We start from the raw sequence: 115,343 nt of genomic DNA, 5'->3' as shown, positions 1-115,343 counted from the left end.
AATCCCTCGATCGGATTCAGCACAGCAGTCACCGCATCCACTTCCTTCGCCACTGTCTTAGCAACCTTGGGACTTGCCAGCTCTTCAAAAAATATGGTATGGATGTCGTATTTTTTCGCATACTCGATCACTTCCTGCATCTTGGCAGGATCAGGCTCTGAATCCGGTGTCAGCCCTTCGATAGCCAGCTGCTTCAGATCATATGCATTGCACAGATATCCAAAAGCCTCATGAGCCACTATGATATCCCGGCTCTTCGTACCTTTCAGACCATCTCTGAATTCCTGATCCAGCTCATCAAATTCACCGGCATATTTCTCATAATTTGCTTCATAATAATTGCCGTTCTCAGGATCAGCCTTTACCAAAGCATCCCTGATATTTTTCATTTCCTGCTTTGCACGCATGGGATCAAGCCAGACATGAGGATCTTTTCCTTCATCACCATGAGCATGGTCATGTCCTCCATCCAGAAGCTCCACACCATCCGATGCCTCAGACACAACCAGGTCCTGATTCTCCAAAGTATCCAGTACATCCTCCGCCCAGTGCTCCAGGTCTGCGCCATTATAGACAAACACATCTGCATCCTCAAGATTCCGGATATCCGTTGCCGCCGGCTCCCAGTCATGAGGCTCCGTTCCCGCCGGAACCATATCCTTTACCTGAATCCTGTCGCCCCCTACCTTCCGGGCAAAATCATACATGGGATAAAAGCTGGCCATCACCTTCAGTCGGCCATCCTCCATAAATGGCTGTCCCACCGTTCCGGCCCTGTGCAAGCCATATCTGGTCACACCGCCCACAATAAAAAGCGTCACCGCCAGAACTGCTGCCGCTGTCATCTTCCCTCTGTTAACATTCATTTTTTAAGCCTCCTGCAGCTGTCACAATATCCATAAAAGATCGTCCGGCTCTGATCGATCTCAAATCCGTGTTCATCCAGCACATGTCCTACAAAATGATCGATACATCCACACTGCAGAGGAATCGTATGCCCACATTCAAGACACACAAGCTTACCGTAATTCTTCCGTTCCTCGTCACGTATAAAACGATACTGGGCAGGCGCTCCCTCCACAGACGGAACCTTCAGCACTGCTCCCTCTTTCTGCAGCCGTTCCAGTCCTCTGTATACCGTTGTCCTTCCAATCTGGATCTCTTTTCCATGAAGGAGCTCCATAAATTGATCTATGGTATAAAATGTATCTCCATATTCCTGCAGGCATTCCAGAATTATTTTCTGCTGCCTGGTACTGTATTTCATTTTTTCTTCCATTATATTCCTACTCTCTTCTATCAACTGCACCTTACATGGCAGATTTGAATTTGAAAACCGTTTTCATATTACATTCAAATAAGAATTCCGTCAAGATATTTTTGGGAGAAAATAATTTTTGGTATGTTCTCATAAAAGCACTTTATCTCTACTTTCTTTTATGATAAAATATAACCAAGACTTAACCAACAGAAAGAAGGTAGATCTCTATGAAATCACAGCGACTGGACATGATCGAAGAATATGTGCTGGAGCATAAGAACGCTTCTCTCGATACATTATGTGAGAAATTCAACGTATCCAAAAACACCATCAGAAGAGATGTCGATATCCTTCTGAAACGTGGCAGTATCATGAAAGTATATGGCGGTGTCGCAGCACTCGAAACTCCACAGACTCTTCCCCTTCTGTCTTACGAAGAGCGTGGCGGACGTTTTCCTGAAGAAAAGAAAGAAATCTGCCGCCGTGCCGCAGAGCTTGTGGCAGAAGACGATACCATCTATATCGATACAGGTACAACCTGCCTGAACCTGGTTGATTTTATTGCAGATAAGCACTGTACGATCCTGACCAACAGCCTGCTTATCTTCAACAAGGCAGCATCCTATCCGAACCTGGATATCATTTCCGTTCCCGGAAAACTGAACCGCAAAACCCTGTCCTTCACAGGACCGGATATCAATGATTATCTGCAGACTTATAACATTTCCATGGCTTTTATGGCCTGCACAGGTGTAACCATGAAGAGCGGACTTACCAATGCCAGCGCCGAGGAATACATCACCAAAAAAGCCATTGCAGAGAATGCCAACAGTATGATCCTTCTTGCAGACCATTCCAAATTCGGCCGGATCTCACTTATGACCTATTCTTCAATGGAAAAACTTGACGCCATCGTAACCGACCAGTCACTTCCTGAAGAATACGACAGCTTCTGCCAGGAGCACGGCATCCGTGTTATGACGATCGATTAAATCGGATATTTGCCCTAAAAAACGGTGCATCTGCCGGAAATCCAGCAGATGCACCGTTTTTGAATATGCTCATTTCATTAGAGGATTTTATCTGAAAGGCAGATCTTACCCGATCTGCCTTACAGTGTCATAAATTTATTTATGAAGCTTGCTTAAGCCTCAGTACTTCCTTCCCATGTGCCGACCTTTCTCTTTCCGGCAGCTTCATCGAACCAGTGTGTTGTAACTGTTTTTGCTCTTGTGAAGAAACGATAGCCGTCTTTTCCGAGAACGTGCAGATCACCAAAGAAGGAATCCTTGTTTCCGGAGAATGGGAAGTATGCTGTCGGAACCGGGATACCTACATTGATTCCTACCATACCGCCATCTGTCTCCATAGCGAATTTACGGCTGTAATATCCGCTCTGTGTAAAGATACAGGAACCGTTTGCAAATGGATTAGCATTCATGACTGCGATGCCTTCCTCGTAATCCTTTACTCGTTTGATACAGGTTACCGGTCCGAAGATCTCACGGTTTCCAACTGTCATCTCAGGTGTTACATGATCAAGAATTGTCGGTCCTACGAAGAATCCGTTCTCATATCCCGGAACTACTGCATTACGTCCGTCAAGTACAAGCTCTGCACCCTCATCGATACCCTTCTGGATCCAGTTGCAGATCTTCTCCTTGTGGCCTGCATTTACAACCGGTCCGAGATCAGTATCTTCATCATATGCACAGCCAAGCTTCATAGCCTCTGCTTTTTTCTTAAGAAGTGAAACAAATTCGTCTGCGATACTCTCCTGTACGCATACAACCGGAAGAGCCATACATCTCATACCTGCGCATCCGTATGTGGAGTTGATGATCGCATTAACAGTAGCCTCAAGGTTGCAGTCCTCAAGTACAAGTGCATGGTTCTTTGCCTCACACTGTGCCTGAACTCGTTTGCCATGAGCTGCGGCTTTGGAATATACCTGTTTGCCAACACCTGTTGTTCCTACGAATGTAACAGCCTTTACTCTCTCATCTGTAAGAAGGATATCAGCCTCTACACGGCTGCAGGTCACAAGGTTTACAACACCCTTCGGGAATCCGCCCTCTGTGTAGAAAAGCTCCATGATCCTCATAGCTGTAAGTGGTGTCTGAGAGCTTGCTTTCAGTACTACTGTATTTCCACATGCAATGGAAAGCGGAACCATCCAGCCCCATGGGATCATTGCCGGGAAGTTCATCGGAACAATACCAGCAGTTACTCCAAGTGGTTTGCGATATGTAGCTGTATCATATCCTGTAGTTACCTGCATTGCAGCATCACCCTGGATCATTGTCGGAAGTGCACATGCCTCTTCTGTAGGCTCAATTGCTTTCTGAACATCTCCTCTTGCCTCTTTGATGTTCTTTCCGAGCTCTTTTGCACAAAGTACGGAAAGCTCTTCCTTATGAGCATAAAGAACATCTCTCCATCTGAACATATACTGCTGTCTCTTTGCAAGAGAAAGTGAGGACCATTCCGGGAATGCAGCCTGTGCGGAAGCGATCGCCTCTTCTACCTCATCCGGTGTACAGCAGGGAACCTGCGCGATCACCTCACCTGTACTGGAATCTGTAACATCCATGTATTTCTCTGCCTTTGACTCTTTCCACTCACCGTTTACACAGTAACCCATTTTTTTGATCTCAGCCATTTTAAGATACTCCTTTCGTGCTTACCTTTTTATTCTTAACTTCATAAAAATTTTAGTCATTCTCGTTTTGTTATGGTCACATATTATCATTTATTTTAAATTTTGTCAATATAGCATGGTTATATTTTGAGTATATTTTTCAAAATTATGTGTTAATTTATTCACATTTCATGGAATTTCGTGTTTCTTATATAAACTCTTGAAACACATGCATTTACAGCCATAAAATCGCATAGTGTCTTGTCGTTTTTTATTCCATTACAAAAGCAACAGTTACTCATTTTTGTTATTTTCATAACACACCAATCCACACACACTGCTTATTACTTCCAGCTACGCTGAGGCTTTTAAACCTGTGCAATCAGATTCACAGACAAGTGAGCAGATTACGGATCCCGCTGATTCCGGCGTATTTTCTCTATATTTTACAGGAGCAAAGAAATACATCTGTGCTCGCTCTGCGGACACGCTCATTTTCGCGATCGCTCGCTTCTTTTCACGGCTTATTATACTTTCACACTCCTGTGCCTGCTTATCTGTTCTACAGCATTTTCATAAATTACTGCTGCAGTCAAAAAAAAACAGGATACGGTTATCGTATCCTGCCTTGGCTTTTCATTTTCTGTTTTTCATATATTTCTGCCTAACTAAATATGGTCTGCACCAGCACCATATAAAACACCGTTCCCCCTCCTATGCTGAGTAATGTACTCTTCTTCCATTTATGTAATGCCACAATAAACAGTATTGCGATCAGCTCCGGCAGTCCATAATAAGTACTTTCCGGCACATCTTTCAGGCAAAATACCACCAGCAATCCGATCACTGCACAGGGCAGCACTTTTCCCAGATAGGTGATCACAGCCGGCGGTTCCTTTCCTTCCGGTGGATCTACCGTGCAGTTCACGGTAAATGACTCATCACACATTCCAAAAATAAGATAAAACTTTTTCCATCCGGTATTTTTACAATTTCCACAGCTGATGCTGCCCGTCCATGGTAACAAGATCTCCCTCATTGATATCTCTTTCATACAGGAGTCCGTCATCATGCCGCAGGCTTGTTTCATTTCCATTTTCATCTTCTATCAGCACTATTGACATAAGTGCTTCACCCGGTTGTCGCTCTTCACAGCCGAAATCCATGTCTTCTTCTATCTTCAGAACCTTATACTGCATGATCAGATTTCCTCCAGCAGCACATCGTTAACGGCCTCATAAGCGTCCTCAAGCGCATCCAGTGCCTCTGTCAACGTGTCCATCTTCCGGCTGTCCGCATTTTCTTCTTCATAGGCTTCTATCACTTCAGCCATTACATCCTTCAGCTCCTCCAGTGAATTTGCTATATCCTGCAGTTTCTGATCCTTATCCTCTTTTGATGTGATATTTACGATCTTACTCATGATCCTTCCTCCTGTCACTTTACTCTCATTCTTTATTCTGATCCTTTATCCTGCATATATCATGCTTTGCATATATCATACTCCACATTCACCCATTGTACCATATCCTGCGCGCAGATGCATCGGATATGTTGTTACTGCTCACTCCGTTCTCACCAACATGCTTCGCGATGCACAGAATTTATGCTGATCACATAAATCCGCGCAGTATGTCTGTTTATACTGATTTTTCCGCTCCGGTCTGGTATAATCGATCTATAGGAGTTTTTCAATTTACAAACTAATCCTTTCCCATTATAAGGAGACATATTGCCATGAAAGAAAAAACAGAAACCTTTAACCAGGGAAAAAGATATTTCTTTTATATTCTGATGTTCACCATCCTTGGCTGGTTCATTTTTATGCAGATTTTTGGTGCAGATGAACGTTCTTCCGACGCTTCAGCAGCCTCTGTGATCTATTCCGGTACCGTTACCTGGCAGAAACCGGATGGATCCACCCAGGAAATCTCCGTTCCGGGCACCTACAAGGTTCCCGTCGGTGACACGATGGTCCTCACCATCCAGCTTCCCGCTGATCTTACAGATACCTGCTTTGCCATCCGTTCTTCTCTGCAGGATGTGGATTTTTATGTAGGGGACAACCTCAGGACCAGCTACTCCACGCATAAAACAAGGCTTGTGGGCAAAAACTCCGCCAGCCGTTATGTTTTCTGCCCGGTTTATGCTTCCGATGCCGGCAAAGAGCTCCGTATTGAACTGACCACCTACACCTCCAATTACACCGGAGTTGTCAATCCTGTTTACTGCGGAGACAAGGCAGATATCTGGATATATATTTTCAGCAGATACGGACTGGAAACCTACATTGCTTTTTTTATCCTGTTTTCCGGAATCGTCACGATCCTGTTCAGTTTCGCTCTGGGACTGGTCTATCATACACGATTTGACATGGAATATCTTGGATGGTGCATGGTTATGGGCGCAGTCTGGATGCTGGGTGAGTCCAAGCTCCGTCAGTTCCTGGTCCCCAACGCTTCCGCTCTCGGATCTCTGTGCTTCGTTATGATCCTTTTGTGTCCGCTCCCGATCCTGTTTTTTGCGGACAGTCTCCAGAAAGGGCTGCATCACAGATTTTATGTCTGTCTTGGAAGCATCGCAATGGTAAATTTTGCGGTCTGTACGATCCTCACCGCTGCCGGTATCGCAGATTATATCGAAACCATGCCTGTAAGTCACGGAATCCTGGCGATTACCGTTGCCACAATATTTGTACACCTTTTCCAATATATACGCACCGAAAAAAACAAGGCCGACCGGCTTTTGCTCGTTGGTCTGCTGGCAGCGATCCTGTGTATTGCCGTTGAAGCAACCTCTGCATACTTTGTCACATTGATGTCCGGACTGTTTGTGGGCGCCGGCATGTTGATCCTGCTTTTTGTCAATATTGTAAGAGCCATCAAAAATGTCCAGGATATAGAACTGAAACGCCAGCAGAGCGAAATCCGCAAAAACCAGGAACAGAATGAAAAAATGTCTCTGCAGATGATACAGACCCTTTCCACCACCATTGAGGCAAAGGATGCGTACACCCGCGGCCATTCCTACCGGGTTGCACAATATGCAGCCCTGATCGCAGAGGAGCTGGGCTGGACGCCGGAGGAAATCCTGAATCTGAAACGTGCTACTCACCTTCACGATATCGGTAAGATCGGTATCCCGGATCCGTTCCTGAACAAACCTGCACAGCTGACTGATGATGAATACAACCTTATAAAAAAACACACCGTTATCGGTGCCGAGATCCTGAAGGACATAACCCTGATCCCTCATGCGGCAGAAATCGCAAGAAGTCACCATGAACGTTATGACGGAAAAGGCTATCCGGACGGACTGGCCGGAACAGAGATCCCCATCCATGCCCGCATCGTGGCTGTTGCAGATTGCTACGATGCCATGAACTCCTGTCGAATCTACCGTAATGCGCTTCCACCGGAAGTTGTTTACGAAGAATTCCGTAAAAACCGTGGTACACAGTTCGACCCGAAGATCACCGACATTTTTCTGAAACTGCTCAATGAAAAGCGACTGCCTCAGTGGGATCCTTCCCAGGAAGAACCGGACACCTATAACCTTCCGGATATGCAGCTTACCGTCAGCAAATTCATCTCGGACATAATGGCTACCATAAAAAGCCAGGAAGACGCAAAAAGCTATGATTTCCTTACCGGTCTTCCCATGCGTAACCTGGGCGAACGTCTTACCGCGGAATTTATGCAGACACATGATGGATGTCTGGTATTCCTTGATATGGACAACCTGAAAAAGATCAACGACATCTATGGCCACAAAGCCGGCGACCGTGCACTGAAATGGCTTGGAAAGCTGCTCCAGAAACGGGCAGATCAGGGAATTTCCTGCAGACTTGGAGGCGATGAATTCCTGATGTTCCTTCCGGACACAGATCCTGATTCCCTGTCTCTGCAGATGGACGATCTGTTCCAGAAATTTCACACCATCACTACCGATGATCCGGAACTCCGGTTTGCCACACTGTCCGCAGGCCTGTGTCTGTGCAGCACAGATGATTCCTTTGAAGACTGCTATTCCAAAGCAGATAAAGCTCTGTATTACGTAAAACAAAACGGCAAGAACCAGTTCTTTTTCTACCAGCAGATCGACCGCAGCACTCTTGCAGCATCCGGTTCCGGAAAAGATCTGGAGCTTGTGGCAGAGTCTCTTCAGAAAAGCGGCATCTATGTAGGTGCTCTTGATCTGAATTACCGGGATTTCGCACGACAGTATGAATACATGAGTCAGCTTGTCACACGTAGCCAGTGCAGATGTTATCTGGCGATGATCACCATCGAGACACTTGTGGATACAGTTCCTGATATCGAATCCATTGAGCAGGCTCTGAAATATATGGAACAGGCCATCCGGCAGAATATCCGCCGTGTGGATATCTGTACACGCTACAGTTCCCTGCAGTATCTCATCATACTGTTTGAGCCTGACGAAACGCATATCCCGGATATCATAGAACGTATTTTTACCCAATATTACCGTCAGTGTGACAGCCATGATTTCCAGCCATCCTATGAATACCTGAAAATATCTCCACAGGAGTTATAAATACTCCCATGACATGATAAAGCCATAACGAAAAAAGAGGTCGTACTTGACGGCCTCTTTTTCGTTAGAGTTTTGCAAAATATCATTAAGACGTGGCTCTGGAATTTTCCTGCATGAAACTTTTCCCGTATGTTCGATACAGATAAACCGCCATGAAAATAGTCACGGCTTCCGCCAGCGGCATCGTCATCCAGATGCCTGCAACCCCTATAAGCTTTGGCAGGATCAATATGAACACAGCCACCAGGATCAAAGAACGCATTGACGAGATCAATGCCGAAATAAAACCATTTCCCAGGGCAGTAAAATATCCGGAAAGAAATACATTTAAACCAATAAACAGGAAAACCGGACTAAACAGCTTCAGGCCATCCCATGTCAATGTAAATACATTTCCCTCCCCAACGAATAAATGGATGATCTGTTTTCCAAATACAAGTGATACCGTGAGGATCAATACTGAACTGATGGCAATCGTAATAAAACTATATCGTGTTATTTCTCTGATCTTGTCATGATTTTCAGAGCCGTAATTATAGCTTATGATCGGAGCCGCTGCAACGGCAATTCCCATATAAAAAGCGATGAAGAAATAGTAAATATACATAATGATCGTCACAGCCGCAACTCCATCTTCACCAAAATATTGCATGATAATAAGGTTAAATAAAAATGTAGTGATCCCGGTAGACATCTCCGTCAGCATTTCACTGCTTCCATTAGTGCAGGATTTCAGAAGAACACTCCCATCTGCCTTCGGTCTGCAAAACCTTATATGGCTGTATTTCAGGAAATAAATAAAGCCTATCAACATGCTTACTGTAATGGAGAGAAATGTTCCCCACGCGGCTCCAAGCGTTCCCAGTCCGAATATAGCCACAAAAATATAGTCGAAAACAATATTAAAAGCCAGACCGGTCAGAGACATGATCATTCCGATATACGATCTCCCATCCGTCCTCACAAGATATTCGAAAAATAGCTTGAATGACATCGGAACCGATCCTAAAAATATGACAAATGCGTATGGCACCACATGCTCCATCAGGCGCTCACTGCTTCCCAAAAAAATACAGATCGGTTTCAGGAAAAGAATTCCCACAACTGTAAAAGCAACCGAAAGTACGAGCAGCACGATCGTCATAAAAGTAAATATCTCATTTGCTTCCTGTTCTCTTTTTTGTCCCATCCTCTCTCCTATAATGGCACCTGATCCCGTTGCAAGCATGACAGATGTTCCGAAAATAACACAGGTGATCGGAATAACAATATTAATTCCTGCAAGCGCGTCAGAGCCTGCATACCGGGATACAAAAAATCCATCTATCGTTGTATAAAATGATAAAAAGATCATAGTCAGTACCGACGGGATCAGATATTTTAAAAACTGAGGATAAGACATTTTTGCTTCAAAATATTTCATTTTTTTAGTCTCCTGCTTAACCCCCTGATCAGTCAAAATCTCTGGTAATGTTCGTAAGCCATCTATTTCTGAAATAGTGGATGAACACCACAGGCATTTTTTCGAATTCATCCAGGGTCATTATAAAGTATACCCAGACAGGCGGCAGTTTTAAAACATATGCGGCAATAAAGGTCAGAGGAACTGCAACAAGCCACATAAATATGGAATCCACGATCATTCCGAACCTGGAATCACCACCACCTCTGAAGCAGCCGCATATAAGACAGGTATTGATTCCCTCTCCCACAAGACGCCAGGTTGTCATAATTATAAATATACCAAGATAATACATGGCTGTCTCTGTCAGTTTATCCCGGTAGAAGTCCAGTATCATAGGGCGGACTGCCAAAATAATGGCACATCCGATGAGACTTACGATAATTGTTATTCTCAGCATACGTTTCCCATATTCTCTGGCTGTATCCTTGTGATCTTTACCAAGCTCCTGACTGATAATGATGGTAGTAGCGTTGGCAAAACCGCGGCAGGCGATGGCACCAATGTTTACCACCATAACAGCAACGGCATTTGCGGCAACCATATCATCGCCAATGTGGCCAAGGATCGCTGCGAATGCTGAACCGGCAAAGCTCCAGACAACATCATTTATCACAGCCGGAGAAGCAATTTTCATAAAGTCCCTGAACAGAATACCGGATTTTGCACAGAAATATTTTATTCGGAATCTGACATCGGAGCTGTTTAATGAGTAGATAAGACAGATCAATACCTCTGCGATCCTGGCAATAACAGTACCAAGGGCAACACCTGTAACACCAAGCTTTGGAAGTCCAAACAGGCCAAAGATAAAGGTGGCATTACAAAGTACATTGACACAAAGCGATACAATGTATGTAACAGAAGGCAGCATTATTTTTCCGACACTTCGGAGGGCACTCATGAAAATCTGTGAGAAGCCCATAAACATAAAGGAAAATGAGATCACCTTCAAGTATTCGCTGCCGGCAGCAATCGTATCCGGACTGTTTGTAAAAATCTTCATGATCGTAGTCGGCATGGAAAAGGAGATAATGAAAAATACAAGAGAAACGATCAGTGAGATCCGCTCCGCCAGGCCGAGAATCTTTTCTACTGTCTTTTTATCACCCTTTCCCCAATACTGGGCACATAAAACTGAAGTACCTGTAGCCATGCCATAATACAAACAGAAAAGAATAAATGTATACTGGTTGGCAAGAGATGAAGCCGACATGGCAGTCTGGCTTACATATCCCAGCATTACAGTATCCGCAACATTTACTAATGTTCCAATCAGATTTTGGATCATGATCGGAAATGCTAATTTTGATGCATATTTCAAGAAATCTTTTTTATTTAACATACAACAGTTCTTCCTTAGTTCTTAGAATTTATAAACCTGTGGCATATCTGGCAAAATGCCTGTCTTTCTCATATTTTGCAAGCAATCTGTCTATATAGAAATCCTCAAAATACAGCTCCATCCTGTCATTAAGTGGAAGGGAATTCTCATCTGCTCAGGACCGATTTTGCAGCACCGATCCGGTCTTCAGTGAATTCCGATAAGATATTTACTTATAAAGGACAGTATATCATATACCCTGCAAAACCGCGAGTCTTTTTCAGTATTCTTTCCAATATATTCCTTAATTGTATACTATATTTCGCCCTCTGGTCATATTTCCATTGTACACCAAAAAAACAATATCACTTTAACGCAAAAAATCATTCTATTTTTTTACTTCTATGATATAATGTTTTATTGTGAAACTAATAAAACGAGGTGAACCAGGTGAAGAAAAAAACAATTGTACCTCTTATCGTTTTTTTACTGGGCATATGCCTTGTTGGTTTAATTGTATACAAAACAGACTCACATGAAACTGACCAACAACACATAACAGCACAATTAAATGCAACAACCTACGGCGAACGTATAAAAAATGAGATTACAAATGGAATTGCGGTCACAGATGCGCTAAAGCAGATCCTGATCAGTGAAAACGGAAAGATCAGTCAGTTTGACACAATTGCGGAAAATATTATGTCTGACGTTATTGAAAGCATACAGCTTGCTCCGGATGGTATTGTGACAGATGTTTATCCTTCTGAGGGAACGGAAGCGTGTAAAGTCAATCTGCTCCAGGATAAAGATCGCAGCAAAATTTCCTGTTACGCAAGAGACAATCACGTGATCATTACACAAGGTCCTTTCGATTTAAAACAGGGCGGCTGTGGAATTGCTGTCCGCAATCCAGTCTACCTGAAAGATAAAAACAACCAGGAATATTTCTGGGGATTTACCATTGTTATCCTGCGTGTTCCCGACATTTTTTCAGATGCGATCAGTGCACTTTCGGATTTCGGATATGAATACAGGCTTTCAAAAACAGATACTCCCTGGATCGACACTTATAAAGTTGTTTATCAGTCAGATGACCAATTTACTCATGCTGTTTCTTATGATTTTACGATAGGGGAAGAAAACTGGAAATTAGAAGTAGCTCCTGAAAGCGGGTGGAGAAACCTTAGATTACTGGTAACCGTCGGCGGAATGTTTACTGCTGTCGTTTTACTTCTCTCAGGTCTTACCCGGGTGTGGTTAGTATCGAAAGAAAATAAAAACAAATTTCAAATACTGGCACACACAGATTCTCTCACCGATATTTACAACCGCTATGGATTTGATGAATCAGCCGAAAGGATGATCACTAAAAATCCAAAAGCGCATTTTGTGGCCGCACTCCTTGATATTGATGACTTTAAGTTTATTAATGATATTTACGGACATGTCTATGGAGACAAGGCATTAAAGAGTCTTACAGATAGCATGAAGGCTTTTTTCCCCAAAAACACATTGCTGGGAAGAAACGGTGGTGATGAGTTCTGCATTCTTCTGCCGGATCATACCTATAAAGAAGCGGAAGAACTGCTGCTGCAATTTACCAAGCTTCCAAAGACATTTTCATGTAAGGGAAAAGAATATCCGTTTTTTATTTCTCTCGGATATGCAGAATATCCAACCTTTGCCTCCAACCGTTCACAGCTTATGCGCTGTGCAGATGCAGCACTTTATGAAATAAAGCTTCACGGAAAAAATGGATGTATGGCTTACAGGGATGGGCTCCGGTCAGGAATCCGCAAACAGCTCGGATTTGCATTCAAGGATATCTCTGAACACCTTCCGGGTGCATTTATCATATACAGAGCGGACAAAGATGATGATGAACTCCTGTATGCAAACCACGAGTTCCTTCAAATGACCGGATATAAAAATATAGATGAACTCTTCAGCCTCACAAATAAAAGCTTCCACAACCTGATCCGTGAGAATGAACAGCAGCAGATAGAAGCAAGCATCTGGAAACAGATCGATGCCGGCAATAAAAATGATTATTACATCCACTTTCATCTTCGAAAAACGGACGGCTCTTACCTTTCTGTTCTTGATCACGGAAGGATCGTGGACAGCCAGCAATACGGAAGAGTATTTTATGTAGTGTTTATGGACTGGGAAGCCATGCATGTTCATTACAGTGATAAATTTTCCGGCTAAGATACAGACATCTCAGTCTGTGTCTTAGCCGACTGCTTTTTCTCTGGGCGGTTCAACCATCTTATAATATGTATTCCATCTGTCTTTCTTTTGTCCGCATTCCCATTTTCTCATAAAATTTTTCTGCTGAAGTATTTCCTGCCCACACATTCAATGTCACTTCATAGCATCCCAGCTGCTTTGCTTTATTTTTTATATATTCAAACAGACTTTCCCCAATATGCCGGCCTCGTGCCTCCTGATCGACACACAGGTCATCTATAAAAAGAGATTTAAACGGTACCATATTGTTTGAAAAAGGCTGCTCCTTTAATTGACAAAATGCATACCCCACACAAACATCAGCCTCATCCGCTGCAACATATATTGGCTTTTCTTCATTTTTCAAAAGCTCTGTCAATTCGTCTGTCGTATATTTTGTTGTGCCCGGAATAAAAATATCAGGCCTTATATCTGCATGGATCTGCAGCACCTGTCCTAGCAATTCCAGGATCCTCGGAATATCTTTTTCTTCTGCTTTTCTGATGAGCATTTTTATCCTCCCTGTTTCTCAACAACTGATTTTATAGGTTCTTTATACATACCATAATACCATCGTGTGGATTCCTGGTAAAGAAAGATCGACGGTTGCAAAAGCAATCCGCCCTCTTCTGTTAGTGTAAACTAACCTCTGTATATAAAAGAAACCATGTGAAAACAAAACTGTAATTTCACATGGTTTCTTTCCCTGTGTATATTCGGTATATCACTTAAGAAAGCTTATAACAATAGCATCATTTTAGACAGGCAATTTTTTCCGTTCAACCTTCTTTTGCAAAATTCCTTATATTGGAATTATCTTATTTATAATTATCTGTAATGTATTCCGCTCCAGTAAATATTATCTTTCACTATCGTTTCCTGCGGAAGTACTACACCATCCAACGCCCACCTTTTATATTCTGCAAACCCTACACGGTCAATAATATATCCCACATGTTCCTTGCCGCCAGGCGCATTTGGATCAATATATTTTTTTACAAATTTATAAGTGTTCAGGATAACCTTGACGATAGTGTCTTCATCTGCCCAGATCAAAAAATCTTCTCCCAGACGTGGATTTTTCTTTCCAGTTCGTCCCATAAGTGTCAGACGATAATATTTTTTTTCACTTCTGGTCCATGCTCTGGTAGGACATTTTGTCACACATACTCCACAGCCTACGCATTTTTCTTCATTGCGCACGATTCTGTAATTATCCATCTTTAACGCATCCACCGAAAGCTTATCACAGCCTTTTACACAGGCGCCACAGGATACACAACGATCAGGGTCATATTGTGGCTCTGTCATACCGATAATTCCAAAATCGTGCATTCTTGCTTTGATACAGTCATTGGCACAACCTGTAAGTGCAATTTTAAAATGAAGATCATTAGGAAATATAGCCTTTTCGATTCTCTTCGCAAAAGCTGCTGTATTATAATTTCCAAAAGGACAGACTCTGTTTCCGATACATGCACAGACATTTCTGGTTCCTGATGCTGAATACCCGGTACCTGCCTCATTTTGATTGATCTGAAGATTATCAATGATCGGTTGAAGCATCTCATTAACTTTATCCATATCTTCCATATGGATTCCTTCAATTTCGAATCCCTGACGAGTGGTAACATGGATCTGTCCGTTTCCATATTTTCTGGCAATATCCACCACCTGCTGCATAACGTCTGCATTACAGCACCCTCCCGGAACACGAACTCTGGAAGCCGTAAGCCCACGGACCTTTGATACACGGAAGGCATTTTTCTTTAGTTTCTTTGTATTGATATCCATTACGATTTCCTCCCCTAATCAAACAGTTTTTTACCTTCTGAATAACAGAATACCGGACCATCCAGACAAATATATGTATCATTCATTCGACAATGTCCGCATTTACCAAGTCCACAGCACATTTTTCTCTCCTGAGATATCCAGATCTGTTCTTCCTTCATTCCCAGCTTTAAAAGCTCTGATACTGCAAATTTCATCATGACTGGGGGGCCGACAACAATAGCTGCGGTCTCATGGATATTATCAAGCTCAAGTTCCGGAATATATTTTGTAACAAGTCCTGTCCTATAAGAATCGTCATCAGCGGAATCCACCGTCAGGATCAGCTCCATCTGCTGTTTCCAGATCTTCAGATCCTCACGGAACAAAATATCTGACGGCGATTTAAACCCAAGGATCGTGTGTAATTTTTTCACTTCATCCTGATGCTCACCGAAGTAACTGATCACTCCTCTCACAGGAGATACTCCTGTTCCACCAGCTACCACGATCAGTTCTTTTCCCTGATAATTCTCCTTCTCAAAACCATTTCCATACGGGCCACGCATAAAAAAACTGCTTCCCTCATTCAATTCAAAAATCTCTCCGGTCACCTTACCAACCTTACGTATGGTCAGGTCGACATAATCTTCTCCTATGCCACTGACAGAAATCGGTGCCTCACCATATTTAGGAATAGAAACTTCAAAAAACTGTCCCGGTCTTACTTCACCCACATATGTCATACGGAATGTATATTCTGTCTCTGTATGCTTCACGATTTCTTTTATCTTAGATAAGAAAGGAATATATTCATTCGTCATCTCACTTTCCCTCCTTTTCTTTCAGTTTCTGAAGACATGCAATATAGGAAATATACTCCGGACAGACATTTTCACAACGTCCGCAGCCGACGCACATATGATATCCGAATCTTTTCTTATGATCTGAAATTTTATGTAATACCTTAAAACGCATTCTTTCACCCTGACTTTGGCGGAAGCTGTGTCCTCCGGCAATATCAGAATATCCATCTACCTGGCAGGAAGCCCATACACGACGACGCTCTCCGGCCTTTGGATTATCTTTATAAAAAATATCCTGCATAGTAAAACAGGTACACGTAGGACAGACAAAATTACAGCGTCCACAGCCAATACATCGACTGCCATATTTCTGCCACATGGAATCCTGGTGAATTATATTTGGAAGTTTTTCCGGAACCTCTACATGAACCTCATTATTTTCCACAAAAATCGGTTTCTCCTGAACATTCTGTCCATAATCCCATAATAATTCTTCCAGTTCTCTGCATTTCAGCTCCATGTAACATCCATTTTCATCCTGAAAAATATACATATCATATTCTTCACAACGATTCGTTCCCATACTTACGCAAAAACAATTTTTTCCGGATTCCTTACACCCCATCACAGCAAAAACTGTATTTTCCCGCATTCTTCTGTAATAATAATCCTCTGCACCATTTTTCAAATACATGTCGTCCAGGCGTTTCAGGGCATGAAAATCACAGCTTTTTAAGAAAATCAACCTCTGTCTTGCTGCTCCGTCTGCTGTTTTCATCTCATTCTCCGTAAAATAAAGAATCGTCTCTGAAATCGGAAGCAGTACCTCCTTAAAGCTGTAATCCGACTTCTGATTCCAGACAATCTCTTCCCAGCTGTTCAGCAGACCATAACGAACTACATCTGTATCTGAAAAGCATCCTGTCCCCTGGTAAATTTTCGGTCCATACACATCATAGGATTTCTGCAAGATTTTAAAAATATTCTGCATCTCATCACTGCTGACTCGTTTTCCCATCAGATACCCCTTTCTCATAATCACATTTTATAAAATTTTGCAAGACCATCAAAATCTATCAGAATAAATCGCTTATTGCCATAACAGATCAGACCTCTGTCCGTAAGAACCTTACAGGCACGAGATACATTTTCCCTTGGTGCACCAACCAGATCAGCCATCAGGGTAATGGTAAGATCAATATCTATCATCACCCCGTCTTCCGTATCTACGCCAAAATCACGACCGAGCTTCCATAATTTTGCAGCTATTTTTCGCTCCATCTGCATGTTTCCGGTCGTATTCTTTAGCTGGTGCCCCATTCGCCAGAGATTTCTCTCATACTCTCTCAGAACAGATCTTGTCAAAGCATGGCTCTGTTCCATAAGCTGAAGAAACTGTTTTTCTGCAATTTCTATCACCTGCACCGGACAGGCAGCCTCACAAAAAAGTGCATTCGGCTTTTTGCTTACAATGCTCTGATTTAAAAGCCGTCCTTTTCCCAGGATAAAAATCACCTTTCGATTTCCATGCTTGGTCAGATTATAAAGCATCACTTCGCCGGAATACACAAAATATACTGTTTTGGTTCTGCTGCGTGAATGAAAAATCACTTCTTTTTTCTTATAAGAAACAACTTTACTTTCATTAAGCAGGTTCTGCAGAATATCCTTTGGTATTTCTTTAAAAAAATCCATCTTCTCCAGTTCCCTGAGTATTATCTGTCCCATTGTATCAACCTCACTGGTATAGCTTTTGCAGTTTCTGATAATAAACTACTCTTGTCTCGCATTCCTTTTGTATTATAATGAAAAAATTTATCGTCTTCCGTGATGTATATCACATTTTTATTCCTGAATCCGTATCATTACAAACAGTCAGCTCAAAATGATTTCTATTTGTTTTTATAAATCCTTCTTTTTGCAGCTTTGATATCTCCGAAGACATTGCCGCACGGTCAATGCAAAGATAATCTGCCAGCTGCTGCCGGTCAAAAGGAATGTCAAAGGATAACGATGCCTGCCTGATGGATACTGCCGACAGATAAGACAACAGTTTATCCCTGGTCGTTCGCCTGCCCACATGTGTGATTTTATCGTTAAGAATCAGAATCTTATTTGCCAGGACACCGACCAGGTTACGGATCAGCTTCTGATGATGCTCACATATTGTTGGGCAGGAAACCAGAAGCCTTTGAACATTTAATAAAATAATATCACAATCCTCATCTGCTACTACACTGACATTCAGAACAGCTCCCGGACTTGCTGCATATGGTTCACCGAAAAAATCTCCTGCATGACATTTTGACAGAATATTCCGATGTCCCCAGAGGTCTTCCTGAATAACAAGAACACAGCCTGCCACCACAAGTCCCATTACTTCGGTAGAATCTCCGGCTCTGAAAATATAAGAATCCCGTTTTCTGGAGATCGTTGCTGCATTTACACAATGCAGTATGGATAATATCTCATTATCAGTAAGACCTTTAAAGAAAGGGCTCGTTCTTAGAATGGGTAAATATTTTTTCAAAATTAATCCTCCTGTTGGAAATCAAACATACACGTTGTAATTATTATACTATACTCCTAACAGAAACCAAGGATAAATACTACTGACCGAGGATAAAATAATAAGAAAGATCCTTCGGAAAAATCACAGAATAAAAGGAGAATACAATAATGGATAAAAAAATGTTTTGTTTCCAGTGTGAACAGACAGTCGGATGTACCGGCTGTACAGGAAATGCCGGTGTCTGCGGAAAAAAAGCAGATACAGCGAAATTACAGGATGAGTTGACAGGTGCATTGATCAGTCTGGCTAAAGCTGCCGACAGCACGGAAACTATTTCAAAAAGGACCGGACAGATCATAATCGAAGGACTGTTTACTACAGTTACAAATGTAAGTTTTGACAATGCAGCAATCGAAAATATGATACAAAAAGTCAGAGCTGAAAAAGAAAGACTGGTTCCTGACTGCAGAACAGAGGAATATGATCTTCAGCAGCTGTGGAATGCCAATGAAGATATCCGCTCCTTGAAGTCTCTTATTCTCTTTGGTATCCGCGGAATGGCTGCCTATGCCTATCATGCAAATGTTCTGAATTATGAAGATGCCGAAGTGAATCAGTTCTTCTGCGAGGCATTATCTAAGATCGGTTATGAAGAAAGCACAGAAGCACTGCTTTCCACAGTACTCAAAACAGGAGAGATCAATCTGAAGTGCATGGCACTTCTTGATAAGGCAAATACAGAAACCTATGGAACACCAGAGCCAACTGATGTTACACTTACGGTAGAAAAAGGGCCTTTTATTGTCGTGACCGGACATGATTTGAAAGATCTGCAGCTTTTACTTGAACAGACTGAGGGAAAAGGAATCAATATCTATACACATGGTGAAATGCTCCCTGCCCATGCCTATCCATTCTTAAAGAAATACTCTCACCTGAAAGGCAATTTCGGAACTGCATGGCAGAATCAGCAGAAAGAGTTTGACCATCTTCCGGCCCCGATCCTCTACACTACCAACTGTCTGATGCCTCCAAAAAGCAGCTACGCTGACAGAGTGTTTACAACAGAAGTGGTTGCCTTCCCGGGAGCTGTCCATATTGACGAGAAGAAAGATTTCACACCGCTTATTGAAAAAGCACTGGAGCTGGGTGGTTACAAAGAAGATCAGATGTTCTCCGGTATCAACGGCGGGAAAAAAGTGACAACCGGTTTTGGTCATGCAGCCATCCTGTCCCATGCAGGTACTGTAGTAGAGGCTGTAAAATCAGGTGCGATCCGCCATTTCTTCCTGGTTGCCGGCTGTGATGGTGCCAAGCCAGGTCGAAACTATTATACGGAATTTGTAAAGCAGACACCTTCTGACAGTATCGTTCTCACCCTGGCATGTGGAAAATTCCGTTTCAATGATCTCGATCTGGGAGAGATCGGTGGTCTTCCACGACTGATGGATATGGGTCAGTGTAATGATGCTTATGGTGCGATCCAGGTTGCTGTGGCACTTGCAGATGCATTTGGATGTTCTGTAAATGAACTTCCGCTTTCCTTCGTACTCTCCTGGTATGAACAGAAAGCAGTCTGTATCCTGTTAACCCTCCTGCATCTGGGTATCAAAAATATCCGTCTTGGTCCTTCTCTTCCGGCATTCCTTTCTCCTAATATTCTGAACTTTCTGGTTGAAAATTATGGTATTGCACCTATCACCACACCGGAAGAAGATATCAAAGCACTGATGAACCAGTAAAAGTAAATTTTTCAAAGCCTTTACAAAATCAACAAAGCCGATACAGGATTCCAAAAGTCCTGCATCGGCTTTATTTACAGGTCTGAAGACTCGGATCAGCCGACAACACTTTTAAACATGTGCAGCGATATTCTGATGGAGTTAAATGATAACGTTTTTTAAACAATCTGCAAAAATAATCAACGTTATGAAATCCGCTTTCATAAGCGATCGTTTTTACTTTTTTATTCGTATTTTTCAATAACCATGAAGCTGCCTGAAGTCGATATCCTATCAGATAATTAACCGGTGTAGTATGTAAAAAACGGTGGAACAAATTAAGTGCAGTACTTTTGCTGATTCCTATATGCGAAGCAATTTCATCCAGAGACAAGTTGCGATTATAGTTTTCATGTATATATTGCATGATCAACTGCACTCTTTTCTGTGCAACTTCATCCACTGTCTGTACATCTCTTTTATCAGATAACTTTACATTTTCATAAAAAGTCAGCCATAAATCCTGCAGCAATGCCAGAGTAGCAAGTTCTCTTATTTTCTCATTCCTCTGTATTTCCATTATTTTTATCATAGTTTGTATAATCTTTGTTTGCCATAATTCATCAGTCTGAAAACGCTGGAAATATATATTCGATGAAATGATTGGCAAGATATATTTCTTATAGATCAGGCTGTTCTCCGGCGCAATAAATTCCGGCATACATACAAAGTTAGGAATGATACCACCTGATGATGCGTAAAAGCGGTGCAATATTTTAGAATTAATAAAAATTGCTTCTCCTTCTGACAATATAATCTGTTTTTCTCCTATTCCGCATGTAACTTGTCCGGACTCGACATATAAAAACTCAAATTCTCTGTGCCAGTGCCACTCAATACAATGAAAATCAAACAATTCCAGATTATCATAATAATACTGGAATGGATAAGCACTGCTTCCATGCTGTTTAATTTCCATGAACTCCTCGTCTGTAAGTATTTTATTATAATCCATCCCATATCACGTTCTTTCTTTTTTACGATATTATACAGTATTTCTATAATTTAATTCAATGTATATATCTGATATTTGCTATATAATCAAGTAAAAAAAGAAAAGAGGTATTCTTATGATTTATAAATGGATGAATGAAAGTGAGATCAACATTGAAGGCGACAAAATTGAAATAACCGCACCACCCAGAACAGACTTTTTTGTGGAAGTATTGATGAATGTGAAGATTGAACATAAAACTGTTAAAAACATTCGGAGAGGAAAATAAAAAATGAATGCTGTAAAAAAAACTAACTACCATAAGACAAAAATAGCCTGTTATATGGGATTTATCACACAGGCTATTGCGGCAAACTTCGCACCGCTTCTTTTTTTGAAATTTCACAGTGACTACCATATTTCTCTCGGTAACATTGCTCTGATATCCACTTTCTTCTTTTTCACACAGCTTCTGGTTGATCTGTTCTGTGCCAAATTCGTAGATCATATCGGATATCGTGTGTGCATTGTTGCATCAGAAATATTTGCTGCACTGGGTCTGCTTGGACTGGCATTTTTACCTGATTTTTTACCTGATCCTTTTATTGGAATTATATGTAGTGTTATTGTTTATGCCATCGGAAGCGGTTTAATAGAAGTACTTTGCAGTCCTATTATCGAGGCCTGTCCGTTTGAAAACAAAGAAGCAACTATGAGTCTGCTCCATTCATTTTACTGTTGGGGAGCTGTTGGGACAATTTTGATTTCCAGCTTATTTTTCCTGATATTTGGAATAGACAGTTGGAAGTGGCTCGCCGTAATATGGGCAATCATTCCTGCAATTAATACTTATAACTTCATGACCTGTCCCATCGAATCTCTGGTTGACAATGGTTCTGGAATGGAAATTAAGGATCTGTTTTCCAAGCCATTTTTCTGGGTTGCAATATGTCTGATGATCTGTTCCGGAGCTTCTGAACTTGCAATGGCTCAATGGGCATCTGCTTATGCAGAATCAGCACTGGGATTATCAAAAGCTCTGGGAGATCTAACAGGTCCATGTATGTTTGCAGTAACAATGGGAATCAGCCGTATAATTTTTGGTAAATATGGAGAACAGTTAGATTTAATGAAGTTTATGAGTGGTTCAGGCATATTATGCGTTGTCTGTTATCTGCTTACTGCTTTGTCATCCAACCCGATCATCGGACTGATCGGTTGTATTGCATGTGGATTTTCAGTTGGAATCATGTGGCCTGGAACCATCAGTATTTCCTCAAAAACTTTTCCAACAGGTGGAACGGCTATGTTCTCTCTTCTTGCCATGGCAGGAGATTTAGGTGGCAGCATTGGACCTGGAATTGTTGGTCGTATCACTCAGAATGCTGGAAATAATATTAAGATCGGCATGGGATTCGGACTTATTTTTCCAGTAATTCTATTGTTTATGTTACTCCTGCTGTATCGGAAGAAGATATCAAAGCACTGACTTATTGATTGTAATTATATTTTTTTCACTCTGCAAACCCGGAAGCTGTATCATCACTTTGTTGCCAGATACTATAGACCTGATACAACATTGATCGGATCCTCTTCCATAAACTTTTTTATATTATCCGCCAGAATAGAAACCAGCCGCTGTCTTGTTTCAAGTCCTTTCCATCCCATATGCGGCGTCAAAAGGACATGATCCATAGTATAAAGAGGGTTGGTTTCTTCAGGTGGTTCGGTTTCCTGAACATCAAGTCCGGCTCCTGCAATCGTACCATTTTCCAATGCTTCTATAAGAGCAGCCTCATCAATAAGTGCACCTCTTGAGGTATTAATGATAAACGCTGAGGGCTTCATAAGTGATAAAGTCTCTTTGTTGATCATATGTTTTGTACTTTCCGTCAATGGACAGTGCATGGAAACATAATCACTATTCCTGAGTAATTCCTCAAGCGATACATAGCGGATACCTTTCTCATCCTCTCTCGGTGTCCTGGTATATACAAGTATGTTCATATCCAACGCCTGTGCGATCTGGATAACTTTCCTGCCAATATGTCCTGCACCTATAACACCAAGTGTTTTACCATTTACCTCAACATGCGGAACCTGAAGATTTCTGGTAAAATTGTCATGATTTCCGCATGCCAGCATCTTCATCTGTACCTGCATTGCAGAACTCAGATTTAATATCATCATAATCGCAGTATGTGCCACACGTTCTGTGCTGTATGCCGGGATATTGCAGACTGTAATCCCCTTCTTCCGTGCTGCTTCAAGATCAATATTATTATATCCTGTACCTGCCTCGCAGATCAGTTTAACAGATTCCGGGAATTTCTGTATCATTTCTGCACTCACAGACCTCTCCTTTGTTACAATGATATCTGCACCCTGAATACGCTCTGACAGCTGCTGTTCTGTTGTATCATCATATACTGTAACATCAGAAGATAAAACGGAAAAATCCAGCTTCCCATCAAAATTCATTTTCTTTGCATTCAATACCACACATTTATCGTTCATACTATAAATTCCTCCTTAAATTACTTTAGGCTATCGGGATTGCACCTCTTTATCAGTCGGCCATGATCTTCTGAGAGCCACATAGGATATTAAAAAGTTCGCAAACCAACCAGCTGGTACAGCAATCCAGACAAATACAATGCCAAAACGCGGTGCACAGATCAAAGCAACAGACAGGCGGATCGCCAGGTTCACCATATTTGCAATGAGGAACGGGCGCATGATCCCAAGACCACGAAGAACCCCATCGGTTGCCATTTTGATTCCCATAAAGATGAAGAAGTAACCAAGCCATCTCATATAGCCCTCGGATACCTGATAGGCCAGGGCAGTTCCATCTTTACCAAGGAATAGCGAGGAAATCTGCGTGTGCAGTGTTTCAATGACTATAAAAGCAAGAACTGCAAAACATACATCTAACACCAGTGCAGCGTGATATCCTTTTTTGATCCGTTCAATTTTCTTTGCGCCAAGATTCTGGGAAACATATGGGGAAACCGCATTGCCAATGGATACAAAAATCAATGAAAAAACATTCTCTACCCGCATCGTCGCCGCATACCCCGCAAGTGCCTGTGTACCGAAGGGATTTACAACTGCCTGTACGATCATCATACCGATGGACACTGTAGACTGCTGAAGAACCGAAGGTACAGCAATTTGAAGCATGGAATGTAACTCCTGCCTGTCAAACCAGTCAAAACGACTTTTATATCGACGCATCCGGCTAAGGAAAAGAAAAAGTGAAAACACCGCAGAAATTCCCTGTGCTATAAGAGTCGCAAGGGCTGCACCAAACACACCGAGACCAAGTCCGGCCACCATCCAAAGATCCATAAAAATATTTAAGATTGACGAGAATACCAGGAGTCCCAGTGGGATTTTTGATTCACCAATGGAAGTGAACATGTTGGAAAGAATGTTATACATAAACAGAAACGGAAAACCCACGAAATAGACCCGCAGATATAACACTGCATCATTCAGTATATCGCCGGGGGTTTGTAATACCCTCATCATCGAGTGGGAAAAGCAAAAGCCAAAAACACCAAGGACTATGCTTAGAATTAAAAAGCTAAACAAGGACGTTGACACGATGGTCTTCATTTTTCCATACTCCCTGGCACCGAAATAGCGGCTCACGAGCACACCGGCACCGACACCTGCCCCCAGTGCCACACAAATAAAAACGTTGGTCAGCGCTGCGCAGGCCCCGACAGCTGCAAGTGCAGAGGAGCCAACAAATTGGCCGACGATGATAGAGTCAGCCATATTGTATATTTGCTGAAAAAAACTGCCCAAAATCATTGGCATTGCAAAAACCGTCAACGCTTTAAGAGGCGTATCTGTGATCAGATATTCATCTTTTGACATTATCATATTCCTCCACAGCCTTTATAATTTCACTTATTCTTTCCTTCACCGGAATTTATTCCATGTATTCAAAATGCAAGTTTTAAATTACGTTACGAAATAATTATATGTAGTTACAGCCGCTAAGTCAAGCCAGCATTTACTTTTAGCAACATAAATGATATGATATTTAAGGAAAATCACTATCCGGAAGATATTATTTTACAGGAGGGACACTTATGTACCTGAACGGTTTAGATGAACTGGATCAGAAAATCATCCAGTTACTTATAGAAAATGCACGTATTTCTTACTCTGATATCGGTAAAGAAACCGGTATTTCCAGAGTGGCAGTAAAAGCCCGGATCCAGGCTCTGGAGAAAAAAGGCATAATTGAAGAATATACAACTATAATAAACCCTCAAAAGATCAGCGGTGCTGTTTCATGCTATTTTGAAATCGAGACAAAACCAGACCATCTGTCGCAGGTGACAGATATATTACATAATAATGATACCGTCACGCAGATTTACCGTGTCACAGGAAGAGACAAGCTGCATGTACATGCCGTTGCTTCATCAAGTGATGAAATGGAACATTTCCTGCACACAGTCATTGATACACTTCCCGGCGTTATCAGCTGCAGCTGCAATACGATCTTATCACGTATTAAAGATATTAAAGGGTTGCGGCTATAGAAATTAGACCCCAAAGCTGAGACGTTCTCTCAATGAATTTCCCGACCGATCCATTCCATGATCACATTTACAACATATTCCTGCTCCGCTTCTGTCAATTCCCGTCCTTTCGGAATACGATGCCATTTTTCCAGACATCCCCTGCAACAGGTAGCTGTGGCATGCTGGGCTACAAAAACCGGATGCCCTCTCATCGGTGTCTGTTTTCCATCATTTGGTATTTCTGCCGGTGCAAGACGCTTTCTGATAAAATCACAGGCATACTCACGTACTTTCTCCATTCCCTTTTCTGATACATAACTCCGATCGTTTGCCTTCAGGGAAAAACTGCTTCTGAACTTTGACTGCGACAGGCGTTTCCAGAGATTTCCCTCATAAACTGCCGGCGTCTCACATACCATAGAAGGCTGGATGCTGCCCTTATAGACAATCATCTTCTTACTGTCGCTTCCGTTCTCATTTGCGGTCTCGTCTACTGCTTCTTTCAAAAGCTGTGCCTTCACTTCCTGTGCTTCTTTGCTGTCCGGCTGCAGACGTCTTGCCAGACATGTATTTCTGCCAGTTGTCGTTTCATTTTTTATCGCATAATACACAGCTTTCTTCTCTCCGACAAGTACCAGGATCTTTTTCGCCCTGGTCACACCTGTATAAAGGAGATTTCTCTGCAGCATGACAAAATGACTCATAGTAAATGGCATGACAACGATTGGATATTCGCTTCCCTGGGATTTGTGGATCGTCACTGCATAGGCAAGCGCCAGTTCGTCCAGCTCTGTCACATCATAGACTACTTCCCGTTCATCAAACAGAACTGTCAGTTCCCGTTCTTCCACGTCAACTTTTGTGATAGTACCAATATCTCCGTTGAATACTTCCTTATCGTAATCATTCCGGATCTGCATCACCTTATCCTTCAGCCGGTACTGTGTGCCGCCTCTCCGCAGAAAGATCTTTGACGGATTCATGGCTTCCTGCAGCACCTGGTTCAGATTTACTGCCCCACATTCGCCTCTCTGCATCGGAGTCAGCACCTGAATATCCTGCAGTGGATCTACATGATAGTATCTCGGCAGGTTTGTCTTACAATATTGGACGATAGTATCCACCACTTCCTGATTACTCTCTTTGGTGGCAAAGAAAAAGTCGGCATCTTTCCCGCCTCTCATATCAATGCCTTCCCCTTTATTGATCCGGTGTGCATTCATGATGATCCGACTTCCCTGTGCCTGACGGAAAATCCGTGTCAGACGAACTACCGGAACACATCCGGAATCAATAATATCTCTGAGAACATTGCCCGCTCCGACACTTGGCAGCTGATCAATGTCGCCTACCAGAATCAGAGACATCTGCTGCGGCAATGCTTTTAAAAGATTATACATCAGCATAATATCGATCATGGAACATTCATCCAGTATCAGCACATCTCCTTCCAGCGGATGTTCTTCATTTTTCTGATAGCCTTCCGGAGGTTTGTATTCCAATAACCGGTGAATCGTTTTTGCTTCCATTCCAGTTGCTTCTGACATTCTCTTTGCTGCTCTTCCAGTCGGTGCAGCAAGAATGATCTGACATCCAGCCTGCTTATATGCAGAAATAATTCCCAGAGTTGTTGTAGTCTTTCCGGTTCCAGGTCCACCGGTCAGCACCATGACCTTAGAGGAAACCGCTGTCTTTACCGCCTGCCACTGAATCTCGTCATAAGTAATTTCTGATGAAGCTGCTACTTTCTTCAATATTTCTTCCGTATCCTCAGATTTCTTCTTTCCACAGGACATCAACCGAAGCAGCCGCTTTGCACAGCCACTTTCTGAAAAATAATATGGGGGCAGATAAATTGCTTCCCGATCTTCTGCTTCATCTCTGATCACATCATTCGTGCGGATCATCTCATCCAAGGTGATCTCCAGCTCCGGTTCTTCCACTTCCAGAAGTTCCTTTGCCCTTCCAGTCAGCTGTTCTCTTGTTGTATAACAATGACCTGCTTCTGCCAGCTTATTCAATGTATAAAAAATACCACTGCGCAGACGGACAAATTTGCCTTTGTCAATCCCCATCTTCTGTGCAATGGAATCCGCTGTCTTAAATCCAATTCCCCAGATGTCATCTGCAAGCCGGTATGGGTTCTCCTTTACGATCGCAATGCTTTCACTTCCATATGTCTTGAAAATCTTTGTCGCATGAGAGGTGCTGACCTCATGACTCTGCAGAAAAAGCATGATATTCTTGATCTCTTTCTGCTCCTGCCAGCTTGTTTTGATCCGGTCTACACGTACTTTTCCTATACCTGATACTTTGAGCAGTTCATCTGGTGTCTCTTCAATAACATCCAGTGTATCCTTCCCGAATTTTTCCACAATTCTTTTTGCAAACTTTGGACCAACGCCCTTCACCAGACCGGAACCAAGATATTTTTCGATTCCATATACTGTGGCAGGAAGTGTCTCTTCAAATTTCTCCACCAAAAACTGCCGCCCATATTTGGCATCCATCTTCCACATACCTTCCAGAGACAGCACAGAACCAACATGGGTATCCGGCATCGTGCCAACTACTGTGACAAGATCACTGTAATTCTTCACCGCACATTTCAGAACCGTGTAGCCATTGTCGGCATTCTGATATGTAATTCTTTCAACTACACAACGTAAGTGCTCCATGCCCGTCTCCTTCTCTCATGAAATTTCTTCTCCTTTTGTACATTCTGTGTTTCTAATGCGTGACTTATATTGTGGATATTCAGTAATAAACCGCTTAATTACATTGGCATCATTCCAGTAATGCATTGGAAAAATGACATTGCAATCTACATTTTTAAGGAAATACAGGATCCCGTCAGCATAGTGATCTCCCTGTCTCGGATCCAAGGGAACAAATGCAGCGTCAAAATGCATACCCTTGATTTTCCTGATCTCCGCGCGATATGCTGAAGTAAGTCTCTGGTTATCAGCTTTCGACCCACCATCCCAATACCAGTCGTTTAAATCACCGGCATGATAAATGGTACCTTCCTTTGTTTTGACAATAAATGCGACACCACTATCGTTAGATAGCAATGTATCAACTTTGGTTTCATTATCCAAACTATAAGCTTGATCATGATAAACATATGTGATCTTCATATCCGACAAATGATTCCTTTTTCGTATATCATTCGCCAGGATTGCCTGATAAGTCATTCCCATATCATCAAGGATCCCAAAAATTTGTGGGTTAAAATGATCCTTATGGAAGTGACTGCAAAAAACGATCACTTCTTTCTCCTTGTCAAGATTCGGTAATTCACCCTTGTAATAATCAAAAATATAGTAGCAGTCTCTGGTCTCAACCAAAAATCCACTGTGGTTAATGTAAGTAATTTTCATAATATCACCTATATAAATTAACGCCGGTACCGGATAGCAAATCTTTCTTTGCCATGTTTATTTTTCCTTTTTCGAGCGTTTGTAAATTTCACGACAACAGCATTTCTAATGCAGATTTTATCGTATTTTTTAGATTCCGTCCATCCTTTATCCACAGCTGGTAGAAAAATATGAAATGATACTTTTACAAATTCTATTACTTGTTGTTAGTTCATAATTTATGTATAATCCTGTCTTTGACAGTCCTCTTTCACAGTGTTAATATCCTGCACCAGTGTCCGTATTTTTCAGGATCTTAATAAGACGGCTTGTTCCAAGACGCTCTGCGCCAAGACTGATAAATTTTTCTGCATCATCGAAGGATGAAATTCCACCTGCTGCCTTAACTTTTACATCTTTTCCAATATATTTCTTCATCAGCTCTACATCTGCAAAAGTTGCTCCCGCTGTAGAAAATCCGGTAGAAGTTTTGATAAATTCTGCTCCTGCATTTGTAACGATCTCACACATTTTAATTTTCTCTTCTTCTGTAAGAAGGCATGTCTCAATAATGACTTTGAAGATTCTTCCATCACAAGCTTCATGGATCGCACGAATCTCATTCTCTACTTCCTCATATCTTCCATCCTTTAAAAATCCGATGTTAATAACCATATCGATTTCTGAAGCACCATTTGCAATGGCATCTTTCGTCTCAAATACCTTTACAGCAGTTGTATTATATCCGTTCGGAAAACCGATCACTGTACAAATCGGAAGTTTTCCCGCTACATATTCCGCTGCCTGTTTTACGTAAGCAGCCGGAATACATGCAGATGCAGCCTCATATTTCATGGCATCATCCAGGATTCCTCGAATATCATCCCATGTTGCAGTCTGTCCAAGTAATGTGTGATCCACTTTTTTTAATATTTCTTTTTTATCCATTTTACGTTCCTTTTACTTCAGTTCATCCAGAAGAGAACTTCCAATTGTTCCCTCCGGCATCTTAACTTCAAAATTATCTGCGATCGTTGCACCGATTACTGCAAAAGTATTCTGATCTTCCAGTTTTCCGTATCCCTCCATAGATGGGGAATAAGCAAAAAATGGTACTTTTTCTCTTGTGTGATCAGTTCCTGTATGCGTCGGATCATTTCCGTGGTCAGCTGTAATGATCAGAAGGTCATCCTCACGAAGCTCATCAAGAAGTTCACCAAGTTTTACATCAAATCTTTCAAGTTCCTCTGCATATCCCTTTACATTGCGTCGATGTCCCCAAAGAGCATCGAAATCTACAAGATTTACAAAACAAAGCCCCTCAAACTCTCTTTTCGCAATGTCAATTGTCTGCTCCATTCCATGAACAGAGCTTTTTGACTTATTAGACTCTGTCAATCCCTCGCCGTCAAAAATATCAAAAATCTTTCCAACGGAGATCACATCATAACCTGCATCCTTCAATGCATTAAGCGCAGTTTTTCCGTAAGGCTTCAGTGCATAATCATGGCGGTTGCTGGTACGTTTGAACTCACCTTTTTTCTTGCCAAGGTAAGGTCTTGCAATAACACGTCCGACTTTCCACTCATCCCTCATGGTGATATCACGGGCGATCTCACAGCAGCGATACAGTTCATCCAGTCCGAAAGTCTCCTCGTTTCCGCAGATCTGCAATACAGAATCAGCAGATGTGTAAACGATCATATGACCGGTAGCGATTTCTTCCTCAGCCAGTTCATCCAGGATCTCTGTTCCGCTGGAGCTCTTGTTTCCAATTACTTTATGTCCCGTTCTCTTCTCGAGCTCATCGATCAGCTCTTTTGGAAATCCGGTCTCTGTAAAAGTCTTAAACGGTTTTGTGATGTGAAGCCCCATCATTTCCCAGTGTCCTGTCATAGTATCTTTTCCGGTACTGGCTTCTTTTAAAAATGTATAATAACCCATTGGTCGCTCCACTGCTGCAACCTGTTTCAACGGATGAAGATTTGCAATTCCAAGCTTCTGAAGGTTTGGAATCGTAAATTCATCTACATTCTGGGAAATATGTCCCATAGTATCTGTTCCTTCATCCCCGTACTGGGCTGCGTCCGGCATTTCTCCTGCCCCAAAGGAGTCTATTACAATAGTAAATATTCTCTTATATTTCTTCATAATTTTTGTCTCCTTTCTGCTGTCTTACTTATGGATCTTACATATTTACAACAACTTTTGTTACTAATTCCTTGAAGGATTTCGCTACGCGGTCTGCTGTTTCCTGCACTTCTTTATGGTTAAGCTCTTTTTGGGAAATTCCTGCTGCCATATTTGTGATGCAGGAAATTCCACAGATTTCCATTCCCATGTGTCGGGCAGCCATAGCTTCGCATGCGGTGCTCATTCCAACTGCATCTCCACCCCATCTCTGTGCAAGTCTTACTTCTGCAGGAGTCTCATAATTTGGTCCTGTAAACTGTACATAAACACCTTCCTGAAGTTTGATGTCACATTCTTTTGCACATTTGCGGATCACATCCTGAAGACGGCGGCTGTATACCTCACTCATATCCGGAAATCTGGTTCCCAGCTCATCCATGTTCGGTCCTATCAGAGGGCTTGGAACTCCCGTTGTAATGTGATCTGTGATCATCATGAAATCTCCCGGTTTATAGGAAGGATTAGCTCCTCCTGCTGCATTAGTGAGAAGGATTTTTTTCGCACCGAGCATTCCCATAAGACGCGTTGGAAGAACAACATCTGACATTGCATATCCTTCATAATAATGAACACGTCCCTGCATGATTACAACCGGTGTTTTCTCCACATACCCAAACACAAAACGTCCTTTATGTCCTTTTACAGTAGAAACCGGAAATCCCTCTATATCTGTATAGTCGATGGTCTGTTCAATCTGAATTCCATCTGCAAAATCTCCAAGTCCGGATCCAAGGATCAGTGCAACTTCTGGTTTGAAATCAATTTTCTTTCTTACGCTTTCCAGGCATGTCATCAATTTTTCATACATAATTACTTCTTCCTTTCTTTTGGGTGTTGTCATTATATTTATGCTTTTTTCATAAAGGCAATTCCTCTGCAATGGTCTTTCCAATGCCCTGAGCGCCTCCCGTCACAATCACTACTTTATTGTTAAACTCCATATAAAATCCTCCCCAAAATCCGCTTTCTATTTCTGTTGCCACAACATTGTGTATTCTTTTTCACCAGTAGCATCATCGAATCCTTCGCATTGAATATCGAACCCTTCTCTTTGGTAAAAAGAGATGGCTCTGGTATTCTTCTGGTATACGTTTAATCGCAATCTAGCTTTTTTATTCTTGATATACTCTAATAAAAGTTTACCTATACCACATGACTGCATTTCATCAGAAACAAAAATACCTTCCATGTATTCGTTACTTAATCCGACAAACCCCTGAATCATTTTATCATCTTCATACACATAGACTTCCGCTTGTGACATCATTTCTTTCACTAATTCATAATTACTTGTCCAATATTGCTCAGGAATAAAATAATGCGCTTTTAAATTGGTTTTCAACCATATGTCAGCAACTCTATCAATATCTATGTTCTGCATCTTTCTGATCATAACAAATATTCTCCACCAACTTTGATTTCTCTGTAACAACCAATCAGCTATATCGTGAATCTCAACCAGAACCACAACCGAAATCTAGTATCCTTGAACCTACCGGAAGCATTTTAGTGAACCGCTCCTGTACAACCGTAAAATCTACCAAACGAGTCCCCTGGACAAACATATCCGCATTTGATTATAATATTCTATTGTTTTGTCCAGGAAGTTTCTCCTCAATCTTAGCTTATTTCATGTACCTTCGGATTTTATCTATCAAAGTGACGTCTGCCGGTAACCAGGCAACACTATTTAACTGATCCTTTGTAAGCCATTTTGCCGCCTCTGCTTCCTTTAATTCAATTCATTGATCACATTCGCATCCATTAATGTAGATCTCCCTCTCGTTTCGTGGTGAGCAAAACAAAATACTCTGCTTTATTATACCTTATGGGAGAGGGTTTGTCATTGAAATCTCCAGGAAGCAAGCGTGGCAAAGGCAGCCGAAAGTAACGATAGCAACAAAAAAACAGTTCCGGACATACTGAGGTTAATCAGTGTATCTGAACCTGTCTTTTCTATGGTCTTTCCAATGAATAGCTGCGCTGGCTTTTCCTTGGAATAGATTATTTAATTGTAAAAAATTCCCGTGAAATGATTTATAAAATAGGTAATTTTACAAAGTCTATTACTTGTTGTTAATTCATAATTTATGTATAATAAAATTCATATAAGAAATACACGCTCAGCATGCGGCCTGGAACATAAATAATCCGCAAGTTTAGCGATATACGAGGAGGAAATTCTCATGGGTAAACAATCCACCAGGGAAAACAAAACAATTTACCAGCTTTGCCGAGAAGCGGCAGGACTTACAAGAGCAGAAGCCAGTGAAAGAATGGATGCTGTCTCTGATTCAAAAATTGAAAAATTTGAATATGAAACACAAGAACCTACGCCTTATGATATCCTCCAGATGGCAGATGCCTATAAAAGACCAGATCTTTGCAATTATTATTGCTCTCACAAATGCGAAATCGGCTATCGTTATGTTCCAGAAATAGAAATGACCGATCTGTCAAATATCATTTTGGAGACAATTGCCAGTTTAAATGAAATCAATCCTCTTACCGGTCGTCTGATCCAGATTGCCCGTGACGGTAAGATCAGCGATGATGAAATGAAAGATTTTGCTTATATCAGTAAAAAACTTGATGAAATTTCTTTAGCCATAGACTCTTTGAATCTTTGGGTAGATAAAACAGCTGGAGAACAAGGGCTCAATCTTGAACTCTTAAATGCCGAAAAAGAAAAATTAAAATAATCCATAACACCACGAAAGGATTACGACTATAGAATAACCCCAACCGCAGTCAGTGTCTTTAAAGTTGAATTAATCTATAGAAACTGCTATCATATTTTTATCAGAATTTTCCAAGTAAAGGAGGACATGAGTGGATCATGAACGTAATGCCCATTTCCGAAATCATCGAAAAAGTAACCATGATTTGCAAAAAAAATAACGTAAAGCGCCTTGATTTATTCGGTTCCTTCGCCACAGGCACTGCGACCCCCACCAGTGATATTGATTTTGTAGTATACGGCTGTGATAATCTAATGCAGTTAGAAGATGATCTTCAGCAGATTGAAACGTTAAGGAAAATTGATATTTTTGACTTTGACAGTATAAAAAATGAGTATTTATTGGAGGATATAAAAAAATATGGAAAACAAATTTATTAACCGCTATAACACTTTCTGTAAAAGTCTCTCCAATCTTGCAAAAAGCAAAACAGCCGACCCCAAGACCGATTTTGTTCTCGAAGGAACTGTTCTCAATTTCAGTCTTACTTTCGACATCTCCTGGAAAGTTATGAAAGATATTCTGATCAAAAAAATGGGAATTCTTGATTTTGCAGTTGGCTCTCCACGCGAAACTCTGCAACAGGCATTTACCAATGGTATTATTGATGATGACACCTGGCTGCAAATGCTGAAATCCAGAAATCATTTGTCTCATGATTACGATGGTACTTTCGCCGCAGAGAAATTTCAGGACATTATAAATATTTATTATCCTCTTTTTGAAAAATTCAAAAACGATGTTGCGAAATATTATAAGCAGTAAACTGTGTTTCGTAGAAGAATCACCTTCAGACTATTTTGTTTATTATAGCCTGAAGGTGATTTTAAAATTGTCAATATACATCCGCTTTATTAGATTTTCCAACCAAATTTACGGCAGGATCTCAAGCCAGTAGCCATCTGGATCTACAATGAAATAGATTCCCATTGCTTCATTTTCGAAACAAATGCATCCCATCTCTTCGTGCTTTTTGTGCGCTGCTTCGTAATCCTCTGCCTGAAATGCCAGGTGAAATTCGCATTCACCCAGATTATATGGCTGTGGATGATCTTTAAGCCAGGTAAGCTCCAACTCAAAATCACTTACATTGTTGCTCAGATACACAATGATAAAATCATCGGTAGTCGTTCTTCTCACTTCGTGCAGATCAAGGGCCTCGTTGTAAAATTTAATAGATCGGTCCAGATCTGATACATTGTAGTTTTCATGAATCATCTTAAATTTCATAATTCTTCTCCTTTTGTACATTCTGTATTTTTAATGCGTGACTTATATTGCGGATATTCAGTAATAAACCGCTTAATTACATTAGCATCATTCCAGTAATGCATTGGAAAAATGACATTACAATCTATATTTTTAAGGAAATACAAGATCCCATCGGCATAGTGATCTCCCTGTCTCGGATCTAAGGGGATAAATGCAGCATCAAAATGCATACCTTTGATTTTCCTGATCTCTGCACGATATGCTGAAGTAAGTCTCTGGTTGTCAGCTTTCGGCTCGCCATCCCAATACCAGTCGTTTAAGTCACCGGCATGATAAATGGTGCCTTCTTTTGTTTTGACAATAAATGCTACACCACTATCGTTAGATAGCAATGTATCGACTTTGGTATCATTATCCAGATTATAAGTTTGATCATGATAAACATATGTAATCTTCATATCCGACAAATGATTCCTTTTTCGTATATCATTCGCCAGAACTGCCTGATACGTCATCCCCATATCATCAAGAATCCCAAAGATCTGTGGGTTAAAATGATCCTCATGGAAGTGACTGCAAAAGATGATTACCTCTTTTTTCTTGTCAAGATACGGTAATTCACCCTTGAAATAATCAAAAATATAGTAGCAATCTCTGGTTTCAACCAAAAATCCACTGTGGTTAATGTAAGTAATTTTCATGATATCACCTGTAATAGTACTTGAAAGATCGATTGCCATAAAATAAACAGCCTTTGCGATTTCTTCCGGTTCTACAATACGACCGATTAGACTATTCTTTCTCCTCGTTTTTTTCTGATAAACGGCTTATGATTATCACTTTACCGTGCTAAAGTTTTTCTATAAGATTTTAACAGCTATTTCTGACATTGTCCACAATTTTAAAAAAAAATTCCTATATCAGTTTTCATTCGATGTAATTAGTACAGCAAAAATTAAGTTTCTGCTATATTGACGCAGGATGATTTCTTCATCTGCAAGGCGGAGGAATGATGCGTAGCGGTGGCTGCGACGATTGACGACAACGCTGCAGATGAAATTTAACTAATAAAAGATGAAATATTCGCAACTCATTTCACCGTAATATTTCTTTTCCAAAAGCTCCAAAAATGCCTCATCCACACGGACGGCAGTGGAAAAATATTTACTCTCCGAACGATTCAATATCATCTTCATATTCTTTTAGTTGAGTGCGCCAATTATTTTTATCTTTATCTGTTATTTGTCTAATTACATGGCACGGATTACCTCCTGCAACAACATGGCTTGGGATATCTTTTACCACAACTGAACCAGAAGCAATGACTACATCATTTCCAATTGTGACACCGGGATTGATTACAACATTTCCACCGATCCAGACATTATCGCCTATTGTTACAGCCTTGGCATATTCCAGTTCCAAGTTGCGTACATCCTTATCAATTGGGTGACCTGCTGTATATATACTTACGTGGGGAGCCAAAAATACATTATCCCCAAACGTAACATAATTTTCATCTAATATAGTCAAATCTGTATTAGCATAAAAATGTTTTCCAAATGATATTCTATCGCCATGATCAAAATAGACCGGAGGCGTTAGTACCATATCCACAGGCGCTACTTTAAAGCATTTTTTCAATTCTTCAAAAGCACTTTTATCGTTCCAGTATTCTGATTCATTAAACTTTTTTTGAGCTGCATGAACGTTTTCAAACGAATTATCACCAACTTTATAGGGATTATATAATTTGCCCTCCATCATTCTGTTCCATTCCGTTTTATTTATCATATTTCATTAACCTCACAATTCCGATTAATATTTCACCTGTTTTAAGAGATTTAATAACTGTTATATTTTGTTATCAAATTCTCTGTAAATCCTTGAAAACACTGGATTTGTCGCAGGTGAGCTTTCCCTTATTGTTTCCCTTGTGTTATATCGTCTCATCAGTGTTTACGAACTCTGTTAAGGGCAAATACAAGGGCAAGAATATTGTAAATTTTTCATTAAATCTGTCTATTATAGATATTTCATCATTGTTGAGACAAGAATATTTATATCTACAGGCTTTGCAACATGATCATTCATTCCAACAGAAAGAACTTTTTGTACATCTTCTGCAAAGGCATTGGCAGTCATCGCAATAATTGGAATCCTGGATTTTTTAGTATCCTTCATTTTTCGGATAGCCAATGTAGCATCATACCCATTCATAACTGGCATCTGAATATCCATAAGGATCAGCTTGTAATAATCAGCATCAGCTTTTTCAATCATGTCAATGCATGCAACACCATCATTTGCAGTCTCAACAAGACACCCTTCTTCCGTCAATAGTTCTCTTGCGATTTCTATATTAATCTCATTATCTTCGACTAATAAGATTCGAACACCGTTCAAACAATTTTTATTGTGCAGATTAGTATTTTTCTTCTCTAGCGTATCTTCTTTTAACGCTTTTCTGCAAGGAACAGTCACTGTAAATGAAGAACCCTCGCCCTGCTTACTTTTCACTTCTATAGTGCCATTCATGAGCTCAATAAGTTTTTTCGTAATCCCCATTCCAATACCGCTACCCTCAATATGACTGGCTGTAGAATTGCGTTCTCTTTCAAAAGCATCAAAAATATGCTTTTGAAATTCTTCAGACATACCAATTCCATTATCGGTAATGGTAATGATCATATTGCACCAGTCTTCTTTACAAGATTCCTGCAGGACACTACAGGATATTGTACCCCCTGTATTTGTATACTTTATTGCATTACTTATAATATTAAGGCAGATTTCTGACAGGTGCGGTGCATCCATATATACATACGGATACATAATTTGTTCTGTCAGAGAGAGAGTTTGATTTTTACTTTCTGCCTGTTGTCGGAACATAGTGACACAATTTTCAAAGCACTCACGGACATTCGAAACAGTGTATTCCATTTCAACTTTATTATTCTCAATTCTTGCAAGATCCAAAACATTACCAAGCATCGACAGAAGTTCTTTTCCGCATATTTGAATTTCTTCAAGATATCTGCCAAGTTTTTCTGTTTCTTGCAAATGTCTGGTCGCCAGATCTGCATAACCAATGATTGCATTCATAGGAGTCCTGATATCATGAGACATATTGAACAAAAATGCGGATTTTGCTTTATTTGCACATTCTGCTTTTAACTATAAATGAGCAAATTTGAAAAATTGCACAAAACTACACTGCGAATTTCATAAATGAATCAAAATCATTGCTTTCCTTTGCGCATTGAAAAAGATAACGATACTTTTCCAGCTGAATGGTATCACAGATTTCGTGATATCCAGTTTCAAACGAACAGAACCTACCAGTACCCACTGCACACATGAAATGTGCCAGTGACATAAGTAGCCAGTACCTTTTGATTCCCTGTGCAGAGCGTATCTGATAGCTGTCCAGTGCCAGTTTATCCTTACACTGGCGGAAAAATACTTCAATCGGCCATCGACACACATACCAGGAAAGAATCTCCTGTGTAGACAGGGCTGCGTTTGTACTGATGAAAGCACGCAATGCTTTGGGATTACCAAATGCTTTTTCCGGATAACTCAAAAGAACTACCGCATTTTCTATGCCGTTGAGGTTTCCCTCGTACCGGTACACATAATAGTTTCGTTTTTTGACTGTCACAAGGTCAAATTCACGATGTGTAACAGACAATTCGGCGGCCAGTTCACGAAGTTTCTTTTTCATTCCCGATGGATACAGCAAACGGTTTGTTTTCAAAGCACCGATGGTATGGAACCCTCTCTGTGCAAAGGTATTGATTATCTTTTCAGAAACATACCAGCAGTCGCAAAGAAAATAGGACATTACCGGTGGAACAGGCAGCTCCTTTGCAATGCTTTGTACAATGTCAATCTTGGAAATTGACTTATTGTACATTACAAAAGCATAGTTCAGAACAATGCCATTGCAGGAAAGCATAACAGCAACTGCCTGATGCCCGTAATCCGGTTTTCCCTTTAAATGGGATTGGTGAAAATACGCATCTTCAATCGGATGTAAAGCCTGTGACGAAGGCTTTGTCTTTGAAGCAATCGTATCGTCCACAATACAGAGAACAGGTTTTCCGGTGCGTGCTGCTTCTGAATAAATAATCTCAATGACAGAGCATTTTAACGTATCTGAAAGTAAGGAATCATCCCATTTTCCGGAATTGAGGAAATGGGCAATCGTAGTTCTGTGGCAGGAACTGTTTTTAGCAAAGTCCGTGGTTTTTCCATGATATCCTGAAATGAAAATACTGATTAGGATACTCATAAGATGGTTTATTACTCGGTTCGAATAAAATTTGCATAAGTTTAATTTTTTAAACTGGTTGTATATGAATGAGGAATGATGTATAGTATTTGCGAGAGACACCTTCTTTCGTAAATGTTGCAAATGTTTGTTTTGGCACTTTCATTATACAACACATGGAATCGAGGTGTCTTTCTTTTATGCAAAATCACGAACTTGCTCATTTATAGTATAAAAAATAAAATCAGAGTGTATCAGCTGGAAGTGATTCAGGATAATGAGAAGGCGCTTACTTTATATAAAAAGCAGGGATTTCAAGTTGACAGAGTATTGAATTGTTACCAACTGACAGGTGGGATAAAAGAACCAGGCATATATAAAGCGTGGAAACTGGAACATCCAGAAAAAATACAAGAAGCTCAATGGACAATAGTCAAGGATTTTTGGACGTATCCACCTTCATGGCAAAACGCAAAAGATGCTGTATGCGCAATCGCCAGATCCTTTTCTTATACGATTGTTAAATTTGACGGAAACCTGATCGGCTATGGTATTGTGGACAAAATAAAAGGAGATATTGTGCAGTTAGCGGTACATCCTCAATATCGCAGAATGGGAGTTGCCACAGAGATTTTGTTGGATTTATCGAAACAAACAAAGAGTTTAGAGATGAAAGTAATAAACGTGGATGAGCGAGATCAGGCATTAAACATATTTTTGAAGAAAATGAAGTTTCGTGTATTTGTTAAACAATATGAAATGAGAAAATATTTTTCTGTTTAGGATATTGCATAGATGAAGAAGCTGACTTTAAGGGCGGTTGTCAGTGAAGGGGCAGGCATGAGATATAATAAAACAATAATGTTAAGTAATGGTGTGGAATGTTGTTTGAGGAATGGAACAGAAAGTGATGGTCAGCTTGTATTGGATAATTTCAATCTGACACATAGCGAAACCGATTATTTGCTTACATATCCAGATGAAAACAGTTTTAATGCCGAACAGGAAAGCCAGTTCCTGAAAGAAAAGGCTGAGAGTGAAAGGGAGATTGAACTGATTGCCATAGTTGACGGTGTCATTACAGGAACAGCAGGAATCGAGGCAATCGGTACAAAGTATAAGGTACGGCATCGGGCAGAATTTGGCATCAGCGTTGCGAAAAAATATTGGGGGCTTGGAATTGGTAAGGCTTTGCTGGCTTCATGTATCGAATGTGCTAAAGCAGCGGGCTATAGCCAGCTTGAACTTAATGTGGTTGCTGAAAACGAAAGAGCCGTTTCTATGTATGAACAGGCTGGATTTGTCGAGTTTGGAAGAAATCCCAAAGGATTTTGCTCCCGCATAGCCGGATTTCAGGAGGTCATTTCTATGAGATTAGAATTGTGATGATTGAAAGATTTATTTCATGCTTGCTTTTCGGGTGCGGATGTGTTATAATCATGATATTTCCAAAAAGGAGTTAAAAAATATGCGGCAGGGTATTCTTAAATAAAACTATAACCAAATAGTGGGAACAAAAAACTTTGGGATGTCCTTTGGAACAAGGGCTTGGTTTTTTGTGCCTATTTAAAAATACTTTTGCCTTATATATTGACATAGCAAGACAAGTGACAAGCGTCTGTTGGCGTATGTCTTTTATGTGTATGTCCAAAGATTAAATCCCCAGCGGTAAGAGTATTTTGCTGCTGGGGATTTTTATGCCTTTTTTTGGCTGTGAATGGAGGATGACACATGAAAATAATCAATATTGGCATTCTTGCACACGTTGATGCAGGAAAAACAACACTGACAGAAAGCCTGCTGTATACAAGCGGGGCAATCATAGAACCGGGCAGTGTAGATAAAGGCACAACAAGAACGGATTCTATGGCTTTGGAACGTCAAAGGGGAATTACCATTCAGGCTGCCGTTACGTCTTTTCACTGGAAAGAGTACAAAGTGAATCTTGTAGATACACCGGGACACATGGATTTTTTGACAGAAGTGTACCGTTCTTTATCAGTTCTGGACGGAGCGATTTTAGTAGTGTCTGCAAAAGATGGCGTACAGGCACAGACCAGAGTGCTGTTCCATGCGCTGAGGAAGATGAAGATACCAACCATTATTTTTATCAATAAAATCGATCAGGAAGGCTTTGTTCCTGCACAGACTTATCAAAATATCAGAGAAAAATTGACAGAAGATATGATGGTTATGCAGGAAGTTCATTTATTTTCAGAACTAACACTTTCCGACGTTGCGGATTTTGAAAAGTGGGATGCTGTGATTGCCGGGAATGATGATCTTTTAGAAAAATATCTTTCAGGAGCGCCTTTGACATTGCGGGAACTTCAGGAAGAAATAAAGCGAAGGGTACAGCAGGGAACTTTTTTTCCGGTATATCATGGAAGCGCAAAAGAGAATATCGGGACAAAAGAATTGCTTGATGTAATCACAGATATTTTTTCATCGAAAACGGATAACTGTCAATCGGAACTGTGCGGGTACGTTTTTAAAATTGAATATACCGAGCAGAAAAAACGACGGTGCTATGTAAGGCTGTATAGTGGTACGCTTTGCTTACGGGAAACGATTTTTTTGCAAAAAAAGGAAAAGATTAAGATTACAGAGATGTCAATTCCATTTAAGGGAGAAATTGTCCAGACAGATACTGCTGATTCCGGGGAGATTGTTATTTTGTCTGACAACACATTAAAGTTAAATGATATTCTGGGAGACGAAAAACTGTTGCCACGCAAGGCATGGACGGATAATCCCCTGCCGCTTCTTAGGACAACGATAGAGCCAGCCAAAGCAGAGCAAAGGGAAGTGTTGCTGGATGCCCTTACAGAGATTGCGGATACTGATCCGCTTCTGCGCTTTGTGATTGATCCTGTCACTCATGAAATCATTCTTTCCTTTTTGGGGAAAGTACAGTTAGAAGTTGTTTGTTCTTTATTGAATGAAAAATATTGCATCGAGGCAGAGGTAAAAGAGCCTACGGTCATTTATATGGAAAGACCACGAAAAGAGGCGCATTATACAATTCATATTGAAGTGCCGCCAAATCCCTTTTGGGCGTCGATTGGTCTGGCAGTCACTCCCCTTCCTGCTGGGAGCGGAACAGAATATGAAAGCAAGGTGTCACTTGGTTATTTAAACCAAAGTTTTCAAAACGCAGTTATGGAAGGGATTCAGTATGGATTGGAGCAGGGAGTGTATGGATGGGAGGTGACAGATTGCAGGATCTGTTTTGAATACGGAATTTATTACAGCCCAGTCAGTACTCCGTCAGATTTCCGCTTTCTTGCGCCCATTGTGCTGGAACTGGCATTAAAAAAAGCAGGAACACAGGTTTTAGAACCCTATCTTTCTTTTACCCTGTTTGCACCGCAGGAATATCTTTCACGGGCTTATCATGATGCTGTGAAATACGATGCGGTAATTGAAACAACTTCAATAAAAAATAATGAAGCGATCTTAACTGGAGAAATACCGGCAAGACGGATTGGGGAATACAAAAGCGATCTGAATTTCTACACAAATGGAAGAAGTGTTTGCCTGACGGAATTGAAAGGGTATCAGGAAACTTCAGGGGAACCTGCAGTACAGCCCCGCCGCCCCAATAGCCGGCTGGATAAGGTTCGTCATATGTTTCAGAAGATCATGTAAGGTCTTGCGCAATGCTAGCGTTCATTGCTGGCTATTGCGGAATATCATTGATAGAATCAGTAGCAGAGAGGAGGAACTATTTTGAACAAGGAACAGACAGATATTACAACAGGAAAGCAAATACGTCATCTGCGGACACAATCGGGAATGACACAAGAGGAATTAGCCGGGGAATTAAATGTTACCCGGCAGGCGCTATCGAATTGGGAGAGGGATGTCAATGAACCCGATATAAATACGTTGAAAAAAATCTGCTTTCTTTTTGGAGTCCACATGGATGATCTTGCGAAGGAGGTAATCATAAAAATGGAAACAAATATGGAAAAAACAAAACGACCGTTTAATAAGTATGATACTATAAATGAGCAAGTTCGTGATTTTGCATAAAAGAAAGACACCTCGATTCCATGTGTTGTATAATGAAAGTGCCAAAACAAACATTTGCAACATTTACGAAAGAAGGTGTCTCTCGCAAATACTATACATCATTCCTCATTCATATACAACCAGTTTAAAAAATTAAACTTATGCAAATTTTATTCGAACCGAGTAATAAACCATCTTATGAGTATCCTAATCAGTATTTTCATTTCAGGATATCATGGAAAAACCACGGACTTTGCTAAAAACAGTTCCTGCCACAGAACTACGATTGCCCATTTCCTCAATTCCGGAAAATGGGATGATTCCTTACTTTCAGATACGTTAAAATGCTCTGTCATTGAGATTATTTATTCAGAAGCAGCACGCACCGGAAAACCTGTTCTCTGTATTGTGGACGATACGATTGCTTCAAAGACAAAGCCTTCGTCACAGGCTTTACATCCGATTGAAGATGCGTATTTTCACCAATCCCATTTAAAGGGAAAACCGGATTACGGGCATCAGGCAGTTGCTGTTATGCTTTCCTGCAATGGCATTGTTCTGAACTATGCTTTTGTAATGTACAATAAGTCAATTTCCAAGATTGACATTGTACAAAGCATTGCAAAGGAGCTGCCTGTTCCACCGGTAATGTCCTATTTTCTTTGCGACTGCTGGTATGTTTCTGAAAAGATAATCAATACCTTTGCACAGAGAGGGTTCCATACCATCGGTGCTTTGAAAACAAACCGTTTGCTGTATCCATCGGGAATGAAAAAGAAACTTCGTGAACTGGCCGCCGAATTGTCTGTTACACATCGTGAATTTGACCTTGTGACAGTCAAAAAACGAAACTATTATGTGTACCGGTACGAGGGAAACCTCAACGGCATAGAAAATGCGGTAGTTCTTTTGAGTTATCCGGAAAAAGCATTTGGTAATCCCAAAGCATTGCGTGCTTTCATCAGTACAAACGCAGCCCTGTCTACACAGGAGATTCTTTCCTGGTATGTGTGTCGATGGCCGATTGAAGTATTTTTCCGCCAGTGTAAGGATAAACTGGCACTGGACAGCTATCAGATACGCTCTGCACAGGGAATCAAAAGGTACTGGCTACTTATGTCACTGGCACATTTCATGTGTGCAGTGGGTACTGGTAGGTTCTGTTCGTTTGAAACTGGATATCACGAAATCTGTGATACCATTCAGCTGGAAAAGTATCGTTATCTTTTTCAATGCGCAAAGGAAAGCAATGATTTTGATTCATTTATGAAATTCGCAGTGTAGTTTTGTGCAATTTTTCAAATTTGCTCATTTATAGCTTTTAATTTAGCTTCCCGCAATTCTTCCTCTTGTCTTAATTCACGCATTTTTTCATCTGTCACATCTCGATTCGCAATCAGCACGGATGTAACATTTCCATTTTTATCATAACTCTGAGGAACAACCATGGAAAGAAACCATGATCCATTCTTCTTTTTGAATTCGGAAGACATAGATTCTTTATTATGAAGCCGTGCCGCCATGGTTCGTATATCAAAAAAATCTATATACTTCTGTACAAACGGTTCTGCTATAATACTTTCGATAACCTCGAACTGTGGATCCCAATCTGCAGTATTATCTTTAATATCCATACACATTTTTCGAGATCTTTTGACAAGTTCGATCTTCCCTGTTTTTAAATTCAGCCTCGAGATATGATAATAGGCGGTGCCTAATGCATAAAGCGCCTGCCGAGTTTTCTTCACCTGTTTTCCCAATGTGACAGGGAACTCTTCACCGTCCATCTGTTCCAAATCTGGTGTTGACTGATGCAGATGCTGAACTAACCATTTCCCATTCGTCCACCTATAGATAATCGTAAATCTTGTCTCCATTTTAAAACAAATTGAATCATCTTTAAACAGACCAACAAAATCTACTGTTCCGTGTGCAAGAACATGATCATCATCAAGCCGTTTTTCTTCTTGATGTAAATTTTGTACTTCAATTCTGATTTTGCCTCTTCGTTTTACATCAAATTCAAATGATTCTAAAAACTCATGCAGATTCCTGTAAAACTCGTGTTTTCCAGTTCCAATCAGACTAATATTTTCATCAAAGTAATTTTCAATTTCTAAATCATTTACTGATTCAGCGTTAATATATATTTCCAAAAGCTGCTCTGTGAGTTTTTTGAAATCATCCATACGGTTCCCTCATGCTTAAAAAGTCTTAAATGACTTTAAGTTTTCTGTTTTATTTTTAAAGTTTATCCACTTTTCATTCTCTTCATGAAAATCCGAGTATACACATCAAACTGTTTACTTTATCATATCATAGCAGCATATTGTTCCACAATCACTTTTTCAAGACATATGTCCATGACACTTTTCCCAAAGAAGAAAAATAAGATATTTGGTGGCTACATCACCAAGCCCCTGTAGAATCAATAACGCCGGTACTGGATATCAAAATCCCGCACCGGCGTTATTGATTGTAATTCTTTTTTCTACTCAAATAAACAGCTTATCTATCCTTTGAATATGGTGGTCTTAAATTCAATGACAACCGTCCCTTTTTGATCATATACGTTTCACTTCCATCCTCAGAAGCCCCTTTCAACCAGCAATCATCAGGTTCTCTCGTCCACTTAAAATCTTTTATATTCATTTCATTATCCCTTCAAATCCTGATTGAGATTTCACCTGTTTTAAAAAATTTAATAACTGTTATATTTTGTTATTAAATTCTCTGCAAACCCTTGAAAACACTGAATTTATCGCAGGTGAGCTTTCCCTTATTGTTTCCCTTGTGTTATATCGTCTCATCAATGTTTGCAAACTCTGATAAGGGAAAATACAAGGGCAATAATTTCTGATAACATATTATAACATGAAATAAAAGTGACATGGTAAACTAATTGAAATGCTTCTTAATTTTTACAACCATAGCAATCCTCGTAAATAATGCATTTAAGACAGCTCATCAGAGTGCGAAAAACAAGGAAGATATCTGCAGGCATACTGACGCAGGATTTCACACTCTGATGAGCTGGATTAAGATACATTATTTTAGAGGATTGCTATAATGATTAATTGATGATAAGGAAATATGGTACGATGAGAACAATATTTGCAAAATATAACCCGCAATACAACAGCATTGATGTTTATACCCCAAAAAACTCCCGAATTAAACTGAATCATTCTTTTTTTACAGTTTATCCGATCTTCCGGAAGCCCTTCACAATAATCTGTAGATAATTATCCGGCTGCAATCCGTTCTCTCATGATCATATTATTTTTCCGCCTGTGCACATATCATATCCCATGCTTCATCATCAATTTCTTCATTGTGAAACAATTTTCTCCTGTCCTCATCTGTTATTTTTCTAATCACACGACATGGATTTCCGGCTGCAATGGACCAGTCCGGAATGTCTTTTGTTACAACACTTCCTGCACCAATTACCACATTGTCTCCAATATGTACTCCAGGACACACTACTGTATTTCCTCCCAACCATACATTATCCCCGATGGTAACCTCTTTTCCGTATTCAAAAGCAGAATTGCGCGTATCTGGATAAATTGGATGTCCTGCCGTATAAATAGATACATTGGGTGCCATCTGACAGTTATCACCGATTTTTACCTTTGCCACATCTATAATTGTACAGTTATAATTTGCAAAGAAATTTTTACCTACTTCTATATGCGAACCATAATCGCATTAAAAAGGTGGGTTAATCCATGCATCTTCCGATTTTCCCAAAAGTTCTTTTACTATTTCTGCAATCCCATCAAAATCCGACCGATCTGCAAAATTAAGTTTTTGCAGAATTTTTCTACCTATCCTCTGTTCTTCTATAACCGCTTCATCTGAAATGTAAGCAAGCTGCATATCTCTTCTTTTTTTCATATCCATAATTTAATTCTCCATTTCTGTTAAATTTTTTAACCATTTATATTGTTTATAATGTTTAAATACTGCCGGAAGCTTTACCAGTTCATCCAGATTTAAGACAAAATACACCATCATTACCGGCAATTTAAATACAAATGCTGAGATACATCCCAGTGGAATTGCAAAGCACCACATGGTAACCACATCACATATTAATCCAAATTTTGTATCTCCCCCTGCTGGAAAATACCACCTATTGTCATAGAATTAATTGATTTTCCTATTACATAATAGCTGCTTATAAACAGCATATTCTTTAAATATCCTGTTGCTATATCAGTCAGATTCGTAAAATTCAGGATTACAGGTGTCGCAAGAAAAATCACTCCAGCCGTCACCACGCCCAAAAATACCGAAGTTTTGCATAAAATATTTCCGTTTTTCTTTGCTTCAGATAAGTTCCCTTTACCAAGCAGATTTCCAACAATAATACTTCCACCATATCCAAAGCCGGTACAACCACAGATTAAAAGATTCTTGGTTATATTTGCAATAGAATTGGCTGCGATAGCATCGGAACCAAGATGTCCAAGTATGACAGAATACATCGTAAATCCACCGCCCCAGGCAAGTTCATTAAAAAGTACCGGATAAACATGTTTCCAGAATTTCCTCGTTATATGGACTTCCCTGTTTTTTATGTCTTTTACTCCAATCCAAAATTCCTTTTTCAGGTGCAAAATATAAATCGTAATAACCAGACCAAGTCCATTTGCAATGACAGTAGCCAGTGCCGCACCTGCAATCTCCATTCTTGGAAAGCCCATGTATCCGTAAATCAGAATAACATTCAGTATAATATTAACACAGACAACAACTGCACTTATTATGGTACATCTACCTGCATAACCACAATTTTTCAAGATTCCCTGCAAAACCTGCAGAACTCCTGAAAAGATATAGGATAATCCAATCACTTTCAAATACTTAATACCATAATCAATCAGTATAGTATCGTTTGTAAACAGTCGCATGAGCGTTTCAGGAATAAAGAATGTTGCAAACAGAAAGAGAATGGAAATTATGAATACATATCTTAATACAAGTCCTGCTGATGTCCGTAATCCATCAAAATCTCTTTTTCCATAATACTGTGCAACAAACATATTTTCCCCTATTGTAAGTGCTGTTAAAATCAAATTAAAAACAAAGGTGATCTGCGAAGCCAGCGAAACTGCTGACAGAGAGTTCTGATTTAATCCTCCCAACATAAAAGCATCGCATGCACTTACAAGCGCTAACATAAATTGTTGTGCTGTAATGGGCAGAGCAAGTTTCAAAATCTTATTTGTGAATTCGTTTCCCATCTACAATTTTTCCTTTCTGTGCACAATATAAAAATAAACCAATTTTATTGATTTTTATACCATAATCAGCCATAATAATATAACAAACATTCGAAAAGGAGATTATTTTGATGGAAGTATGTCCAAGCATTGTTTTAAATTCAGATGCATCTGAAAATGTTGCCTATAACAATCCAGACTTTCCTGCATATATAAAAAAGGGACAGCTTTCACGCTATCCTGATTTTCGTGCAGTCAGTCATTGGCATGACGATCTGGAATTTATTCTGATTTTAGAGGGACAGATGTTTTATGATGTGAATGGTCAGAAGATTTCTTTGCAAGCAGGTGAAGGAATTTTTGTAAACAGCCGCTGCTTTCATTATGGCTATTCCGATGCTCATACAGAATGTCTCTTTATCTGTATTCTGTTATCTCCGCAGTTGCTTTCTGTAAATACTTATTTTGTGGAAAAATGTCTAAATCCCCTGATACAGAATATTCATTTTCCCTATCAGCCACTGAATCCGTCTATCCTGTGGCAGAATTCTATTCTTCGTGACCTTGAAATGCTTTACAAAAAAAATGTGGATGAAATACAGCCATTTATTACGCTGGAAAAAACCGTTCATATTTTTCTCCTCCTTGCTGAAAATATGAACTATTTTCCAGATTATGATAAAGATACAGAGGATACTCTGGCTCTTACTACAATGATCGGATATGTGCAGAAAAATTATCCCCAAAAAATTATGCTTAAAGATATTTCATCCTCAGGAAATTGCTGCAAGACAAAATGCACTTCCCTTTTTCAGAAATATTTGAATACTTCCCCAATGGTATATCTAAATCGCTATCGTTTGGAAAAATCTGTTTTTCTTCTTCAAAATACTACAATGTCTGTTACTGAGATAGCATATACCTGCGGGTTTTCAAATAGCAGTTATTTTTGTGAACTTTTTCATAAGTATTATAATACCACCCCTGGGAAGTTTCGAAACAGCAATAGATAAGCACTATTCATATTCTTTGGCTTATAATTATAATGGATATTTTTTAACAGTATCCCTGTTTTTCCAGCCTTTTTTCCAGCCAGTCTTTCACATAACATCGGAATGCGATACTTTCCGCCATCCAACTCTCAGATTTGCCACTCTTCACATTTAATATCACTTATCTGCTCGATTGGAATGACCGTTTGATCTGTCATGATAATGGTATGCTCGTATTCGTCTATCTTTTTTACACTACCGGAGCACGTAACATAGGCTCCGCCGGCTTTTTTTGCATCGGGAATAAAATAAGTTATTGATACTTTCTGTTCTATACCGATATTATTTCTGATTATATTAATTTTTTCGTTCAGCTGAGCAATCGCTTCCTCACTCAGTTCCAATCGTTCATCGGTTAATCTTGCCGTCTCTTTTATCGCAGCATCATGTCCAGTCAGGGCTGCAAAAGGAGCAAATTGCGCTGCCCGATCCTGAAGCGGCATTTGCGGATGATTCTTAGAGACCGGATGGGGTAAATTGATGATATCGTCATAAGAATTATTTTTCATCCTCTTCCAACTCCTTTACGCCTTATGTCCGCCAATTTGTTCATTTCTATCCTTAGCGGTTGCGCCTTCCTGAAGATTCATCCCCTTCAGTACAGCGTTTTTTCCAAACTTCTTTTTGATACTGAGCATGGCTTCCTGCATACGTTTTTCGCGATCCAGCGCGGCTTCTTCCTCTTCTTTCTTTTTCCTTTTCGCCTCATAATCCGTAAAAAGATCCAGCTGCTCATACACTTCTTCTTTCTTTACAGAACTTTCATCCACAAGCCTGTTCGCTGTGATATTGATTCTTCTGATAAGCAGGTTTCTGTCAACGATCCTGTCATATAGTTCTATTACTGCATCCGTTATCAATTTTGTTGAGGAAGTCTGCCGTTTCAGATTGGTCGTTCCATGTGCGTGTTTCGGGATTTTTCTTCCATAACGATCGATCGTAACCTCTCCATGATATTGTTTTCTCCTGTCGGTGTTGCTCAGATTCTCAATATCATAACCAACTGTCAACACGATCTGGTCTGTGACCAGCTTCTTATCCACCAAATCCAAGACCATCTGGTCCGTCATCTCTTTTACAACCAGTTTTGCTTTTTCAAAATCATAAGGACAATGAAGTACCTGTCCGGAACAAACACTGTTCATTTCCGGTTTATAGGCCTTAACCATTTCCATGGTACAGGGCTCATACCCCCAGGCATGATCGATCAACAGCTCTGCATTAACGCCAAACAGCCTATATAACAGATCTTCATTGTATAATTCATTCGTTTTTCCGATGGAACATCTTGCAATATCACCCATTGTATAAAGCCCGTATTCTTCCAGCTTCTTTGCGTATCCTTTTCCTACTCTCCAAAAATCAGTAAGTGGTCTGTGGCCCCAGAGTTTCCTTCGGTATGACATTTCATCCAGTTCCGCAATTCGTACACCATCTTTATCTTCTTTAATGTGCTTTGCCACGATATCCATCGCAATCTTACACAGATACATATTTGTTCCAATTCCTGCAGTTGCTGTTATACCTGTTGTCTTCAGCACGTCCTGTATCATGGTCATGGCAAGCTCTCTTGCTGTCATATTATAGGTATGCAGATAATCCGTTACATCCATAAATACTTCGTCGATCGAATACGGAAAAATATCTTCCGGCGCAATATATTTCAGATAAATGCTGTAAATTCTGGTGCTGTATTCCAGATAGAGAGCCATCCGTGGTGGAGCAACAATATAATCAATCTCCAGTGCCGGATTGGTATCTAATTCTGTGCTGTCATCAGAAGCTCCGATAAAAGCTCTGTTCGGCGCTTTCCACCTGCGGGCGCTGTTGGCTTCTTTTACTTTTTGAACAACCTCAAATAAACGAGCCCTTCCGGGTATCCCATAACATTTTAAAGCTGGAGATACCGCAAGACAGATTGTTTTTTCTGTTCTGCTTTTATCCGCAACCACAAGATTGGTCGTTAAAGGATCCCTATTTCGTTCTTTACATTCCACAGACGCATAGAATGACTTAAGATCGATTGCGATATAGGTTCTTTTCTTTTCCATCATTCTACACCTCCCGATTCTCCTGTGTTGCTTTATTTATCTAGGTCAGAAATCTACCGGCACTCTTATTTCCACGCCTTCCAGATATCCGGCTGATATCCAAGAGTGGATTGTTTTCCATTACGAACCACCGGTATCTTAATCACCTGCGGGTTTTCCAGTACCTTCTCAAGTTTATCTTCCTCTGCAATGTACTTAATGAGCGCAAGCAGATCCTTATCCTTGCCCTCCCAGTTGATCATATTTTCCAGTCCACCATTTGCCTGGGCGACAGAATTGAATTCGCCCTTACTCATGCCCTTTTCTTTCATATCAATAAACTGAAACTTGATTCCACGTTCCTTAAAAAAACGTTCTGCTTTCTTTGTATCATTGCACTTCTTTGTTCCAAAAATCTGTATATTCAAATTATTTCTCCTTGTCCATCACCATATGTATCATTTTCTCAAAAGACGCTCTGAAATGCTCATCATCCTCTGCTGTTCGTTTTCTTGGTCCTTTTAAGTGATTCTTTCCGGATGCCCTTCGCGCTTTCTTGTTCAAGTGGCGTTCCATAAGCATCTGGTCAATATTTTCATTGGTATACCATTTCCCGGATTGATGAATCGCATACGCACCTTTTCCAAGAGCCATTGCAGCCACTCCATAATCCTGTGATACGACAATATCTCCTTTACGGCAAATGCTGATCAGTTTATAATCCACTGCATCTGCTCCGGCTCCAACTACGATCACTTTACTATAATCAGAAGCTAACACATGATTGGTATCACACAACAACGTTACCGGAAGATCGTGCTCTTTCGCAACTTTTTCAACGATACCGACTACCGGACAGGCATCTGCATCAACAAAAATCTGCATATCTTCTCCCTCAATTACACATAAATGGCGTACGAACCTCGATGAGATTACCACTCGGATCATACAACCTTACAAGTTTCTGGCCACCTGCAATTTCTGCTAGTTCAGTGGCATATCGAACGAAATACTTACCGGATTCATATTTTGCAAGCAATCCATCTATATCAAATTCCTCAAAATACAGTTCCATCCTGTTATTGAATGGTGTAGAAATCTCATCCAACGTCTTTCCCCATAAACCAACGTCCTGCAAAACAAGGCCCTCCGATAAAATTACATTCCCTTCATTCTGAAGAATCACTTGCAGACCAAATAAATCCCTATAAAACTCTATGGATTTTTCTATATCATCTACTACGATCAGTATATTCTTTAACATGCTGGCCACCTCGCAATTCGCATTCGGTTATATGATCTTCCCGGACAAATGATCAATTTCATGCTGACAGATCTGTGCCGTCCATCCGGACAGCTTCTGTCTCTGTTTTTTCCAGTTAAAGTCATAATACTCCACTTCAATTTCCTGGTATCTGGTCGTCTTGCGGACACCGTCCAGGGACAGACAGCCTTCTTCTGTCTCATACATGTCACGTTTTGAAACGATCACCGGATTGAACATCACAACATCTATGAATCCCATATTTACAATGATGATATTCTTCTTTACACCAATCATGTTCGCCGCCATACCCACGCAACGTTCTCTGTTCGCCTGCAGCGTATCCTGCAGGTCTTTTCCAACCTGGATATCTGCTTTCGTGGCTGGTTCAGATGGCTGGCCTAAGAAGAAAACGTCTCTTACAATTTGTTTTACCATTTATTTTCTCCTATATTCCATTTTTATTCTTATTTATCTTGATCGGAAATCTTTCTCATCGACTCAAGATTAATTTTACAGCATCAAGCAAATCCTCTCTCTCAATATCGACTCAAGTATAACATAAATACAATTCCTATAGTGAATCTTTCCTACCAAACAAAATTTCTTCTCCCTAGATTTTTTCATTCGGATCAACAGGATGAGCTGTCATCTGCTGATAGCAAAATCCGATGCATAGAGCATGACAATTATACGCACATTTGTAACATGGATCTTTTTTCTGCGTTCCATGCGAATCTCCTCTGCGAACATCTCTTGAACGGCGTCTCTTCTGCGTTTGGCATCAATATACCTCTCCTCTGCCTGCATGCATTCCTCATCAAGAATCGGAATCATCCTTCTTAATACCGGCGCGAAATGTTCCTCTTCCTGATCCCAGGAACACTGGCGCTGCATACAACGCGGCTTCTTATCAATCCTTTCTGCATAATACAGACACTCTGAACAATAATGTTCTCTGAAAGTCTCCTCATCAATCACCGGTAACTTTTCTTTAATCTCTCTAGTTATTTCTTCTGCTTTTAGATATGGTTTCATCTGTTTAATCTCCTTTCTGTTTGCCACTTCTTTTCACTGGCAACACAAGGGTATGGCAGAAGTTTCCCTCTGCCACACGACTTCTATTGTCAGTTACCCCGAAATACACCGGGGCAATCTTTTTCATTCAGTGCTCGTTTGTCTTGTTCACGCGTGTATCCCATCTCAGGGAACACCCAGTCCGTTAGCGCCATCGCAGGCAGCCTCAACCATACCGCGTATGGTCTCCAGGATCCTCACTCCTCCTGGCCGACATCATTCGGGAGTATCATTATCAATTCGCTGCTTTGCCAAGAAAGCCATTGCCGCAGCAATGTTTCAATGCAAACCTCTGTTTCTGTTCATCCTCGGACCGATTGTCCTTGAACTTATCCGGAATCCTATCTGGCAGGACTCCGGCGGACTGGCAAGCTCATTTAATTTTCAAAGTGCTAATCCGGCTTTTTGATTCAAATTTTTGATCTGTAGCCTTCTCAACTTCTAAATACAAAAAAGTTTGGGAAAGTTTAGGGAGAAATGAAAAAAGATTTAAAAAATAAAAACGCCAGCGGAAATAACTCCACTGACGCCTTACAAATACTATTGATTTTTGACTTCATATTCATTATTGAGCTTGTTGTTAACTGATAATTCAAGTATAATAAACTCTATACGAGAAATACACGTCCTGCATGAGGACTTAAATATTGATAATCCTCATGTTTGGCGATATACGGGGAGGAAATTCTCATGGGTAAACAATCCACCAGGGAAAACAAGACAATTTACCAGCTTTGCCGAGAAGCGGCAGGCCTTACAAGAGCAGAGGCCAGTGAAAAAATGGATGCTGTCTCTGATTCAAAAATTGAAAAATTTGAATATGAAACACAAGAACCTACACCTTATGATATCCTCCAGATGGCAGATGCCTATAAAAGACCAGATCTTTGCAATTATTATTGTTCTCACAAATGTGAAATCGGTCATCGTTATGTTCCAGAAGTTGAAGTGACCGATCTGTCAAATATCATTTTGGAGACAATTGCCAGTCTAAATGAAATCAATCCTCTTACCGGTCGTCTGATCCAGATTGCCCGTGACGGTAAGATCAGCGATGATGAAATGAAAGATTTTGCTTATATCAGTAAAAAACTTGATGAAATTTCTTTAGCCATAGACTCTTTGAATCTTTGGGTAGATAAGACAGCCGGAGAACAGGGGCTTAATCTTGAACTCTTAAACGCCGAAAAAGAAAAATTAAAATAAGCCATTACGTGACGAAAGGCAATGAACCATTTCTGATTCATTGCCTTTTTCTTTACATACGCTGTAATTGATTGATGATACTTTCTGTTTTCTCCTCCTGATCCATTATGAACGTGATGTCACCAATGCTATAATGCCACCGATGATCAATAATGGAAATGCAATGTACATCAGTCCACCTACAACCATGCCAATCAATATCACCGGGAAGAAAATAACTGTGCAAAGTAGTTTCATAATTCCCCAGGATGCTTTTAATCCAAATATAAAAAATTTTCCAACAAACCAAATCATACAAATTGTAAATAATAACGATAACATTTTATTACTCCTTCTGAAACTCATTTTGATATGTGTCTTTCATTTTTTCTGTTCTTTTTCTGATAAATATTCAGATGTGTTCTTTATACCAATCTTATTACTAAATGCCGGATTTTTCTCCATCTTTTCTATTATCCGGATTAATCGAATTCTCTGTGCCGCTTCCATCTGATCACCCCATTTATATTCTGTTTTTTTGTTGATATTGTCACTATAACAAATTTATTTTTCATAATACACATCCATCATGAGGAATTGCATCTTTATATTTCTCGAATTTTGAGAATTCTGTCTTTATATTTCTCTGCACGAATTGTTTTCTATCTATGCTGACTCTTTTATAATAAGCATATCCGAGCAACATCATAGATTATTATTAAAAGGGAGATTATGCTATGCGAATTGAAAACTTACAAAATGAAAACAGAAAATATGCGAAAAGTATCGGGAACTTCCATGTACTTGAATATGTACAGGATGCCAGCGTTTCACCTATGAATGCAATGAATGAGTATTTCATGAGTAAAATGAATGTCAGAAGAAGACAGGTTGTTATTGATATTGATAAAGACCATTCTGCTATTATCCAGGCCGGTGCCATGCAGTGGATGGGTGGTAATGTACAAGCCACATCTGGGGTAAAAGGTATCGGAGATTTCCTTGGAAAGGCACTCAAGGGTGCGGTCACCAAAGAAACCGCGGTTAAACCGGAATATGTTGGCGAAGGCTGTCTGGTACTGGAACCAACATATAAATACATTATTCTTGCAGATGTTGGCAAGTGGGGATCAGCCGGAATGACAATTGAAGATGGCATGTTCCTGGCTTGTGATGCAAATGTAAAAAGTAAAGTTGTAGCCAGAAAGAACCTTTCATCAGCCGTGCTAGGTGGCGAAGGTCTGTTTAATCTGAGTTTGCAGGGAAATGGTGTAGCTGCACTGGAATCTAATGTTCCCGAAGATGAATTGATTGAAGTCATATTGGAAAATGATGAACTGAAAATTGATGGAAATCTTGCTGTATGCTGGTCATCAAATCTTGAATTCACCGTAGAAAGATCTACAAAAACACTTGTAGGATCTGCAGTTAGCGGAGAGGGCCTGGTAAATGTTTATCGTGGAACAGGACGAGTACTGATGTGTCCGGTCGCGCCGACAACTTCCTTGTTTGAGTCCACCAACACCATGGCAGCTAAAGCTGCAGCTAAATCCAGCAATACATTTGGAAAGTAAGCGTAAAACACATTCTCTCGTAACCAACAAACGCCGGTATAGGATTATAAAAATCCTGTATCGGCGTTATATGCCATACAGTGAGTACATTGATTCCCCCATATCGGCTTTCCGTTTTCAAATACAATGTTATTCATCGGACAGTTTTTGACACATTGACCGCATGCATCCTGCAAAAATCCATGCCAGTCCGCCCAGTAATCCTCCAAATATAAACCAAAGGATATTACCTATAGTTCTCATGACAACATCTCTTCCTTGTCCAATGTCTAATATTCTTTTGCAATTTCCTCTGCTATCTCATATATCGCTTTGAATTTTTCTAAGTCTTCCGGTGATCTGATCAGCATGATTTCTTCGATTTTTCCGGTTCGTATGTCTTTGAACCCTGCTACTTCTTCTCCGGTACAAATGCTTGCACGAATTACTGGTTTCATATGTTCTCGGTCATATGTTTTTTTCACTATTTTCTTTTTGAATATTCCCACGCTTCATCCTCCGAATAATTACAGTAACAAGATCAATTATTTAATTCCTGGAACATTTTTCTGCATCGATTGCTAGTACAAACATCAACGCATCCAACGCATTTCCTGGATTCTGTGCATCAATGACATATGTATCAGTCATATGAAACAGTTCTTTATTGACCCGTGCAATTAAATATCCACTTCGATCAAGAATGCTATAGTCCCATTCCATAATGGTTCCATCAATATGCCATCCATTGTAATCAATATTATAATGTGGCGTCAGGAATGAGAATTCTTTGCTCAGGCATCCTATATAACTGCCGTTTTTATAAATCTCGAATTTAGGAAGGAAGGTAAGAACTTTCTGAACAACCATTCCTACTTCATTTCCATGGGCATCATAAATTACAAGCTTATGTCCCCAGGACAACTGGCCTTTTACTACATAAACAGTGTTGCCTGCTTCATCATAGATATCATAGCTGTCAAACCATGAAAACAGCCTTTGTTTAAATAATAACTTCATAACTTTTCACCTCTCTTTCCAACAGACATAATAAGTTCTTTACACTCCTTCGATATTGGCTACGTGGATTTTTCCATCAGGTTGTGTATGGCTTTCTCGATTTTCAACGGCTTAAATAGAATATCCCATATCGTAGGCTTTTTGGAAAACACTTTGATTCTTGACCAATCCAGCATCCATCACGTTTGCTGCATATATTTTTCCTGCAATCCTGTATTCTTCCAGATGCTCTACAAAACCATTCAGATCACCAAGTGAGCTTGAAATAATCAATATATTTTTCATTACTTTTTCTCTCTATTCGCTTTTTAATTCAAATAACTTTAAGTTGCCTCTCATAAAACCTTCGAGAGGAATTCTTCTAGTAAACTATTTATCATCTCCGGTTTATCTGTATTAGAATTATGACCGGCCCCTTCAATCCACTTTAAAGGAATTTTCGTTTTTCGATGCCATGCTCTGTTATACCGAATACATGAACCGGCATGATCCTTTGTACCACATATCAACAGGGAAGGGCATTTAATTTCATATGGCAGCTCCTTTTCCATCGCCTCTGCCAGAATACGAAATCCATGCCCTGCAATTTGTGCATAACGATGCTGATCACCATCATAGACCAACATCATTTCCTTCATCAGGTTTCTGCCATAATTAGAAGTTGCAACTCCCTCAGTTCCGGATTTCAAAAGCAACTTCCATGGGTAATGTGTATATATTGGTTCCATTCTTTTCAGAAGCCAGATTTCCACTGATGTCACATAGTTTCTCTGCAACGGTGCCGAATCAATGGAGATAAAGCCTGCCAGCCGGTCGGGATACAATTGTGCATAAGCCTGTCCCACATATCCTCCCATTGATTGGCCGATCATAATCGGTTTTCTGATTTCTTCTTTTTCAAGGATCCCATTCAGCCATTTTGCCTTATCAAACAGATCAAATTCAAACCGGAACGGCCAAGAGGAGGCATGAGCCGGTGCATCCCATACAATAATATTATATTTTTTCACGAAGTGCTCAACCTGTTTATCAAACAGTCTATGGTCAGCAGTCAGCCCCGGAAGAAATACAAGCGTCGTTGTATCCAACCTCAGAATACTTGACCAATAATGAATCGTTCCACAAGGAGTTTGATATGTACTTTCTTTCAACAAATTTACCTCCACAATTTCCTTGCATTATTATTTCCCGTAGTTCTCCTCCCAATAATCATACGCATCATCATATCCGCCATCATAATTTCCTCCACCAAATTCCTCTGCCCAGTCATCAGCGAAATCATCCGGGTCATCATAATTATAAACATCATAAGAATCGTTTCTTCTGGATGAATAAGAATTACTGTATGTATTTACTCTTCTTGCCGGAAGAATAACTTCTTTGGGATTTACTGGAATAGCTGTTGCTCGTACTGTTACGTCCCGGTTCGTCACAGTAAAGATCCACTACCTTCAATGTAATTATGATTATCAGTTCAACACTAATGATTACTGTCGCTATGATTTTAAAAGTCTTTGAATAAAAAAATCCGGCAGCCACATATCTCTTCTCTTTTATCTCTTTTATCTCTTTTATCTCTTTTTTCTGATTTATCTAATTCTGATGTTACCAGTTTACATCAAATAGCAGTGCATAAATCCGCACAACCAACGGATTTACCAGAACTAATAATTCTAAAGCATACTTCGTTTTACCGTCTTATTCAGTTGTCGCAAATTTACGACAACTGAATCATCTATTTCTTCTACAATTCCAATTTCACGACATCATTTCTAATACAGATTTTACCGTACTTTTTAATCTCAGTCCATCCTTTATACCCAGGCGATAGAAAAACTCTTCTGTTTCTGCTCCGCTGGCAAATATTTCATCACAGTACTCCGTAGGCACTTTCTCTTGTTCCGGAGACAGTGTTTCCAAAAGTTTCTGGTATTCCTTCTCGATATTTTCATTAAATGACTGTGTGTCTTGATTTGATTTCCATTCAGAATTGATACACCGGAATTCCTTTTTCTTCAAAAGGTTATAAATAGTAGGTCTGCTGACTCCTAAGATTTCCTGTAACTCCTGAACTGTATAACATCTTTTCTCTGACATTTCTTTATCCTCTTTTCTTTGAAATATGAAAGAAAAATTATCCCTTCATATAACGAAACGCTCAGAGCATGTTTTACAGTGGTCAAAAGCAATCTTTTTGAAATTTCTGCATTTTACTTGAAATTCAGTAAAGAATCGGGTTGCCTTTACATAGTTTCCACTTTCAAAAAATAAAAAAATTTGTGTTTTTGAAAGCGACATCTTTCATATACTTTTAGCAGACGGTATACTAAGTACAACGAAGCGGTTTCGAAAAATGAAAAAAGAAATACCTTGAAAGCTCTGAAAAGTTCTATTTGTGTGACAGCGGTATTCGATATTCAATACTGGGAAGCAGAAATATGGATTATGGCAGAGTATATGAAAACATCGTTTGCATCGAGCTTCTTCGCCGTGGATACGATGTTTATGTCGGCAAGCTCTATCAAAAGAAAATCGACTTTGTGGCTCAGAGAGGTAGCGAGAAGTTTTATCTTCAGGTCAGCAACAACATTTCCGGGCAGGAAACATTTGAGAGAGAATGTTCTCCACTGCTTCAGATTCGAGATGCTTATCCGAAAATGATTATTGCCAGAACCAAACATCCCCTAAAAAATATTGTTGTAAATAGAAAAATCCTGCTCATATTCATATATTGAACAGGATTCAGATGAACTGCTTATCATCAATGCAAACTGGGGTTTTCTCAGTTAAATTCCACGTTATCGACACTTTACAAATCATTTCATCTTTAACTGCTCAAAATGATAACGCGGTTTTCCTATGCTCTTTTTGCCATACTCTATTGCTTCTGTGGGGCAATAACAAATACATGCCATACAGTGAGTACATTGATTCCCCCATATCGGCTTTCCGTTTTCAAGTGCAATGTTATTCTTTGGACAGTTTTTAACACATTGACCGCATCCGATACAAGTATCATCTGTCTGAAATGCAGTAGCTTTCACGAAGAACTGATAAAAAATCGGATTTACCGGACCACTCATAAAACGGTCGTAGAGATTGTTTCGTGGTACAGGGAAAGGTTGCTCTGTCTTAATACAGGCAATGGTATCCTCAATAGTAGGCTCAGCATTTTTTACAATTTTTCTTGCTTCCTCTGCCTGGGGTGCATCGAACATGGCAATATAGTTTTCCGGCATAAGAATTTGAGATGTACCCATATAACATAAGTGCTTTTGCTCAGCAAGACTACGATTATATTTTGACGCATTGCCAATTTCACTGCCGCAGTTCATAACAAACCAAATACGTTTTGCGGAAAGCAATTTCGTTTTGGAAAGCCAATCCGACACAATTCGGGGAATACGCCACGCATAAGTCGGAGTTACAACGACTACATTCTCACCTGTTTTTATTGGCGAATAATCTACTGCCTTGATTTTCGCATTCACATCTACAATCTCGTCCTGCAATTCAACTGCAATTTTTTTCGCTATATAACGGCTGTTGCCGGTTCCTGAAAAGCACAAAATCATAATAAAATCACCTCCACGACTTCCGATTGAGATTTCACCTGTTTTAAGAGATTTAATAACTGTTATATTTTGTTATTAAATTCTCTGTAAACCCTTGAAAACACCGGATTTGTCGCAGGTGAGCTTTCCCTTATTGTTTCCCTTGTGTTATATCGTCCCGCCAGTGTTTACGAACTCTGATAAGGGAAAATACAAGGGTAAAAAATCTGATAACACATTATAACACAAAATAAAAGTGACATGGTGAACTGATTGAAATGCTTCTTAATTTTTACAATTAATGATTGATTGAATAATAAGGAAATGGGATACGGATTTTCCACATCGACGAATACCAGTAATTACCTTAATCAATCCATTATTCTTTCTTTTTATCAATTTATCCAAATAAAAATCTCTGTGAATCTCCATCTTAAAGCCTCACTATAAAAGATTTTTGCAACATGTTGCATTTTTCTATTCTAGCATATCCGGATGGACTTCAAAAATCAATATATCAGCTGGACATTGAAATAGATTTTTGTAACTTGTTGCGTATTTCTATTCCACAATCATATTATATTCTTTAGAAGCAGTGTTTATCCCGCATTTTAATCGTGTTTTTCATTGCTTCATCGTCTTCGTCAGTAAATTAAGCAATGCCCGCAGAACCAAACATCCCCTATATAGCTATGAAGAAATCGAAATTCACGATATAGCCGATTGGTTACTACAAGAATAAGCAGGGCGAAATATCTCCGTCATTCTCTTTTGAAATGATGGAGATATTTTTATTATGACGGAGATTGTAGAACATCGTAACATTAGATTTCTGCATTTTTTCCTGAAATTAATTAAATTCTTGACAAGTATCCAAGATGATCTCTTCTGATTCTCGGAATCTGTTGTGATTATTCCCGTTCTTCTCATCTAAGCTAAAAGACTCTTTACTTTATAGTGCTATTTTTTTCCATTTTCTAATCTTAGTTCTAAATGTTCCGAATGGGGCAACTGTGTTAACATGTATGAACTTGTATACTTCCCAGACAGCTGTTTTAGTTGCTTCGTCAGCCCATTTTCTCATATGTGGTTTGAATAATTCTTCCTCACTTAGCGAATCTATCATCGCATAAATAGAATGCACATTCTCATTCAATATATCTTTCAACTCTTGTATCGACAGATGAGCGTATATATCTGTAAACCATTGATATAATTCACCAAGCTGATTCCACTTAAAATCATCTGAAGGAGTTTTGACATCAATCCCCTTTCTTTCGTCTGCTTCCCATTTAAGAACGAGAGTTGTCCAGCCAACCTGGTAAGCAAGATTTTCTGCTGGAGTTCGATCAACACCATCAACCCTTTTGTCTTTTAAGGATTCTGGAATATCATTAAATTCCGAAATATACTTTGCAAAGCTTTTATTTATTTCGTTTTTAAGTTCGTCTTTATTCTCGTATGCTTTCAATAGTCTATCTCCTTCTTATTCCGATTTCCGTTTCCATAGCATGGTGTACTCTTTTTCATCAGTGGTTTCATCAAAACCTTCACATTGAATAATGAACCCTTCTCTTTGGTAAAAAGAAATTGCTCTGGCATTCTTCTGGTATACATTTAATTGTAATCTAACTTTTTTATCCTTAATATAATCCAATAAAAGCTTACCTATGCCGCACGACTGCATTTCATCAGAAACAAAAATACCTTCGATATATTCATCATTTAGTCCTACAAATCCTTGAATCACTTTATCATCTTCATACACATAGACTTCGGATTGTGACATCATTTCTTTCACTAATTCATAATTACTTTTCCAGTATTGATCGGAAATAAAACAATGTGCTTTCAGATTTGTCTTTAACCATATGTCAGCAACTCTATCGATATCTCCGTTCAGCATCTTTCTAATCATAACAAATATTCTCCACAACTACATCCTCTATGCTTTTCTCTTTTTTTCATTCTATCACAAGCTCACCATTAATCATCAATTTTTTGATATTTTTTCTTTTCCCCCACTGTAAAACAGCCTCTGAGCGTTTCGTTATATAGAGGGTACAAATAAGAGCAAGACCCACCCAGGTTTAACGGTATTGCCATTTGGCCTCCCGTCAACCTATGGGTTTTATCTTGATGGGGATCTCCCATACCCTCTCAATAACAGACGTTTTGTTACAGTACAACTGACAGATGTCGAACTCAATTTGCTGGATCAAGGAGCTGCTTGTTTTTCAATCTCACTTCTGAATATCTAAGAAAACTTCTGCTTGAGAAGCAAATCAATCATAGATCCTCTTGCTCCGGCTGAAAGAAAAATCACTCAGAAAGAGTATATGGCACAGAAATACGGCCAGCAAAAACTGGATGAGATCAATCAGAAAATTATCGAAGCTGGTCTCAAACCAACATCCACTGTATTCCTAACACAGAAAGAATATTTGCGAAATGCGATTGATGAATGCGCTGCCACATCCAATAGTTTTGATGAATTCCAATCCAAACTTCTGGAACAATTTCAAATTTCTGTGGTTGAGCATCGTGGCAGATACAGCTATCTTCATCCTGGGTGAGGCCACTGGTGCAATTAATATCGACAATACATATGAACTTGCTTCTTCACATTACAATGATTTAAAAGATCTCCGCGCTGATGAGGATATTGTTATCAATCAGGAATGGATCCTTAACAAACTTTCTGAAAACGAAAATGAATAATATATTTGGTGGCTACACCCCCAAGCCCCTGTAGAATCAATAATGCCGGCACTGGATACCAAAATCCCGCACCGGCGTTATTAATTGTAATTCTTTTTTCTAGTCAAATAAACAGCTTATTTGCCCTACAAACTTGAATTTTCAAATTAGTCTTTGCAAATAACCTTTGAACCTTCACCATCAATTACAATTCCCTGACGGTTGTTAATTGGGCATAGATTCAAATCCGAAAACTCAGTCATTATTTTCTCGGTAACTTTCTTAAATGGTGCTGTAAGATAATGCGGAAGAACATAGAAATCAATCAAATCAAGCCCTGCATCATCTTCTTGTGAGTAGTCCTCTGGCTTTTCATCCATTTGCTCGATATATTGGATGCTTGGAGCGCATATAATTGCGCCTGCCGACTCGCCGATCATCAATTTTCCATTTGCCAATTCCTTTTTCAGTAGCCCATCAGTTCCCGTTTTACGGAGCTGGTCCATAAGAAAGAAAGAATTTCCGCCGGTAAAATATATCACATCTGCTTCTTCAAAAACAGACTGTATCGTTGAATAAGCCTCCGTTGAAATATCAATTTCAGTTACGATTGCTCCCAACTTTTTGAATAATTTTCGAGCCGAGCCGACATAACCGGTGTAGCCTTCACGCAGTGAAGCTGTTGGAATAAATGCGACTTTCTTATTTTCAATTTCTTCCTTTATCAGACTTCCCACACTTGAAAAGTGCGAACATAAAAATAGTTTCATCAATATTCTCTCTATTCTTTTTAGTGCATGTTCAATAAAAATCCTTGATTTTACTGACTTTGCTGAACAGTTAATAAGTTACATATATCTCCAAAATAGAGTTTTCTGGATATGAAGTGACTTCATGGAGTCCATTTCTGATGATTTTAGGTACAAGAAATAAAACGTCTTTGTTTCTTCTTATGAAGGCCTTCCTGTTTCCCAAATCCACCTACAGTAACTAACCTCTCATGTCTACCAGGATCACCATCCTCTGACGGGTCCTAAATTCCTTCGTTCTGCTTATCCATAGTTGGGTGCTGCTCATGCTCCTTTAGCAGGGTCGTTGCCCTATAGAAAATGTCAATGCAGCTACTGGCTCTACTTTGTCTTATATATTTTGCATTCCTGTTTCACAGCACCATTGATGGCGGACGCTTTCCTGTTTACAGTACTTTTTGCTCAGGCAGCTATTATGTCGCTTTTTCGGTGGATATCTGACATCATTTTAAATCTGTCATACTCCACACCTTTTGTTAATACCGCATAAAACACTCGGACCAACTTACAGCTGACGGCAACCATTGCCTGCCTTCGTTTCAGCGGATTCTTTACACGGGTTACATAGTAATCATAGATTCCACGGAACTCCTTGTTTCTTGCAAGCAGCGGTACCATTACCTGGTACAGGATCTTTCTGAGTTTCCTTCTCCCGCGTTTACTGATCCTCGTCCTTCCTTTATGCTTTCCTGAACTGTTTTCTACCAGTTCCAATCCTGCATACTTCTGGATCTGTTTCGGTGAATCAAAGCGTCTGATATCACCTACCTCAGCTATGAATCCTGCTATTGTGATGCTTCCTACTCCTTTAATGGCGAGTAACTTCTCCACATGTGGTACTTTTAGGATCATTTCCTCAAGTACTTTATTGACGGCTTCTAACTGCGAAGTCCATAAGCGATGCTCTTCAAGCAGCATATATAATTCACTTTTTGTTCCAATCCCTCCGTCAAGTCCAACACTGTTGTGCGCAGCTTCAACCAGGGTCTTTGCCCTATCTTCAGTAACTCCTCTGCCTCGCATCTTTTTATCATGCCAGATCTTTCGGATCCCATTTACTCCAAGCGCGATCACATCTTTTGGCAATGGTGCTTTTTCAAGCACTGCCAGGCCGCTTATTGCATCAAATCGTGTGTATAATCCCAGATATTCCGGGAAATGTATTGCAAGCCATCTCTGGATCCTGTTTGCAGATATGTTGTGCTGCTTCATGATCCTGTCACGGCTGTATACCAGGTCTCTTATTTCGGCATAAATGCCTTCTGGCATGTAAGGGATTGAATATCTCCCATCCACAACTAGTTTTGCGATTGTTTTTGGATCTTTTGAATCTGTTTTCTTTGGACTGTTATCATCAAGTTCCTTGATCTTCTTAACCGAGAATGGATTGACCATTACTAATCTTTTCTGATGATCATTTACATACTTCGCAAACGCAAACCAGTAATGACCTGTTGGCTCGCAGCCGATCAGAACTGCAGTCTTTTTATTCTCAGTCTTAAGTGTCTCTGCCCAAAGGTTGAAAGAATTGAACCCTTCCAGATCGTTATGAAAAGAAAAAATACGTTTTGTAAGTTCGCGTCCTCTGTTATCAAAAGCTCTTGCATAATGTATCTGGCTTCCGATATCAACTCCGACAACCATTGTTGAATCTGTTACTTGCTCAATCTTTTCATTCTGTGTATAATTCATTTGGAACCTCCAGTGCTTGATTGTTTTGTTTACATCCGCCAAGATGCAACTCAATCATACCTTGAGGTTCTTTTTTATTCAATTGGCGCTTTTGATGAATTACAGGAATGCTCCTTTATAAATTCCGATTTTAATGTCTCTATTATACCATAATGATACTATTATAAAAAAGGAAAAAGAGCTCCTTCGAGCTCTTTTGATTCAGTTCTGTAAACTTGAATTTCTGGATGCGTATAATATGCGAAAAAAACTTAACTTCATCTTAAATATAGTGCTGAGTTTCACTGCCATTCTTTAACACCATTTTCACCACACCAAGCAATGCTGCAAACAAAACACCAGCAACCGGCCATACAATCCATGTAATATCCCAGCTCATCGTCCAAAAGCTCCATGCAAGGTAAATCGCTGTAGTCAAGCACCAATATACACCAGAAAACGTGTCAGTCTTTTTCTTAAACAGTTTTTCTTCTTTTGTATATTCGCCTTCCTGAAGAAGGGTATCGTAACTGCTTTTTACCATCCCAACACGAACCAACAGATTCACTCCTATTGCAAGTATGAATAGCAGTAATCCAACGGAAAGACCACAGTAATAGTCGGACGCTTCCATAGATTCGGCAATAATTGTCGGAATCACTGCCAGTATACAAAGCACTACCCCAACAGCTGTTCCTCTGATAAAAATTGGTTCATAGGAATCTTTTTTTTCTCGTACCATTCCAGATACACCTTACTCTGTTTCAAAGCATGCGATACTTTCCGCCATCCAACTGGATCCACCGGAATTTCTTTTTCTTCAAAAGGTTATAAATAGTAGGTCTACTGACTCCTAAGATTTCCTGTAACTCTTGAACTGTATAACATCTTTTTTCTGACATTTCTTTATCCTCTTTTCTTTGAAATATGAAAGAAAAATTATTCCTTCATATAACGAAACGCTCAGAGCATGTTTTACAGTGGTCAAAAGCAAATTTTTTTACTTTTTTTCTTACGAGTTTTCTTGCATGTTTTTTTAATGCCACTCGTAAGAAACTCGTAACATTAGATTTTTGCATTTTTCCTGAAATTAGGTAAAGAAAAAGAGCATATGGAATTGAATCCATACACTCTATGATTACTGGAACTTTATTTCATTTTTAATTCAACAAACTTGAATTTGGCTATTTCGTTGCAACAATACTTATCCAATGATTTTTTGCATTTGAATACGTTTTGATCTCTGTAAAACCCGCTTCTTTCAAAGCGGCAACAAGTTGTTTAGATGTGTAAATCTTCATACCATTGATCATCTTTGTCCATTTTTCATCTGCGGCATTCGTTCCGTCACTCTCGTTACAAATCAGGAATATACCTTCGCTTTTCAGCACACGGTTGACCTCGGAAAAGCATTTTACTAATCCTGGCCAAAAGTAAACTGTTTCGAAGGCAGAAACATAATCAAAAGTCGCATCAGAAAAGGGTATAGCAGATACATCTCCTTGAACTACATTACATTTCCCTTGTTTAATGGCGAGGGCGTTCAATTTTTGAGATTCCGCCACACTAACCTCAGAATAATCCATTCCTGTCACGTGGCCATTTCTACATCTATCAAGCCAGACCGCAATATTTGCTCCGCCGCCACAGCCGACGTCAAGAACTTCAGCATCAGACTTCGCGGAGATATTTGAGAATCCCCATTGCGATAATTTGGCGTGACCGCTGTTCATCATCTTCGTCATCAATTTTCCGCCGAAGCCTTGTGGCTTACGGGTATTTTCAAAAAATCTCATTACAGAATTCCTCCTCCACAAATACCGGTTTTCTTAATTCGACAAACCGGTATTGCTCAATCGTTTTTCTCCGTTAGGAGAATATACAATCCATAGATAAAAAGAACAAGGAATAAAACCGTAGGAATCAATAATCCATTTTCTAAAATACTTACAATCATTCTTCCAGGTGGCGTCACCCATGCAGTTGCTGGATTTTGCATTGCCGCTATTATCATTCCTGCAATACCAACAACACTACTTAATGTTAAAAAACCACCTTTTATATTTCTACTCATAATCATTACCTCCTCGTTAAATTCCGATTGTTCAAGATTTTCAAATACTAACGTACTTAATTCTGTTCAATAAGTGATTTATAGTAGTTACCAAAGTCAGCAAGTGAATTAACAATTGGAAGCATTTTTGTTCCGAGTTCCGTTAATCCGTATTCAACTCTCGGTGGCTGCTCATGGTAATCGTGGCGATATGCCAGTCCATCACTCATCATTTGTCTTAAACTATCTGTCAAAACCTTTTGTGAAATACCCTCTATACTTCGTTGTAGCTCATTGAATCTCCATGAGCGCTCTTTCAAGTTACGCAAAATCAGCAGTTTCCATTTTCCTCCGATGAGAGATACCGCTGTTGCAACTGGGCATTCCGGTAATTCTTCTTTTGCTCGCATAATTCTCACCTCCGAGTCTATTGTAACACATTCAATTTTGAGTGCACAGTTACAAAAAGGTGCGTACTTGTTTTTGTATGTGTCTCACACTATACTAATACCAAGCAACCAGAAACTACAAATCAACTATGGAGGTATTATTATGACAAATTACACAAAAACAACTATTGGAAAGGAAAACCGAATTGAGCTGCATGAAAAGTTGTCTTTAACAGGTGCAGAAATCAGTTTAAACGAACTGCCTGCAGGAGCAAATGTCCCATTTGTTCATTCTCATAAAGAAAATGAAGAAATCTATGGAATTCTTTCAGGTAACGGTAAAGCCATAATTGATGGAGAAGAAATCAGCCTTTCAACTGGAGACTGGCTAAAGATCGCACCTGCTGCAAAGCGTCAGTTTTTTGCATCCGATATTTCCGGAATTACTTATATCTGCATTCAGGTAAAAGAAAATTCTCTGGAACATTTTACAGCAGAGGACGCCGTAATCGGCTAATTAAAAGTATTTATTTACAAAAATGCACAGTTCCTGATAAGCTAAGAACTGTGCATTTCTTTTTTCTTCAATTTTACAATTTCTCTATTTTTCAAACAAGAATTTATCTAACGTAGCGATGCCCCGAACTCCCTTAGTTCTTCTCTCTTTTTCTCGCTCTTGTTTTCAGACCCATGTGCTGTAAACACACCCATGTTTTCAAGTCCAAGATAATCCAGAAAGTCTCCTTTGAACGAGAAAAGAGCACCCTCATACATATTAGCATCTCCGGAGCTAAGTATCATGGCAACTTTTTTCAAATTCTTCGGTCTTCTCGGATATGCCGCAGAATAAAATCTGTCGATTACACATTTTAGCTGACCGGATATGCCGTGATAATAAATGGGCGATGCAATAACAAGCATTTCTGCTTCTTTCAAAAGATTATATACTTCCTGCATATCATCCTTCTGAATACACTCACCGTGTCCTTTGCTATGACAGTATTCACATGCCAAACACCCACCTATCTTCTTTTTGCATACATCCACCACATCAACGGTATGTCCTGCACTCTCAGCACCTTTCTTAAATGCATTAACCATATCTTTTGTACTTCCCTGTGGATGTGGACTTCCATTTAATACTAATATCTTCATTTCCATCACCTTATCTTTTTATTCTTCAATTTTAGTACCAGTCATGCTTCTCATTTTTTTCCAAAGCCTCAATCTGCTCCATCTCTTCGTCAGTTAATTCAAAATTATACAACTGCGTGTTCTCCATGATGTGATCAGGATTGCTTGAACCCGGAATTACAATTCTGGTGTCACTACTTCCAGCCTCCCAATTTCTATTTTATCTGATTGCAAATATCCGCAATAATCTGAACCGGTGTCATACCAACCTCTTTCAGTAATTCATTTGGGTCATATCGGTCATAAAATTTCTTATCAAGTCCGTAATTTTTCACTTTCATATCAGAACTACCATAGAAGGAAGCTATTTTCTCGCCAAAACCGCCGCTTAAAATACCGTCTTCCATGGTTATTACCATCTGATGTCTTTCGGAAAGACTTTCCAGTAATTCTTTGTCAATACCAGAAGCAAAACGAGGATTGATCAATGTCGGCGTAAAGCCAAGTTCTGTTTTTATTTTTGCACTGAGCTGTTCACCACGCTGATAAAAATCACCAAGTGCCAGAATTGCAACCTTTTCACCAGCTTCTTCCACTTTAAAATGATTCAGTCTGTTAAAATCCTTATCTGCTTCACGATAGGTCACCTGATTTCCGGGGATGAGAATCATAACCGGATGTTCCTTCTGATCAACTGCCCAATCTAGCATAGCAAGGTATTCATCTTTTGAGGTAGGTGCAAGCACTACCAGATTCGGAACATTCGTGTAAGCCGCCAGTCCAAAAATTCCAAGATGCGTAACATCTGTCAAACTGTCAAAAGAATTGTAGTTTAAGAGAATCGTAACAGAACTATTGTTAATACATACATCATGGGAAATCTGGTCATACGCTCTTTGAATAAAGGTTGTGTTAGTAACCACAAGCGGTTTCGCACCGTTTTTTGCAGCACCAGATGCCATGGCAACCGCCTGTTCCTCCGCAATCCCTACATCCACATACTGCAATCCAAGCTCCTTTCGCTGCTCCTGATTTAAGCCTGCACTGCCCGGCATAGCAGGAGTAATCACAAGAAACTCAGAATCACTTTTTGCTTTTTGCATAATATACTCAGCAGTGATAGATGTATAATCTTCTCCATCTCCAAAAGAAATTGTAGGTTTGCCTGTTTCACGGTCAAATGGCATACACCAATGCCATCCCTCTTTGTCTTTTTCAGCAATCTCATATCCCTTTCCTTTTTGTGTATGGATATGGACTACGATTGGATGATCCGTATCTTTCACCTTGCGGAATAAGGAAATTAGTGATGCTATGTCATTGCCGTTTTCCTCATATATATAATCTAATCCAAACGCTTTGAAGAGATTATTGGAAGCAGTTCCGCCTGTTTCTCTTAGTTCGGCAAGATTTTTATACATTCCGCCATGTACTTCGGCAATCGACTGCTCATTATCATTTACTATAATAATTAGATTGGAGTTAATCTCTGATCCGGCTACATTCAATCCCTCTAGTGCTTCACCGCCTGAGAGGGAGCCATCACCAATAATTGCAATAATATTTTCTTTATCTCCTTTTATATCTCTCGCTTTAGCCAGACCCGTAGCCAAAGAAACTGAAGTCGAAGTGTGACCTACATTGAAGAAGTCATGTTCACTTTCTTCCGGATTTGTATAACCGGAATCCTCTGAAAAGTGCTCATCGGAAATATATCCATTCTTTCTTCCGGTCAGAATCTTATGAGGATAGCTCTGATGAGATACGTCAAATACAAACTTATCCTTAGGTGAAGAGAAAACATAATGCATGGCAATCTCTGCCTCCACCATACCGAAATTTGGACCAAAGTGACCGCCGATTTTAGTCAACCGGTTAAACAATGCCTCTCTGATTTCCGAAGCAAGTTCCTCCAGCTGCTCCATAGACAATTTTTTTACATCTTCCGGTCCGTTAATTGTTTGAATAATTTTATAATCTGTCATTTACATTCTCCTTATTTTCATTAGGTTTCTTTAACGAGTAGATCAAATAATCCAGGCAATCTATGTTTTCCTGATAATTATGTGTCTATTCTATTAAATGTTTTCTATACACATACAACTGTGATAACAGCGCTTCTACATTGTTTTCTTGTGCCAGTTTCATGCAACGCTGGATAGTTTTCTGATTACAGCCTGCGTCCACAAGATTCTGATAAATTCTTCCATATTTGTCATTTGCTTCTGCCATCTGTCTGCACCTCCTGCTTTAATTATACATTCTTCAAGTGATATATCTAATATTTATAATTCATATCATGATATTCTTGACAGGAATATCATTTGAGTATAGGATAATAAAAAAGGTTGGAGGTTGTACTATGGAAATTCGTGTACTTCGCTATTTTCTTGAAATTGCACGTGAAGGAAATATGTCAAGGGCTGCTGAAAGACTTCATGTTACACAGCCAACGCTCTCTAAGCAGATGAAGGATCTGGAACAAGAACTTGGCAAAAAATTATTTAAGCGTGGCAGCACCAGCGTCAGTCTTACTGATGAGGGTATGCTTCTACGAAAAAGAGCAGAAGATTTACTGGCCTTGGCTGACAAAATCACAAACGAATTTCAGGCAATGGATGATATCACAGGCGGTGATATTTATATTGGCTGTGCAGAATCTTATCTTGTAAAGTATCTTGCCCGTGCTGTAAAAAAGTTAAGCAGCATTTATCCCAATATCCATTATCATGTTACCAGCGGTGATACCGAACAGGTAACGGAACGATTAGACCGTGGTCTTCTGGATATGGCATTTATTGTAGAACCGCCAGATTTATCAAAATACAATTATCTTGAAGTTCCTGAATACGATACATGGGGTGTTCTGATGAGAAAGGACAATCCATTAGCCACAAAAGAGGCTATTATCTTTGATGACTTATTGGATATTCCTATTTTTTGTTCGGAACAGTCTGCTAAAATGGATTTACCCCGTTGGTGTTCCGATAACCTTGACCGACTTAATATATTAGCGACATTTAATCTCTGCAATAACGGTGCCGTTTTTGTCCGTGAAGGGCTGGGGGTTGAGCTTACCTTTGACAAGTTAGTAGAAACAAATGCAGAAAGTGATTTATGCTTCCGTCCGATTACACCGCCCCTCCATACAAAAATGTATGTTATATGGAAAAAATATCAAATATTCACTCCTGTTGCTAATCTGTTACTGGAAGAAATAAAAAAGATCATCGTTTTACCATAATCGTGAAACGATGACCTTTTTGTGATTTGAACACAGCAAGACAAACTTCGATTGAGATTTCACCTGTTTTAAACGATTTAATAACTGTTATATTTTATTATCAAATTCTCCGTAAGTCCTTGAAACACTGGATTTATCGCAGGTGAACTTTCCCTTATTGTTTCCCTTGTGTTATATCGTCCCACCAGCGTCCTCACTTTCTGAGATTGTCGGTCTTTTCATAATTTTGATCACATTCGGATGATTCTGTTCCCTCATTTTCTAATCCTATTATACAGCAAAAGCGTATTGCCGGTCGTATAAACCACAATACGCTTTTGCCTTTATGAAGCTACTTTGTTACACAATACTCATAAACCATTCCACCGTTTCAGGTGAATAATGGGAAAAGAACAAACTCTTTCCAGTATCAAGCACTTCAATCTGCTTCATTTCCTCATCTGTCAGTACAAAATCAAATACATTGAAATTCTCCTGCATTCGTTCTTCGTGCGTTGATTTTGGAATCACAACAACGCCATTCTGAAGCAAGAAACGAAGTGCCACCTGAGCTACACTCTTTCCATATTTTGCTCCGATCTCTTTCAGTACCGGAGTATTGAAGAAATCATTTTTTCCTTCTGCAAACGGTCCCCAGCTCATAATCTGTGTATTATGTTTTGCAAGATATTCACGAGCCACTTTCTGCTGCTGGAACACATGTGTTTCCACCTGATTTACCGCAGGAACAACTTCTGCAAAATGTGCAATGTCGATATAACGATCCGGATAGAAGTTTGAAACGCCGATTGCACGTGCCTTGCCTGCTTTATAGGATTCCTCCATTGCACGGTATGTTCCGTAATAATCGCCAAATGGCTGATGAATCAAAAGCAGATCCACATAATCTGTTTTCAGTTTCTTCAAGGATTCCTCAATCGAAGCCTTTGCTTTTTCATATCCTGCATTGCTGATCCAGATCTTTGTGGTAATGAAAAGTTCCTCTCTTGGCAGACCGCATTTTACAATTGCCTGACCTACGCCTTCTTCATTGCCATATGCCTGAGCAGTATCAATGCTACGATATCCGTTTTTGATTGCAGTAAGCACGCAGCTCTCTGTTTCTTCCGTGGGAGTCTGATAAACGCCATAGCCAAGCTGTGGCATTTTCACACCATTATTTAATGTAACATAATCCATCGTTTCGTCCTCCCTTTGTATTCATTTTATGAAATATGATATTTCTTGTTTTCTGTTTACACTCAAATTATATTCTGTTAAAATGAATGTGTACAATATCAATTCTGGAATCTGCTATTCATATTATGAATAGAAAAGGGGTATCTAAATGTTAGACTTATCCGATCTTTACCAGTTTGTAACCTACGCAGACTGTGGTACCTTATCTGCTGCTGCAGATAAACTTCATATTTCCCAGCCGACACTTACCAGAACCATGCATGATGTGGAAGATGCTTTTGGTGTTCCGCTCTTTCATCGTAGTAAAAACCGTATCGAATTAACCGCCACCGGTAAAGTTGCGGTAGAGCAGGCCAGGTCTCTGCTTTCCGAGTCTGAAAAAGCAGTTCAGACCGTACAGACATTTGAACGCAATCAGCATACGATTACCATTCATTCCTGCGCTCCCGTACCTCTATGGTCATTATTGCCTGAACTGTCTCGCAGATTTCCTGATAATATTATTTCCTCAAAACTGACAAATATGGATGAAATCCTTCAAAATACCAGTTCCGGCAATGCTGATATCGGTATTCTGCCACAGGCCTGTTCAGATAAAAATCTTCTCTGCATCCCTTATCTTAAGGAGCAGCTCTATGTTTGTATCCCGAAAGAACACAAACTGGCAGAACATTCACAGCTGAGTCTTTCACAGCTTAACGGTTTTAACTTCCTTCTTCGTGATGAAATCGGTTTTTGGACAAATCTGGTAAAAAGCAAAATGCCAGCATCCCGCTTTCTGATACAGACAGATGAATTTGAGTTTGAAGAATTGGTCAGGACTTCCACATTATTATGTTTTTCCAGCAGTAAAGCACCCGGCTCAGAGCAGACTCTGAAAGGACGGAAACGGATTCCCTTAACTGATCCTGAAGTAAATGTTACCTATCACCTGATTAGTTCCGCTAAGAGTACTATTTTACAATCTGTTTCGCCCACTTTTGAATTTCGTTATCAGAAGTAATCTGTTTTTCTTCATTAAAGCGTACATTGTGTCCCGCATGAACCGTTTTTTTTAGACATAAACCAATAAAATATAACACAAAATGCTAAAGCAAACACAACACCAAAAACATTTTGAATCACTCTAAGACTAACCGCTCCTTGTAGTCCATAAGTCTCTGCAGCAATGGCTAAAGCACCAAATGTGTTAAATACTGCCTGCCAGCCATATTGTGCTGAAAATCCTACACCGATTCCACCAAGAATTCCTATATATGCATAGATTGACGAAGGAAGCAGAAAATATAATACTGTAAAACATATAACACCTGCAATATTTCCGACAATCCTTTTACGGACTCTGTAGTGCATATCTTCCATAAACGGCAAAATCGCGGACATGGCCGCAATACCAGCCCACATTGCACGTGGCATATTACAAAGTTCTGCAATGCAAAGGACAATCGGTACGCATAAAATCTGACATATCTGCCATTTTGTTCTGGAAGAAGTGATATCAAATTCTTGTATCAGATCTTTCAGATTTCTTTTATAAGTTCTGTTTTTATGATTTCGATAAAATACGAAGCAGGTAAGTGCTGCACCTAAAGCCATTCCGACTAATCGCATCTGATAGCTTTTTCCCGTAACATCATAACCATATAGCAGCAGATACCCAAGAACCAATGTAGATTGATTAAACATGAATGGATTATGGCATCCGAACAGAATCAACACAGCCAGTGCCGCAATATTTAACAGCATTCCCAATACCGGTGAAAACTGATTTGCTAAATGCGGACATACAGTCATAATTACAAAGAACAAAGCCAAAAGCATCGTAGATTGTCCGGTGTGGATCCCCAGATCCGCATTTCTAAACACCATGAGACATAATAAGACTACTACACCTACAATGCTGTTCTCATTTCCAAATAGGATACTGAAAATACTAACAAAGAAAAAACAAAATGCCATTGTAGCAGCTATCTTCACCAGATATACCCACATATGATATAATTTTTCTTTTAGTGTTTCACTCTTTTTCAACAGGTTTTTAGAACCTGCCTGATTTAACTGCAACTCCTGATAAAATGTCATGTAATTCCTCCTCTATCTGTTTTTCTTAAACTTATATGGCCTCATCTTTCTGTATTGGAAGCTCTACAACAAATCTGCATCCACCATATTCACGTTTTTCTGCTTTGATTGTTCCTCCGGCACTATCTACAATCCGTTTTACAAGTGCAAGACCTAGGCCATTTCCTTCTGCTTTATGAGATCCATCTACCTGATAGAACTTGTCAAATATTCTGGATTTTACATCATCCTCTATTCCTGGTCCTTCATCTTCCAGAATGAACTTAACAGAATCCTGTTCTTGTTTCAGAAACATCGTAATTGTCCCCTTTGAAGGACTGAACTTAATCGCATTATCCAAAAGATTTATCCAGATATGCATAAAAAGTCCTTCATTCCCAGTATATTTAACTTCCTCCAATTCTACCTGAAAACCAATTTCTTTTTCTGTCCATTTTGTTTCCAATGAAAGAAATGCCTGGCGGATCTGTTCATCCAGACGATATTCTGTTTTTTTCATTGGTATATTCTGATTCTCTAACTTGGATAACAGCAAAATATTACCAACCAATCCGGAAAGTCTTTGGGTGTTAAATAAGATTTTTTCTACATATTCCTCTTGATCCGGAGACAGTTCTTCTCCCTGAAGCAGCATTGTATATCCTTCAATGGCATTAATCGGGGTCTTAAACTCATGAGAAACATCAGATACAAAATCCATCTGCAGCACCTCTGTTGCACGAAGTTCTTTTGTCATAACGTTAAAACTTTGATAAGATTCTCCAACTTCTGCTATACGACTGTTCGTTTCCAAATGCTGTTCAAAATCTCCCTGAGAAACTTCCTTCATTGCTTTACTAAGTCTGGTAATCGGTTCCAGTAACTTTGCATTAATAAAGGAAGTGATCAGCCCTGCAATCAATGTATTGAAAATCAAAAGCCAGCCAAGCACAGGTATGCTGCCCGGCAGATTAAAAAAATGATTCAAAAAAGCAAATAATAAAGCAGATATGACTGTTGAAAATACAAGTGCCAGCCAGATTGCACCAGTCAGACAGGATCGAATCCGCAATCCTTTTTCTTTCTTTTGTTCCATTATTTTTTCACCACCTTGTATCCAATTCCACGCATTGTTACGATTTCAAAATCAGGGTTATCTTTAAAACGCTCTCTGATTCTTCCTATATGTACCTCTATCGTATGTGGGTCTGCCTCCGTCTCGTATCCCCATACTTCATCCATCAACTGTTGTTTTGTAAATGTTCTGCCTGGCGAAGCTGCAAGCTTATATAAAAGCAGGAATTCTTTTTTAGGCAAAACAAGACTTTCCTTATCAGTTGTAACCGTCATTGCATCATAATCAAACTCTGTTGAACCGATCACAATTTTGTGTTCATTCAGTATCTGTGCACGGCGAAGCAGTGCTCCTACTCTTAAAACCATTTCATTCACATTTACCGGTTTTACCATATAATCATCACTTCCAGAAAGAAATCCCTGGCGCATGTCATCAAAGTTTCCTTTTGCAGTGATCATAAGTACCGGTATCTGGTATCCTGCTGAACGAAGTTCCGACACCAGCTCATAACCATCCATAACCGGCATCATGATATCGGAAATAATCAGATCAATATATTCCTTATCCAATACTTCTAATGCCTGAGCTCCATCCGGTGCACTTTTAACCTGATAACCATTCTTTTCGAGCACTTTCTGAAATAGCTGGCTTAATTCTTTATCATCTTCTACAATTAATATCTGAAACACGTTTTCCTTCCTCCCTGTTATCTATTAAAACAGATATCTTGCCCATCCAAGCAGATGCTGCACCAAAAACACATTTCTCTGACGTTTTTTTGTTAATTCAATCGGTTTTACATGATACGGATCATGATACGTGCCATCTTCTAATGCCTGTCGGGATACTTTTTCATATTCCATCATTCCTTCTTCCAACTGTTTATTGATTTCTTTGCTACGTATTACAAGCATCAGTTCCGTATCCAGATACGTACTTCTCATATCCATGTTAAAGGAACCAATCACAGATAAATCATCATCGATCAGGATGCTTTTTCCATGGTAAGAATAACCGCCTTCATATTCCCAGATGTCAATTCCTGTATTTAAAATCTTATTTCTATTTTTTGCATAATCAGCAGACCCGAATGGATTGCCATTATTTGCCACCGAATTTGTCATGATTGAAAAATTTGGAACATTCTCTGCAATCTCCTCCCATGTATTGTACATCATATCATTACAGATAATATATGGTGTATGAATCTTTACACGATTCTTCGCACTTTTCATCAATTCTCCCAGCTGATACCAGACTACTGGTTCCTTGGAAGCTGTGTGAATAGGATTTGATACCAATGCAATCTTTTCTGTCTCAAACGTTTCGTCCGTGTAATCGGTATCGCAGATTCTTTCCTTATTCTCTTCAAAATATTTCTGATAGCCATTCTGCAGCTCTAAAACTGCGTTCTTTACAGATTTTCTATTTGCCAGTTTTTTATTGTCATGAAAATAACCACTGTCTTCTTGTTCCCATATCGTTTCAAAATACTCTAACAACTGGTTAACTGAATTTTCTTTCTCAGGTTCATCGCAAACCACTAACACGTCTCTGTCATAGTTCTTATGTCCCGGAAAATCACCCAGAAAATAATTGTATGTATTTCTTCCCCCAAGAATATATCTCTTTCCATCTGCAATCAAATATTTATCATGCATTCTACCCATCATTTTCCACGGTTTCAACGGATTGGCCTTATTATATAGTTTAATTTCAACATTCTCATGGGAAGATAATCCATAGAAATACGGATTTCCTTCCATATCAATCCAGCTCTCCATTCCATCTACTAACAGACGAATATGTACACCCCTGTCTGCCGCATCATGCAGTGCTCCTAAAATCAATTTTCCACTTTCATCGGATTGAAATGCAAAAGTAGAAAGAATAATTTCCTTTTTTGCATTCTTGATCAAACGCACTCTTTGTAAAAGCGCTTCTGGATTCTTTTCTATGATTACTGCCCGTTCTGTATTTTCACTGCATTCGTTCCATGACCCATTTTTTGTTTCTTTTTTGGTTGTATTGGACACTTCCGGCTGCTTTTTATATGCAACGCAGATTCCGAGCAATTCATAAAAAGCCACACATAAAAAAATTGCCAGTATAACAAGAAGGATTTTACATATTTTATACTTTTTCATTGTACATCACCTGATTCCTTTTTATTTCATACTTATACAATACAAAGTCAATCTCAATTTAACCTCAACAAGGTTTGTTTTTTCATCAATGCAAAATCTTCTTTGTACAACAGACTGTTAGATATAGCAAAAACGGCCTTTCAAAAACAGTTAACTTCTAAATCAACTGTTTTTTGAAAGGCCGTTTCATCAGATTCTTATAGCAATCCAGCAAATAATCTCATAAATAATTGTCCCAGTCGCAAATATGCACTTCGTCCGGTTTGATATTGGTCTGTCACATCACGACATTCTCCCATCGTTCTTATCAGATCATTTTTTATTTCTACAACTGCCTGACAATCTGCCATAAAACAGCCGTTTTCAAAATGGTGATATAAACTTCGATAATCCAGATTAATTGTTCCACAAGTTGCCATACAGTCATCTGCCACACTCATTTTTGCATGACAGAAACCAGGAGTCCACTCATAAACCCGAACACCATGTTTAACCAATCCATGATAAAAAGAACGAGTTATATTATAAATGAATTTTTTATCAGGGATACCAGGTGTGATAATTCTTACGTCTACCCCTCGCTTAGCAGCCAGACATAACGCATGCGTCATTTCATCTGTTATGATTAGATATGGAGTCATAAACCAACAATATTTTTCAGCTTTATTTATCATACTGATATAAACTTCTTCTCCTACTTGCTCATTATCCATAGGGCTGTCTGCATAAGGTTGAACAAACCCAGTTTGCTGTGCCGCATAATCATAGTGGAAAAGGTATTTACTAAAATCAGAATCATTAGCATCCTTATCACTTACTGCATTCCACATTTCCAAAAATGTCACCGTAAGCGACTGAACAGCATCTCCTTCTAAACGAATACCTGTATCTTTCCACTGTCCATACGGGTGTGTGTAATTAAAATATTCGTTTGCTAGATTATATCCACCTGTAAATCCGACTTTTCCATCAATAACTGTTATTTTTCTATGATCACGATTGTTCAAAAACAGATTTAAACCTGGCATAAACGGATTGAATACACGGCAATGAATTCCTATTGCCTCCATCTTTTTCACAAAATCTGTGTTAATAAAGCCTATAGAACCCATATCATCGTAGAATACTCTAACTTTCACACCTGCTTTTACTCGCTCTTCCAGAACATCTTGAATCTTATGCCATGCTTCAGCGTCTTCTATCGCATGATATTCCATAAAGATAAACTTCTGTGCTTTCTCCAAATCCTTAAGCTGTGCCTCTAATCCTTTCACTGCTTCATCAAAATACACAATATCCGTATTCTGATAGATTGGATACTGCGAATTTCTTTGTATGTAACTTGCTATATTTCCTGCTTTCGGAATTGTTTCTTTTATTCTGCTCAAACACTCCTGACTGTCCGGAAGCATTGGTAACAATTTGCTATCAATTTCTGCATATCGCTCACGCATTTTATGTGTGCCACCATTCAAACCAATCAACAAATACAGGCCTACACCCATAATTGGGAAAATTAGAATTAAAATGACCCAAGGCATTTTCATAGAGGATGTCTTATTTGATGCGTACAATCCCAAAACCAAGATCCCACTCAAAATCCTTGTAAATAAATTTATGATTTCTGCATATTCATTCAAGCGTGTTACGATAGTAATAATAAAAATCACTTCCAGCAGAATGCAGATTATGGAAAAACACAGCCGTTTTACCCCATTTTTTGTTTTTGCTTTGCCCTCTAAAGTATCTTGTTTCATATATATTCCACCTTCCTACTTGCTCAGTTTTCTCCCTAAATTTCGTGTAACATACCAATTTTGTCTTTTATTCTCTGCATTTCATTATCTGCTTCAATGATAGCTCTTGCAGAATGAAGTAATTCTTCACTTATCTCATCATAGCCAGGCATTTCTTCAATTCCTTTTTTATAGCGAAGTTGATGTTCCAATGTTGCCCAGAAATCCATACCATTGGTTCGAATCTGTAATTCTACACGCATAGGTGTTTTACCCTTAGCAAAAAATACTGGTATTTCAACAATCATATGATAGCTTCGATAACCATTCGATTTTGGATTTTTTATATAATCTTTTATTTCAATAACTTTAATATCATCCTGTTATCCTCCTAAATAGATTGAAATATGTCAATGAGTTTTTTTCTTGAACAATAGTAGAGCACAATTCTTTTATTTTGTTCCAACTTCATACATGATCATAACATGTAAACTTTAAACTATTTTCCCAGATTATTTCTCCATCAGTTTTTCAAACCAGGTATCCATAGCTAGGATGAATTGACTTACGTCTGGCAATTCTTGCAGCATTTCGTTTAGGGTTTTGTGCTTCACATATTTCTGCACATACACCCAACAGGCAACGCTACTGGCTTCTGATACAATGTCAGCTATGGTTTTGCGCATAAGCTCTTCAAATTCAGCAATTTCTTCTTTCGGAACAACATCATACAGTGTTGGTGCCTGATGACTTATTTTTACTCCATTTTCATTTGCATCTTTAAGCAGATTCTTAACTTTTTCTCTTGAATCCTCCGGTACTTTCATGTACTCCCACATAAATGCTACCACATCGGCTGGCCTTATTTATATCATTTCACTCTTTTTTGAAATAGAACAACACCACAGCAACAACTCAAATCGACTTAAAATTCCAGACTATTCGCATTCAGCAAGAAATACTTCATTCCCATGATGACAAAACCTTCATCATTTCTCCAAGGCTTTTTGCTGCCATTTACAATGACGATCTTCTTGAAAGAGTCCGGGATATTACGCAGAGAATTGAACTCCTGCGTCTGTTTTTCTTCCGAAGTCGTGTCATATGCAACCTGGATATAGTATCTCTGGTTTCCTTGATTCACCACAAAGTCAACCTCCAACTGCTTGCGAACACGTTTGCCCTCTTTATCCTTATCGAAGATATCCACGACACCCACATCAACATTGTAGCCACGGATCAACAGCTCGTTATAAACAATGTTCTCCATGATATGAGTAGGCTCCTGCTGTCTGAAATTCAGACGTGCATTTCTCAGTCCCAGATCAGTAAAGTAGTATTTCAGATTTGCACCGATATACTTTCTGCCCTTAATATCGTATCGGCTTGCCTTGGAAATCAAAAAGGCATCTGTCAAATGGTCGATATGCTTGGAGATGGTTTTATTAGCATAAGTCATCTGGCGCTCACTGGCAAAGGTATTGGCAATCTTTGAAGGGTTGGTCGGTGCGCCGATTGCAGATGCAAGCACATCAACCAGAATCCCAATCTCATCCACGTTCTGAATCTTATTTCTTTCAATAACATCCTTCAGATAGACATTTGCAAAGATGTTCTTCAGATAGTCCGCTTTCTGTCGTTCGCTCTGGAAACTTACGATCTGCGGCAATCCTCCGTAGATCATGTAGTCATCCCAGGCATCATCATAATCGCCGTCATAGACAGAATAAAACTCTGCAAAGGAGAGAGGATAGATTCTAATCTCATCACCTCTGCCACGGAATTCGGTCACAATGTCGCTGGACAGGAACTTGGAATTACTTCCGGTGACATACACATCAATATTGCTCATGCGGAGCAGGCTGTTCAGCACTTCCTCAAATTGTGACATAAACTGCACTTCATCAAGAAGCAGATAGTATTTGCCATCGTCTTTCATGGCATCTTTGATGTACTTGAAACACACCTTAGGATCTCTTAGTTCCTCATTTTCAATACCGTCCAATGCAATCTCAATAATATGATCAACATCAACGCCGTTCTCCAGTAAGTATCTCTTAAAGATGGTAAACAGCAAAAAGGATTTGCCACATCTACGAATGCCGGTAATCACCTTTATCATTCCATTATCTTTTCGCTCGATCAGCTGCTGTAGGTAAGCGTCTCTTTTAATCTCCATCGTTACACTCCCCATTTCCGTGCATCTGCACACTTTTTAGTAATGAGATTCTATCACAGAATGACCTGAATTTTAATATGTATTCCCATTTTATGTGCATCTACACACTTTTATGTAATGTTGATAAATATATTTTCAGATTTTTTTGATTGCAGTGTCTATAATCGACTACTCCAATCGTTATTATAGGTAAACAACAAAAAGAAGATGGTTCCGATGTTTCATTAAATATGTTCGTTAGTCTTTTACGCAAAGGATTCTATCTCCTGTGCGCCCTAATGCTTTTCGGATTCAGTTCAACAAACTGGAAGTTCATAAACGCATTTGCTTCTTAAACGCAAACATTCCCTCATTGCCATCACCAACAAAATCGTCCGGTGTATCCGGCATAGGATGTTTTTCATTAAAAAATTCTGTAATATGAAAGCCGCAGACATTCACATAAAAATGAATGTTGCGCTTATCAAAGTACGGCGTACAGGTTTCCCATACTTTCGTGTTCGGATATATTCGTTCCAATTCAAACCATATCTTCTTACCAATACCATTGCTCTGAACTCCGTTCTTTACAAAAAGCAGGTCAAGATGGTTATGCTGTGTACTCTCATTGATAATAACAACTGCACCGCCCACCATTTCTCCATCGACAACAGCTTTATAGACAGCAGAACCCTCCGCATTCACCGACTGGTCAATGTCCTTTTCAGGCAGAATAACAGCATCTGTTTTCCCGAAAACATCTTCAAAACCTTTCTGAAATGCTTCCTGCATATCCGACTTGTATTGCGTTAATTCTTTTGGTTCTATACAAACTAATTGGAAGGTCATTTTATATCTATCTCCTCAAAACTCCTCAAAAAGTTCCGATTTGCACATCAAATCGTTTTCTTCATTCTATCACAGCTTCTATTGATCCGCCATCAGTCTTTCAAACCAAGTATCCATAGCAAGAATAAACTGGCCTGCTCCTGACCATTCTTGCAGCATCTCATCCAAGGTCTTATGCTTCACATATTTCTGCACATATACCCAACAGGCAACACCACTGGCTTCTGATACAATGTCAGCTATGGTTTTACGCATGACCTCTTCAAATTCAGCGATTTCTTCTTTTGAAACAACATCATACAGTTTTGGCTCTTTATAATCTAATTTCATGCCATTTTCATGTACTTCTTTGATCATATCCTTAACTTTTTCTCTTGAGTTCTCCGGTATTTTCATGTACTCCCAAATGAATGCTACCACAGCGGATGGTGTATCTTTTTTTTAGTGGTGGTAACTGAATAAAATCATTGTTTTCGCTCATTTTCATATCCTCCTTAAATTCAAGAATGCCCTCAATCGCCAGTTTTCGGTTCAGTCTTTTCTTTACTGTAAGAATGGTCTTGATCAGCTGTTGAAGTCCTTTAACAGGCAGATATGCGGCCTGTACTGGTATCAAAACAGAATCAGAAGAAACCAGTGCATTGATTGTCATCATACCAAGGCTCGGCATACAGTCGATCAGGATATAATCGTATCGGGATCCTATCGCATCGATATATTCTTTCATGATCATTTCTCTGCTCATAACATTTCCCATCGTCACTTCCAGTACGGAAAGCTCAATATTTGCCGGAAGCAGATCTACATTTTCCTGATGATGTAAGATACCATCTTCCAGATTGATTTCTTCTTCGTTGATGACATCCATCATGATCGTTGCCAGTGTGATTCGAAGATCATCCGGTTCCTCATATCCTATCCAGTATATTTTATGATTAGTGAAGGGCAACGTAATGATATTTATATCTACTCTCATGGTGGAGAACCAACGATTTCTTCCAGAAAAGGAGCAAAGTTTGACCGTCATTGTGATTGGTGGCTTTATAAAGAGAGAGATTTAGTAGAAAACTACTTTCTCAAATTAAAAGTGTTTCGCCGAATAGCTTGACCACAACATAGCGACACGTTATGATAAACTTACTTCCAATTTTCTGGGTTTTGTATGCATCGTCTCAATATTAATTTGGTTAAAATGAACAACTCAAAATGTTTTTCAAACACGCTCTAGGACAATTATATCATGGGCTTTACTAAGCCTATTGAACAATATTTATTTGGTAACTAAGATACATGTATTTATGTATCTAAAAGATATTATACGAGGAGAGAATAAAATGAAAATCGAGGGAAACGAAAAAGAAATAGCTGCAATGAAAGAATTTCACAAAGGAAACCGGTCAGAGGGATTAAAACTCCAGGAAGAATTTGCATCGGAATTCAGGAAGGAATATGTTGATAAAGACCATTGTCCATGTCTGAAAGCTTGCAGATATCATGGAAATTGTAAAGAGTGCGTGGCAATACATCGGGCACATCAGGAACACGTTCCAAACTGCATGAGACCACTTATAAATAAGAAATTAAAAATTCTGTCGGAATTGACAGAACATACACTGGCAAAAGAGATTGAACCACCAAAAGAAGTATTGAGAAAAGATATAAAAGAATAGAACTATCATCTTTTACTTGAAAGGGATGTTCCTTAAAAGGGCGGAGACGTTCAATCTCAATTTCTATGATTCTTTCTTCGTTTTCTCCTGATTGTCTGTTTGCCTCAACCATCTCGACTCCTTTCCTCCAGGACTCAGGAAATAGAAAATGCCTGCCTGGAACTTTTGTTGTAGGTAAAGTTCCAAACAGACATTGCTGTTTGACCATTAGCTGTAGCTAATAGAATTGAATACTGTTTCAGCTAATTTATGTTTGCAGGTTTCGGAGAGATTGTTTCTTTTCCCGCCTTTTCTCTAATTTACATCCCCAAATAAGGGGTGACAACAGAGCGGAACCCAAATGTTAGCTGGACTTCCTAAAAACCATGTTTGCAAACCGGTGATTTTGATTAGCTGTCAGCTAACAAAAATCGGATTGGGTTAGCTGGAAATGGATCATTTTGAATGGAATTTCATGTCACGAACGTGATTAGAAAATAAGAAAAGCGTTCGTTGTCAGCTAATCCAGCTAACATTTTCGAACGCTTTAAAGCCCGTCCATAAGAGGATTTGAACCTCCGACCCCTCGCTTAGGAGGCGAGTGCTCTATCCAGCTGAGCTATATGGACATATATGGTTGTGAAACATTTTGAACACTTCCAAAAGTTTCACAACCATTATTTTACTATATTTATTTTGAAATTACAAGAATTAATTCAAAATTCGAAAACTTAATAGTGCAGCTGACCCTGCAACCAGATTGTTCCTTTGAAGCGGCGTCCAACTGCCGGTTCACCGAGAAGATCCTTGCTGTTGATGCAGATATCAAACTGTATATCATTGCTCTCAATAGTCATCTGGCAGATTTCTTCACCTGTCAGGATATTCTTAAATTTCATGATGTCCAGAATCTCACCAAGAACATTATACTGATCACATTCGATTCCATAAGGCATGAAATAAGAGTCCACGATCGTGAGAACATCATCTGTAACAATTCTCTGAGAAATCATGGAGTAAGTATCCATATCCTCCATTGTAAGACTCTCCATAGCTTCCTCATCACCATTACGCGCTGCTGCGATCAGATTAGTCCTGTTTTTGGAAAGCTCTCTCTCCACCTTTACGGCTTCCTTATCCTTCTGTAGCGGAAACAGGATCTTTCCCTCAGAAGCCAGACCGGAAACCGTCACAGGACGGTCCCCCGGATCTTTCAGGCCTTTGTATTTCTCCTGCATATATTCTGCCAGATTCTGCAGATAAAAGATCATAGTCACTCCTATACGCAGATCATCACATGCTCCTGCATAGGATTCCTTATCTGTATGACGTTCAACAGTCACTTTTTCCCTGGATGTGATTCCTGTTCCCCTGAAAAATGGGAAATAATATTCCACGTGAAACTCACCGTTCTCATCGTACTGACCACAAACGCTGATTCCACAGTCACAGCCATAATTCTTGGAAAACTGTACAAATACGCCTTCCGGATGATTTTCCACGCAAACCTTTTCATCGTAGCTTGCGATCACATCACGGATGATCTCTTTTATTTCACTTCTTCTGGTAATCTGTGAAAAACCAACGGTCTTTAAATAACTGTGCACAAGAACACCTCCCTGAAAAAGCCTGCGTTTCTCTTACGCGCGTGTCTTTTTCTCAATCTTTGTCATACCGCCCATATATGGCTGCAGAGCTTTTGGAATATTTACAGATCCATCTGCATTCAGGTTATTCTCCAGGAAAGCAATGAGCATTCTCGGAGGTGCTACTACTGTGTTGTTTAATGTATGAGCAAGATATTTCTTACCATCTTTGCCGTTTACACGGATTTTCAGACGACGTGCCTGTGCATCTCCAAGGTTGGAGCAGCTTCCTACCTCAAAGTACTTCTTCTGACGTGGAGACCATGCCTCAACATCGAGGGATTTTACCTTAAGATCAGCAAGGTCACCGGAGCAGCACTCAAGCGTACGAACCGGAATATCAAGAGAACGGAACAGATCTACTGTATTCTGCCACAGCTTGTCGAACCACATCTTACTCTCCTCTGGCTTGCAGACAACGATCATCTCCTGTTTCTCGAACTGATGGATACGGTAAACACCTCTCTCCTCAAGTCCATGAGCACCTTTCTCTTTACGGAAGCACGGAGAATAGCTTGTAAGTGTTTTCGGAAGCTCTTCCTCCGGGATGATCTGATCAATGAATTTACCGATCATGGAATGCTCACTTGTTCCGATCAGGTAAAGATCCTCACCTTCGATCTTGTACATCATAGCATCCATCTCAGCAAAGCTCATAACACCTGTAACAACATTGCTTCTGATCATGAAAGGTGGTACGCAGTAAGTAAATCCTCGGTTGATCATGAAATCTCTTGCATAAGAAATTACTGCGGAATGAAGGCGTGCGATATCTCCCATCAGATAATAAAATCCATTACCGGCAACACGTCTTGCGCTGTCAAGGTCGATTCCGTCAAAATTCTCCATGATATCTGTATGATACGGAACTTCAAAATCCGGAACAACCGGCTCACCAAATTTTTCAATCTCTACGTTCTGGCTATCGTCTTTACCAATCGGAACAGAAGGATCGATGATGTTCGGAATCACCATCATATCTTTCAGAAGCTCTTCCTCAACCTCTTTCTCTCTCTGAGAAAGTTCCTCAATACGAGTTCCGGATGCAGCAACCTGTTTTTTAACCTCTTCTGCCTCTTCTCTTTTTCCCTGGCCCATAAGAGCACCGATCTGTTTGGAGATCTTGTTTCTCTCAGCACGGAGAGCCTCAACCTCCTGCTTAATCTCTCTGTTTTCTTTATCAAGTTCGAGAACCTTGTCAACCAGCTCCAGTTTGCTGTCCTGGAACTTATTGCGGATATTCTGCTTTACAACCTCCGGATTCTCTCTCACAAACTTAATGTCTAACATGATATTCCTCCTGTATTAAAAATATTCTTAATCTTTGCAGTTTTCTATTCCTTCTCAATCTCACCAAGACCAAAGTTTACTGCTTTTCTCAAAGCTTCCACTTCTTCCTGACTAAGTACAACATAGGATTCACCTTTTACGATTTCCTTCAAATAAAGGAAACAGTTATCGCGGCTGTGAACCGCATTCAAAATCAGACCTGTATTGTTTTTATCAAGAAGCGCCAGTGCAAAGCTGAGTTTTCCACCTACATCATCAAATGCATCATACTTCTCAACGCCATATTTGCTGAACATTACATTCATATTTTTTTTGATAAAGCTGATGTCATGATCATGATCTTCCTTTGCTTCATACAGCCGGTCGATCTGTGCAAATTTTCTTACAAAAACTTTTTCCAGTGACTGTGCATCTCCGCCTCTCATAAACATCTTGTACTTCCGTTCCAAACGTCTGAGACGCATATTGCTGCTCACCACATTGATCAGAAGAATAATGGTAAGGATCAGCAAAATAATGATCACAATCCCGGAATCAATTCCCATGCTTTCAAAAATCCCGCTCATTCTGCCTCCTATCTGATAGATTCGAACAGATCAATGATCCTCTCCAGCTCATCTCTGGAATAATATTCAATTTCAATTTTACCTTTGTTGTTTTTCTTTCGCTGAATGGATACCTTTGTTCCCATGATACCTTTCATTTTTTCTTCCAGGCTTTCATAAATGGCATCCTCTGCTGTGTTTCTCTCTGTTTTTACTTTTTTCGCAGGAGAAACCAGATTCTTTACAAGTTTTTCCGTCTCACGAACACTGAGTTTTTCATCAAAAACCTTCATGGCTGTTGTTTCCTGAAGAGCTTCATCAGAAATTCCCAGAAGTGCTCTCGCATGACCAGCTGAGATCATATCTGCAATTACCATTTCCTGAACTTTTGAAGAAAGCTTCAGAAGACGCATGGAATTAGTTACTGCAGTTCTGCTTTTGGCAACTCTGTCTGCGATTTCATCCTGTTTCAGGTGAAACTCTTCCATCAGACGTTTGTATGCCATCGCTTCCTCTATAGGATTCAGGTCTTCCCGCTGAATGTTCTCGATCAGGGAAATTTCTACTATTTCCTGGTCTGTAAACTCTTTTACAACAACAGGCACTTCCTTGAGCCCTGCCATCTTGGCAGCTCTCCAGCGGCGTTCGCCTGCAATGATCTCAAAATAATCCTTCTTATCGGATACCAACAACGGCTGAAGAACACCATACTGTTTAATGGATTCCGAGAGTTCCAGCAGCGCATCCTCATCAAAATGTCTTCTGGGCTGATTCAGATTTGGTTCTACGATGGAAATTTTCACAAGTCGTTCTGCGGCCAGATTATCTTTTTCAGTTGGTTTATCTTTTTTTACAACTGCAGATCTTGTCTTTTTTGCAGGTTCCTTTGATGGACCGCCTGCTTTGTTCGGGATCAGTGCGTCAAGACCTTTTCCAAGGCCTCCTGTTCTTCTTCCAGCCATCACTCGCCCTCCCTGCCTATAACTTCATCTGCCAGGAGGCGATAACTCTCCGCTCCTGTAGATCGTGAATCGTACAGATTGATCGGTTTTCCATAGCTGGGTGCCTCTGCAAGTCGTACATTTCTCGGTATGATCGTTTTGTATATATTCTGGTCCAGATTTTCTTTTACATTTTCTACAACCTGAAGTGACAGATTTGTTCTGGCATCATACATGGTAAAGACCACGCCTTCGATCTTCAATCTCTTATTCAATCGGTCCCTTACCAGTTCGATGGTATGTATCAACTGTGACAAACCTTCCAATGCATAATACTCACACTGAATCGGCACCAGAACGGAGGTTGCGGCTGTCAAAGCATTAATTGTAAGCATACTCAGTGACGGCGGACAATCCATGATTATGTAATCATATTTCCGGCGAAGTTTATCCGTGATCTTTTTCAGGATAAATTCTTTATCCTCAAGACCAACCAGTTCAATTTCTGCACCGGAAAGATTCATATTCGACGGTATCAGGTCAACATTATCTACAACGTTCTTTATAATAGTATCCTTGATCTCTGCTTCTCCAAGCAGCAGCTCATAAAGGGTGTTTTCTACTGCATTCTTGTCTGTGCCAAGTCCACTGGTTGTATTTCCCTGCGGATCAATGTCGATGGCAAGAACCTTTTTCCCTTTTTCAGCAAGGCAGGCCGATAGATTGATGGCTGTCGTTGATTTTCCAACCCCGCCTTTCTGATTGGCAACTGCAATGATTCGTCCCATTGTACCCCTCCTTTTTATTTTTTTAAGGGATTTTTACTCATTGGATATCATTATAACACTTTTATTTTTAAACTGCCACATAATGTTTCACGTGAAACAATAGAAAATAGGTTTTGAATTATTTTATTTATTGTATAGTATACCCAAACTCATTCTGACCTAAACAGGAGTTTGACAGTAACCGTACATCAATTGCAAAATCCATCAACTCTGCATAAATTTCCGGTTTTATTTTTTCAATCAAACTATATATTTTATGCTATAAAAACGTGCTAAGAAATGAAGTTCCCTCTTATATAAATATTTTGATGAAATTGTTCTGATTTATCGTAATCTCAAAAATAATTCTATTTTCTTGGTATAGATCTATTATCTTTTATGGAACCTTCCTACTGCTACATAGGCATCGAAATCCCTTGCTTTTACAGATTTTACAGCATTTTCAATTTTTATCTGCAAAAAAAACATTACTATAGCGATCCTCATAAATAATACATTTAAGACAGTTCAGCAGAGTGCAAAAAACAAGGAAGATATCTGCAGGCGTGCTAACGCACGGCAAAGATATCTGACGCAGGATTTCACACTCTGATGGGCTGGATTGAGATGTATTATTTTAGAGGATTGCTATAGTACAGCGAAAATTAAGCTTCTGCTATATTGACGCAGGATGATTTCTTCATCTGCAAGACGGAAGAATGAGGCGTAGCGGTAGCTACGACGATTAACGACAACGCAGCAGATGAAAAATCAGAGTCAATATGGCGGTTACTTAATATTCGCTGTACCAGGCACAGCAAAGATATTTGACGCAGGATTTCACACTGTGATGAACTGGATTGTTTGCATTAATTTATGGAATTGCTATAGAATGTCAAGCGAATAAAAACATTCTCAGATACCTTCGCAATTCTACAATGAATAACTGCTTCGCGATTTATCAGGAATACTACAAACTTCCCTACCCTGATAAAAAGCAATTCCTCGATCACTGCTTATCGATTCCTTCAATGGAATCAGAAAATCAGATAATTTCCTGATTCGAGTCAAACAAACATTCGCAATCCGCAGTTGCTTCGCAGCTCTACACTGAATAACTTCTCTGTAATTTACCAGAACTTACTTGTTCTCTTCCTTAAGCAAGTACCCAACCGCTACTTATTGCGTTTTGCAATTAAGGCAGAGGATCTCCTGATTCAATAAAAAACTATATCATCGCTACCGTAAAACACCTATAGCAAGTCACACCCACTGCTTATTGCGTTTTGTAATTGAGGCAGGGGACCTCCTGATTCAGTTAAAAAACTATATCAACGCTACCGTAAAACGCCTATAGCAAGTCATACCCACTGCTTATTGCTTTTTGCAATTGAGGCAAGAGATCTCCTGATTCAGTTAAAAAACTATATCAACGCTACCATAAAACGCCTATAGCAAGTCACGCCCACTGCTTATTGCTTTTTGCAATTGAAGCAGGGCATCTCCTGATTCGGTTAAAAACTATATCAACGCTACCATAAAACGCCTATAGCAAGTCATACCCACTGCTTATTGCTTTTTGCAATTGAAGCAGGGAGCTTACTTGATCCGGTTAAAAACTATATTAAAGTTACCATAAAGACATAGATACCAGACTTACAGCTGTTTTTATTTCTGCAATTGTAAAAGATGGGATTATATCTCTCTATTTTTAAGATACCTCTTAATGTTTCACGTGAAACATAAAAAAACAGATTATCAAATAGATATTCTTAATTGAAGCAGAGGCCTTACTTGATCTGGTTAAAAATAAAAATGCCATCAACAAAATCACTCAAATATGTGATTTGACTTGTAACTTCAAAAATACTGAACAATTACGAATACGTTATAAAACCAACGAGAAATATCAAAAAAAACTCTGATATATGATCTCTGGTATTATCTGTATCACAAAAGTATGTAAAAAGTACAAGAAAATCCATCCACAAAATAATGTGTCAATTATCTTTATATTCCCCCAAAGCATCTATATATAGTAAATGGAAACATATATTTTTAGAGTGTTTTTCATAGTGTGAAATGCATGTATCTTTCAACCAGAAATATAATATTATGAAACTTAAATTTTCGATTTTTGTTTATTTTATTATATTTACAAAAGATTTACGTATTTCTTTCATTTTTCTTCCAATCCTGTTATATATTCGTTATGTACATGTTAAATGAAGGTTTTTTCAAGCATAGTTTCATTTTGTAATATCCAATATCAAATGTATCTGAACAAGATTCTGGTACGAAACTGGCATAAAATAATTTCACCTAATAAGCTTTTTCTGCTAAGTCACGCCGAAAAAGTGCTGCCTTGTCTTCCCTTTATCTCAGTCATGCGGATAAAAACATCTGCATTCGGTGCATAGTTTTACACCGAAGAGTTTTTTACAGTTTGTCAGAAATAGTACAGGTAATTTCCCACCCAAAGCTTATTGTTTTTCATAATCGAAGCAGACGACTTCCTTTATTCGATCAATCATCATTTTACATGTTTAAAGCAGAGGCAGATCTATATTTTGTTTTTATCATACTATGATATTTTTCTTTTTAGCGTATGTGTGCAGGTGCACATTTCTATATTTCGCAGGTTTTTTATGTATTTTTGTATAAAGTACATTTTATTGTGCTCTTTTAATTAAAGTACTATAATTTGTACTTTATCGTTTTTTTATTTTGCAAATATCCTATTACTTCTATTTATTCTCCAGTATTTTCTTTCATAAAGTACCTTTTATTGTACTTATCATTTGTATTTTAATCATTTTTGTAGTCATTTTATTATCATGGTGTGTTCTTCGCAGAAACAGTCTCTTCCTTCTCTTTATTTTATCCTTACTCTTATATCCCCCTACAAAGTCCATCTTATTTTCTGCCTTACTCTCCGTTTTTTTCATATAAATATATCTTTTTACTATATTCGCTTAACTTGTTAATTTCTCGTACAGTGGTACAGTGCATAAAAGCATCTGACCGGAACTCACAGAAAATACTGATAATCGTATCTGGCAGCTTACCTTCAAGCACACAAACATATCTACCCAACTTTGGATCAATCAGATAAAAGCATTCGCTACACAGTTCTACACCAAATAACTACTTTGCAATTTATCAGTAGGGGGCAATACTTCTCCTGATACAAGCAAGTCCTCACCCGCTGCTTATTGCTTTTCACAATTGAATCAGGAGACCGTTACTATTTACTCCGTTCTCAGCAACACGCTTCGCGCTGCGCAGAATTTATTCTGATCGCCTAAATTCGCGCAGTATGTCTCGGGTTTTCTGTGACCTTCACTCACAAAAAACACCTCGCGAAATGTTGCCAGTGAATAGTACAGCGAAAATTAAGTTTCTGCTATATTGACGCAGGATGATTTCTTCATCTACAAGGCAGAGGAATGAGGCATAGCGGTGACTACGGTGACCGACGACAACGCAGCAGATGGAAAATCAGACAATTCAATATGGCGGTTGGCGATTACTTAATATTCGCTGTACTATAGCAATCCTCGTAAATAATGCATTTAAGACAGTTCAGCAGAATGCGAAAGGCAAGGAAGATATCTGCAGGCGTACTGACGCACGGCAAAGATATCTGACGCAGGATTTCATCCTCTGATGGGCTGGATTAAGATGCATTATTTTAGAAGATTGCTATAGTAACAGAAGACTTACTTGATTCATTTAAAAACGCTTCTTCTCTTGCTTCATTTTCCCTTGAAATGCTATAATCCATAAAGAAAGTATTCGCAAACTCCCCGCAGTTTGCGGCTAGTGTACTGACCACTTGTAATTTATCATCTGATCGAAAGGAATATTTTATACATGAACACCACAAATAATCGCAACGATTTCTATAAAGAACAATTAGACAAGACTTTAAATGGCAATGAAAAGATTGAAACTGCCATCGCAGCACTCCAAAAAGAAACAAGCGAAGAAATGCTTGCTTATGCTCTCACAGTAATCCGCCGCAGAATGAAGGAGCAGGCGCAGCTGATCATTGCCATAGAACCTCCAAAAGGTGATGGTAAAATTTCTCTCCACGCGATCAAAACCAATGATGGAAAGCAATGGTGGGCTGCATTCACCAGCTTCGACGAAGAATTAAAAGGCAGTGACAAGATCATGTCCACATTTACTGCAGATATTGATAAGATTTTTGCTTCTGCATTGCAGGAACCGTCTATTGAGGGAGTCATTCTCAATCCATGGAACCGTACACTAATGCTGAACAAAACTCTTATCAACATTATCCTCGGCAATCCTGTATGACTCCAGGTCTGGCGGATAACAAGTCCAATGTTTCACGTGAAACACTTGGTATTTTACTGAAGTATAAAATCATTTAAGTAAACATTTGTTCCATATATTTTTTATAAAATTTGCGTGTCTAACTCATCACTGAAGTAACTGTAGCAATCCTCGTAAATAATGCATTTAAGACAGTTCAGCAGAGCGCGAATGACAATGAAGGTATCTGCGGGCGTGCTGACGCACGGCAAAGATATCTGACGCAAGATTTCACATTCTGATGGGCTGGATTAAGATGCATTATTTTAGAGGATTGCTATAGGATGCGATGCGCAGTTATTCAAGCGGATAAAAGCATCCGCTTCGCAACTTACTCATAACCAAATAACTACTTCGCAGTTTATCAGAAGGAACTTTCACTCCTTTTGATACAAGCAAGTCCCCGTCCTCTGCTTATTGCTCTTCGCAATTGAAGCAGGGGACTTACTTAATTCGGTTCAAAATCTGATTTCTATGTATCATGAAGCGTATTGGCGATGCCACTGTTCACTGGTAATATCGTAATATCCCGCAAAGTGGCTTTTGTGAACGAAGGTCGCAGGAAGCCCAAGACCATACCCCTCGACAATTTATGCGATTAACTTAGATTCTTTACATTGCGAAGCGTATTACTGAAAACAAACCAAACAGCAACTTAGCGATCGTTACAATATTCCGTAAGTTTTTTTGTAAACAACGGTCGCAGAAAGCCTGAGACCATACCGCGCCAATTTATGCGATTAACTTAAATTCTTTGCATTACGAAATGTGTTGCTAAAGACAGAACGACAGCACCTTGGCGGTCATTGTCAAGAACAGAATGGGCAGTAGTATCAGCAAACGTTACTGTTAACTGGTAATGTCCGGCGAGGTGTTTTTTGTGAGTGAAGATCACAGAAAATCCAAGACATACCGCGCCAATTTACGCGATCAGCATAAATTCTGTGCATCGCGGAGCGTGTTACTGAGAACGGAGCGAACAGTAGCCAGCAAACAATAACAAGGTTAGGGTTCCTACAAAAGCATTGTAAATTTTTCGTTCCTGTCGTATAATAAAGCAAAGAAATATTCAGAAAAAATCAGATCAGATACCTGAATTACGTTACATCTGTCTTGATTATTTTTACGAATTCCAGGAGGCTTTTTATGAAGAAAAATGGACACAGACTACTTACTCTTGCAGCTTTAGTCGGAACTGCCGCAGGTGTTATTCATATTGCTAACCGTTTCATAGATGCCACATCTCAGCTTAAAGACATGTTGGAACAGCCACATAGCAAAACCTATGACTGGCGTTTTGGAAAGATTTTTTATACAAAACAGGGACATGGCACCCCTGTTCTTCTTATTCACGATATCATGCCAGGTGCTTCCGGTTATGAATGGAATGCCGTAGAGAAGCAGCTCGCAACCGAACATACAGTTTACACCATTGATCTTCTTGGATGTGGACGTTCCGAAAAACCGGATATTACTTATACCAATTTTGTATTTGCTCAGTTACTCTGTGATTTTGCCAAGAATGTGATTCGCGAAGAAACCGATGTTATTGCCAGTGGTTTCTCAGGTTCTTTTGCGATCATGGCTTACCGTAACAATTCCGACTATTTCCGCAAGATCATGCTGGTCAATCCACCAAGCTTCAGTTCCCTGAAGCAGGCACCTTGTAAAGACAACAAGCTCTTTAAGTATTTTATCGAGCTTCCGATTTTCGGAACTCTGATCTACCATATGGTAGCTTCCCGCGAATCCATCAGCAGTCTGTTTATGGAAAAGCTTTTCTACAATCCCTTCCATGTAACAGATACACTGGTAGACACCTATTATGAATCCGCTCACAAGGGCGGTTCCAACGCCAAATATCTGTATTCCAGCTACATTGGCAAATACCTGAATATCAGCATTAATAATGCCGTAGAATCTTCCGATGCATGCATCTATATTATTTCCGGAGAAAAAGAAGCTTCAGCTTCTCTTATCGCAGAGGAATACCAGAAGCTGAATTCTTCCATTGAAACCGCTGTGATCTCGGAAACCAGGCATCTTCCTCATCTGGAAGATCCGGAACATTTCCTGGAACAGGTATCTATTTTCCTGTAAAAACAGCTTATGATCCGGCAACAAAGACAAATTTTCTCTATAGTAATTTGGGAAATCAACACATCAAAAGAACATTGTTCATGTTCGGAGCCGTTGAGCTTCATGCAGTAATTTGTGGAGATGCTATAAACCAGCAAAAAGCCAATAAAAAAAGAGTACTGTTTCACGTGAAACATGAATTTTCTCTCAAACAAACGTGAAACAATACTCTTTATTTTTACCAGACTCACCTCATACATCCGGACATTTCTCTTATCTATAGCAATTCCATAAAATAATACAATCAAGATAGTTCAGCAGAGTGTGAAGGACAAGGAAGATACCTGCAGGCGTGCTGACGTACGGCAAAGATATCTGACGCAGGATTTCACGCTATGATGAACTGGATTGTTTGCAGTAATTTATGGAGTTGCTATAAGTGCCTGCTCCAGATACATGTGTGTTGTATTATCGATCAGCTTATGTGTCAACTCTGCCATATGCTGTGTACTCTCCTGATTCTCAGAAGACAACCATGTCTTGATCATTCCCACGCATCCGTTCAGACAAAACGCATACGCATACTCAATATCACGGTTGTCTTTCGGAAGACGAACTGACAAGCGATGCAGCACTGTATCTGCGATCAGTTTTTCTATACGATTCACGAAAGCCATATCTCCATTCTTTCCAAGAAGTGCGATACAAATATCCTTATTATGATCCAGGATCGTAAATATCTGCTCAATAAAAGGATACGAGCTCTCCTTATTATTAAGAGGATCCAGAGGATAGTCTGCCACCAAATGCGTGATTTCCTCCATCAGTTCAGCCTCTATGGATTCCAGCATCTGATAGATATCTGTATAGTGAAGATAAAATGTGGAGCGGTTGATATCAACTTCTTCTACCAGTTCCTTTACCGTAATTTCCTTAATACTCTTCTTCTGCATAAGACGGGCAAGCCCCGCTCGCAACTGTGCCTTGGTCTTACGTACTCTTCTGTCAACTTTTTCCGCCATCTTAATCCCCCCTGCAATTCAAAAAAGCAAGTCTGTTTCCTCCATCACCTATTACTTACGATACTCTGCAACTGTCATACAATGTGCATCCTTCAAACGAGCAAAAGCATTCTCTTTCTCTACACTGATCTGCATGATACCAGAAATCTGCTGCGCAATTTAGTTGAAACAGAGGAATCCTGTCTGCATTTAATATTACCAACTGCACATAAATTCAAAGTAAATAAAATACTTTTTGTCTATTATGCAGTTTTTTATTTGTAATAGACACTTCCATTATTTTCGTCTATTAATATACATTCAGTAAATTTTTAATGGTTGTATCTGTGGTATGTGTTTAGTATAATACATCACGTAAAGAAAATCAACACTTTGTTTGATAATGGAGTGCAAAGCTATTAATAGATTTTAATATGATTAATAGATTTTGTTACCATTACTGGAATAAAGTTTGATTAATCAACTATGTTTGATAATACAATTTAATAAGAAAGGGATAGGTAATATGATCAAAAACGAATGGAAAAGCTTACTTCGTAACAAGCTCATGCTTATCGTCGTAATCGCCATTATCGTAATCCCGATCATCTATGCAGGTCTGTTTCTGAAATCCATGTGGGATCCTTACGGAAACGTAGACAGCCTGCCAGTGGCCGTGGTAAACGAAGACAAACCTGTCGAGTATAATGGCAAGACCTTGAGCATAGGTAAGGACATGGCGGATGAGCTGAAAGACAACGACTCAATGGCATTTAACATTGTAGACAGCAAGACAGCAGAGGACGGTCTGGCCAATGGAACCTATTACATGGTTATCAAAATTCCGGAAAATTTCTCCGCAAATGCAGCCACTGTAATGGATGACGATCCAAAACAAATGGAACTGTCCTACGAGACTAACCCGGGAACCAACTATATCGCCTCCAAGCTCAGTGAGACAGCAATGCTGAAGCTTCGCGATAACATCGCTTCCAAGGTTACAGAAACCTATACAGAAACCGTTTTTGATTCTATCTCAGAAGCAGGTGACGGAATGCAGGAAGCTGCAGACGGATCCGGAAAGATCGAAGACGGACTGAATACAGCAGCTGATGGTAATACAACGATCACCAAGAACCTGAAAAAGCTTTCTACCAGCACTCTTACCTTTGTAAGCGGTGCTGACAGTCTCACAGAAGGTCTTAAGACCTACACCGATGGTGTTGCAAAGGTTAACGATGGCGCAAAGAGCCTGAACGATGGTGCAGGGCAGCTGAACAGCGGCGTTGCAACCCTCACAGAAAAGGTTCCTGAGCTGACAACCGGTGTGGATACTCTGGATAAAGGTGTTCAGCAGTACACCGCTGGTGTGGATGAGCTTAATAAAAATTCTGATGCATTGAAATCCGGCGCAAGCAGCCTGGAATCCGGTGCAAACCAGCTGAACAGCGGTGTTGCAGCTCTGACAGAAAAGGTTCCTGAGCTGACAACCGGTGTAGATACTCTGGATGAAGGTATTCAGCAGTACACCGCTGGTGTGGATGAGCTTAATAAAAATTCTGATACATTGAAATCCGGCGCAAGCAGCCTGGAATCCGGTGCAAATGCATTAAGTGCAGGTATTGATACTCTTTCCGACGGAGCAACACAGTATGTAGCTGGTGCTGACACTCTTGCAGATGGAACTGCCACCTATGTGGCTGGTGCTGGCAAACTCGCAGCCGGTGCAAAAAAGCTTGCCCCACTTGAAAACGGACTCACAACCGTTTCCAATGGTATCTCTCAGCTGAATACCGGTGTTACCAAAGGAACCGATGACTCACAGTCACTGATATCTGGAACACAGCAGTTGGAAGACGGACTGAAAACCCTGAATGATAAAGTTTCTGCTCTGAAAGAGGGAACAACACAGGAATCCATCAACAAGCTTGCAGCCGGCCTTACTTCCGCAAAGAATGGTATGGACACAGCCGCAGCTGGTATGAACAGTGCCGCAGCTGGCATGAACAATGCAGCAGACGGAATCAACAATGCGGCCGGATATATCACTCAGGCCGCAGGCATCACAAGCCAGACCAGCAGCAGTATCACAGACAGTCTGATCCCAGCTCTCCAGAATGCAGGCACACAGTTTTCACAGGTGGGTGATCAGGTCAGCAGCATCCTTACAGGATATGGACAGCAAACAACTGAAGCACTTACTGAGGCAAATACCAAGATTGGTACTGCCGGACAGACAATGACCGATTTAGCAGCACAGCTTCAGGCAATTCAGGCAACCGCTTCTGAGGACGGAACCATTTCCGCAGCAGCTCTGAATGATGTGATCAACGCTTTAAACAGCACAGCCGGTGGAATGACTGGCGTGGACGGTTCTTACATGAGCAGCTATTCTGATCAGGTTTCACAGCTTGCAGCTGGTGTATCCGGTCAGCTCTCTTCTACTCAGGAAAACCTGAATGCTGTTGCCTCCAAACTTAACGAAGCAGCTTCCGGACTGACTCAGATCTCCGGAGGACTGACTCAGGGTGCCGGTACACTTTCTGAGGGTGCAACAGCCATGACAGATGGTGCAAACCAGATGAGTGCAGGCGCAACAACCATGAATGCAGGTGCAGAGCAGTTATCCGCAGCTACAAATCAGCTTCCTACAGATCTGATTGCTCAGCTTTCTGCAGGTGTTACACAGCTGTACCAGGGTGCACAGGCTGTAAACGCAGGAACCAAGAATGTTTCCGCAGGACTTCAGTCTCTGGAAGACGGCACAGCCGAAGCCTTCCCGACTGCTGCAGCGGGAATCAGAGCTCTGAACGATGGATTTGACCAACTGACATCTTATGATAAAAAACTCAACGACGGTACAAAGAATCTGAAAGCAGCCGGCAAACAGATCACTAACGCACTTCCGGATATCAAATCCGGTGCAGGTCAGCTGGCAGATGGTTCTAAGGCACTGACAACTGGAATCGCAACTTACACCAATGGTATTGCAAAGCTTTCTGAAAACAGTGCTGCTCTTACAGACGGCACCAAGAAACTGGCAACAGGAGCCAAGGCTCTTTCCAGCGGTGCTGCTACTCTTGCAGACGGAACAAAAGCATTAGCCGATGGTTCCGGAACACTGACAACCGGAATCACAACCTACACCGATGGTGTTGCAAAACTTTCCGAAAATAGTTCCGCTCTTACAGGCGGTACCAAAAAGCTCTCAACAGGAGCCAAGACGCTTTCCAGCGGTGCTGCTACGCTTGCAAACGGAACTAAAACATTAGCAAACGGTACCTCAACACTTCTCAGCGGTACCGAGAAACTTGTAAGCAACAACAGCACACTTAACAATGGTGCAAAACAGCTTGCAGATGGCGCTGCCCAGATTCAGAGCGGTTCCTCTCAGCTGTATGATGGCTCCAAGAAGCTTGGAAGCGGTATGAAAGAACTGAAAGACGGTTCCAAGACACTGACCACAAGCCTCAGCGATGGAGCTACCACTGTAAAAGATAATTCAGCAAGTGATGAAACGATCAAAATGTTCGCAACTCCTGTTGTAAACGATGAAACAAAGCTTACCGATGTCCCGAATAACGGACACGCAATGGCGCCTTACATGATGTCTGTAGGCCTCTGGGTCGGCGCGCTGGCATTCTGCCTGATGTATCCTCTGGCTCAGTATAAGGGCAAACTGAAATCCGGTTTCGCATGGTGGGCAAGCAAGGCTTCCGTCCTTTATCCGGTAGCTATCCTTCAGGGAATCTGCCTGATCATGCTGTTACATGCATTTAACGGATTCACACCTGCAGAGATGGGCAAAACCGTACTCTTCGCCTGCCTGACATCAATGACCTTTACCTCTATCATGTACTTCTTCAACATTACTCTTGGTAAGGTAGGAAGCTTCCTGATGCTGGTATTCATGGTCGTTCAGCTTGCAGGATCTGCCGGAACGTATCCGGTTGAGGTTTCACCTTCATTCGTTGCAAAGATCCATGCATACGTTCCGTTTACTTACACGGTCGATGCATTCCGTGCAACGATCAGCGGTGGCCGAACCATTACCACTTCCATTATTGTAATGGTTGCACTGTTAGTGATCTTCACAATCCTGACGATCCTTCAGTTCAATCACATGACTAAGAGAAAGAAAACAGGAAAAATCGTTTTCTTCGACTGGCTGGAAGAAAGAGGTCTTGCATAATACTTAGTTACTGACAGAAGCTCCCCCGAACCTTCTGTTAGATATAGAAAAAGTAAAACTGTACAGTTGCTCAGATGAGCTTCTGTACAGTTTTTTTATGTCTTCATCTGCTATCACCTATGTTTTTCTGGACGGAAACGGCAATACCAAAAATACAACCTACACCGATTAAAAGCCAGGCACCGCAACCAAATACCGTATCCGTGCATACCGCATCACAAACGGTAAAAAATATACGGACCTTATTCTTCTGTAAGGACCGTAAAATAATAGCAACATAAAAACACCCCGGGAAATCCTGATCTATGTGGTGTCTCCGAATATCTGATCATCAAGCGGATATTCGGAGATCACCTTATTATTTGCGGATCTCCGAGGTGTTTTTATTTATTTTTTTAATATTTTATTTTTCCGCCTCAGCTGTTGGTGTTGCTGTGGCTTCTGTCTCTGTTTCACCGTTTACCATGGTTTCATATGCATTGAACATTTCTTTTACTGTCATTTTGTTTACAAGAAATACCTTGTCTCCAACGACAGCTGCATAATAGTTTGTGTCATATGTGTAGAAGGTAACGGTTGTCTGATTCTTGTCAGAGTCTGTGAATACAGCGGTCATCTCCGGGTCTGCAGCCGGTGTATAAGCCTCTGTCAGTCTCTTCTGTCCTGCCATGTTTATCAGCTTGTTGTAGAAGGTGGTAAAGGTGGTACTTTCTATTTCCTCCCCATCCAGCTGATAAGTTGTTGTTTCTTTCTCGTTTCCGTCTTCATCTGTAAATGTTTCACGTGAAACATTTACAGTATTTGTTGTTTCACCGTAGGTAACCTGGAGCTGATCCAGATTTTTTACAGACAGATAATTGACGATCAGTGACCAGAGATCTGACGGCGTCTTGTCAATAACTGCACTCAGTGTATCTGTTGACATTGTATAAATCTGTTTATTATCTACCGTTACATATCTGCTGCCATCTCCTGCCTCATCACCGACGTAAATGACTAGCTGTTTATCCACTGTGGTTGTCTTGCTGTCTTCATCTTCTGAGCTGCTGTCCGTGTCTGTAGTGTCACTGTTCTCAGAATCGCTCTCAGAGGCCGTAGAATCGTTTTCCCCGGATTCTGTACTGTCTGTGCTGTCATCCTCCACCTCTTCCTGATAATCCACTGTAATCGTCGCATAGGGCTTATCAAGGCCATACTGGGAAAGATCCTCTGCATTGTAGTTTACAAACTGGTCAAATGCAAAGCTTCCAAGTCCGGAGGTTACGTTTCCTGCTGCCGTTGTATCGGCAGACTCTTTATCGCTGCTTCCGTCACCGGAAACATCCCAGGTAGCTCCGTCGGAATTTTCTTCCAGGACATAGGAATCTTTATCCTCGCTGACCTGGACCTTTTTCACTGTGGAAGAATCAATTGTCGGGAAATCTTCTCCCTGTGCATAATCGTAAAGGGAATTCATAAACGGAGATACTGTGTCCGCTGCCACTACATATACCGTGCTGTCATCATCAGCCCTGGAAATGTAATACTGATTCGTAGACGTATTCTCATCTCCGATGTTGAGCTTCGTTGTCCCATCAGCGGTATCAACGGTTACTGTGTTAGATGGAGAATCCAGTCCGTATTCCGTAAGATCCTCCACATCCTCCAGGACTCTGTCCGCTTCCACCTTTTTGATGGCGGAAGCTGCGGAATCCAGAGTTGTCTGATTTACAGGAAAAGCAGTCTCATCCTTTTTCACCCAGGAATCATCTTTTTTCTCAAAGGTCACTTCCTTCTTGTCTACGATAAATTCCAAGGATTTAATGTCATCCGTTTTCACGGAAAACACTTCTGTTTTGCTTTCCTCTTCGCTGCTCTCTGTCTTTTCTTCTTTGGATACGTAGGTGTTCAGTCCCACATAAACGCCGCCGAGAACTGCCAGAACAACAACTGCTGAAACAAGTTTGGTCGATTTTTTCATTATGCTTTTCTCCTCTTAAGCCAGATCAGGAATCCTGCAACAAGGAACACTCCCGGGATCAGACCAATGGTACAGATCTTCCAGAAGGCTGCATCATAATCGGTTACTGTCAGGCTTGTGGACTCAAGGCTCTTGGATGGAATAGAAACGGAATTACTGTCGTCTGTGCTGGTCATCCAGTTTAAGGACTCCAGAAGGAGCTTTTCATTTCCGCCGGATACCATCTGGTTTACCTGGCTCTCCATCAGATTTGCCGTGGAATAGTAAACAATCTGTGTTTCTTTGTCATCATCCAGTTTCTCAGTGATGGCAACACCAAGATCAAACGGTCCATCTACATCTCCGTCTTCCTTTTCGATATTGCTGCTCTGCATATTTGCTTTGGAGTAAGCCTTGTCAGAGGTTGTCAGGATACTGTCGATGGTTACGGTATCTCTTACATCATCTGTTTTCTGAATGCCCTGCGCATACGGTGCCAGTACATAGGAGCCTGCAGAAGCTGTCTCAGAGCTTGCATCTGTGCTGTTGACTGTTGGTACAAGATAATATGGCATTTGCATTCCATAATGCTGATTATCACCCTCAAATACGATTCCCTCTGCACACTTTACACCATAGTTTTCAAGAACCGCATCAAAGTTCGGCAGATCATCCTGTGTATAATCCGAGAAGATCATAGCTTTTCCGCCTGCCTCCAGATAATCCAGGAGTTCTGTTTTTTCTTCCTCGGAAATATCGCTGGTCGGAGATACGATCATCAGACAGTCTGCATCATCCGGAACCTTTCCCTCTGTGAGAAGGTTCAGCTCCTTGATATCAATGTTTGCTTTCTGGATATCTTCTTTAAAGCTGGAATCCAGATCTTTTTCTCCGTGTCCGGATAAGGTATACATGATCGGAAGATCCTCGGATGTTACATAACCGATCGCACTTGTGATCTGTCCTTCTCCATCAAATCCGGTAGTAGTCTGCTGCCAGGTATTATAGTCTACTGAAGAGGAATACATATCGTTGTAATTGATAACCTTGTTTCTGTCGCCGCAGACTACGATCAGGCTGTTTGACGCAAGATCATCGGTTGTATATTCTGATGCAAATTTCGGATTTACAACAGGGTCTTTCACCTCAACTTTAATATGCTTGGACTCATCTTTATAACGTGAAAGCAGATTGGAGATCGTGTCGTCCTCAGAACCGCTTGCCGCGATCTGATAAATGGTAACATCCTTATCCAGTGCCTTCAGTACCTTCTTTGTTTCATCACCGATGGTGTAAAGCTTGGATGAGCTTACATCCAGCTGTGAATATTTGGATGGGATCGCCCCGACGATCATATTGATCACAACCACGATCACGATAAAGACAGCTGCCATAGCCATGCTGTAGGAACCATTTTTGATATGTTTTTTGCTGATGGTGCCTACCAGCTTTTTCGGATCCGGTTTATGTTTCTTTTTGCCGGAGTCCTGTGCGGTCTCCGGTACGGCTGCCTCGCCTTTATTTTTCTTAAATTTCTCACTGAATTTCATTTCCATTCACCCCCTAGTTCCAGCGTCTCTTCTGAATGGACTGCATGGTAAGGAACAGGCAGATCGCAATAACAGAAATAAAATAAACGATTCCTGTCACGTCAAACACGCCGTTTGTAAAATTATCATAATGTCCGCTCAGGTTAAATACGTTCAGTACCTTCTGGATACCACCCTGGAAAATACTGGATTTTACAACGTATACGATCACAAGGGCAATCTCTCCCACAGCTCCGATCACTACAGAGATCAGGACATTTTTGATCATAGTATAAATGATGATCGCGATCGCCACGATCAGAAGTCCGAATGCCACTGCGGTTGACATGGAGGTCTGTGAAAAGAATGAGGAAATTCCGTTCATCATATAGAAGGCGAACAGGAATACAAACGTAAGTACTGCTGCAATTACCTGGCTTTCTGTAAGTGCTGACATAAATACACCGATCGCCAGATTCGCGCATCCCAGAAGGAAAAATCCCAGGATTCCGGTGTATGCGGAAGCATAGGAAATCGTTCCGAACTTACTCATAATCAAAGGATAAACGCACATGATCACGACCGGAATGGCAAACACAGCTACCAGTGCAAGATATTTTCCAAATACGATATCCCATACAGATACCGGTGCGGTCAGAAGAAGCTGATCCGTTTTCTGCTTGCGCTCTTCTGCAAGTACACGCATGGAAAGGATCGGCACACCGATCAGGAACACAAAGGTCAGTGCGCTTAAGGTAGTTTCAAATTTTGAATAGCCGCCTGAAAGCTGATATGCGGAAAAATAAATTCCCGTCAGCACCAGGACAAAAAATATGAAGAGATATCCAACCATGGAGGTCAGATAGCTTTTCAGTTCTCTTTTAAAAATCGCTGTCATGACTGATCCCCCTCTTTCTCATCAGAAGCCTTCTCTGGTTCCCCGTTTTTTTCTTCCTGAGTTTTTTCTTCTTCCGATGATCTGTCTTCTACCGGTTTCCACTGTGAGCTTTCCGGTTTTCCGGCGGATTTTTTCTCTCCTTCGGTAAGTTCAAGGAATACATCCTCAAGGGAAACTCTCTTAACCTGCATCTCGTAGATCGGACAGTTCGCTTTTGCCATAGCGTAGAAGACTTTTTCACGGATATCCACATTTTCCTGAATGGAAAGTTTTGTTTTCCACAATTTCTCATCGCTGTCATAGGACATTTCCACCCCGGTTACGCCTTCGATCGTTTCCAGAGCTTTTCGAATCGTGTCTTTCTCGCCTTTTACCTTCATAAGGAGGCTGTTGGAGCCTGCTGCCAGACGTTCCAGATTATCCGGTGTATCGCTGGCTACCAGCTTTCCATGGGAAATGATCAGAACATAATCACACACTGCTCTTACCTCGGAAAGGATATGGGAGCTTAGGATAACCGTGTGCTTCTGCTTCAGGCCTTTGATCAGGTCACGGATCTCGATGATCTGCTTCGGGTCAAGTCCTACTGTCGGCTCATCCAGGATGATCACTTCAGGATATCCCAGGATCGCCTGTGCAAGACCCACTCTCTGGCGATAACCTTTGGAAAGGTTTTTGATCAGACGGTCTTTCATGTCTGTGATCTTTACCATATCCATGACTTCTTTTATCTGCTTGTCTTTTTGGTTTCTTGGGATTTTTTTCAGATCAGCCGCAAATTTCATGTACTCAAGAACAGTCATGTCAAAATAGAGCGGCGGCATTTCCGGCAGATAGCCGATACATTTCTTGGCTGCCTCCGGTTCCTCCAGAATATCATGACCATCGATCATCACTTTTCCTTCTGTGGAAGCAATGTATCCTGTGATCATGTTCATAGTTGTTGATTTTCCTGCACCGTTGGGGCCCAGGAATCCGTAAATTTTCCCCTTTTCGATCTGAAAGGAAAGATGGTCAACTGCAGTATGATCACCATACTTTTTGACCAGATTACTTACTTCGATCACTTTACTCTCCTCCTTTTATTCTCAGGGAAATACTTTTTTTAATTATCGATTTCCCATTTTATAAGATGCCAGAGGCAAAAGGTCCTGAAACTGAAGCCCTTGACTCTGGCGTCTTTTCAATACCAATAGAAAATGCCCCCGGATGAAACAGAGAATGGGGGAATCCAGGGGCATCTCTATCGGATTATAGTGTAAAAGTAATTTGTGATAAAAGTAGGATAAATTTGTGATAATTTTGTGAAACTCCCGGACAAAAAAATCTCCTGTCGGACAGATTTTGACTTTGTTCGACAGGAGGTATCTTATGCCAGTGGCTCTCTGAGCGGTGTTCCGGCTTTTCTCGGATATTTGCCTGGGGTGTTCTTTACCTTCTCGATAATGACCAGGGAGCGGCCGATCTCGGAGCCCGGAAGGTCAAAGTACTGAATATCCCTGATCTTTCCACCAAGGATCTTTACTGCTTTCTCTGCTGCTTCTGCTTCTTCCTTTACAGAACCGGATTTATAGGAGACAAAAAGCCCTCCGACTTTTACATACGGGAGACAATATTCAGACAGGGTTGCAAGTCCGGATACTGCTCTGGATACGCAAAGATCATATTTTTCTCTGTAGGCTTTGTTTTTTGCATATTCTTCGGCTCTTCCATGAATGGCGGAAATCCCCTCCAGGCCCAGGAGCGCAAAGGTTTCTTCCAGGAATTTTACTCTTTTATTGAGGGAGTCCAGAAGGCAGGCTTCCACTTCCGGGAAGGCGATCTTCAGGGGAACACCCGGGAATCCGGCACCGGTTCCGATGTCCATAACGGTTTTTACATTGCTCATATCTACAGCCTTGACGCAGCAGAGGCTGTCCAGGAAATGTTTCACGAGAACCTCGTCAAATTCTGTGATACCGGTGAGGTTCATGACTTTGTTTTTTTCTACAAGATATTCGTAGAATCGGATAAACTGGTTTTTCTGCGTGTCACTGAGTGTGATCCCAAGCTCCTCGCAGCCTTTTTCCAGGATTTCTAAATTGTACATGCAGCTTCCTCTCTTATTTTCTGTGTTTTATTGTTATTCATAACTGTTCAGTACCCTCACAGTTACGAGTCAAAATGCATTCCAAATCACCTTCGGTGATATCATTTTGCCTTATATGTCTCGGGATTTTGGCAAAAAAACGTGCCAAAACGCCTGCCTTCTGAATAGTTGCTGTTATTCTTTGTATTATCAGTATTTGTGTCCGGATCTGCTTTCCAGATATACAAGAAGCACGGAAATGTCAGCCGGGGATACACCGGAGATACGGGACGCCTGGCCGATGGACACAGGTCTGTAGGCTTCCAGCTTCTGGCGTGCCTCAATGCGGAGGCTTCCTACATCTTCGTAATCAATGTCTTCCGGAAGCTTTTTCTGCTCCAGTTTCTTAAACTGCTCTACCTGCTTCATCTGGCGGCGGATATAGCCATCATATTTGATGTTGATCTCTACCTGCTCACATACATCTTCCGGAAGCTCCGGTCTTTCTTTATCGATAGGTGCAAGCACCTTATAGTTAAGCTCCGGCCGACGGATCAGCTCTGCAATGGTGGTTCCGGATTTCAGAAGGGTACTGTTCAGAGATTCCAGAAGGCTCTGTACCTCTGCAGAACCACCTACGGTTGCATGTTCCACTCTCTCGATCTCTTCCTGGATCCGGCGCTCTTTTTCCTGTAATTTATGGTATGTCTCATCATCGATCAGGCCGACCTCCCAGCCTTTTTTGCGAAGGCGGAGATCTGCGTTGTCCTGTCGGAGAAGCAGACGGTACTCAGCACGGCTTGTCATCATTCGATATGGCTCATGGTTCTCCTTTGTTACCAGATCATCGATGAGAACGCCGATATATGCCTCTGAGCGGTCCAAAATCAGCTGTTCCCGGCCTTTTACCTCCATAGCCGCATTAATTCCCGCTATGAGGCCCTGAGCGGCTGCTTCCTCATATCCGGAGCTCCCGTTAAACTGTCCGCCGCTGAAAAGGCCCTTGATCTTTTTGAATTCCAGTGTGGGATAAAGCTGGCGCGGATTGATGCAGTCATACTCAATAGCGTAAGCATTTTTTACAATCTTGGCATTCTCCAGACCTGGTACAGAATGGTACATCTCGTACTGAACATCCTCCGGCAGGGAGCTGGACATTCCGCCGATGTACATTTCATTTGTGTAAAGACCTTCCGGTTCAATAAATACCTGATGGCGTTTTTTGTCTGCAAAACGAACTACTTTATCCTCAATGGACGGACAGTAACGTGGTCCGGTTCCTTCGATCATTCCGGAATAAAGGGGGGATCTGTCCAGATTTGCACGGATGATCTCGTGTGTTTTTTCATTTGTATAGGTCAGCCAGCAGGATTTCTGCTCGATCTGTACAGCTTCCGGGTCTGTGGAAAAAGAGAACGGTACGACTCTTTCATCGCCGAACTGCTCTTCCATCTTAGAATAATCAATGGTGTTTCCGGCGATTCTGGCCGGAGTTCCTGTTTTGAAGCGGAACATTTCGATCCCCAGTTTTTTCAGGGAATCCGTAAGGTAATTGGCTGCCTGAAGGCCGTTCGGTCCCGTATAGTTGCTGACGTCACCGTAAATGCAGCGGGCCTTGAGGTAGGTTCCTGTACAGAGGACTACAGCTTTTGCGTGGTAGGTGGCTCCTGAGAAGGTTTTTACACCGGTGATGTGCCCGTCTTCTACCAGAAGCTCGGTCACTTCGCCCTGGCGGATGGTTAAGTTCTCTGTATTTTCCAGTGTCTTTCTCATTTGTGTGCTGTAGGCCTGTTTATCGGCCTGTGCACGAAGGGAATGGACTGCAGGGCCTTTGGACTGGTTGAGCATTTTGGACTGGATGAAGGTTTTGTCTATATTTTTACCCATTTCTCCACCGAGAGCATCCAGCTCGCGGACGAGATGCCCTTTGGAGCTGCCGCCTACGTTGGGATTGCAGGGCATAAGGGCGATGCTGTCTACGCTGACTGTGAACATGACTGTGTTGAGTCCTAAGCGGGCGCATGCCAGTGATGCTTCGCAGCCTGCGTGGCCGGCGCCTACTACTATGATGTCGAAAAACTGTTCCAGATTTTTCATGCTTTTTCTCCTTTATTTTTTTCTTATTTTTTTTCTTTGTTTATTGTGTGATTGGGTTTTGGTTTTGTTTTTATTTTCTTGGCAGAGGGCCTGGTTTTTTTGCTTTGGGAAGCTGTGGAAAAACCGCAAAGGGGCCGTAAAGCCACGGCCCCTCTGCACACCCCTCGGGCTTTTTTTTAAGAGTTCTTGGGTTGTGGTGTGTGATACGGTGTTGACTTTTGTCTGTATGCTTCGGTATTGGATGTGGAACGTTGTGCCGAAGGGGTTTTGAGTTCTTGGGTTGTGGTGTGTGATACGGTGTTGACTTTTGTCTGTATGCTTCGGTATTGGATGTGGAACGTTGTGCCGAGGGAGTTTTGAGTTCTTGGGTTGTGGTGTGGGGTGCGGTGTTGACTTTTGTCTGTATGCTTCGGTGTTGGATGCGGAACGTTGTGCCGAGGGAGTTTTGAGTTCTTGGGTTGTGGTGTGGGGTGCGGTGTTGACTTTGTCTGTATGCTTCGGTGTTGGATGTGGAACGTTGTGCCGATTGTTGTGATGGAACTGTAACGAGGTTCTCGATGTGCGATGCACATCTGCGGGGTTATTCCTGCTTCCGTTTGATATATTTCGGCTCAGTGTTGAATTGTCGATACAGAAGCATACAGACATAAGTTAGTATCTTTCAGCATTCCTCAACCGCCGCACTATATAAAAAAAGGCCCAGGGGTGTGCAGAGGGGCGCGGCCTTGCGCCCCTTTGCGGTTTTCTCACATTCCAATGTGATCCTACCCTCTGCGGGGTTCCGCAGTCCATGTGGCATACACAACCGAGCTTTCGCAATACATGCGGTTATACGGCCGGAATTCCGCAATCCATGTGCCATATACGGCCAGAGTTCCGCAGTCTATGCGGCTATACAGCCGGGGCCTCCGCAGCCTATGCGCTTATTATTTTCCCATACAAAATTTAGAAAATATCTCATTAACAAGGTCTTCCCCAAGTGATTCTCCCAGAATCCGTCCCAGACTTTCGTATGCATCTGTCAGGTCTATGGAATAAAAATCCTCCGGCATTCCGCTTTCTATGCTATTTTCTACCAGAGAAAGACTTTCCTGCGCTTTTAAAAGCTCCTGTCTGTGGCGTTCATTAGTGATATAGACTTCATCATTGAAGTCAATCTCCCCACTGAAGAACATTTCCCGGATTTTTTCTTCCAGGTCTGTGATCCCGGTTTCTTCTTTTGCGGAGATTGGGATCACCGGCTGGTTTATTCTGCTCTTTAAATCCTCTATATCTATAGCAGATTCAAGGTCTGTCTTACTGTAGAGGACAATTGTCTTTTTCTCTTGCAAAATTTTTATGATTTCTTCGTCGTTTTCATCCAACGGCACGGAGGAATCTACGACATAGAGGATCAGGTCTGCGTCTGCTGCCATTTCTTTGGCTTTGGATACGCCGATTTTCTCTACGATATCTTCTGTCTGGCGGATTCCGGCTGTGTCAGCGATCTTTAATGTGATCCCATGCAGGTTGATATACTCTTCCAGTACATCTCTGGTGGTTCCTGCGATATCGGTCACGATGGCTCTGTCTTCTCCCAGAAGCAGGTTCAGCAGAGAAGATTTCCCTGCGTTCGGCTTTCCCAGGATCACGGTCCGGATACCTTCCTGTATGATCTTCCCGTCCCCGGCTGTTTTTAACAGGTTCTGTATTTTTTCTTTTTCTTCTGCCACGATCTGTTCTAATTCTTCCGAATATCCTGTCAGATCATAGTGCTCCGGATCGTCTAATGCCGATTCGATGTACGCTATATGGTACAGTAGTTTTTCCCTGATATTCTGTACTGTTTTTCGGACTGAACCTTTTAATTGTCCTACAGAATTCTTTAATGAGTACTCGTTTTTGGACTGTATCACATCCATAACGGCCTCCGCCTGGGAAAGATCGATCCTTCCATTGAAAAATGCACGCTTGGTAAATTCTCCCGGCTCGGCAATAATGGCTCCGTTTTTCAGCACAGTTTCAAGTACCTTTTTCATGGCTAAAACGCCGCCGTGGCAGTCGATTTCTATGGTATCTTCTCCTGTGTATGTCCGTGGTCCACGCATGGCCATGACCAGCACTTCGTCTACCATTTCTTCGTTATCATAAATATATCCATAATGAATGGTGTGGCTTGGAACGTTTTTCAGAGATTTTTTTCCACCCTTGGAACGGTATACTCCGGATGCGATCTCAAAAGCCTCCGGGCCACTGATCCTGACGATCCCGATTCCCGATGCGCTCATGGCTGTGGAAATCGCAGCAATCGTTGTCTCTTCCATTTTTCATTCTCCTTTATCAAACGGATAAAAGCATCCGCTATATAACACTGCAGCTGATAGCTGCCATACCGTTTATCCTGGTCCAGCAGATAAAAGCATCCGGTTAAACGCTTAAACGCAAAAATGTTACTCCGGAAAAGCTTTTTACACGCAAAAAACACGTGTTATTCACGCTTTCACCTAGAATAACATCTTCTGTCAGTTTCCATATTTATAATGCTAGAGCGTGTTTGAAAAAGGCTTTCTGCAAGATGTGCGTCACAATTTGTGGGAGATTTTGTCCGGATGAAGGCGCCGTAGCGGGCTACGGCAACTGAATTCGGGCAAAATATACCGCAAAGTGGGGCGTGCAGATTGCGGGAATGCTTTTTCAAACACGCTCTAATCTCTGCGTTCCGGATTTCCGCTGCAGAAATATCTTTTATTATTTGCTCTTCAATGATTATAAAGAATTGTTGCGGAGATTGCAATGATAATTTTTAACAAATGTAGCAAGAATTCTCCCACCTCTTCAGGTGGTGAGATGAATTGCACATCTGAGCATATCTGCTAAAAAAAGCCGTACCCTCGGAGCTTACGCTCCGGGATACGGCTTACAGCTTTACCGGTGGATCATCAATTATTGCGTTTCAGTTTTACTACTACATGTCTGTAAGGTTCTTCTCCCTCACTGACTGTCTCTACATAGCGGTTGCCCTGCAGAGATGCATGGATGATCCTTCTTTCGTACGGATTCATCGGTTCCAGAACTACCGGTTTTCTGGTTTTCTTTACCTTGAAGGCGATTCCTCTTGCAAGGTTCTCCAGAGTTTCCTTACGACGGCGTCTGTAGTCCTCGGTATCGAGTTTTACACGAATGTAGGTAGACTCGCCTTTGTTTACCACAAGGCTTGTCAGATACTGAAGAGAATCCAGTGTCTGGCCTCTTTTTCCGATGAGGATACCCATATCCTCACCTTCAAAATCCACATCCAGAGAACCGTCTGCAGTGTTATATTTCGATGTGATCTCCACTTCTCCAAGATCCATGGAGCCGAATACATCACGAAGAAATACGACTGCTCTCTCCTCAACCTCTCTGATCTTCTCCGGATCGCTGAGGATCTCTACCGGTCTGCCCTGCTTCAGTGCTCTCTCACGTGTTTCCTTCGGCTGACGCTCCTTTGGAGCTCTTGGCTGTTTCTCACGTGCAGGCTTTGCTTTGCCCTGGAAATCCCTTGCAGGTCTTTCCTTTGGTGCTG

The 115,343-nt window shown here is 40.4% G+C and carries 110 protein-coding genes, 1 tRNA gene and 8 pseudogenes (2 of these 119 running past the window's edge); 29 read left to right on the top strand and 90 right to left on the bottom strand.

The genetic code is table 11. The annotated features are described in order from the left end of the window. Together EYS05_RS07455 and EYS05_RS07450 are read right to left on the bottom strand one after the other, a co-directional pair. Window positions 1-845, bottom strand: the 5' portion of a protein-coding gene (locus EYS05_RS07455) for a metal ABC transporter substrate-binding protein (RefSeq protein WP_442858071.1). 85 nt of this gene lie to the left of the window's left edge; the window shows 845 of its 930 coding nt (coding positions 1-845); the start codon lies at window positions 843-845; its stop codon lies off the left edge, out of view. A gap of 17 nt (window positions 846-862) precedes the next feature. Further along, window positions 863-1,279 (bottom strand): Fur family transcriptional regulator, encoded by a 417-nt coding sequence (locus tag EYS05_RS07450; RefSeq protein WP_138276917.1) that lies wholly within the window; start codon window positions 1,277-1,279, stop codon window positions 863-865. A 209-nt stretch (window positions 1,280-1,488) separates the two neighbouring features. Here EYS05_RS07450 and EYS05_RS07445 point away from each other — a divergent pair, with 209 nt between their 5' ends. Then, window positions 1,489-2,253 (top strand): DeoR/GlpR family DNA-binding transcription regulator, encoded by a 765-nt coding sequence (locus tag EYS05_RS07445; protein ID WP_118515774.1) that lies wholly within the window; start codon window positions 1,489-1,491, stop codon window positions 2,251-2,253. A gap of 152 nt (window positions 2,254-2,405) precedes the next feature. Here the strand turns inward: EYS05_RS07445 and EYS05_RS07440 are convergent, their stop codons facing one another. The 4 genes from EYS05_RS07440 to EYS05_RS07425 all read right to left on the bottom strand — a co-directional run bounded on the left by EYS05_RS07440 (window position 2,406) and on the right by EYS05_RS07425 (window position 5,325). Further along, a complete protein-coding gene (locus EYS05_RS07440) occupies window positions 2,406-3,923 on the bottom strand; it encodes a CoA-acylating methylmalonate-semialdehyde dehydrogenase (RefSeq protein WP_118515772.1) in 1,518 nt (505 codons plus the stop codon). Window positions 3,924-4,566: 643 nt separating this feature from the next. After that, entirely contained in the window at window positions 4,567-4,851 is a 285-nt protein-coding gene (locus tag EYS05_RS07435) for a branched-chain amino acid transporter permease (protein WP_280520166.1), read from the bottom strand. 37 nt (window positions 4,852-4,888) lie between these two features. Then, complete coding sequence (locus EYS05_RS07430) at window positions 4,889-5,101, bottom strand: hypothetical protein (protein ID WP_118626225.1); 213 nt, start codon at window positions 5,099-5,101, stop codon at window positions 4,889-4,891. Window positions 5,102-5,103: 2 nt separating this feature from the next. Continuing rightward, window positions 5,104-5,325: a hypothetical protein gene (locus tag EYS05_RS07425; RefSeq protein WP_015526439.1), complete on the bottom strand. Its 222-nt coding sequence runs from the start codon at window positions 5,323-5,325 to the stop codon at window positions 5,104-5,106. A 314-nt stretch (window positions 5,326-5,639) separates the two neighbouring features. Here EYS05_RS07425 and EYS05_RS07420 point away from each other — a divergent pair, with 314 nt between their 5' ends. Further along, window positions 5,640-8,459 (top strand): HD domain-containing phosphohydrolase, encoded by a 2,820-nt coding sequence (locus EYS05_RS07420; RefSeq protein ID WP_138276916.1) that lies wholly within the window; start codon window positions 5,640-5,642, stop codon window positions 8,457-8,459. 85 nt (window positions 8,460-8,544) lie between these two features. Here the strand turns inward: EYS05_RS07420 and EYS05_RS07415 are convergent, their stop codons facing one another. Further along, window positions 8,545-9,882: an MATE family efflux transporter gene (locus EYS05_RS07415; RefSeq protein ID WP_158293317.1), complete on the bottom strand. Its 1,338-nt coding sequence runs from the start codon at window positions 9,880-9,882 to the stop codon at window positions 8,545-8,547. Between the two features lie 28 nt (window positions 9,883-9,910). After that, window positions 9,911-11,266: an MATE family efflux transporter gene (locus EYS05_RS07410; RefSeq protein WP_138276914.1), complete on the bottom strand. Its 1,356-nt coding sequence runs from the start codon at window positions 11,264-11,266 to the stop codon at window positions 9,911-9,913. Window positions 11,267-11,695: 429 nt separating this feature from the next. Here EYS05_RS07410 and EYS05_RS07405 point away from each other — a divergent pair, with 429 nt between their 5' ends. Next, the gene (locus EYS05_RS07405) at window positions 11,696-13,459 is read left to right on the top strand and encodes a diguanylate cyclase domain-containing protein (RefSeq protein ID WP_138276913.1); all 1,764 of its coding nucleotides are present in this window, start codon (window positions 11,696-11,698) and stop codon (window positions 13,457-13,459) included. 61 nt (window positions 13,460-13,520) lie between these two features. Here the strand turns inward: EYS05_RS07405 and EYS05_RS07400 are convergent, their stop codons facing one another. The 6 genes from EYS05_RS07400 to EYS05_RS07375 all read right to left on the bottom strand — a co-directional run bounded on the left by EYS05_RS07400 (window position 13,521) and on the right by EYS05_RS07375 (window position 18,589). Next, on the bottom strand, window positions 13,521-13,991 hold the full coding sequence (locus EYS05_RS07400) for a GNAT family N-acetyltransferase (protein ID WP_138276912.1): 471 nt from the start codon (window positions 13,989-13,991) through the stop codon (window positions 13,521-13,523). Between the two features lie 317 nt (window positions 13,992-14,308). Next, a complete protein-coding gene (asrC, locus tag EYS05_RS07395) occupies window positions 14,309-15,274 on the bottom strand; it encodes a sulfite reductase subunit C (protein WP_118064000.1) in 966 nt (321 codons plus the stop codon). Between the two features lie 14 nt (window positions 15,275-15,288). After that, window positions 15,289-16,077 carry an anaerobic sulfite reductase subunit AsrB gene (gene asrB / locus EYS05_RS07390; RefSeq protein ID WP_138276911.1) on the bottom strand — a complete coding sequence of 263 codons (789 nt, stop codon included), beginning with the start codon at window positions 16,075-16,077 and terminating at the stop codon, window positions 15,289-15,291. Between the two features lies 1 nt (window position 16,078). Beyond that, window positions 16,079-17,077 (bottom strand): anaerobic sulfite reductase subunit AsrA, encoded by a 999-nt coding sequence (gene asrA / locus EYS05_RS07385; RefSeq protein ID WP_138276910.1) that lies wholly within the window; start codon window positions 17,075-17,077, stop codon window positions 16,079-16,081. 20 nt (window positions 17,078-17,097) lie between these two features. Then, window positions 17,098-17,787, bottom strand: a complete 690-nt coding sequence (locus tag EYS05_RS07380) for a Crp/Fnr family transcriptional regulator (RefSeq protein ID WP_138276909.1) — start codon at window positions 17,785-17,787, stop codon at window positions 17,098-17,100. A gap of 109 nt (window positions 17,788-17,896) precedes the next feature. Next, window positions 17,897-18,589 (bottom strand): Crp/Fnr family transcriptional regulator, encoded by a 693-nt coding sequence (locus EYS05_RS07375; protein ID WP_138276908.1) that lies wholly within the window; start codon window positions 18,587-18,589, stop codon window positions 17,897-17,899. Between the two features lie 149 nt (window positions 18,590-18,738). Between EYS05_RS07375 and hcp the strand changes: the two genes are divergently transcribed. Next, window positions 18,739-20,313, top strand: a complete 1,575-nt coding sequence (hcp, locus tag EYS05_RS07370; protein ID WP_138276907.1) for a hydroxylamine reductase — start codon at window positions 18,739-18,741, stop codon at window positions 20,311-20,313. Between the two features lie 70 nt (window positions 20,314-20,383). Here hcp and EYS05_RS07365 read toward each other — a convergent pair whose 3' ends face one another. Next, on the bottom strand, window positions 20,384-21,271 hold the full coding sequence (locus tag EYS05_RS07365; protein WP_243119268.1) for an AraC family transcriptional regulator: 888 nt from the start codon (window positions 21,269-21,271) through the stop codon (window positions 20,384-20,386). Window positions 21,272-21,422: 151 nt separating this feature from the next. Between EYS05_RS07365 and EYS05_RS07360 the strand changes: the two genes are divergently transcribed. Continuing rightward, window positions 21,423-21,575: a DUF1349 domain-containing protein gene (locus EYS05_RS07360; RefSeq protein ID WP_138276905.1), complete on the top strand. Its 153-nt coding sequence runs from the start codon at window positions 21,423-21,425 to the stop codon at window positions 21,573-21,575. A gap of 3 nt (window positions 21,576-21,578) precedes the next feature. Beyond that, entirely contained in the window at window positions 21,579-22,775 is a 1,197-nt protein-coding gene (locus EYS05_RS07355) for an MFS transporter (protein WP_138276904.1), read from the top strand. Window positions 22,776-22,846: 71 nt separating this feature from the next. Here the strand turns inward: EYS05_RS07355 and EYS05_RS07350 are convergent, their stop codons facing one another. Together EYS05_RS07350 and EYS05_RS07345 are read right to left on the bottom strand one after the other, a co-directional pair. After that, entirely contained in the window at window positions 22,847-23,803 is a 957-nt protein-coding gene (locus EYS05_RS07350) for a 2-hydroxyacid dehydrogenase (RefSeq protein ID WP_138276903.1), read from the bottom strand. Between the two features lie 30 nt (window positions 23,804-23,833). Next, complete coding sequence (locus EYS05_RS07345; protein ID WP_138276902.1) at window positions 23,834-25,177, bottom strand: MATE family efflux transporter; 1,344 nt, start codon at window positions 25,175-25,177, stop codon at window positions 23,834-23,836. 218 nt (window positions 25,178-25,395) lie between these two features. Here EYS05_RS07345 and EYS05_RS07340 point away from each other — a divergent pair, with 218 nt between their 5' ends. After that, a complete protein-coding gene (locus tag EYS05_RS07340) occupies window positions 25,396-25,854 on the top strand; it encodes an Lrp/AsnC family transcriptional regulator (protein ID WP_117677391.1) in 459 nt (152 codons plus the stop codon). A gap of 29 nt (window positions 25,855-25,883) precedes the next feature. Here EYS05_RS07340 and recD2 read toward each other — a convergent pair whose 3' ends face one another. From recD2 to EYS05_RS18040, 7 genes and pseudogenes are all read right to left on the bottom strand, one after another. Beyond that, window positions 25,884-28,514 (bottom strand): SF1B family DNA helicase RecD2, encoded by a 2,631-nt coding sequence (recD2, locus tag EYS05_RS07335; RefSeq protein ID WP_138276901.1) that lies wholly within the window; start codon window positions 28,512-28,514, stop codon window positions 25,884-25,886. A gap of 15 nt (window positions 28,515-28,529) precedes the next feature. Further along, on the bottom strand, window positions 28,530-29,219 hold the full coding sequence (locus EYS05_RS07330; protein ID WP_138276900.1) for an MBL fold metallo-hydrolase: 690 nt from the start codon (window positions 29,217-29,219) through the stop codon (window positions 28,530-28,532). Between the two features lie 258 nt (window positions 29,220-29,477). Then, a complete protein-coding gene (deoC, locus tag EYS05_RS07325; protein ID WP_138276899.1) occupies window positions 29,478-30,146 on the bottom strand; it encodes a deoxyribose-phosphate aldolase in 669 nt (222 codons plus the stop codon). A gap of 12 nt (window positions 30,147-30,158) precedes the next feature. Further along, window positions 30,159-31,349: a phosphopentomutase gene (locus tag EYS05_RS07320; protein ID WP_015526454.1), complete on the bottom strand. Its 1,191-nt coding sequence runs from the start codon at window positions 31,347-31,349 to the stop codon at window positions 30,159-30,161. Window positions 31,350-31,386: 37 nt separating this feature from the next. Further along, complete coding sequence (locus EYS05_RS07315; RefSeq protein WP_138276898.1) at window positions 31,387-32,199, bottom strand: purine-nucleoside phosphorylase; 813 nt, start codon at window positions 32,197-32,199, stop codon at window positions 31,387-31,389. Between the two features lie 159 nt (window positions 32,200-32,358). Then, on the bottom strand, window positions 32,359-32,784 hold the full coding sequence (locus EYS05_RS07305) for a GNAT family N-acetyltransferase (protein ID WP_138276897.1): 426 nt from the start codon (window positions 32,782-32,784) through the stop codon (window positions 32,359-32,361). 232 nt (window positions 32,785-33,016) lie between these two features. After that, a pseudogene (locus EYS05_RS18040) lies at window positions 33,017-33,127 on the bottom strand (8-oxo-dGTP diphosphatase MutT); the annotation flags it as partial. A gap of 450 nt (window positions 33,128-33,577) precedes the next feature. Here EYS05_RS18040 and EYS05_RS07295 point away from each other — a divergent pair. From EYS05_RS07295 to EYS05_RS07285, 3 genes are all read left to right on the top strand, one after another. Further along, window positions 33,578-34,093 carry a helix-turn-helix domain-containing protein gene (locus EYS05_RS07295; protein ID WP_092071021.1) on the top strand — a complete coding sequence of 172 codons (516 nt, stop codon included), beginning with the start codon at window positions 33,578-33,580 and terminating at the stop codon, window positions 34,091-34,093. Between the two features lie 137 nt (window positions 34,094-34,230). Beyond that, complete coding sequence (locus tag EYS05_RS07290; RefSeq protein ID WP_092071024.1) at window positions 34,231-34,512, top strand: nucleotidyltransferase family protein; 282 nt, start codon at window positions 34,231-34,233, stop codon at window positions 34,510-34,512. Beyond that, a complete protein-coding gene (locus tag EYS05_RS07285) occupies window positions 34,493-34,897 on the top strand; it encodes an HI0074 family nucleotidyltransferase substrate-binding subunit (RefSeq protein ID WP_022426101.1) in 405 nt (134 codons plus the stop codon). Before EYS05_RS07290 ends, EYS05_RS07285 begins: the two co-directional genes overlap by 20 nt. Window positions 34,898-35,005: 108 nt before the next feature. On the opposite strand, the gene EYS05_RS07280 is transcribed toward EYS05_RS07285, so the two are convergent. From EYS05_RS07280 to EYS05_RS07255, 5 genes are all read right to left on the bottom strand, one after another. Beyond that, on the bottom strand, window positions 35,006-35,362 hold the full coding sequence (locus tag EYS05_RS07280; protein ID WP_015541530.1) for a VOC family protein: 357 nt from the start codon (window positions 35,360-35,362) through the stop codon (window positions 35,006-35,008). Next, window positions 35,359-36,045, bottom strand: coding sequence for an MBL fold metallo-hydrolase (locus tag EYS05_RS07275; RefSeq protein WP_118515812.1), 687 nt, complete (start codon window positions 36,043-36,045; stop codon window positions 35,359-35,361). Before EYS05_RS07275 ends, EYS05_RS07280 begins: the two co-directional genes overlap by 4 nt. A gap of 463 nt (window positions 36,046-36,508) precedes the next feature. Further along, entirely contained in the window at window positions 36,509-37,138 is a 630-nt protein-coding gene (locus tag EYS05_RS17520; RefSeq protein WP_207670816.1) for a sugar O-acetyltransferase, read from the bottom strand. A 231-nt stretch (window positions 37,139-37,369) separates the two neighbouring features. Then, window positions 37,370-38,449 carry an ATP-binding response regulator gene (locus EYS05_RS07260; protein ID WP_243119266.1) on the bottom strand — a complete coding sequence of 360 codons (1,080 nt, stop codon included), beginning with the start codon at window positions 38,447-38,449 and terminating at the stop codon, window positions 37,370-37,372. A 106-nt stretch (window positions 38,450-38,555) separates the two neighbouring features. Then, a complete protein-coding gene (locus EYS05_RS07255) occupies window positions 38,556-39,641 on the bottom strand; it encodes an IS701 family transposase (RefSeq protein ID WP_055290736.1) in 1,086 nt (361 codons plus the stop codon). A 132-nt stretch (window positions 39,642-39,773) separates the two neighbouring features. Between EYS05_RS07255 and EYS05_RS07250 the strand changes: the two genes are divergently transcribed. The 5 genes from EYS05_RS07250 to EYS05_RS07230 all read left to right on the top strand — a co-directional run bounded on the left by EYS05_RS07250 (window position 39,774) and on the right by EYS05_RS07230 (window position 44,921). Next, a complete protein-coding gene (locus EYS05_RS07250; RefSeq protein ID WP_243119264.1) occupies window positions 39,774-40,403 on the top strand; it encodes a GNAT family N-acetyltransferase in 630 nt (209 codons plus the stop codon). 57 nt (window positions 40,404-40,460) lie between these two features. After that, window positions 40,461-41,006, top strand: coding sequence for a GNAT family N-acetyltransferase (locus tag EYS05_RS07245; RefSeq protein WP_166462290.1), 546 nt, complete (start codon window positions 40,461-40,463; stop codon window positions 41,004-41,006). Window positions 41,007-41,351: 345 nt separating this feature from the next. Beyond that, a complete protein-coding gene (tet, locus tag EYS05_RS07240; protein WP_118567070.1) occupies window positions 41,352-43,271 on the top strand; it encodes a TetM/TetW/TetO/TetS family tetracycline resistance ribosomal protection protein in 1,920 nt (639 codons plus the stop codon). 81 nt (window positions 43,272-43,352) lie between these two features. Then, the gene (locus EYS05_RS07235) at window positions 43,353-43,658 is read left to right on the top strand and encodes a helix-turn-helix domain-containing protein (protein WP_118567071.1); all 306 of its coding nucleotides are present in this window, start codon (window positions 43,353-43,355) and stop codon (window positions 43,656-43,658) included. Window positions 43,659-43,835: 177 nt separating this feature from the next. After that, window positions 43,836-44,921 carry an IS701 family transposase gene (locus EYS05_RS07230; RefSeq protein ID WP_055290736.1) on the top strand — a complete coding sequence of 362 codons (1,086 nt, stop codon included), beginning with the start codon at window positions 43,836-43,838 and terminating at the stop codon, window positions 44,919-44,921. Between the two features lie 14 nt (window positions 44,922-44,935). Here EYS05_RS07230 and EYS05_RS07225 read toward each other — a convergent pair whose 3' ends face one another. The 4 genes from EYS05_RS07225 to EYS05_RS07205 all read right to left on the bottom strand — a co-directional run bounded on the left by EYS05_RS07225 (window position 44,936) and on the right by EYS05_RS07205 (window position 48,892). Further along, complete coding sequence (locus EYS05_RS07225) at window positions 44,936-45,826, bottom strand: nuclear transport factor 2 family protein (protein ID WP_243119262.1); 891 nt, start codon at window positions 45,824-45,826, stop codon at window positions 44,936-44,938. A gap of 1,090 nt (window positions 45,827-46,916) precedes the next feature. Continuing rightward, on the bottom strand, window positions 46,917-47,282 hold the full coding sequence (locus tag EYS05_RS17905) for a DapH/DapD/GlmU-related protein (RefSeq protein WP_330575592.1): 366 nt from the start codon (window positions 47,280-47,282) through the stop codon (window positions 46,917-46,919). Window positions 47,283-47,351: 69 nt separating this feature from the next. Beyond that, on the bottom strand, window positions 47,352-47,546 hold the full coding sequence (locus tag EYS05_RS17900) for a hypothetical protein (protein WP_330575591.1): 195 nt from the start codon (window positions 47,544-47,546) through the stop codon (window positions 47,352-47,354). Window positions 47,547-47,737: 191 nt separating this feature from the next. Beyond that, the gene (locus EYS05_RS07205; protein WP_330575590.1) at window positions 47,738-48,892 is read right to left on the bottom strand and encodes an MATE family efflux transporter; all 1,155 of its coding nucleotides are present in this window, start codon (window positions 48,890-48,892) and stop codon (window positions 47,738-47,740) included. A 110-nt stretch (window positions 48,893-49,002) separates the two neighbouring features. Between EYS05_RS07205 and EYS05_RS07200 the strand changes: the two genes are divergently transcribed. Next, complete coding sequence (locus tag EYS05_RS07200) at window positions 49,003-49,884, top strand: AraC family transcriptional regulator (protein WP_243119289.1); 882 nt, start codon at window positions 49,003-49,005, stop codon at window positions 49,882-49,884. Window positions 49,885-50,012: 128 nt separating this feature from the next. Here the strand turns inward: EYS05_RS07200 and EYS05_RS07195 are convergent, their stop codons facing one another. The 7 genes from EYS05_RS07195 to EYS05_RS07165 form a co-directional block, all read right to left on the bottom strand. Then, window positions 50,013-50,432: a YolD-like family protein gene (locus tag EYS05_RS07195; protein ID WP_138276895.1), complete on the bottom strand. Its 420-nt coding sequence runs from the start codon at window positions 50,430-50,432 to the stop codon at window positions 50,013-50,015. Window positions 50,433-50,447: 15 nt separating this feature from the next. Further along, window positions 50,448-51,974, bottom strand: coding sequence for a Y-family DNA polymerase (locus EYS05_RS07190; RefSeq protein ID WP_138277697.1), 1,527 nt, complete (start codon window positions 51,972-51,974; stop codon window positions 50,448-50,450). 65 nt (window positions 51,975-52,039) lie between these two features. Further along, a complete protein-coding gene (locus EYS05_RS07185) occupies window positions 52,040-52,381 on the bottom strand; it encodes an arsenate reductase family protein (RefSeq protein WP_138276894.1) in 342 nt (113 codons plus the stop codon). A gap of 1 nt (window position 52,382) precedes the next feature. After that, window positions 52,383-52,838: a YaiI/YqxD family protein gene (locus EYS05_RS07180; RefSeq protein ID WP_138276893.1), complete on the bottom strand. Its 456-nt coding sequence runs from the start codon at window positions 52,836-52,838 to the stop codon at window positions 52,383-52,385. A gap of 10 nt (window positions 52,839-52,848) precedes the next feature. Then, window positions 52,849-53,217 carry a VOC family protein gene (locus EYS05_RS07175; RefSeq protein WP_118515728.1) on the bottom strand — a complete coding sequence of 123 codons (369 nt, stop codon included), beginning with the start codon at window positions 53,215-53,217 and terminating at the stop codon, window positions 52,849-52,851. Between the two features lie 27 nt (window positions 53,218-53,244). Next, window positions 53,245-53,655: a peptide deformylase gene (locus tag EYS05_RS07170; protein ID WP_117990283.1), complete on the bottom strand. Its 411-nt coding sequence runs from the start codon at window positions 53,653-53,655 to the stop codon at window positions 53,245-53,247. Between the two features lie 210 nt (window positions 53,656-53,865). Then, window positions 53,866-54,255, bottom strand: a complete 390-nt coding sequence (locus tag EYS05_RS07165) for a hypothetical protein (protein ID WP_138276892.1) — start codon at window positions 54,253-54,255, stop codon at window positions 53,866-53,868. 729 nt (window positions 54,256-54,984) lie between these two features. Here EYS05_RS07165 and EYS05_RS07160 point away from each other — a divergent pair. Beyond that, on the top strand, window positions 54,985-55,500 hold the full coding sequence (locus EYS05_RS07160; RefSeq protein WP_015541512.1) for a helix-turn-helix domain-containing protein: 516 nt from the start codon (window positions 54,985-54,987) through the stop codon (window positions 55,498-55,500). Between the two features lie 105 nt (window positions 55,501-55,605). Here EYS05_RS07160 and EYS05_RS07155 read toward each other — a convergent pair whose 3' ends face one another. Next, on the bottom strand, window positions 55,606-55,821 hold the full coding sequence (locus EYS05_RS07155) for a hypothetical protein (protein ID WP_118515724.1): 216 nt from the start codon (window positions 55,819-55,821) through the stop codon (window positions 55,606-55,608). A gap of 395 nt (window positions 55,822-56,216) precedes the next feature. Here EYS05_RS07155 and EYS05_RS07150 point away from each other — a divergent pair, with 395 nt between their 5' ends. Then, entirely contained in the window at window positions 56,217-57,053 is an 837-nt protein-coding gene (locus tag EYS05_RS07150; RefSeq protein ID WP_138276891.1) for an AIM24 family protein, read from the top strand. Window positions 57,054-57,322: 269 nt separating this feature from the next. Here EYS05_RS07150 and EYS05_RS07145 read toward each other — a convergent pair whose 3' ends face one another. The 6 genes and pseudogenes from EYS05_RS07145 to EYS05_RS18030 all read right to left on the bottom strand — a co-directional run. Beyond that, window positions 57,323-57,541 carry an aspartate dehydrogenase gene (locus EYS05_RS07145; RefSeq protein WP_118515720.1) on the bottom strand — a complete coding sequence of 73 codons (219 nt, stop codon included), beginning with the start codon at window positions 57,539-57,541 and terminating at the stop codon, window positions 57,323-57,325. A gap of 40 nt (window positions 57,542-57,581) precedes the next feature. Continuing rightward, window positions 57,582-58,052 (bottom strand): LURP-one-related/scramblase family protein, encoded by a 471-nt coding sequence (locus tag EYS05_RS07140; RefSeq protein ID WP_118515718.1) that lies wholly within the window; start codon window positions 58,050-58,052, stop codon window positions 57,582-57,584. 111 nt (window positions 58,053-58,163) lie between these two features. Then, window positions 58,164-58,337, bottom strand: coding sequence for a hypothetical protein (locus EYS05_RS07135; RefSeq protein WP_182466244.1), 174 nt, complete (start codon window positions 58,335-58,337; stop codon window positions 58,164-58,166). A 50-nt stretch (window positions 58,338-58,387) separates the two neighbouring features. Next, window positions 58,388-59,203, bottom strand: coding sequence for an alpha/beta fold hydrolase (locus EYS05_RS07130; RefSeq protein WP_138276890.1), 816 nt, complete (start codon window positions 59,201-59,203; stop codon window positions 58,388-58,390). Window positions 59,204-59,233: 30 nt separating this feature from the next. Further along, window positions 59,234-59,485 (bottom strand): hypothetical protein, encoded by a 252-nt coding sequence (locus EYS05_RS07125; protein ID WP_227752348.1) that lies wholly within the window; start codon window positions 59,483-59,485, stop codon window positions 59,234-59,236. Window positions 59,486-60,043: 558 nt separating this feature from the next. Continuing rightward, a pseudogene (locus EYS05_RS18030) lies at window positions 60,044-60,149 on the bottom strand (helix-turn-helix transcriptional regulator); the annotation flags it as partial. A 263-nt stretch (window positions 60,150-60,412) separates the two neighbouring features. Here EYS05_RS18030 and EYS05_RS07115 point away from each other — a divergent pair. Then, a pseudogene (locus tag EYS05_RS07115) lies at window positions 60,413-60,787 on the top strand (DUF4143 domain-containing protein); the annotation flags it as partial. A gap of 81 nt (window positions 60,788-60,868) precedes the next feature. Here EYS05_RS07115 and EYS05_RS07110 read toward each other — a convergent pair. Then, a complete protein-coding gene (locus EYS05_RS07110; protein ID WP_138276889.1) occupies window positions 60,869-61,627 on the bottom strand; it encodes an EFR1 family ferrodoxin in 759 nt (252 codons plus the stop codon). Between the two features lie 646 nt (window positions 61,628-62,273). Between EYS05_RS07110 and EYS05_RS18025 the strand changes: the two are divergent. Beyond that, a pseudogene (locus EYS05_RS18025) lies at window positions 62,274-62,348 on the top strand (ATP-binding protein); the annotation flags it as partial. 210 nt (window positions 62,349-62,558) lie between these two features. Here EYS05_RS18025 and EYS05_RS07100 read toward each other — a convergent pair. Continuing rightward, on the bottom strand, window positions 62,559-63,077 hold the full coding sequence (locus tag EYS05_RS07100; RefSeq protein WP_118515710.1) for a ClbS/DfsB family four-helix bundle protein: 519 nt from the start codon (window positions 63,075-63,077) through the stop codon (window positions 62,559-62,561). A gap of 15 nt (window positions 63,078-63,092) precedes the next feature. Then, window positions 63,093-63,524: a GNAT family N-acetyltransferase gene (locus EYS05_RS07095; RefSeq protein WP_118037313.1), complete on the bottom strand. Its 432-nt coding sequence runs from the start codon at window positions 63,522-63,524 to the stop codon at window positions 63,093-63,095. A 373-nt stretch (window positions 63,525-63,897) separates the two neighbouring features. On the opposite strand from EYS05_RS07095, the pseudogene EYS05_RS07085 reads away from it, so the two are divergent. Then, window positions 63,898-64,176 (top strand): annotated as a pseudogene (locus EYS05_RS07085) (relaxase/mobilization nuclease); the annotation flags it as partial. Window positions 64,177-64,473: 297 nt separating this feature from the next. Here the strand turns inward: EYS05_RS07085 and EYS05_RS07080 are convergent. From EYS05_RS07080 to EYS05_RS07050, 7 genes are all read right to left on the bottom strand, one after another. Next, window positions 64,474-65,076 carry a Type 1 glutamine amidotransferase-like domain-containing protein gene (locus EYS05_RS07080; RefSeq protein ID WP_055271744.1) on the bottom strand — a complete coding sequence of 201 codons (603 nt, stop codon included), beginning with the start codon at window positions 65,074-65,076 and terminating at the stop codon, window positions 64,474-64,476. A 441-nt stretch (window positions 65,077-65,517) separates the two neighbouring features. Further along, entirely contained in the window at window positions 65,518-66,807 is a 1,290-nt protein-coding gene (locus tag EYS05_RS07075) for an IS110 family transposase (protein WP_138276888.1), read from the bottom strand. A gap of 262 nt (window positions 66,808-67,069) precedes the next feature. After that, complete coding sequence (locus EYS05_RS07070; RefSeq protein WP_243119260.1) at window positions 67,070-67,528, bottom strand: hypothetical protein; 459 nt, start codon at window positions 67,526-67,528, stop codon at window positions 67,070-67,072. Between the two features lie 22 nt (window positions 67,529-67,550). Then, window positions 67,551-67,688 carry a helix-turn-helix domain-containing protein gene (locus EYS05_RS07065; protein WP_118625665.1) on the bottom strand — a complete coding sequence of 46 codons (138 nt, stop codon included), beginning with the start codon at window positions 67,686-67,688 and terminating at the stop codon, window positions 67,551-67,553. Window positions 67,689-67,970: 282 nt separating this feature from the next. Continuing rightward, complete coding sequence (locus EYS05_RS07060; protein WP_008704955.1) at window positions 67,971-68,582, bottom strand: class I SAM-dependent methyltransferase; 612 nt, start codon at window positions 68,580-68,582, stop codon at window positions 67,971-67,973. A 56-nt stretch (window positions 68,583-68,638) separates the two neighbouring features. After that, window positions 68,639-68,860 (bottom strand): peptidase M50, encoded by a 222-nt coding sequence (locus EYS05_RS07055; RefSeq protein ID WP_138276887.1) that lies wholly within the window; start codon window positions 68,858-68,860, stop codon window positions 68,639-68,641. Window positions 68,861-68,916: 56 nt separating this feature from the next. Continuing rightward, complete coding sequence (locus tag EYS05_RS07050; protein ID WP_138276886.1) at window positions 68,917-69,249, bottom strand: winged helix-turn-helix transcriptional regulator; 333 nt, start codon at window positions 69,247-69,249, stop codon at window positions 68,917-68,919. 142 nt (window positions 69,250-69,391) lie between these two features. Here EYS05_RS07050 and EYS05_RS07045 point away from each other — a divergent pair, with 142 nt between their 5' ends. After that, on the top strand, window positions 69,392-69,745 hold the full coding sequence (locus EYS05_RS07045; protein ID WP_117495883.1) for a cupin domain-containing protein: 354 nt from the start codon (window positions 69,392-69,394) through the stop codon (window positions 69,743-69,745). Between the two features lie 107 nt (window positions 69,746-69,852). Here the strand turns inward: EYS05_RS07045 and EYS05_RS07040 are convergent, their stop codons facing one another. The 4 genes from EYS05_RS07040 to EYS05_RS17630 all read right to left on the bottom strand — a co-directional run bounded on the left by EYS05_RS07040 (window position 69,853) and on the right by EYS05_RS17630 (window position 72,594). Next, entirely contained in the window at window positions 69,853-70,383 is a 531-nt protein-coding gene (locus tag EYS05_RS07040; protein ID WP_173754301.1) for a flavodoxin family protein, read from the bottom strand. Window positions 70,384-70,414: 31 nt separating this feature from the next. Further along, the gene (locus tag EYS05_RS18020) at window positions 70,415-70,510 is read right to left on the bottom strand and encodes a hypothetical protein (protein WP_243119258.1); all 96 of its coding nucleotides are present in this window, start codon (window positions 70,508-70,510) and stop codon (window positions 70,415-70,417) included. 67 nt (window positions 70,511-70,577) lie between these two features. Continuing rightward, entirely contained in the window at window positions 70,578-72,347 is a 1,770-nt protein-coding gene (locus tag EYS05_RS07030) for a 1-deoxy-D-xylulose-5-phosphate synthase (RefSeq protein WP_138276885.1), read from the bottom strand. An 85-nt stretch (window positions 72,348-72,432) separates the two neighbouring features. Next, window positions 72,433-72,594, bottom strand: coding sequence for a hypothetical protein (locus EYS05_RS17630; RefSeq protein ID WP_243119256.1), 162 nt, complete (start codon window positions 72,592-72,594; stop codon window positions 72,433-72,435). Window positions 72,595-72,724: 130 nt separating this feature from the next. On the opposite strand from EYS05_RS17630, the gene EYS05_RS07020 reads away from it, so the two are divergent. Next, the gene (locus EYS05_RS07020; RefSeq protein ID WP_118516157.1) at window positions 72,725-73,606 is read left to right on the top strand and encodes a LysR family transcriptional regulator; all 882 of its coding nucleotides are present in this window, start codon (window positions 72,725-72,727) and stop codon (window positions 73,604-73,606) included. Between the two features lie 339 nt (window positions 73,607-73,945). Here the strand turns inward: EYS05_RS07020 and EYS05_RS07015 are convergent, their stop codons facing one another. Further along, window positions 73,946-74,785: an aldo/keto reductase gene (locus tag EYS05_RS07015; RefSeq protein ID WP_138276884.1), complete on the bottom strand. Its 840-nt coding sequence runs from the start codon at window positions 74,783-74,785 to the stop codon at window positions 73,946-73,948. 148 nt (window positions 74,786-74,933) lie between these two features. Here EYS05_RS07015 and EYS05_RS07010 point away from each other — a divergent pair, with 148 nt between their 5' ends. Then, a complete protein-coding gene (locus EYS05_RS07010; protein WP_138276883.1) occupies window positions 74,934-75,788 on the top strand; it encodes a LysR family transcriptional regulator in 855 nt (284 codons plus the stop codon). Window positions 75,789-75,802: 14 nt separating this feature from the next. Here the strand turns inward: EYS05_RS07010 and EYS05_RS07005 are convergent, their stop codons facing one another. The 11 genes and pseudogenes from EYS05_RS07005 to EYS05_RS06955 form a co-directional block, all read right to left on the bottom strand. Next, the gene (locus EYS05_RS07005; protein ID WP_118516154.1) at window positions 75,803-76,867 is read right to left on the bottom strand and encodes an FUSC family protein; all 1,065 of its coding nucleotides are present in this window, start codon (window positions 76,865-76,867) and stop codon (window positions 75,803-75,805) included. A 31-nt stretch (window positions 76,868-76,898) separates the two neighbouring features. Then, window positions 76,899-77,942 carry a HAMP domain-containing sensor histidine kinase gene (locus tag EYS05_RS07000; RefSeq protein ID WP_118625675.1) on the bottom strand — a complete coding sequence of 348 codons (1,044 nt, stop codon included), beginning with the start codon at window positions 77,940-77,942 and terminating at the stop codon, window positions 76,899-76,901. Beyond that, the gene (locus EYS05_RS06995; protein ID WP_118516153.1) at window positions 77,942-78,613 is read right to left on the bottom strand and encodes a response regulator transcription factor; all 672 of its coding nucleotides are present in this window, start codon (window positions 78,611-78,613) and stop codon (window positions 77,942-77,944) included. Before EYS05_RS06995 ends, EYS05_RS07000 begins: the two co-directional genes overlap by 1 nt. 24 nt (window positions 78,614-78,637) lie before the next feature. Continuing rightward, window positions 78,638-80,071: a phospholipase D family protein gene (locus EYS05_RS06990; protein ID WP_118516152.1), complete on the bottom strand. Its 1,434-nt coding sequence runs from the start codon at window positions 80,069-80,071 to the stop codon at window positions 78,638-78,640. A 197-nt stretch (window positions 80,072-80,268) separates the two neighbouring features. Next, window positions 80,269-81,828 carry a cardiolipin synthase gene (cls, locus tag EYS05_RS06985; RefSeq protein ID WP_118097721.1) on the bottom strand — a complete coding sequence of 520 codons (1,560 nt, stop codon included), beginning with the start codon at window positions 81,826-81,828 and terminating at the stop codon, window positions 80,269-80,271. Between the two features lie 35 nt (window positions 81,829-81,863). Beyond that, window positions 81,864-82,190: pseudogene (locus EYS05_RS06980) on the bottom strand (GTP pyrophosphokinase); the annotation flags it as partial. 129 nt (window positions 82,191-82,319) lie between these two features. Continuing rightward, window positions 82,320-82,634 (bottom strand): hypothetical protein, encoded by a 315-nt coding sequence (locus tag EYS05_RS06975; protein WP_180214300.1) that lies wholly within the window; start codon window positions 82,632-82,634, stop codon window positions 82,320-82,322. 98 nt (window positions 82,635-82,732) lie between these two features. After that, window positions 82,733-83,986, bottom strand: a complete 1,254-nt coding sequence (locus EYS05_RS06970) for an ATP-binding protein (protein ID WP_138276881.1) — start codon at window positions 83,984-83,986, stop codon at window positions 82,733-82,735. Between the two features lie 312 nt (window positions 83,987-84,298). Next, window positions 84,299-84,814 (bottom strand): GNAT family N-acetyltransferase, encoded by a 516-nt coding sequence (locus tag EYS05_RS06965; RefSeq protein ID WP_118516149.1) that lies wholly within the window; start codon window positions 84,812-84,814, stop codon window positions 84,299-84,301. 78 nt (window positions 84,815-84,892) lie between these two features. Next, a complete protein-coding gene (locus EYS05_RS06960) occupies window positions 84,893-85,171 on the bottom strand; it encodes a hypothetical protein (RefSeq protein ID WP_243119255.1) in 279 nt (92 codons plus the stop codon). A gap of 4 nt (window positions 85,172-85,175) precedes the next feature. Continuing rightward, window positions 85,176-85,790 carry a ParA family protein gene (locus EYS05_RS06955; protein WP_243119254.1) on the bottom strand — a complete coding sequence of 205 codons (615 nt, stop codon included), beginning with the start codon at window positions 85,788-85,790 and terminating at the stop codon, window positions 85,176-85,178. Window positions 85,791-86,148: 358 nt separating this feature from the next. Between EYS05_RS06955 and EYS05_RS06945 the strand changes: the two genes are divergently transcribed. Next, window positions 86,149-86,484, top strand: a complete 336-nt coding sequence (locus tag EYS05_RS06945; RefSeq protein WP_118393538.1) for an LPS biosynthesis protein — start codon at window positions 86,149-86,151, stop codon at window positions 86,482-86,484. A gap of 534 nt (window positions 86,485-87,018) precedes the next feature. Here EYS05_RS06945 and EYS05_RS06930 read toward each other — a convergent pair. The 7 genes from EYS05_RS06930 to EYS05_RS17355 all read right to left on the bottom strand — a co-directional run bounded on the left by EYS05_RS06930 (window position 87,019) and on the right by EYS05_RS17355 (window position 94,600). Continuing rightward, window positions 87,019-87,092, bottom strand: a tRNA-Arg gene (locus tag EYS05_RS06930). A gap of 102 nt (window positions 87,093-87,194) precedes the next feature. Further along, on the bottom strand, window positions 87,195-88,070 hold the full coding sequence (locus EYS05_RS06925; protein WP_059086529.1) for a DUF3881 family protein: 876 nt from the start codon (window positions 88,068-88,070) through the stop codon (window positions 87,195-87,197). Window positions 88,071-88,103: 33 nt separating this feature from the next. Then, window positions 88,104-89,399, bottom strand: a complete 1,296-nt coding sequence (gene serS, locus EYS05_RS06920; protein WP_015526534.1) for a serine--tRNA ligase — start codon at window positions 89,397-89,399, stop codon at window positions 88,104-88,106. Between the two features lie 44 nt (window positions 89,400-89,443). Next, window positions 89,444-89,965 (bottom strand): DUF4446 family protein, encoded by a 522-nt coding sequence (locus EYS05_RS06915; protein ID WP_118516132.1) that lies wholly within the window; start codon window positions 89,963-89,965, stop codon window positions 89,444-89,446. 8 nt (window positions 89,966-89,973) lie between these two features. Continuing rightward, window positions 89,974-90,906 carry a ParB/RepB/Spo0J family partition protein gene (locus EYS05_RS06910; protein ID WP_138276880.1) on the bottom strand — a complete coding sequence of 311 codons (933 nt, stop codon included), beginning with the start codon at window positions 90,904-90,906 and terminating at the stop codon, window positions 89,974-89,976. Further along, the gene (locus EYS05_RS06905; RefSeq protein WP_138276879.1) at window positions 90,906-91,673 is read right to left on the bottom strand and encodes a ParA family protein; all 768 of its coding nucleotides are present in this window, start codon (window positions 91,671-91,673) and stop codon (window positions 90,906-90,908) included. Before EYS05_RS06905 ends, EYS05_RS06910 begins: the two co-directional genes overlap by 1 nt. A 2,750-nt stretch (window positions 91,674-94,423) precedes the next feature. Next, complete coding sequence (locus tag EYS05_RS17355) at window positions 94,424-94,600, bottom strand: hypothetical protein (RefSeq protein WP_158293314.1); 177 nt, start codon at window positions 94,598-94,600, stop codon at window positions 94,424-94,426. Window positions 94,601-95,528: 928 nt separating this feature from the next. Here EYS05_RS17355 and EYS05_RS06900 point away from each other — a divergent pair. After that, the gene (locus tag EYS05_RS06900) at window positions 95,529-95,978 is read left to right on the top strand and encodes an SseB family protein (RefSeq protein WP_138276878.1); all 450 of its coding nucleotides are present in this window, start codon (window positions 95,529-95,531) and stop codon (window positions 95,976-95,978) included. A gap of 1,164 nt (window positions 95,979-97,142) precedes the next feature. Next, complete coding sequence (locus EYS05_RS06895) at window positions 97,143-98,096, top strand: alpha/beta fold hydrolase (RefSeq protein ID WP_138276877.1); 954 nt, start codon at window positions 97,143-97,145, stop codon at window positions 98,094-98,096. A gap of 401 nt (window positions 98,097-98,497) precedes the next feature. Here EYS05_RS06895 and EYS05_RS06890 read toward each other — a convergent pair whose 3' ends face one another. Continuing rightward, the gene (locus EYS05_RS06890; RefSeq protein ID WP_138276876.1) at window positions 98,498-99,097 is read right to left on the bottom strand and encodes a TetR-like C-terminal domain-containing protein; all 600 of its coding nucleotides are present in this window, start codon (window positions 99,095-99,097) and stop codon (window positions 98,498-98,500) included. Window positions 99,098-99,602: 505 nt separating this feature from the next. Here EYS05_RS06890 and EYS05_RS06885 point away from each other — a divergent pair. Next, window positions 99,603-103,268: a YhgE/Pip domain-containing protein gene (locus EYS05_RS06885; protein ID WP_138276875.1), complete on the top strand. Its 3,666-nt coding sequence runs from the start codon at window positions 99,603-99,605 to the stop codon at window positions 103,266-103,268. Window positions 103,269-103,671: 403 nt separating this feature from the next. Here EYS05_RS06885 and EYS05_RS06880 read toward each other — a convergent pair whose 3' ends face one another. From EYS05_RS06880 to EYS05_RS18010, 8 genes and pseudogenes are all read right to left on the bottom strand, one after another. Further along, window positions 103,672-105,228, bottom strand: a complete 1,557-nt coding sequence (locus EYS05_RS06880; RefSeq protein WP_138276874.1) for a DUF4340 domain-containing protein — start codon at window positions 105,226-105,228, stop codon at window positions 103,672-103,674. Further along, window positions 105,228-106,757: a GldG family protein gene (locus EYS05_RS06875; protein ID WP_138276873.1), complete on the bottom strand. Its 1,530-nt coding sequence runs from the start codon at window positions 106,755-106,757 to the stop codon at window positions 105,228-105,230. The genes EYS05_RS06880 and EYS05_RS06875 overlap by 1 nt, the downstream gene beginning before the upstream one ends. A 13-nt stretch (window positions 106,758-106,770) precedes the next feature. Beyond that, window positions 106,771-107,634, bottom strand: a complete 864-nt coding sequence (locus EYS05_RS06870; protein WP_022426692.1) for an ABC transporter permease — start codon at window positions 107,632-107,634, stop codon at window positions 106,771-106,773. Beyond that, window positions 107,631-108,701, bottom strand: coding sequence for an ABC transporter ATP-binding protein (locus EYS05_RS06865; protein WP_021651032.1), 1,071 nt, complete (start codon window positions 108,699-108,701; stop codon window positions 107,631-107,633). Before EYS05_RS06865 ends, EYS05_RS06870 begins: the two co-directional genes overlap by 4 nt. 302 nt (window positions 108,702-109,003) lie before the next feature. Continuing rightward, complete coding sequence (rsmG, locus tag EYS05_RS06860) at window positions 109,004-109,723, bottom strand: 16S rRNA (guanine(527)-N(7))-methyltransferase RsmG (protein WP_138276872.1); 720 nt, start codon at window positions 109,721-109,723, stop codon at window positions 109,004-109,006. A 189-nt stretch (window positions 109,724-109,912) separates the two neighbouring features. Continuing rightward, window positions 109,913-111,799, bottom strand: coding sequence for a tRNA uridine-5-carboxymethylaminomethyl(34) synthesis enzyme MnmG (gene mnmG, locus EYS05_RS06855; RefSeq protein WP_138276871.1), 1,887 nt, complete (start codon window positions 111,797-111,799; stop codon window positions 109,913-109,915). A 926-nt stretch (window positions 111,800-112,725) separates the two neighbouring features. Next, entirely contained in the window at window positions 112,726-114,102 is a 1,377-nt protein-coding gene (mnmE, locus tag EYS05_RS06850; RefSeq protein ID WP_138276870.1) for a tRNA uridine-5-carboxymethylaminomethyl(34) synthesis GTPase MnmE, read from the bottom strand. Between the two features lie 176 nt (window positions 114,103-114,278). Continuing rightward, window positions 114,279-114,416: pseudogene (locus EYS05_RS18010) on the bottom strand (DUF6783 domain-containing protein); the annotation flags it as partial. Between EYS05_RS18010 and EYS05_RS18005 the strand changes: the two are divergent. Then, window positions 114,354-114,575 (top strand): annotated as a pseudogene (locus tag EYS05_RS18005) (DUF6783 domain-containing protein). The pseudogenes EYS05_RS18010 and EYS05_RS18005 sit on opposite strands and share 63 nt — an antisense overlap. 142 nt (window positions 114,576-114,717) lie before the next feature. Here the strand turns inward: EYS05_RS18005 and jag are convergent. Further along, window positions 114,718-115,343, bottom strand: the 3' portion of a protein-coding gene (jag, locus tag EYS05_RS06840) for an RNA-binding cell elongation regulator Jag/EloR (RefSeq protein WP_138276869.1). Its footprint extends 382 nt past the window's final position; 626 of the gene's 1,008 nt are visible here — the last part of the coding sequence; its start codon lies beyond the right edge, outside the window; it ends in the stop codon at window positions 114,718-114,720.

This window comes from Blautia sp. SC05B48 (assembly GCF_005848555.1).
In the GTDB taxonomy this organism is placed as follows: Bacteria; Bacillota; Clostridia; order Lachnospirales; family Lachnospiraceae; genus Blautia_A.
The sequence above is the reverse complement of the archived record's forward strand: the minus strand, read 5'-3'. Positions and strand labels throughout refer to the sequence as shown.

What these genes read in the sequence shown, in the direction of transcription:
- EYS05_RS07195 (WP_138276895.1), bottom strand. Translation starts at nt 50,432, where the DNA reads ATGAAAAATAATTCTTATGACGATATCATCAATTTACCCCATCCGGTC.
- EYS05_RS07070 (WP_243119260.1), bottom strand. Translation starts at nt 67,528, where the DNA reads ATGGTACGAGAAAAAAAAGATTCCTATGAACCAATTTTTATCAGAGGA.
- EYS05_RS07410 (WP_138276914.1), bottom strand. Translation starts at nt 11,266, where the DNA reads ATGTTAAATAAAAAAGATTTCTTGAAATATGCATCAAAATTAGCATTT.
- EYS05_RS07200 (WP_243119289.1), top strand. Translation starts at nt 49,003, where the DNA reads ATGGAAGTATGTCCAAGCATTGTTTTAAATTCAGATGCATCTGAAAAT.
- EYS05_RS07285 (WP_022426101.1), top strand. Translation starts at nt 34,493, where the DNA reads ATGGAAAACAAATTTATTAACCGCTATAACACTTTCTGTAAAAGTCTC.
- EYS05_RS07295 (WP_092071021.1), top strand. Translation starts at nt 33,578, where the DNA reads ATGGGTAAACAATCCACCAGGGAAAACAAAACAATTTACCAGCTTTGC.
- EYS05_RS06880 (WP_138276874.1), bottom strand. Translation starts at nt 105,228, where the DNA reads ATGAAAAAATCGACCAAACTTGTTTCAGCAGTTGTTGTTCTGGCAGTT.
- serS (WP_015526534.1), bottom strand. Translation starts at nt 89,399, where the DNA reads ATGTTAGACATTAAGTTTGTGAGAGAGAATCCGGAGGTTGTAAAGCAG.
- EYS05_RS06945 (WP_118393538.1), top strand. Translation starts at nt 86,149, where the DNA reads ATGAAAATCGAGGGAAACGAAAAAGAAATAGCTGCAATGAAAGAATTT.
- EYS05_RS07060 (WP_008704955.1), bottom strand. Translation starts at nt 68,582, where the DNA reads ATGAGATTTTTTGAAAATACCCGTAAGCCACAAGGCTTCGGCGGAAAA.
- EYS05_RS07330 (WP_138276900.1), bottom strand. Translation starts at nt 29,219, where the DNA reads ATGAAAATTACTTACATTAACCACAGTGGATTTTTGGTTGAGACCAGA.
- EYS05_RS07080 (WP_055271744.1), bottom strand. Translation starts at nt 65,076, where the DNA reads ATGAAACTATTTTTATGTTCGCACTTTTCAAGTGTGGGAAGTCTGATA.
- EYS05_RS07050 (WP_138276886.1), bottom strand. Translation starts at nt 69,249, where the DNA reads ATGCGAGCAAAAGAAGAATTACCGGAATGCCCAGTTGCAACAGCGGTA.
- EYS05_RS07275 (WP_118515812.1), bottom strand. Translation starts at nt 36,045, where the DNA reads ATGAAAATTACTTACATTAACCACAGTGGATTTTTGGTTGAAACCAGA.
- cls (WP_118097721.1), bottom strand. Translation starts at nt 81,828, where the DNA reads ATGAAACAAGATACTTTAGAGGGCAAAGCAAAAACAAAAAATGGGGTA.
- EYS05_RS06875 (WP_138276873.1), bottom strand. Translation starts at nt 106,757, where the DNA reads ATGAAATTCAGTGAGAAATTTAAGAAAAATAAAGGCGAGGCAGCCGTA.
- EYS05_RS07450 (WP_138276917.1), bottom strand. Translation starts at nt 1,279, where the DNA reads ATGGAAGAAAAAATGAAATACAGTACCAGGCAGCAGAAAATAATTCTG.
- EYS05_RS07135 (WP_182466244.1), bottom strand. Translation starts at nt 58,337, where the DNA reads ATGAAAAATATATTGATTATTTCAAGCTCACTTGGTGATCTGAATGGT.
- EYS05_RS17520 (WP_207670816.1), bottom strand. Translation starts at nt 37,138, where the DNA reads ATGATAAATAAAACGGAATGGAACAGAATGATGGAGGGCAAATTATAT.
- EYS05_RS07170 (WP_117990283.1), bottom strand. Translation starts at nt 53,655, where the DNA reads ATGGTAAAACAAATTGTAAGAGACGTTTTCTTCTTAGGCCAGCCATCT.
- mnmG (WP_138276871.1), bottom strand. Translation starts at nt 111,799, where the DNA reads ATGAAAAATCTGGAACAGTTTTTCGACATCATAGTAGTAGGCGCCGGC.
- asrC (WP_118064000.1), bottom strand. Translation starts at nt 15,274, where the DNA reads ATGGATATCAATACAAAGAAACTAAAGAAAAATGCCTTCCGTGTATCA.
- EYS05_RS06975 (WP_180214300.1), bottom strand. Translation starts at nt 82,634, where the DNA reads ATGAAAGTACCGGAGGATTCAAGAGAAAAAGTTAAGAATCTGCTTAAA.
- EYS05_RS07005 (WP_118516154.1), bottom strand. Translation starts at nt 76,867, where the DNA reads ATGACATTTTATCAGGAGTTGCAGTTAAATCAGGCAGGTTCTAAAAAC.
- EYS05_RS07045 (WP_117495883.1), top strand. Translation starts at nt 69,392, where the DNA reads ATGACAAATTACACAAAAACAACTATTGGAAAGGAAAACCGAATTGAG.
- EYS05_RS06915 (WP_118516132.1), bottom strand. Translation starts at nt 89,965, where the DNA reads ATGAGCGGGATTTTTGAAAGCATGGGAATTGATTCCGGGATTGTGATC.
- EYS05_RS07315 (WP_138276898.1), bottom strand. Translation starts at nt 32,199, where the DNA reads ATGTATGAAAAATTGATGACATGCCTGGAAAGCGTAAGAAAGAAAATT.
- EYS05_RS07065 (WP_118625665.1), bottom strand. Translation starts at nt 67,688, where the DNA reads ATGTCAGAAAAAAGATGTTATACAGTTCAAGAGTTACAGGAAATCTTA.
- EYS05_RS18020 (WP_243119258.1), bottom strand. Translation starts at nt 70,510, where the DNA reads ATGGAGAACACGCAGTTGTATAATTTTGAATTAACTGACGAAGAGATG.
- EYS05_RS07075 (WP_138276888.1), bottom strand. Translation starts at nt 66,807, where the DNA reads ATGAATTATACACAGAATGAAAAGATTGAGCAAGTAACAGATTCAACA.
- EYS05_RS06885 (WP_138276875.1), top strand. Translation starts at nt 99,603, where the DNA reads ATGATCAAAAACGAATGGAAAAGCTTACTTCGTAACAAGCTCATGCTT.
- EYS05_RS07020 (WP_118516157.1), top strand. Translation starts at nt 72,725, where the DNA reads ATGGAAATTCGTGTACTTCGCTATTTTCTTGAAATTGCACGTGAAGGA.
- EYS05_RS07320 (WP_015526454.1), bottom strand. Translation starts at nt 31,349, where the DNA reads ATGAAGAAATATAAGAGAATATTTACTATTGTAATAGACTCCTTTGGG.
- deoC (WP_138276899.1), bottom strand. Translation starts at nt 30,146, where the DNA reads ATGGATAAAAAAGAAATATTAAAAAAAGTGGATCACACATTACTTGGA.
- EYS05_RS07010 (WP_138276883.1), top strand. Translation starts at nt 74,934, where the DNA reads ATGTTAGACTTATCCGATCTTTACCAGTTTGTAACCTACGCAGACTGT.
- EYS05_RS07230 (WP_055290736.1), top strand. Translation starts at nt 43,836, where the DNA reads ATGAGTATCCTAATCAGTATTTTCATTTCAGGATATCATGGAAAAACC.
- EYS05_RS07095 (WP_118037313.1), bottom strand. Translation starts at nt 63,524, where the DNA reads ATGATTAGAAAGATGCTGAACGGAGATATCGATAGAGTTGCTGACATA.
- rsmG (WP_138276872.1), bottom strand. Translation starts at nt 109,723, where the DNA reads ATGTACAATTTAGAAATCCTGGAAAAAGGCTGCGAGGAGCTTGGGATC.
- EYS05_RS07015 (WP_138276884.1), bottom strand. Translation starts at nt 74,785, where the DNA reads ATGGATTATGTTACATTAAATAATGGTGTGAAAATGCCACAGCTTGGC.
- EYS05_RS07160 (WP_015541512.1), top strand. Translation starts at nt 54,985, where the DNA reads ATGGGTAAACAATCCACCAGGGAAAACAAGACAATTTACCAGCTTTGC.
- EYS05_RS06990 (WP_118516152.1), bottom strand. Translation starts at nt 80,071, where the DNA reads ATGAAAAAGTATAAAATATGTAAAATCCTTCTTGTTATACTGGCAATT.
- EYS05_RS07255 (WP_055290736.1), bottom strand. Translation starts at nt 39,641, where the DNA reads ATGAGTATCCTAATCAGTATTTTCATTTCAGGATATCATGGAAAAACC.
- EYS05_RS07305 (WP_138276897.1), bottom strand. Translation starts at nt 32,784, where the DNA reads ATGATCAGAAAGATGCAGAACATAGATATTGATAGAGTTGCTGACATA.
- EYS05_RS07435 (WP_280520166.1), bottom strand. Translation starts at nt 4,851, where the DNA reads ATGTGTGATGAGTCATTTACCGTGAACTGCACGGTAGATCCACCGGAA.
- EYS05_RS07260 (WP_243119266.1), bottom strand. Translation starts at nt 38,449, where the DNA reads ATGAATGCAATCATTGGTTATGCAGATCTGGCGACCAGACATTTGCAA.
- hcp (WP_138276907.1), top strand. Translation starts at nt 18,739, where the DNA reads ATGGATAAAAAAATGTTTTGTTTCCAGTGTGAACAGACAGTCGGATGT.
- EYS05_RS07425 (WP_015526439.1), bottom strand. Translation starts at nt 5,325, where the DNA reads ATGAGTAAGATCGTAAATATCACATCAAAAGAGGATAAGGATCAGAAA.
- EYS05_RS07040 (WP_173754301.1), bottom strand. Translation starts at nt 70,383, where the DNA reads ATGAAGATATTAGTATTAAATGGAAGTCCACATCCACAGGGAAGTACA.
- EYS05_RS07140 (WP_118515718.1), bottom strand. Translation starts at nt 58,052, where the DNA reads ATGAAGTTATTATTTAAACAAAGGCTGTTTTCATGGTTTGACAGCTAT.
- EYS05_RS07165 (WP_138276892.1), bottom strand. Translation starts at nt 54,255, where the DNA reads ATGAAACCATATCTAAAAGCAGAAGAAATAACTAGAGAGATTAAAGAA.
- EYS05_RS07225 (WP_243119262.1), bottom strand. Translation starts at nt 45,826, where the DNA reads ATGGATGATTTCAAAAAACTCACAGAGCAGCTTTTGGAAATATATATT.
- asrA (WP_138276910.1), bottom strand. Translation starts at nt 17,077, where the DNA reads ATGGGAAAACGAGTCAGCAGTGATGAGATGCAGAATATTTTTAAAATC.
- EYS05_RS07175 (WP_118515728.1), bottom strand. Translation starts at nt 53,217, where the DNA reads ATGTTAAAGAATATACTGATCGTAGTAGATGATATAGAAAAATCCATA.
- asrB (WP_138276911.1), bottom strand. Translation starts at nt 16,077, where the DNA reads ATGACGAATGAATATATTCCTTTCTTATCTAAGATAAAAGAAATCGTG.
- EYS05_RS07280 (WP_015541530.1), bottom strand. Translation starts at nt 35,362, where the DNA reads ATGAAATTTAAGATGATTCATGAAAACTACAATGTATCAGATCTGGAC.
- EYS05_RS07030 (WP_138276885.1), bottom strand. Translation starts at nt 72,347, where the DNA reads ATGACAGATTATAAAATTATTCAAACAATTAACGGACCGGAAGATGTA.
- tet (WP_118567070.1), top strand. Translation starts at nt 41,352, where the DNA reads ATGAAAATAATCAATATTGGCATTCTTGCACACGTTGATGCAGGAAAA.
- EYS05_RS07360 (WP_138276905.1), top strand. Translation starts at nt 21,423, where the DNA reads ATGATTTATAAATGGATGAATGAAAGTGAGATCAACATTGAAGGCGAC.
- EYS05_RS07000 (WP_118625675.1), bottom strand. Translation starts at nt 77,942, where the DNA reads ATGGAACAAAAGAAAGAAAAAGGATTGCGGATTCGATCCTGTCTGACT.
- EYS05_RS07110 (WP_138276889.1), bottom strand. Translation starts at nt 61,627, where the DNA reads ATGATTTTGTGCTTTTCAGGAACCGGCAACAGCCGTTATATAGCGAAA.
- EYS05_RS06965 (WP_118516149.1), bottom strand. Translation starts at nt 84,814, where the DNA reads ATGACCTTCCAATTAGTTTGTATAGAACCAAAAGAATTAACGCAATAC.
- EYS05_RS07155 (WP_118515724.1), bottom strand. Translation starts at nt 55,821, where the DNA reads ATGTTATCGTTATTATTTACAATTTGTATGATTTGGTTTGTTGGAAAA.
- EYS05_RS07415 (WP_158293317.1), bottom strand. Translation starts at nt 9,882, where the DNA reads ATGAAATATTTTGAAGCAAAAATGTCTTATCCTCAGTTTTTAAAATAT.
- recD2 (WP_138276901.1), bottom strand. Translation starts at nt 28,514, where the DNA reads ATGGAGCACTTACGTTGTGTAGTTGAAAGAATTACATATCAGAATGCC.
- EYS05_RS07290 (WP_092071024.1), top strand. Translation starts at nt 34,231, where the DNA reads ATGAACGTAATGCCCATTTCCGAAATCATCGAAAAAGTAACCATGATT.
- EYS05_RS07420 (WP_138276916.1), top strand. Translation starts at nt 5,640, where the DNA reads ATGAAAGAAAAAACAGAAACCTTTAACCAGGGAAAAAGATATTTCTTT.
- EYS05_RS07150 (WP_138276891.1), top strand. Translation starts at nt 56,217, where the DNA reads ATGCGAATTGAAAACTTACAAAATGAAAACAGAAAATATGCGAAAAGT.
- EYS05_RS07365 (WP_243119268.1), bottom strand. Translation starts at nt 21,271, where the DNA reads ATGGAAATTAAACAGCATGGAAGCAGTGCTTATCCATTCCAGTATTAT.
- EYS05_RS06905 (WP_138276879.1), bottom strand. Translation starts at nt 91,673, where the DNA reads ATGGGACGAATCATTGCAGTTGCCAATCAGAAAGGCGGGGTTGGAAAA.
- EYS05_RS07340 (WP_117677391.1), top strand. Translation starts at nt 25,396, where the DNA reads ATGTACCTGAACGGTTTAGATGAACTGGATCAGAAAATCATCCAGTTA.
- EYS05_RS07430 (WP_118626225.1), bottom strand. Translation starts at nt 5,101, where the DNA reads ATGCAGTATAAGGTTCTGAAGATAGAAGAAGACATGGATTTCGGCTGT.
- mnmE (WP_138276870.1), bottom strand. Translation starts at nt 114,102, where the DNA reads ATGGAAGAGACAACGATTGCTGCGATTTCCACAGCCATGAGCGCATCG.
- EYS05_RS07190 (WP_138277697.1), bottom strand. Translation starts at nt 51,974, where the DNA reads ATGGAAAAGAAAAGAACCTATATCGCAATCGATCTTAAGTCATTCTAT.
- EYS05_RS07445 (WP_118515774.1), top strand. Translation starts at nt 1,489, where the DNA reads ATGAAATCACAGCGACTGGACATGATCGAAGAATATGTGCTGGAGCAT.
- EYS05_RS07345 (WP_138276902.1), bottom strand. Translation starts at nt 25,177, where the DNA reads ATGTCAAAAGATGAATATCTGATCACAGATACGCCTCTTAAAGCGTTG.
- EYS05_RS07180 (WP_138276893.1), bottom strand. Translation starts at nt 52,838, where the DNA reads ATGCAGATTTTTGTTGATGCAGATGCCTGTCCGGTAGTCGGTATCGTT.
- EYS05_RS07055 (WP_138276887.1), bottom strand. Translation starts at nt 68,860, where the DNA reads ATGAGTAGAAATATAAAAGGTGGTTTTTTAACATTAAGTAGTGTTGTT.
- EYS05_RS07400 (WP_138276912.1), bottom strand. Translation starts at nt 13,991, where the DNA reads ATGCTCATCAGAAAAGCAGAAGAAAAAGATATTCCGAGGATCCTGGAA.
- EYS05_RS06870 (WP_022426692.1), bottom strand. Translation starts at nt 107,634, where the DNA reads ATGACAGCGATTTTTAAAAGAGAACTGAAAAGCTATCTGACCTCCATG.
- EYS05_RS07440 (WP_118515772.1), bottom strand. Translation starts at nt 3,923, where the DNA reads ATGGCTGAGATCAAAAAAATGGGTTACTGTGTAAACGGTGAGTGGAAA.
- EYS05_RS06970 (WP_138276881.1), bottom strand. Translation starts at nt 83,986, where the DNA reads ATGGAGATTAAAAGAGACGCTTACCTACAGCAGCTGATCGAGCGAAAA.
- EYS05_RS07350 (WP_138276903.1), bottom strand. Translation starts at nt 23,803, where the DNA reads ATGAACGATAAATGTGTGGTATTGAATGCAAAGAAAATGAATTTTGAT.
- EYS05_RS07205 (WP_330575590.1), bottom strand. Translation starts at nt 48,892, where the DNA reads ATGGGAAACGAATTCACAAATAAGATTTTGAAACTTGCTCTGCCCATT.
- EYS05_RS17900 (WP_330575591.1), bottom strand. Translation starts at nt 47,546, where the DNA reads ATGGATATGAAAAAAAGAAGAGATATGCAGCTTGCTTACATTTCAGAT.
- EYS05_RS17630 (WP_243119256.1), bottom strand. Translation starts at nt 72,594, where the DNA reads ATGGCAGAAGCAAATGACAAATATGGAAGAATTTATCAGAATCTTGTG.
- EYS05_RS06895 (WP_138276877.1), top strand. Translation starts at nt 97,143, where the DNA reads ATGAAGAAAAATGGACACAGACTACTTACTCTTGCAGCTTTAGTCGGA.
- EYS05_RS07245 (WP_166462290.1), top strand. Translation starts at nt 40,461, where the DNA reads ATGAGATATAATAAAACAATAATGTTAAGTAATGGTGTGGAATGTTGT.
- EYS05_RS07380 (WP_138276909.1), bottom strand. Translation starts at nt 17,787, where the DNA reads ATGGGACAGATAATACTCAGGGAACTGGAGAAGATGGATTTTTTTAAA.
- EYS05_RS06890 (WP_138276876.1), bottom strand. Translation starts at nt 99,097, where the DNA reads ATGGCGGAAAAAGTTGACAGAAGAGTACGTAAGACCAAGGCACAGTTG.
- EYS05_RS17355 (WP_158293314.1), bottom strand. Translation starts at nt 94,600, where the DNA reads ATGAAAAAAACGGAGAGTAAGGCAGAAAATAAGATGGACTTTGTAGGG.
- EYS05_RS06900 (WP_138276878.1), top strand. Translation starts at nt 95,529, where the DNA reads ATGAACACCACAAATAATCGCAACGATTTCTATAAAGAACAATTAGAC.
- EYS05_RS06955 (WP_243119254.1), bottom strand. Translation starts at nt 85,790, where the DNA reads ATGAGAGTAGATATAAATATCATTACGTTGCCCTTCACTAATCATAAA.
- EYS05_RS07355 (WP_138276904.1), top strand. Translation starts at nt 21,579, where the DNA reads ATGAATGCTGTAAAAAAAACTAACTACCATAAGACAAAAATAGCCTGT.
- EYS05_RS06960 (WP_243119255.1), bottom strand. Translation starts at nt 85,171, where the DNA reads ATGATCAAAGAAGTACATGAAAATGGCATGAAATTAGATTATAAAGAG.
- EYS05_RS06910 (WP_138276880.1), bottom strand. Translation starts at nt 90,906, where the DNA reads ATGGCTGGAAGAAGAACAGGAGGCCTTGGAAAAGGTCTTGACGCACTG.